At 64.1% G+C, this 109,836-nt stretch carries 117 protein-coding genes and 1 tRNA gene (1 of these 118 only partly in view); 62 read left to right on the forward strand and 56 right to left on the reverse strand.

What is annotated here, in order from left to right:
- Nucleotides 1–267: the 5' portion of an aconitate hydratase AcnA gene (gene acnA, locus AAC014_RS13990; protein ID WP_339709481.1), read on the reverse strand. 2,415 nt of this gene lie to the left of the window's left edge; 267 of the gene's 2,682 nt are visible here — the first part of the coding sequence; the start codon lies at nt 265–267; its stop codon lies off the left edge, out of view.
- A gap of 239 nt (nt 268–506) precedes the next feature.
- Between acnA and AAC014_RS13995 the strand changes: the two genes are divergently transcribed.
- From AAC014_RS13995 to AAC014_RS14050, 12 genes are all read left to right on the forward strand, one after another.
- Nucleotides 507–1,556 carry a hypothetical protein gene (locus AAC014_RS13995; RefSeq protein ID WP_339709483.1) on the forward strand — a complete coding sequence of 350 codons (1,050 nt, stop codon included), beginning with the start codon at nt 507–509 and terminating at the stop codon, nt 1,554–1,556.
- Nucleotides 1,557–1,807: 251 nt separating this feature from the next.
- Complete coding sequence (locus AAC014_RS14000) at nt 1,808–2,014, forward strand: cold-shock protein (RefSeq protein WP_339709485.1); 207 nt, start codon at nt 1,808–1,810, stop codon at nt 2,012–2,014.
- Nucleotides 2,015–2,319: 305 nt separating this feature from the next.
- Nucleotides 2,320–2,544, forward strand: a complete 225-nt coding sequence (locus AAC014_RS14005) for a hypothetical protein (protein ID WP_339709486.1) — start codon at nt 2,320–2,322, stop codon at nt 2,542–2,544.
- Entirely contained in the window at nt 2,541–2,798 is a 258-nt protein-coding gene (locus tag AAC014_RS14010) for a hypothetical protein (RefSeq protein ID WP_339709487.1), read from the forward strand. Before AAC014_RS14005 ends, AAC014_RS14010 begins: the two co-directional genes overlap by 4 nt.
- A 134-nt stretch (nt 2,799–2,932) precedes the next feature.
- Nucleotides 2,933–3,262 carry a DUF1508 domain-containing protein gene (locus tag AAC014_RS14015; protein ID WP_339709488.1) on the forward strand — a complete coding sequence of 110 codons (330 nt, stop codon included), beginning with the start codon at nt 2,933–2,935 and terminating at the stop codon, nt 3,260–3,262.
- A gap of 27 nt (nt 3,263–3,289) precedes the next feature.
- Entirely contained in the window at nt 3,290–3,571 is a 282-nt protein-coding gene (locus AAC014_RS14020; RefSeq protein ID WP_339709490.1) for a hypothetical protein, read from the forward strand.
- Between the two features lie 65 nt (nt 3,572–3,636).
- A complete protein-coding gene (locus tag AAC014_RS14025; RefSeq protein WP_339709492.1) occupies nt 3,637–5,706 on the forward strand; it encodes a prolyl oligopeptidase family serine peptidase in 2,070 nt (689 codons plus the stop codon).
- Nucleotides 5,707–5,886: 180 nt separating this feature from the next.
- Nucleotides 5,887–6,417 (forward strand): PEP-CTERM sorting domain-containing protein, encoded by a 531-nt coding sequence (locus AAC014_RS14030; RefSeq protein ID WP_339709494.1) that lies wholly within the window; start codon nt 5,887–5,889, stop codon nt 6,415–6,417.
- Between the two features lie 69 nt (nt 6,418–6,486).
- Entirely contained in the window at nt 6,487–6,966 is a 480-nt protein-coding gene (locus AAC014_RS14035; RefSeq protein WP_339709496.1) for a hypothetical protein, read from the forward strand.
- A gap of 33 nt (nt 6,967–6,999) precedes the next feature.
- Nucleotides 7,000–7,557, forward strand: a complete 558-nt coding sequence (ccmA, locus tag AAC014_RS14040) for a heme ABC exporter ATP-binding protein CcmA (protein WP_339709498.1) — start codon at nt 7,000–7,002, stop codon at nt 7,555–7,557.
- Nucleotides 7,554–8,159, forward strand: coding sequence for a heme exporter protein CcmB (locus AAC014_RS14045; protein ID WP_339709500.1), 606 nt, complete (start codon nt 7,554–7,556; stop codon nt 8,157–8,159). Before ccmA ends, AAC014_RS14045 begins: the two co-directional genes overlap by 4 nt.
- A 65-nt stretch (nt 8,160–8,224) precedes the next feature.
- The gene (locus AAC014_RS14050; protein WP_339709502.1) at nt 8,225–8,407 is read left to right on the forward strand and encodes a DUF1508 domain-containing protein; all 183 of its coding nucleotides are present in this window, start codon (nt 8,225–8,227) and stop codon (nt 8,405–8,407) included.
- A 21-nt stretch (nt 8,408–8,428) separates the two neighbouring features.
- Here the strand turns inward: AAC014_RS14050 and AAC014_RS14055 are convergent, their stop codons facing one another.
- Nucleotides 8,429–9,295 carry an alpha/beta fold hydrolase gene (locus AAC014_RS14055; protein ID WP_339709504.1) on the reverse strand — a complete coding sequence of 289 codons (867 nt, stop codon included), beginning with the start codon at nt 9,293–9,295 and terminating at the stop codon, nt 8,429–8,431.
- 98 nt (nt 9,296–9,393) lie between these two features.
- Here AAC014_RS14055 and AAC014_RS14060 point away from each other — a divergent pair, with 98 nt between their 5' ends.
- Nucleotides 9,394–10,002: a YqaA family protein gene (locus AAC014_RS14060; RefSeq protein ID WP_339709506.1), complete on the forward strand. Its 609-nt coding sequence runs from the start codon at nt 9,394–9,396 to the stop codon at nt 10,000–10,002.
- Nucleotides 10,003–10,141: 139 nt separating this feature from the next.
- Entirely contained in the window at nt 10,142–10,693 is a 552-nt protein-coding gene (locus AAC014_RS14065; protein WP_339709508.1) for a cytochrome b, read from the forward strand.
- A 19-nt stretch (nt 10,694–10,712) separates the two neighbouring features.
- Here the strand turns inward: AAC014_RS14065 and AAC014_RS14070 are convergent, their stop codons facing one another.
- A complete protein-coding gene (locus AAC014_RS14070) occupies nt 10,713–11,408 on the reverse strand; it encodes a VIT family protein (protein ID WP_339709510.1) in 696 nt (231 codons plus the stop codon).
- 131 nt (nt 11,409–11,539) lie between these two features.
- Here AAC014_RS14070 and yghU point away from each other — a divergent pair, with 131 nt between their 5' ends.
- Nucleotides 11,540–12,406 (forward strand): glutathione-dependent disulfide-bond oxidoreductase, encoded by an 867-nt coding sequence (gene yghU, locus AAC014_RS14075; RefSeq protein ID WP_339709512.1) that lies wholly within the window; start codon nt 11,540–11,542, stop codon nt 12,404–12,406.
- A 3-nt stretch (nt 12,407–12,409) separates the two neighbouring features.
- Here yghU and AAC014_RS14080 read toward each other — a convergent pair whose 3' ends face one another.
- The 3 genes from AAC014_RS14080 to AAC014_RS14090 all read right to left on the reverse strand — a co-directional run bounded on the left by AAC014_RS14080 (nt 12,410) and on the right by AAC014_RS14090 (nt 13,758).
- Nucleotides 12,410–12,823, reverse strand: coding sequence for a CHRD domain-containing protein (locus AAC014_RS14080; protein WP_339709514.1), 414 nt, complete (start codon nt 12,821–12,823; stop codon nt 12,410–12,412).
- Between the two features lie 81 nt (nt 12,824–12,904).
- Nucleotides 12,905–13,393, reverse strand: coding sequence for an SRPBCC family protein (locus tag AAC014_RS14085; protein ID WP_339709516.1), 489 nt, complete (start codon nt 13,391–13,393; stop codon nt 12,905–12,907).
- The gene (locus AAC014_RS14090; protein WP_339709518.1) at nt 13,390–13,758 is read right to left on the reverse strand and encodes a metalloregulator ArsR/SmtB family transcription factor; all 369 of its coding nucleotides are present in this window, start codon (nt 13,756–13,758) and stop codon (nt 13,390–13,392) included. Before AAC014_RS14090 ends, AAC014_RS14085 begins: the two co-directional genes overlap by 4 nt.
- A 210-nt stretch (nt 13,759–13,968) precedes the next feature.
- Between AAC014_RS14090 and AAC014_RS14095 the strand changes: the two genes are divergently transcribed.
- Together AAC014_RS14095 and AAC014_RS14100 are read left to right on the forward strand one after the other, a co-directional pair.
- Nucleotides 13,969–15,036 carry a DUF47 family protein gene (locus AAC014_RS14095; RefSeq protein ID WP_339709520.1) on the forward strand — a complete coding sequence of 356 codons (1,068 nt, stop codon included), beginning with the start codon at nt 13,969–13,971 and terminating at the stop codon, nt 15,034–15,036.
- Between the two features lie 12 nt (nt 15,037–15,048).
- Nucleotides 15,049–16,062, forward strand: a complete 1,014-nt coding sequence (locus AAC014_RS14100) for an inorganic phosphate transporter (protein ID WP_339709522.1) — start codon at nt 15,049–15,051, stop codon at nt 16,060–16,062.
- Nucleotides 16,063–16,259: 197 nt separating this feature from the next.
- Here AAC014_RS14100 and AAC014_RS14105 read toward each other — a convergent pair whose 3' ends face one another.
- Nucleotides 16,260–17,354, reverse strand: a complete 1,095-nt coding sequence (locus AAC014_RS14105; RefSeq protein WP_339709524.1) for an amidohydrolase family protein — start codon at nt 17,352–17,354, stop codon at nt 16,260–16,262.
- Between the two features lie 128 nt (nt 17,355–17,482).
- Between AAC014_RS14105 and AAC014_RS14110 the strand changes: the two genes are divergently transcribed.
- Nucleotides 17,483–18,067, forward strand: a complete 585-nt coding sequence (locus AAC014_RS14110) for a helix-turn-helix domain-containing protein (protein WP_339709526.1) — start codon at nt 17,483–17,485, stop codon at nt 18,065–18,067.
- An 11-nt stretch (nt 18,068–18,078) separates the two neighbouring features.
- On the opposite strand, the gene AAC014_RS14115 is transcribed toward AAC014_RS14110, so the two are convergent.
- The 4 genes from AAC014_RS14115 to AAC014_RS14130 form a co-directional block, all read right to left on the reverse strand.
- Entirely contained in the window at nt 18,079–18,696 is a 618-nt protein-coding gene (locus tag AAC014_RS14115; protein ID WP_339709528.1) for a glutathione S-transferase family protein, read from the reverse strand.
- 59 nt (nt 18,697–18,755) lie between these two features.
- Nucleotides 18,756–18,920 carry a Flp family type IVb pilin gene (locus AAC014_RS14120; protein WP_339709530.1) on the reverse strand — a complete coding sequence of 55 codons (165 nt, stop codon included), beginning with the start codon at nt 18,918–18,920 and terminating at the stop codon, nt 18,756–18,758.
- A 59-nt stretch (nt 18,921–18,979) separates the two neighbouring features.
- Complete coding sequence (locus AAC014_RS14125) at nt 18,980–19,144, reverse strand: hypothetical protein (RefSeq protein WP_339709532.1); 165 nt, start codon at nt 19,142–19,144, stop codon at nt 18,980–18,982.
- A gap of 63 nt (nt 19,145–19,207) precedes the next feature.
- Entirely contained in the window at nt 19,208–19,645 is a 438-nt protein-coding gene (locus tag AAC014_RS14130; RefSeq protein WP_339709534.1) for an addiction module antidote protein, read from the reverse strand.
- A 159-nt stretch (nt 19,646–19,804) separates the two neighbouring features.
- Here AAC014_RS14130 and AAC014_RS14135 point away from each other — a divergent pair, with 159 nt between their 5' ends.
- Together AAC014_RS14135 and AAC014_RS14140 are read left to right on the forward strand one after the other, a co-directional pair.
- The gene (locus AAC014_RS14135; RefSeq protein WP_339709536.1) at nt 19,805–21,931 is read left to right on the forward strand and encodes a TonB-dependent hemoglobin/transferrin/lactoferrin family receptor; all 2,127 of its coding nucleotides are present in this window, start codon (nt 19,805–19,807) and stop codon (nt 21,929–21,931) included.
- A gap of 17 nt (nt 21,932–21,948) precedes the next feature.
- Complete coding sequence (locus tag AAC014_RS14140; protein WP_339709539.1) at nt 21,949–22,956, forward strand: DUF6607 family protein; 1,008 nt, start codon at nt 21,949–21,951, stop codon at nt 22,954–22,956.
- On the opposite strand, the gene AAC014_RS14145 is transcribed toward AAC014_RS14140, so the two are convergent.
- Both AAC014_RS14145 and AAC014_RS14150 read right to left on the reverse strand, forming a co-directional pair.
- On the reverse strand, nt 22,943–24,214 hold the full coding sequence (locus AAC014_RS14145; RefSeq protein ID WP_339709542.1) for a DUF4010 domain-containing protein: 1,272 nt from the start codon (nt 24,212–24,214) through the stop codon (nt 22,943–22,945). The genes AAC014_RS14140 and AAC014_RS14145 overlap by 14 nt on opposite strands.
- Nucleotides 24,211–24,726 (reverse strand): DUF2061 domain-containing protein, encoded by a 516-nt coding sequence (locus AAC014_RS14150; RefSeq protein WP_339709544.1) that lies wholly within the window; start codon nt 24,724–24,726, stop codon nt 24,211–24,213. Before AAC014_RS14150 ends, AAC014_RS14145 begins: the two co-directional genes overlap by 4 nt.
- Nucleotides 24,727–24,887: 161 nt before the next feature.
- On the opposite strand from AAC014_RS14150, the gene AAC014_RS14155 reads away from it, so the two are divergent.
- Together AAC014_RS14155 and AAC014_RS14160 are read left to right on the forward strand one after the other, a co-directional pair.
- Nucleotides 24,888–25,946, forward strand: coding sequence for a hypothetical protein (locus AAC014_RS14155; RefSeq protein ID WP_339709547.1), 1,059 nt, complete (start codon nt 24,888–24,890; stop codon nt 25,944–25,946).
- Nucleotides 25,947–26,012: 66 nt separating this feature from the next.
- Complete coding sequence (locus AAC014_RS14160) at nt 26,013–26,285, forward strand: DUF4242 domain-containing protein (RefSeq protein WP_339709550.1); 273 nt, start codon at nt 26,013–26,015, stop codon at nt 26,283–26,285.
- A gap of 33 nt (nt 26,286–26,318) precedes the next feature.
- On the opposite strand, the gene AAC014_RS14165 is transcribed toward AAC014_RS14160, so the two are convergent.
- The 3 genes from AAC014_RS14165 to AAC014_RS14175 form a co-directional block, all read right to left on the reverse strand.
- Nucleotides 26,319–27,782 carry a DEAD/DEAH box helicase gene (locus AAC014_RS14165; RefSeq protein ID WP_339709552.1) on the reverse strand — a complete coding sequence of 488 codons (1,464 nt, stop codon included), beginning with the start codon at nt 27,780–27,782 and terminating at the stop codon, nt 26,319–26,321.
- A 291-nt stretch (nt 27,783–28,073) separates the two neighbouring features.
- Nucleotides 28,074–28,739, reverse strand: a complete 666-nt coding sequence (locus AAC014_RS14170; RefSeq protein ID WP_339709555.1) for a PEP-CTERM sorting domain-containing protein — start codon at nt 28,737–28,739, stop codon at nt 28,074–28,076.
- A gap of 111 nt (nt 28,740–28,850) precedes the next feature.
- Nucleotides 28,851–30,989, reverse strand: a complete 2,139-nt coding sequence (locus tag AAC014_RS14175; protein WP_339709557.1) for a M3 family metallopeptidase — start codon at nt 30,987–30,989, stop codon at nt 28,851–28,853.
- Nucleotides 30,990–31,159: 170 nt separating this feature from the next.
- Between AAC014_RS14175 and AAC014_RS14180 the strand changes: the two genes are divergently transcribed.
- The 8 genes from AAC014_RS14180 (at nt 31,160) to AAC014_RS14215 (ending at nt 36,948) form a co-directional block, all read left to right on the forward strand.
- Nucleotides 31,160–31,882: a heme ABC transporter permease gene (locus AAC014_RS14180; protein ID WP_339709559.1), complete on the forward strand. Its 723-nt coding sequence runs from the start codon at nt 31,160–31,162 to the stop codon at nt 31,880–31,882.
- Nucleotides 31,879–32,013, forward strand: coding sequence for a hypothetical protein (locus tag AAC014_RS14185; RefSeq protein ID WP_339709561.1), 135 nt, complete (start codon nt 31,879–31,881; stop codon nt 32,011–32,013). Before AAC014_RS14180 ends, AAC014_RS14185 begins: the two co-directional genes overlap by 4 nt.
- On the forward strand, nt 32,010–32,468 hold the full coding sequence (gene ccmE / locus AAC014_RS14190; protein WP_293780217.1) for a cytochrome c maturation protein CcmE: 459 nt from the start codon (nt 32,010–32,012) through the stop codon (nt 32,466–32,468). Before AAC014_RS14185 ends, ccmE begins: the two co-directional genes overlap by 4 nt.
- A gap of 58 nt (nt 32,469–32,526) precedes the next feature.
- Nucleotides 32,527–33,378, forward strand: a complete 852-nt coding sequence (locus AAC014_RS14195; RefSeq protein WP_339709567.1) for a diacylglycerol kinase family protein — start codon at nt 32,527–32,529, stop codon at nt 33,376–33,378.
- Nucleotides 33,379–33,483: 105 nt separating this feature from the next.
- Nucleotides 33,484–35,376, forward strand: a complete 1,893-nt coding sequence (locus AAC014_RS14200) for a heme lyase CcmF/NrfE family subunit (protein WP_339709570.1) — start codon at nt 33,484–33,486, stop codon at nt 35,374–35,376.
- On the forward strand, nt 35,373–35,912 hold the full coding sequence (locus tag AAC014_RS14205; protein WP_339709573.1) for a DsbE family thiol:disulfide interchange protein: 540 nt from the start codon (nt 35,373–35,375) through the stop codon (nt 35,910–35,912). The genes AAC014_RS14200 and AAC014_RS14205 overlap by 4 nt, the downstream gene beginning before the upstream one ends.
- The gene (locus AAC014_RS14210; protein ID WP_339709576.1) at nt 35,909–36,280 is read left to right on the forward strand and encodes a cytochrome c-type biogenesis protein; all 372 of its coding nucleotides are present in this window, start codon (nt 35,909–35,911) and stop codon (nt 36,278–36,280) included. The genes AAC014_RS14205 and AAC014_RS14210 overlap by 4 nt, the downstream gene beginning before the upstream one ends.
- Nucleotides 36,277–36,948, forward strand: coding sequence for a hypothetical protein (locus AAC014_RS14215; RefSeq protein ID WP_339709579.1), 672 nt, complete (start codon nt 36,277–36,279; stop codon nt 36,946–36,948). The genes AAC014_RS14210 and AAC014_RS14215 overlap by 4 nt, the downstream gene beginning before the upstream one ends.
- Nucleotides 36,949–36,954: 6 nt before the next feature.
- On the opposite strand, the gene AAC014_RS14220 is transcribed toward AAC014_RS14215, so the two are convergent.
- A complete protein-coding gene (locus tag AAC014_RS14220; RefSeq protein ID WP_339709582.1) occupies nt 36,955–37,113 on the reverse strand; it encodes a DUF465 domain-containing protein in 159 nt (52 codons plus the stop codon).
- Between the two features lie 247 nt (nt 37,114–37,360).
- Here AAC014_RS14220 and AAC014_RS14225 point away from each other — a divergent pair, with 247 nt between their 5' ends.
- Together AAC014_RS14225 and AAC014_RS14230 are read left to right on the forward strand one after the other, a co-directional pair.
- Nucleotides 37,361–37,558: a DUF465 domain-containing protein gene (locus AAC014_RS14225; protein WP_339709585.1), complete on the forward strand. Its 198-nt coding sequence runs from the start codon at nt 37,361–37,363 to the stop codon at nt 37,556–37,558.
- A 61-nt stretch (nt 37,559–37,619) separates the two neighbouring features.
- Nucleotides 37,620–38,177, forward strand: coding sequence for a tetratricopeptide repeat protein (locus tag AAC014_RS14230; RefSeq protein ID WP_339709587.1), 558 nt, complete (start codon nt 37,620–37,622; stop codon nt 38,175–38,177).
- Nucleotides 38,178–38,234: 57 nt separating this feature from the next.
- Here AAC014_RS14230 and AAC014_RS14235 read toward each other — a convergent pair whose 3' ends face one another.
- Both AAC014_RS14235 and AAC014_RS14240 read right to left on the reverse strand, forming a co-directional pair.
- A complete protein-coding gene (locus AAC014_RS14235; RefSeq protein ID WP_339709590.1) occupies nt 38,235–40,679 on the reverse strand; it encodes a TonB-dependent receptor in 2,445 nt (814 codons plus the stop codon).
- Nucleotides 40,680–40,751: 72 nt separating this feature from the next.
- Nucleotides 40,752–40,913 carry a YezD family protein gene (locus AAC014_RS14240; RefSeq protein WP_339709593.1) on the reverse strand — a complete coding sequence of 54 codons (162 nt, stop codon included), beginning with the start codon at nt 40,911–40,913 and terminating at the stop codon, nt 40,752–40,754.
- Nucleotides 40,914–41,100: 187 nt separating this feature from the next.
- Here AAC014_RS14240 and AAC014_RS14245 point away from each other — a divergent pair, with 187 nt between their 5' ends.
- The gene (locus AAC014_RS14245) at nt 41,101–41,571 is read left to right on the forward strand and encodes an Lrp/AsnC family transcriptional regulator (protein ID WP_339709596.1); all 471 of its coding nucleotides are present in this window, start codon (nt 41,101–41,103) and stop codon (nt 41,569–41,571) included.
- Here the strand turns inward: AAC014_RS14245 and AAC014_RS14250 are convergent.
- On the reverse strand, nt 41,568–42,221 hold the full coding sequence (locus AAC014_RS14250) for a TetR/AcrR family transcriptional regulator (RefSeq protein ID WP_339709599.1): 654 nt from the start codon (nt 42,219–42,221) through the stop codon (nt 41,568–41,570). The genes AAC014_RS14245 and AAC014_RS14250 overlap by 4 nt on opposite strands.
- Nucleotides 42,222–42,534: 313 nt before the next feature.
- Here AAC014_RS14250 and AAC014_RS14255 point away from each other — a divergent pair, with 313 nt between their 5' ends.
- The 9 genes from AAC014_RS14255 (at nt 42,535) to AAC014_RS14295 (ending at nt 56,213) form a co-directional block, all read left to right on the forward strand.
- On the forward strand, nt 42,535–43,944 hold the full coding sequence (locus AAC014_RS14255; RefSeq protein WP_339709602.1) for an aldehyde dehydrogenase family protein: 1,410 nt from the start codon (nt 42,535–42,537) through the stop codon (nt 43,942–43,944).
- Entirely contained in the window at nt 43,941–45,236 is a 1,296-nt protein-coding gene (gene paaK, locus AAC014_RS14260; protein WP_339709605.1) for a phenylacetate--CoA ligase PaaK, read from the forward strand. Before AAC014_RS14255 ends, paaK begins: the two co-directional genes overlap by 4 nt.
- Nucleotides 45,237–45,282: 46 nt before the next feature.
- Complete coding sequence (locus AAC014_RS14265) at nt 45,283–47,649, forward strand: TonB-dependent receptor (RefSeq protein ID WP_339709608.1); 2,367 nt, start codon at nt 45,283–45,285, stop codon at nt 47,647–47,649.
- 69 nt (nt 47,650–47,718) lie between these two features.
- Nucleotides 47,719–49,431: an amidohydrolase gene (locus AAC014_RS14270; protein ID WP_339709611.1), complete on the forward strand. Its 1,713-nt coding sequence runs from the start codon at nt 47,719–47,721 to the stop codon at nt 49,429–49,431.
- A gap of 27 nt (nt 49,432–49,458) precedes the next feature.
- On the forward strand, nt 49,459–51,168 hold the full coding sequence (locus AAC014_RS14275) for an amidohydrolase (RefSeq protein ID WP_339709614.1): 1,710 nt from the start codon (nt 49,459–49,461) through the stop codon (nt 51,166–51,168).
- Nucleotides 51,165–52,691, forward strand: coding sequence for an HD domain-containing protein (locus tag AAC014_RS14280; protein ID WP_339709617.1), 1,527 nt, complete (start codon nt 51,165–51,167; stop codon nt 52,689–52,691). Before AAC014_RS14275 ends, AAC014_RS14280 begins: the two co-directional genes overlap by 4 nt.
- A 23-nt stretch (nt 52,692–52,714) precedes the next feature.
- Nucleotides 52,715–54,418 carry an amidohydrolase gene (locus tag AAC014_RS14285; protein ID WP_339709620.1) on the forward strand — a complete coding sequence of 568 codons (1,704 nt, stop codon included), beginning with the start codon at nt 52,715–52,717 and terminating at the stop codon, nt 54,416–54,418.
- A gap of 11 nt (nt 54,419–54,429) precedes the next feature.
- Nucleotides 54,430–55,536 carry a class II histone deacetylase gene (locus tag AAC014_RS14290; protein WP_339709623.1) on the forward strand — a complete coding sequence of 369 codons (1,107 nt, stop codon included), beginning with the start codon at nt 54,430–54,432 and terminating at the stop codon, nt 55,534–55,536.
- On the forward strand, nt 55,533–56,213 hold the full coding sequence (locus tag AAC014_RS14295; RefSeq protein WP_339709626.1) for a hypothetical protein: 681 nt from the start codon (nt 55,533–55,535) through the stop codon (nt 56,211–56,213). Before AAC014_RS14290 ends, AAC014_RS14295 begins: the two co-directional genes overlap by 4 nt.
- Here AAC014_RS14295 and AAC014_RS14300 read toward each other — a convergent pair.
- Genes AAC014_RS14300 through AAC014_RS14330 form a run of 7 tightly spaced genes read right to left on the reverse strand, consistent with a single transcriptional unit; the run spans nt 56,186 to nt 62,091 of the window.
- Nucleotides 56,186–56,638, reverse strand: a complete 453-nt coding sequence (locus AAC014_RS14300; RefSeq protein ID WP_121050539.1) for a cytochrome C — start codon at nt 56,636–56,638, stop codon at nt 56,186–56,188. The two genes, AAC014_RS14295 and AAC014_RS14300, sit on opposite strands and share 28 nt — an antisense overlap.
- Before the next feature lie 2 nt (nt 56,639–56,640).
- A complete protein-coding gene (locus tag AAC014_RS14305; protein WP_339709632.1) occupies nt 56,641–57,150 on the reverse strand; it encodes a methylamine dehydrogenase light chain in 510 nt (169 codons plus the stop codon).
- The gene (mauD, locus tag AAC014_RS14310; protein ID WP_339709635.1) at nt 57,147–57,773 is read right to left on the reverse strand and encodes a methylamine dehydrogenase accessory protein MauD; all 627 of its coding nucleotides are present in this window, start codon (nt 57,771–57,773) and stop codon (nt 57,147–57,149) included. Before mauD ends, AAC014_RS14305 begins: the two co-directional genes overlap by 4 nt.
- Entirely contained in the window at nt 57,770–58,312 is a 543-nt protein-coding gene (locus AAC014_RS14315) for a MauE/DoxX family redox-associated membrane protein (protein WP_339709638.1), read from the reverse strand. Before AAC014_RS14315 ends, mauD begins: the two co-directional genes overlap by 4 nt.
- A 5-nt stretch (nt 58,313–58,317) precedes the next feature.
- Entirely contained in the window at nt 58,318–59,463 is a 1,146-nt protein-coding gene (locus AAC014_RS14320; protein ID WP_339709641.1) for an amine dehydrogenase large subunit, read from the reverse strand.
- A 22-nt stretch (nt 59,464–59,485) separates the two neighbouring features.
- A complete protein-coding gene (locus AAC014_RS14325) occupies nt 59,486–59,866 on the reverse strand; it encodes a cytochrome c family protein (protein ID WP_339709644.1) in 381 nt (126 codons plus the stop codon).
- 26 nt (nt 59,867–59,892) lie between these two features.
- Complete coding sequence (locus AAC014_RS14330; protein WP_339709647.1) at nt 59,893–62,091, reverse strand: TonB-dependent receptor; 2,199 nt, start codon at nt 62,089–62,091, stop codon at nt 59,893–59,895.
- Between the two features lie 187 nt (nt 62,092–62,278).
- Between AAC014_RS14330 and AAC014_RS14335 the strand changes: the two genes are divergently transcribed.
- Complete coding sequence (locus AAC014_RS14335) at nt 62,279–62,938, forward strand: TetR/AcrR family transcriptional regulator (protein WP_339709650.1); 660 nt, start codon at nt 62,279–62,281, stop codon at nt 62,936–62,938.
- Nucleotides 62,939–63,001: 63 nt separating this feature from the next.
- The gene (locus tag AAC014_RS14340) at nt 63,002–63,406 is read left to right on the forward strand and encodes a hemerythrin domain-containing protein (RefSeq protein ID WP_339709653.1); all 405 of its coding nucleotides are present in this window, start codon (nt 63,002–63,004) and stop codon (nt 63,404–63,406) included.
- Between the two features lie 3 nt (nt 63,407–63,409).
- Here the strand turns inward: AAC014_RS14340 and AAC014_RS14345 are convergent.
- Together AAC014_RS14345 and AAC014_RS14350 are read right to left on the reverse strand one after the other, a co-directional pair.
- Nucleotides 63,410–63,483, reverse strand: a tRNA-Gly gene (locus tag AAC014_RS14345).
- 121 nt (nt 63,484–63,604) lie between these two features.
- Nucleotides 63,605–63,919 carry a hypothetical protein gene (locus tag AAC014_RS14350; RefSeq protein WP_339709656.1) on the reverse strand — a complete coding sequence of 105 codons (315 nt, stop codon included), beginning with the start codon at nt 63,917–63,919 and terminating at the stop codon, nt 63,605–63,607.
- A 311-nt stretch (nt 63,920–64,230) separates the two neighbouring features.
- Here AAC014_RS14350 and AAC014_RS14355 point away from each other — a divergent pair, with 311 nt between their 5' ends.
- Together AAC014_RS14355 and AAC014_RS14360 are read left to right on the forward strand one after the other, a co-directional pair.
- Nucleotides 64,231–65,139 (forward strand): LysR substrate-binding domain-containing protein, encoded by a 909-nt coding sequence (locus AAC014_RS14355; RefSeq protein ID WP_339709658.1) that lies wholly within the window; start codon nt 64,231–64,233, stop codon nt 65,137–65,139.
- Nucleotides 65,140–65,405: 266 nt separating this feature from the next.
- Nucleotides 65,406–65,798: a PilZ domain-containing protein gene (locus AAC014_RS14360; RefSeq protein WP_339709660.1), complete on the forward strand. Its 393-nt coding sequence runs from the start codon at nt 65,406–65,408 to the stop codon at nt 65,796–65,798.
- Nucleotides 65,799–65,802: 4 nt separating this feature from the next.
- Here the strand turns inward: AAC014_RS14360 and AAC014_RS14365 are convergent, their stop codons facing one another.
- The 3 genes from AAC014_RS14365 to AAC014_RS14375 are packed head-to-tail and all read right to left on the reverse strand — an operon-like array spanning nt 65,803 to nt 68,319.
- Complete coding sequence (locus AAC014_RS14365) at nt 65,803–65,925, reverse strand: DUF2474 family protein (protein WP_339709662.1); 123 nt, start codon at nt 65,923–65,925, stop codon at nt 65,803–65,805.
- Entirely contained in the window at nt 65,912–66,916 is a 1,005-nt protein-coding gene (cydB, locus tag AAC014_RS14370) for a cytochrome d ubiquinol oxidase subunit II (RefSeq protein WP_339709665.1), read from the reverse strand. Before cydB ends, AAC014_RS14365 begins: the two co-directional genes overlap by 14 nt.
- Nucleotides 66,913–68,319 (reverse strand): cytochrome ubiquinol oxidase subunit I, encoded by a 1,407-nt coding sequence (locus AAC014_RS14375; RefSeq protein WP_339709789.1) that lies wholly within the window; start codon nt 68,317–68,319, stop codon nt 66,913–66,915. Before AAC014_RS14375 ends, cydB begins: the two co-directional genes overlap by 4 nt.
- A 208-nt stretch (nt 68,320–68,527) precedes the next feature.
- Here AAC014_RS14375 and AAC014_RS14380 point away from each other — a divergent pair, with 208 nt between their 5' ends.
- Both AAC014_RS14380 and AAC014_RS14385 read left to right on the forward strand, forming a co-directional pair.
- Nucleotides 68,528–69,343 (forward strand): ferredoxin--NADP reductase, encoded by an 816-nt coding sequence (locus AAC014_RS14380; protein WP_339709668.1) that lies wholly within the window; start codon nt 68,528–68,530, stop codon nt 69,341–69,343.
- 54 nt (nt 69,344–69,397) lie between these two features.
- Nucleotides 69,398–70,081, forward strand: coding sequence for a peptidylprolyl isomerase (locus AAC014_RS14385; protein ID WP_339709671.1), 684 nt, complete (start codon nt 69,398–69,400; stop codon nt 70,079–70,081).
- A gap of 2 nt (nt 70,082–70,083) precedes the next feature.
- Here AAC014_RS14385 and AAC014_RS14390 read toward each other — a convergent pair whose 3' ends face one another.
- From AAC014_RS14390 to AAC014_RS14405, 4 genes are read right to left on the reverse strand one after another with little or no spacing between them, the layout of a single operon-like run.
- A complete protein-coding gene (locus AAC014_RS14390; RefSeq protein ID WP_339709674.1) occupies nt 70,084–71,265 on the reverse strand; it encodes a dihydrolipoamide acetyltransferase family protein in 1,182 nt (393 codons plus the stop codon).
- 6 nt (nt 71,266–71,271) lie between these two features.
- Nucleotides 71,272–72,276, reverse strand: a complete 1,005-nt coding sequence (locus AAC014_RS14395; protein ID WP_339709792.1) for an alpha-ketoacid dehydrogenase subunit beta — start codon at nt 72,274–72,276, stop codon at nt 71,272–71,274.
- 13 nt (nt 72,277–72,289) lie between these two features.
- A complete protein-coding gene (locus AAC014_RS14400; protein WP_339709677.1) occupies nt 72,290–73,519 on the reverse strand; it encodes a 3-methyl-2-oxobutanoate dehydrogenase (2-methylpropanoyl-transferring) subunit alpha in 1,230 nt (409 codons plus the stop codon).
- Nucleotides 73,520–73,536: 17 nt separating this feature from the next.
- Entirely contained in the window at nt 73,537–74,592 is a 1,056-nt protein-coding gene (locus tag AAC014_RS14405) for a Glu/Leu/Phe/Val dehydrogenase dimerization domain-containing protein (RefSeq protein WP_339709679.1), read from the reverse strand.
- Between the two features lie 120 nt (nt 74,593–74,712).
- On the opposite strand from AAC014_RS14405, the gene AAC014_RS14410 reads away from it, so the two are divergent.
- From AAC014_RS14410 to AAC014_RS14420, 3 genes are all read left to right on the forward strand, one after another.
- Complete coding sequence (locus AAC014_RS14410) at nt 74,713–75,198, forward strand: Lrp/AsnC family transcriptional regulator (protein ID WP_339709682.1); 486 nt, start codon at nt 74,713–74,715, stop codon at nt 75,196–75,198.
- The gene (locus tag AAC014_RS14415; protein WP_339709685.1) at nt 75,195–76,052 is read left to right on the forward strand and encodes a DUF2520 domain-containing protein; all 858 of its coding nucleotides are present in this window, start codon (nt 75,195–75,197) and stop codon (nt 76,050–76,052) included. The genes AAC014_RS14410 and AAC014_RS14415 overlap by 4 nt, the downstream gene beginning before the upstream one ends.
- A 229-nt stretch (nt 76,053–76,281) precedes the next feature.
- Nucleotides 76,282–77,496, forward strand: coding sequence for a cytochrome P450 (locus tag AAC014_RS14420; protein WP_339709687.1), 1,215 nt, complete (start codon nt 76,282–76,284; stop codon nt 77,494–77,496).
- Here AAC014_RS14420 and AAC014_RS14425 read toward each other — a convergent pair.
- The 4 genes from AAC014_RS14425 to AAC014_RS14440 all read right to left on the reverse strand — a co-directional run bounded on the left by AAC014_RS14425 (nt 77,493) and on the right by AAC014_RS14440 (nt 84,294).
- Entirely contained in the window at nt 77,493–79,142 is a 1,650-nt protein-coding gene (locus AAC014_RS14425; RefSeq protein ID WP_339709690.1) for an amidohydrolase family protein, read from the reverse strand. The genes AAC014_RS14420 and AAC014_RS14425 overlap by 4 nt on opposite strands.
- A gap of 93 nt (nt 79,143–79,235) precedes the next feature.
- Nucleotides 79,236–79,874: an XRE family transcriptional regulator gene (locus tag AAC014_RS14430; RefSeq protein ID WP_339709693.1), complete on the reverse strand. Its 639-nt coding sequence runs from the start codon at nt 79,872–79,874 to the stop codon at nt 79,236–79,238.
- Between the two features lie 76 nt (nt 79,875–79,950).
- Nucleotides 79,951–82,341, reverse strand: coding sequence for a penicillin acylase family protein (locus AAC014_RS14435; protein WP_339709696.1), 2,391 nt, complete (start codon nt 82,339–82,341; stop codon nt 79,951–79,953).
- Nucleotides 82,342–82,668: 327 nt separating this feature from the next.
- Nucleotides 82,669–84,294, reverse strand: a complete 1,626-nt coding sequence (locus AAC014_RS14440; RefSeq protein WP_339709699.1) for an amidohydrolase family protein — start codon at nt 84,292–84,294, stop codon at nt 82,669–82,671.
- A 108-nt stretch (nt 84,295–84,402) separates the two neighbouring features.
- Here AAC014_RS14440 and AAC014_RS14445 point away from each other — a divergent pair, with 108 nt between their 5' ends.
- The 4 genes from AAC014_RS14445 to AAC014_RS14460 all read left to right on the forward strand — a co-directional run bounded on the left by AAC014_RS14445 (nt 84,403) and on the right by AAC014_RS14460 (nt 89,828).
- Nucleotides 84,403–85,065: an XRE family transcriptional regulator gene (locus tag AAC014_RS14445; protein ID WP_339709795.1), complete on the forward strand. Its 663-nt coding sequence runs from the start codon at nt 84,403–84,405 to the stop codon at nt 85,063–85,065.
- Nucleotides 85,066–85,312: 247 nt separating this feature from the next.
- Nucleotides 85,313–87,613 (forward strand): TonB-dependent receptor, encoded by a 2,301-nt coding sequence (locus AAC014_RS14450; protein WP_339709702.1) that lies wholly within the window; start codon nt 85,313–85,315, stop codon nt 87,611–87,613.
- Nucleotides 87,614–87,621: 8 nt separating this feature from the next.
- A complete protein-coding gene (locus AAC014_RS14455; RefSeq protein ID WP_339709704.1) occupies nt 87,622–88,656 on the forward strand; it encodes a DUF1611 domain-containing protein in 1,035 nt (344 codons plus the stop codon).
- Nucleotides 88,657–88,712: 56 nt separating this feature from the next.
- Nucleotides 88,713–89,828, forward strand: a complete 1,116-nt coding sequence (locus AAC014_RS14460) for a serine hydrolase domain-containing protein (protein WP_339709706.1) — start codon at nt 88,713–88,715, stop codon at nt 89,826–89,828.
- A gap of 41 nt (nt 89,829–89,869) precedes the next feature.
- On the opposite strand, the gene AAC014_RS14465 is transcribed toward AAC014_RS14460, so the two are convergent.
- The 6 genes from AAC014_RS14465 to AAC014_RS14490 form a co-directional block, all read right to left on the reverse strand.
- Nucleotides 89,870–90,535, reverse strand: coding sequence for a hypothetical protein (locus tag AAC014_RS14465; protein WP_339709708.1), 666 nt, complete (start codon nt 90,533–90,535; stop codon nt 89,870–89,872).
- Between the two features lie 5 nt (nt 90,536–90,540).
- The gene (locus AAC014_RS14470) at nt 90,541–90,771 is read right to left on the reverse strand and encodes a lipoyl domain-containing protein (RefSeq protein WP_339709710.1); all 231 of its coding nucleotides are present in this window, start codon (nt 90,769–90,771) and stop codon (nt 90,541–90,543) included.
- 4 nt (nt 90,772–90,775) lie between these two features.
- Nucleotides 90,776–91,813 (reverse strand): alpha-ketoacid dehydrogenase subunit beta, encoded by a 1,038-nt coding sequence (locus AAC014_RS14475; protein WP_339709712.1) that lies wholly within the window; start codon nt 91,811–91,813, stop codon nt 90,776–90,778.
- On the reverse strand, nt 91,800–92,780 hold the full coding sequence (locus AAC014_RS14480; protein ID WP_339709715.1) for a thiamine pyrophosphate-dependent dehydrogenase E1 component subunit alpha: 981 nt from the start codon (nt 92,778–92,780) through the stop codon (nt 91,800–91,802). The genes AAC014_RS14475 and AAC014_RS14480 overlap by 14 nt, the downstream gene beginning before the upstream one ends.
- Nucleotides 92,777–93,559: an SDR family oxidoreductase gene (locus AAC014_RS14485; RefSeq protein WP_339709717.1), complete on the reverse strand. Its 783-nt coding sequence runs from the start codon at nt 93,557–93,559 to the stop codon at nt 92,777–92,779. Before AAC014_RS14485 ends, AAC014_RS14480 begins: the two co-directional genes overlap by 4 nt.
- A gap of 77 nt (nt 93,560–93,636) precedes the next feature.
- Nucleotides 93,637–94,629 (reverse strand): helix-turn-helix domain-containing protein, encoded by a 993-nt coding sequence (locus AAC014_RS14490; protein WP_339709720.1) that lies wholly within the window; start codon nt 94,627–94,629, stop codon nt 93,637–93,639.
- A gap of 281 nt (nt 94,630–94,910) precedes the next feature.
- Here AAC014_RS14490 and AAC014_RS14495 point away from each other — a divergent pair, with 281 nt between their 5' ends.
- Genes AAC014_RS14495 through AAC014_RS14505 form a run of 3 tightly spaced genes read left to right on the forward strand, consistent with a single transcriptional unit; the run spans nt 94,911 to nt 99,419 of the window.
- Entirely contained in the window at nt 94,911–97,130 is a 2,220-nt protein-coding gene (locus AAC014_RS14495; RefSeq protein ID WP_339709722.1) for a TonB-dependent receptor, read from the forward strand.
- Nucleotides 97,131–97,156: 26 nt separating this feature from the next.
- Nucleotides 97,157–97,552, forward strand: coding sequence for a 2,4'-dihydroxyacetophenone dioxygenase family protein (locus tag AAC014_RS14500; protein ID WP_339709725.1), 396 nt, complete (start codon nt 97,157–97,159; stop codon nt 97,550–97,552).
- Between the two features lie 4 nt (nt 97,553–97,556).
- On the forward strand, nt 97,557–99,419 hold the full coding sequence (locus tag AAC014_RS14505) for an AMP-binding protein (protein ID WP_339709727.1): 1,863 nt from the start codon (nt 97,557–97,559) through the stop codon (nt 99,417–99,419).
- A 96-nt stretch (nt 99,420–99,515) separates the two neighbouring features.
- On the opposite strand, the gene AAC014_RS14510 is transcribed toward AAC014_RS14505, so the two are convergent.
- From AAC014_RS14510 to AAC014_RS14535, 6 genes are read right to left on the reverse strand one after another with little or no spacing between them, the layout of a single operon-like run.
- Entirely contained in the window at nt 99,516–100,817 is a 1,302-nt protein-coding gene (locus tag AAC014_RS14510; protein ID WP_339709729.1) for an FAD-dependent oxidoreductase, read from the reverse strand.
- Entirely contained in the window at nt 100,814–101,269 is a 456-nt protein-coding gene (locus tag AAC014_RS14515) for an SRPBCC family protein (RefSeq protein ID WP_339709732.1), read from the reverse strand. Before AAC014_RS14515 ends, AAC014_RS14510 begins: the two co-directional genes overlap by 4 nt.
- A gap of 19 nt (nt 101,270–101,288) precedes the next feature.
- Nucleotides 101,289–101,678 carry a RidA family protein gene (locus AAC014_RS14520; protein ID WP_339709735.1) on the reverse strand — a complete coding sequence of 130 codons (390 nt, stop codon included), beginning with the start codon at nt 101,676–101,678 and terminating at the stop codon, nt 101,289–101,291.
- Between the two features lie 11 nt (nt 101,679–101,689).
- Entirely contained in the window at nt 101,690–103,882 is a 2,193-nt protein-coding gene (locus tag AAC014_RS14525) for a TonB-dependent receptor (protein WP_339709738.1), read from the reverse strand.
- A 37-nt stretch (nt 103,883–103,919) separates the two neighbouring features.
- Entirely contained in the window at nt 103,920–104,357 is a 438-nt protein-coding gene (locus AAC014_RS14530) for a hypothetical protein (RefSeq protein ID WP_339709741.1), read from the reverse strand.
- Between the two features lie 21 nt (nt 104,358–104,378).
- Nucleotides 104,379–105,368 (reverse strand): Rieske 2Fe-2S domain-containing protein, encoded by a 990-nt coding sequence (locus tag AAC014_RS14535; protein WP_339709744.1) that lies wholly within the window; start codon nt 105,366–105,368, stop codon nt 104,379–104,381.
- A gap of 194 nt (nt 105,369–105,562) precedes the next feature.
- Between AAC014_RS14535 and AAC014_RS14540 the strand changes: the two genes are divergently transcribed.
- Genes AAC014_RS14540 through AAC014_RS14550 form a run of 3 tightly spaced genes read left to right on the forward strand, consistent with a single transcriptional unit; the run spans nt 105,563 to nt 107,345 of the window.
- Nucleotides 105,563–106,117 (forward strand): AsnC family transcriptional regulator, encoded by a 555-nt coding sequence (locus AAC014_RS14540; RefSeq protein WP_339709747.1) that lies wholly within the window; start codon nt 105,563–105,565, stop codon nt 106,115–106,117.
- Between the two features lie 2 nt (nt 106,118–106,119).
- On the forward strand, nt 106,120–106,566 hold the full coding sequence (locus tag AAC014_RS14545; RefSeq protein WP_339709750.1) for an SRPBCC family protein: 447 nt from the start codon (nt 106,120–106,122) through the stop codon (nt 106,564–106,566).
- Complete coding sequence (locus tag AAC014_RS14550) at nt 106,566–107,345, forward strand: hydroxyacylglutathione hydrolase C-terminal domain-containing protein (protein ID WP_339709752.1); 780 nt, start codon at nt 106,566–106,568, stop codon at nt 107,343–107,345. The genes AAC014_RS14545 and AAC014_RS14550 overlap by 1 nt, the downstream gene beginning before the upstream one ends.
- Nucleotides 107,346–107,413: 68 nt before the next feature.
- On the opposite strand, the gene AAC014_RS14555 is transcribed toward AAC014_RS14550, so the two are convergent.
- Genes AAC014_RS14555 through AAC014_RS14570 form a run of 4 tightly spaced genes read right to left on the reverse strand, consistent with a single transcriptional unit; the run spans nt 107,414 to nt 109,329 of the window.
- Nucleotides 107,414–108,058, reverse strand: coding sequence for a DUF1109 domain-containing protein (locus AAC014_RS14555; protein WP_339709754.1), 645 nt, complete (start codon nt 108,056–108,058; stop codon nt 107,414–107,416).
- 2 nt (nt 108,059–108,060) lie between these two features.
- Nucleotides 108,061–108,588 carry a sigma-70 family RNA polymerase sigma factor gene (locus AAC014_RS14560; protein ID WP_339709756.1) on the reverse strand — a complete coding sequence of 176 codons (528 nt, stop codon included), beginning with the start codon at nt 108,586–108,588 and terminating at the stop codon, nt 108,061–108,063.
- On the reverse strand, nt 108,585–109,040 hold the full coding sequence (locus tag AAC014_RS14565; protein WP_339709758.1) for a DoxX family protein: 456 nt from the start codon (nt 109,038–109,040) through the stop codon (nt 108,585–108,587). Before AAC014_RS14565 ends, AAC014_RS14560 begins: the two co-directional genes overlap by 4 nt.
- 4 nt (nt 109,041–109,044) lie before the next feature.
- Nucleotides 109,045–109,329 carry a DUF2282 domain-containing protein gene (locus AAC014_RS14570; protein ID WP_339709761.1) on the reverse strand — a complete coding sequence of 95 codons (285 nt, stop codon included), beginning with the start codon at nt 109,327–109,329 and terminating at the stop codon, nt 109,045–109,047.
- 191 nt (nt 109,330–109,520) lie between these two features.
- Here AAC014_RS14570 and AAC014_RS14575 point away from each other — a divergent pair, with 191 nt between their 5' ends.
- Nucleotides 109,521–109,805 (forward strand): hypothetical protein, encoded by a 285-nt coding sequence (locus tag AAC014_RS14575; protein WP_339709764.1) that lies wholly within the window; start codon nt 109,521–109,523, stop codon nt 109,803–109,805.
- Nucleotides 109,806–109,836: the final 31 nt, after the last annotated feature.

The raw sequence follows: 109,836 nt of genomic DNA on the forward strand, positions 1-109,836 counted from the left end.
CAGCACGCGCGCTGGGCGATACTGGATCTCGCGCTCGCCAAGGTTGGCGTTGAGGAAGGAGCGGAAGGCTTCAACGTCGCCTTCAGTGACGGTGTCGCCGTCTTCGAAGCGCAGCATGTTTTCCAGCAGCACCTTCATGGAGAAGGGCAGCGCCGAGAAATCGCCGAAGCGCTCGGCGGCGGCAGGGATCGAATAATAAGCGAATTCGCGGCCGCTGACATTCAGCGTGCGGCGGGTGTTCAGGCTGTCGCGTCCGGTGGCGGTCATCTTCACGATCCCCTTGTCTTGCCATTCAGGCCCGGCCGTGCGCGCCTATTGCAGCGCAGCAACCGCCGGAGTCGGGGCTGCTTTAACGAAGGGGGAGCAGGTTGGGAAGGGGACGAAAGTCGGGGGTTGGGTTGTCAAAATGTTGACTGGGCAAGGCTGGCTGTCGGTAATCACAAAAATATTAGATGCAATCACGAAGCAAAAAAATAGAATTCGTTACTTCATTGTTGGGGGCGCGAATGTTCAGAGCAAAGACTGTTTTGGTTGTTGGGGCGGGTGCCAGCACGGAAGTTGGCCTGCCTATGGGGCATGACCTTCTAAAAAGATTAGTAAAACTAACTCATATTACATTTGAGTATCATAGACAAAAAACAGGTGATCCAGAAATTGTGGAAGCTCTGAGAATTATTCTTAACGAAGGTCAAGAGGTGGAAATTATAAATCAGTACATTAAAGCCGGATGGCAACTTAGCGAGTCTTCAAAACAGGCGATATCTATAGATAACGTTATCGATGCTCTCGAAGATGATAAAATTGAACTTATAGGAAAGCTTGGAATACTGCGATCTATTCATAAGGCCGAATTTGAAAGTCAAGCGTTTCGATGTGAATCACCCGATAAAGACGACATAAATATAGAAAATTTTGAACAATCATGGTATAGTAGCTTAACAAAACTTTTAACAGAGGGCGTTAAAAGAAGTGATATTGGAAAAATATTTCAAAACATAGAAATAATAAATTTTAATTATGACAGGTGTTTGGAGCATTATTTGCCTATATCATTGGGGAAATATTATGGTATTTCGCCAAATGATTTTCGTAGAATAATGAATTCGCTTGTTATTCATAGGCCTTACGGGGTGGCCGGTCGGCTGCCTTGGCAGAAGGGCGATCTTCCAAGTGTGCCATTTGGACAATGTTCCCCCGCTCATCTTGCTCAGGTGGTCCAGCAAATCCGCACGTTTACTGAACGAGTAGAGGAGGGCGCCGTTTTATCAGAGATAAAGAAATCAATAAGTCAGTCAGATAGAATAATTTTTCTTGGATTTGCTTTCCATCGTCAAAATGTGCAAATATTGTCGCAAGAAGTCCAAGATCATACGGAAGTAGTGGCGACGGCATACGGAATATCAAAGAGTGATAAATTTGTTATAGCAAACGAATTGTCAAAGGCGTTCAATTTTCAAGGAAACTTTAATGAACATAGAATAGATCTTGCAGATATGACGTGCCATCAGTTCTTTAAGGAGTATTGGCTTACACTGACGGCCGGTGTTCAAATGTAGCCCCCGCCGGGGGGAGGCATGCCGGATGCGCGCCTCTGCTGTGGTTTTCGTTTTAAGTAGGCGCCTGCCGAACCGAGCACCCCTCAACCCCCGACATTGTAAATTAACCCCACATGCGCTATATAGGTCTCGCTGACGTTGCGCGCGACGGATTGCGGCGCTCCGGCACCCCTTTTCAGAACACCGGCCTCTCGGCACCCGCCGCCATGTGGTGCGCGGGTACGATCACGATTTGAATACTGAGACATAATATGCCTATCGGCACCGTAAAATTCTTCAACGCCCAGAAGGGCTATGGCTTCATCGCGCCCGAAGGCTCCGGCGAAGACGCGTTCGTCCACATCACCGCCGTTCAGATGGCGGGCATGGAGACGCTCGATAAGGACCAGCGCGTCAGCTATGAGCTGGAGCGCGATCAGCGCGGCCGCACGAGTGCGGTCAGCCTGAAAGCTGCCTGACCGGCGCTTTCACGGGTTCGGGAGGCCTGGCGATAGTCGCCGGGCCGCCCCACGACTGCGAAGCGAACACGCTTCACAAAAACATGACGCCGCGATTGGCGCGGCCAAGACAAATGACAGATATGCAAACATACATGACAAACGGACGCCGGAACCCGGCGCGCCGTACAGCTTCCTCTTTGCCGAAAACGGCGCCCCCCACGGGCGCGCGGCGCGAACCCTCCGGGCTGACGCGCCAGCAACTTCGGCAGATCGTTTATGACCTGATCGGCTAAGCGCCGATCTTCCAGCGAAAGGGCTCCTGCATGAAGGACCAGACGGAATTCTATCAGGAGCGCATCGCGAGTTCTCAGCGTGCCATCACCGAGGCCGTGCTGATGAACGTGAAGCAGCAGGCGATCCTGGCGCGCGACCGCTGGATCGAACTCGCGCGGCAGCACACCAAGAACCTGCTGGAAGGCGAAAAGGTGCGAACCGCCAAGCTCGCCCGCGACGCGGAACGCGAGCTGGCGGCCGCCACCGGAAAATGACGGCGACCGAACGCCGGACACTGGCCTTCGCAAGCGCCTTCACCATAAGCGGGATCGACGGCACGCTGCCCGCGGGCGAATATCAGGTGGAGCTGGACACGGTTCCTTCCGCAGACGGCGGAGACCCCAAGGGCGTTTCCGCCTTTCTTTACGTGCGTCGCGGGGGGAAGGCCTATGCCTTCGAAGTCGACGCTGAAGAGCTCGACCGTATCCACAAGGCCGACCAGCAGAAAACCGCAAACCGGCCGAAATAACGGGCCAGATCCCCAAATGGCGTTCGCCGCCAACCCGAAAATATGCTAGGAGTCGTTATCACTCGATTTCTGGCCGCAAGCGTCTCGTGACTGGGGGACTTCGTGCTCCCGCTTGCTCATCCAGGAGAAATCGTGTGCTCAAAAATACAAATCGCGAAACGCTTTCGCTGGCTTCATTCAGGGGCAGCGAACCGGATAACGACGACGCGGACGAAATCTATTCGGACCTGCGGCTGAACCTCGCGCCCGTCTGCTATTTCGAAGTGTATTGCGGGGAAGAGAAAAGACTCACCTCCACGATCCATTGCGGCGGAGACTGGCGCTGGCGCTTCTGCGCACCCAGCGGGACGACGCTGGCGCAGGCCGGCGGGTATCGCAGCGAGATCGAATGCCGCGCCGCCGTGGACACACTCCGCTCCCGCGCCGCGGGCGCCAGGATCCGCGACGCCCTGCAATACGCCTGACCGGTCGCCACGCTTGAAGGGAAATCCATGGACCTGAACCGACTCCTCCGCCAGGAACAGATCGCCATCATGCGACGCGACGCCGCCAGCGAACCGCGCCTGCTCGCACGGTACGAATCGGAAATTCACCGGCTGGCGCGCAGGCTCGATACCCACGCCTACCCGCACCGCCACTTCCCGGATCGCCGCCAGCGCCCCAGCGCGGCGAAACTCTCGCTGATGCGCTGGGACGACGATGGCGGGGCGATCGTCGCGAAGCCTCGGAAGGCATTTGCCAATCAGGTTCGCTCGGATAAGATCGGGACATAAAGCGCCCGAAGGGAGAATAGTGCCGCTGGCGCACGCCCCTTCGTTCAGCAGGAGGGCTCCCGGTCATGCGCGTCTCGACTTTCGTTTCCCGTTTCATGCTTGCCGGCGCGGCACTGGCCGCAGCGTCTGCCGCCTCCGCCGCTGACGATACGGCGTTCCTCGCTTTCCCCATGGCGACCGAAATCAGCGCATCGCGCGCGGGTGCTTTCGCGTGGACCGTGCAGCAGGGCGACAAGACGCAGCTCTTCGCCGCGCGCGGCCCCGGCTTCAAGCGCGCGGCGCTCCACACGCAAAGCGATGTGGACGGCACGCCGATCACCGGCGTCCAGATCTCTCCCGACGGCGCTTGGGTTGCCTTCACGACCGGCTTCGCGGCGGGCGGGTATAACCCTGCCAGCCTGCTGACCCCGCCGAAGGCGACGCTGTGGCTCGTCTCCAGCGCGGGCGGCGCGGCGCCGGTGAAGATCGGCGAGGGCGCCTCGCCGGAGTTCACGCCGGACGGGTCGCGGCTCGTCTACCGGAACGGCGCGGACCTGTGGGCCGTGGCCGTGGGCGCTGCTGATGCGAAACCGGAGATGCTTGTGCGCGGCGGCGCGGCCTTGGCGCAGCGCGCGTGGGCGGCGGACGGGAAGAGCTTCTTCTTCGTGCAGGATCGCGGCGGCTGGTCGTTCCTCGGCCGCCATACGCTCGGCAACGACCGTGTGGAGTGGCTGGTGACAGGGGCGGATCGGCTGAGCCACCCCGTGCTTTCGCCCGACGGCAAGACGGTCGCGTACCTGCGCTGGCCGGGGCGCGAGCACACGGTGACCTACGACAATCTCGAAAACCAGCCGGTCGCCGTGGAGACGGTGGCAGTGAGCGGCGGCAAGGCCAAGACGCTGTGGCAATCGGGGCCGCGCGGCGGCTCCTACATCTCTGACGACGACGAGGGGCTGCTGCGCTGGTCCGACAGCAAGACCGTGGTGTTCCGCGCCGAGGAAGACGGCTGGGCGCGGCTCTATGCGGCGAGCGGCGGCAAGGTGCGGGCGCTGACGGGCGAGAAATGCGAGGTCGCGGAGAGCGAGCTTGCCGCGCCCGATACGCTGTTCGTGATCCACAACTGTCGCGATCTCGATACGCGCCAGGCCTCGCTCATCACCGTTTCCAGCGGGCGCGAACGCGCCGTGGAGACGAAGGACGTCGTACTGGCGCTGGCGAGCGCGGCGGGTGACGGGCGGCATGTCGCGGTGACGGGCGCGGGGGCGGACGCTTCCGCGATGCTGCGGATCGTGGACAGCGCGACGGGCAAGGTGGCCTATGCGGAGACGCCCGCGGATTACGGCTATCGCCACAGCTTCACCGCACCCGCGCCGCAGCAGGTGCGCCTTACCGCATCGGACGGAGAGAGCGTGCCGGGGCAGCTGTTCCTGCCGAAAGGCAAGGGGCCGCACCCGGCGCTCGTCTACGTGCACGGCGGGCCGACACGGCAGATGTTCCCGGCGTTCCACTTCAGCGGATATTACGCGAACGACTATGCGATGAACCGGCGGCTCGCGGAGATGGGCTATGTCGTGCTCGCGCTCAACTACCGCTCGGGCGTTGGCTACGGGCGCGATTTCCGCGAGGCGCCGGGGCGGGCGTGGCGCAAGGCGTCCGAATATAATGACGTGCTCGGCGCGGGGCGCTGGCTCGCCGCGCGCGCCGACGTGGCCCCCAACCGCATCGGCATCTGGGGCGGCTCCTATGGCGGGCTGCTCACCGGACACGCGCTGGCGCGCAATTCGGATGTGTTCGCGGCGGGCTCCGCGATCCACGGCGTGTTCGACTGGAGCTGGCCCTCGCCGGTGCCCGGACACCTCAACCCCAGCAAATTCTTCGGCGTCGGCGAGGCGGACAAGGCGGCGGCGCTCGCGGCCTCGCCGCTCGGCGCGGTGGCGGGCTGGCGCTCGCCGGTGCTGCTGTTCAGCGGTGACAACGATATGAACGTCGACGTGCGCGAGACGGTCGACCTCGCGCAGAAGTTGCGACGGCAGGGTGTCGACGTGCGCACGGTGCTTCTGCCAGGCGAATCCCACGGGCTGATCCGCTTCTCGGCATGGCAGCAGCTGTGGCACGATCAATCGGCGTTCTTTTCGGAAACGCTCGGCCAGCGCTGAGTATTGTTACGAAGCCGCACTGTTAACCATAAGTATTTTGAATTTATTCAGGAACATGAACGGTAAAGCGTCGGTGTGATTTACAAGGGGAAGGCGCGTTAATCATTAAGATGGCGGAACTCCGCAACTGGCACGGTTCTTGAGTCTTCGACTTCGAGATCTGAGACAGGAGTACCGAACATGAAACGCGCTTTCTTCCTTTCCGCCGCCGCCATGCTGATCGCGGGCAGCGCGAATGCCGCGCCGGTAAGCTTCAACTTCGAACAGGACTACGGCGCGGGCGCTAGCGTCAGCGGCAGCTTTTCGGGCGAAGACCTGAACCTCGACGGCGTCCTGACCGCGAACGAACTCACAGGCTTTTCGGCCTTCTGGAGCGGCGGCAGCGATGCGTGGAACCCGGAAAGCTTCGCACTCGGCGGCATCGACAGCTTCGTCTATGACTTCGGCGACTATCTGACCGAAGTTGTGGTGTTCGGCACGGACGGCGCGGACTGGGTGCTGAACGAATATTACACGGGCGTCGAGGATCGCTTCTCGGGTGTCGCCGAAACGTGGAACGCGGTGCGCGTGTGGGCCGCGGCGGTTCCCAAAATCGTGGCGGCGCTGCCGATCATCGAAACGTCGACCGCGGACGTGCCGGAACCGGCGGCGCTCGCGCTGTTCGGGCTCGGCCTCGCCGGGGTCGCGCTCGGCCGCCGACGCCGCACGTAATCGATGCAGAATCGCAACGACCTCTCCGCTGTGATACACTCCCGAAAAAGGGAAAACGGAGGGGTCGTAATGCGTAAGCGTTGCTTGGCGGTCGCAGCCTTTCTGGTGGCGGCAGGGTTCAGCGGATCGGCGGCGGCGCGCTGCGTGCTCCCGATCCTTGTGCAGCGGGATGCGGACGAAGCCGCCAAATACCTGCTGGCGAGCGAGGCGCTGGTGATCGACGGCATCGTCCGCGAACTTCCGCGCGGCGACGGCACGCTGTTCCAGCGCATCGAGATCATCCAGTATCTGAAGGGCAAGGGCGCGGAGTCGATCGACATCTGGCCTGGCCCCGGCAAGCCGACGCGCCATGAAATCCTGAACACTGACGACTGGGGCCGCATCGATGCCCCTGCCGGTTCCCGCGTGGTGACGGCGCTCCGCCAGACACCCTATGGTTGGACCGTGGGCGAATGCGCCTATCAGGCGCTCGCCGTACCGGGCGTGGAGACTGCGCTGCGCGAGAGTGCGACCGTGCGCGTCAAGTCTGAAAAGCCCAAGAAGAAGTAGCGCGGGCGTAAGTGAGCGGTTAGGTCGGGGCGCATGGGAGACACGCTCATCCGCGCCGAAAACCTTGCCTGCGTGCGCGGTGGCCGGCTGCTGTTCGAAGGGCTTTCACTTGCCGTCTCGGCCGGAGACGCGCTGCGCGTGACGGGGCCGAACGGCAGTGGCAAATCGAGCCTGCTGCGCTGTCTTGCCGGGCTGCTGCCGCCGGCGGCGGGCCGCATCGAACACCCGGCGAAAATCGCGTGGCTGGGGCATGAAAACGCATTGAAGCCGGGACGCACCGTCAGCCAGGAACTCGGCTGGTGGGCGCGGATGGACGGCACGCAGGCGCTGTTTGCACTGGGGCTGGAAGCGCTCGGCGACGTGCCGGTCAGGATGCTTTCGGCGGGCCAGAAACGGCGTGCGGCGCTGGCGCGGGTAATCGCCTCGGGTGCCGCGCTGTGGCTGCTCGACGAACCGGGCGCGGGGCTCGACGCGGCGAACGCCAAGGCACTTTCGGCGGCGATCGGCGCACATCTTGCGGCAGGCGGCGGCGCGATCGTGGTGACGCACGGTGAAACCGATGTGCCCGGCGCGCGGGAGCTCGCGCTGTGAGCATCTGGCGCCTTGTCCTGCGCGGCGTGGACATCGGTGCGGGCGGCCTCATCCCGCTCGTCTTCTTCGTGATGGTGGCGAGCATGACCGCGTTCGCGATCGGGCCAGATGCAGCGCTGCTCGCGCGCGTGGGCGCCGGTAGCCTGTGGGTGGCGGCACTGCTCGCGGCGTTGCTGCCGGTGGGGACGCTCGTCGCCGAGGACGTCGCTGACGGCACGATGGATCAACTCCGCGTGCGCGGCATCGCGCCTGAAACGATCATGGCGGCACGGCTCGCCGCGCACTGGCTGGGCTTCGCGCCCGCGCTGCTTGTCGCGGCGGTGATCGGCGGAGCGATGCTGAACGTGGATGTGCCTGCGCTCGTCACGGGCCTTGCACTCGGCACACCCGCGCTCGCCGGGCTGGGGCTGGTGGCCGCTGCGCTCGTTGCGGGCGCGCGCGGCGGGCCTGCGCTTGCCGGGCTCATCGTGCTGCCGCTCGCGCTTCCTGTTCTGATTTTCGGCAGCGCTGGAGAGCTGCGCCTCCTCGCCGCATCGAGCCTCGTCGTCACCGCGCTCGCGCCTTTCGCGGCTGCTGCCGCGCTCCGGCAGGGCGACGGCTGAATCGGGCTTGCGCATGAGGCGCTTACGGCTAGGCTGGTGTCGTTCAACGGTCAGGGAGAACGGGCATGGCTCACGTTTTCGAAATCACGAAGGACAAGGCGGGCGAATACCGGGTCGCCTTCAAATATAATTCCGAGAAGATATTCTGGACCGAAGGCTATTCGAGCAAGGCGAGCGCGCAGAACGCCATCGATTCCATCAAGAAGAACGGTCCCGGCGCCGACGTGGTCGATAGCACCGCTGGCTGAGGTGCATCGGCGCTAAACAGCCTATTTCAGGTTCCTGTCAAGAAACGCCAGGAGAATGGGAAAAGTCTCCGGGGATGTGCGCCCGAGGGCGTCGTGAGTGACGCCTTCGAGAATCCGTAGCTCGGCATTTGCCCTTATAGCGACGTACATCGCCCGCGTTTCTTGGGGCGGCGTATTCGTATCCTTGCCGCCGCCCATCAGAAGGACCGGCGCCTCGACCTGTGCCAGAGCGCGGATGGGAGAGATTGACGACGGCCAGACGCCGAATCTCGGTAGGGACTGATAGCTGAGCAATGGCTCTATGGCTGAGGCCGGCCACCGGCCGAGCCGTATGGCGAGCCGATTGAAGATCGCGCGCCGGATATCCGGATAGACGCCCTGCAACACGAGAGCGTCGACGAGAAGCGGACCTTTGGCACCGAGCAAGCTAGCCGCACCGCCCAGCGAGAAGCCGATGACACCGACCCGCGCCTGCGGGTGGTTCTGGCGCAACCATGCGAGGGCGGCCTCTGCATCCTCCGCTTCGAACAGGCCGAAGCTCTTACTGGCGGGCGTGGACTCGCCGTGTCCGCGAAAATCGATGGCGAGGACGGCATAGCCGTGTGTGTTCAGCCACGAGGCCGTTCCGCTCATGGCGCCACGATTGTTGCCGTTGCTGTGCAGCATCAGGATTGCGGGCGCATCTTTATCGGCGGTGGGCCAATAGGTGCCTGCGAGCCGTACACCGTCCGTACTGTCGATCTGTACGACGTGAGCTGGTTTTTCCGGAATGGAGACGCGCCCGTTGGTGGCCCGTGTCAGCAAGCTTCCGATGCCCCATACGCCAGCGCTTCCGATCAGAATGGTCGCGAGCAGAGCATAGACAAGCGGTTTCCGACCAATCTGCATTCGACGGGGCTTTCAGCGGCAATGGGTCGTTGCTGCAGTAGTTGCCATTTTGAAGGCTGACCAGCGCGCGATGCGCCGCGCGTGAAAGCGTTTTACCCTTGGCGACTACACGGCTAAATGCGCCGATGCTGAAACGCCTTTATCACTGGACGCTGGCGAAAGCGGCGCATCCGCTTGCGGAACGCTGGCTGGCGGTCATTGCTTTCGTTGAAAGCTCGCTGTTCCCGATCCCGCCCGACGTGGTGCTGGCGCCGATGTGCCTTGCCCGGCCGGAGAAGGCGCTGCGCTACGCAGGCGTTTGCACTGCCGGTTCCACGCTGGGCGCCGGGCTTGGCTGGATCATCGGGGCGCTGTTGTTCGAAAGCGTCGGGCGGTGGGTCCTGCACCTCTACGGGGTCGAAGCCGAGTTTTACGAGATCGCCCAACGCTTCAATGAACAGGGCTGGCTGATCGTGATGCTCGCCGGATTCACGCCGATCCCCTTCAAGGTGGTGACGATCGCGAGCGGTGCGACCGGGCTTTCGCCTGTGGTGCTGCTGGCGGCGAGCATCGTCAGCCGGGGCGCGCGCTTTTATCTCGTGGCGGTGCTGCTTCGTCTGTTCGGCGAACCGATGAAGCGCATTCTCGATCGCCACTTCGGCCTGATCACCTTTGCTTTTGCTGCGCTGCTGATCGGCGGCTTCGTCATCGTCAAATGGCTGGTCTGACGTGTTCGGGAAGTGATCGCGCCAAGCGGCAATTGCGACGTTGCATTGATCCAATCCCGAAACGCGCCATGATCGTCAGTGAAGTGTCAGCCTGCACCTGATAACGACCGGGCGGTGGGCAAAACGAACGGGTGAGATCATGACGAACGGATTGGTGTCAGGTGCGCGCTACGGCAAAGCGACGATCGCGCTGCACTGGGTGATGCTTTTGCTGCTGGCCGCTGTGTTTGCGACGATCGAGATGCGCGTGCTCTTCGAGCGCGGCAGCGAGACGCGCGAATTCGTGAAGTCGCTGCATTTCATGCTGGGGCTTTCGGTGCTGGCGTTTGTCGCGCTGCGCATCGCGGCGCGCATGTCGGGTGGCACGCCGCCGATCGCGCCGCGTCCGCCGGTGTGGCAGACGGCAGCCGCGCACGCCATGCACGCGGCGCTCTATCTCTTCATGATCGGGATGCCGATCGCGGGGTGGCTGATCCTGAGCGCGGAAGGCGAACCGATTCCCTTCTTCGGGCTCGAACTGCCGCCGCTCGTGTCGCCCAACGAGGCGCTTGCCGAACAGGTCGAGGAAATCCACGAGACGGCCGGAGAGGTGGGCTATTACCTGATCGGCCTGCACGCCGCTGCGGCGCTGCTTCACCACTATGTGATGCGCGACAACACGCTTCTGAGGATGCTGCCCGGCCGGCGCTGAATGATCCGGTGCCGCCTGTTCAGACCACGGTTCCGAACAGGCGGCCGATCCCGGCGGTGACGGCGAGTGCGAGGAGGCCCCAGAATGTCACGCGCAATGTCGCTTTCCAGATGTTCGCGCCGCCCGCCCGTGCGCCGACGGCACCGAGCGCTGCGAGGCACACCAGCGATATCGCCGACACGGCGGGGATGAGAAGCGCCTGCGGCGCGATGACGACGGCAAGCAGCGGCAGCGCGGCGCCCACCGCGAAGGTGACGGCGGAGGTAAGCGCGGCCTGCACGGGACGGGCAGTCGTGGTTTCTGAAATGCCGAGTTCGTCGCGGGCATGGGCGCCAAGCGCATCCTTCGCCATCAACTGATCTGCGACCTGATGCGCAAGCCCGGCTTCGAGGCCGCGGTCCATATAGATGCGGGCGAGTTCCTCGTGCTCCAGGCGGGGCTGCACGGCGAGTTCCTTGCGCTCGCGCGCGAGGTCAGCGGCCTCTGTGTCAGCTTGGGAACTGACCGAAACATATTCGCCGGCCGCCATCGACATAGCGCCGGCCACAAGGCCCGCGACGCCGGCGATCAGCACGTCGGATGTGTTTGCCGCCGCCGCCGCGACGCCCACGATGAGACTCGCTGTGGAGACAATGCCATCGTTCGCGCCGAGCACGGCAGCGCGAAGCCAGCCGATCCGGGCGACGAGGTGATTTTCCCGATGCCGACGCGCCACGTCGCTCTCCCCCTGAATAACCCCTAATCCATTGCTAGCAGATGGGACCGCGAACCGAAAATGCTACGTGCGGCGTGGCGAACGGGCTGCGGTGTCCCTATCTTCGTTTTTCGCCGTGTAGGAGATGAGTGATGAGCGATTACGTTCCGCCAAAGATATGGACATGGGATCGGGAGAGCGGCGGACGGTTCGCTTCGATCAACCGGCCGATCGCAGGGCCGACGCACGACAAGGCGCTGCCGGTGGGGAAGCATCCGCTGCAGCTTTATTCGCTCGGCACGCCCAACGGGCAGAAGGTGACGATCCTGCTCGAAGAACTGCTGGCGGCCGGATATTCGGGCGCCGAGTATGATGCGTGGCTGATCAACATCCTGGAAGGCGATCAGTTCGGATCCGGGTTCGTGGATGTGAATCCGAATTCGAAGATCCCCGCGCTTGTCGACCGCAGCGGCGGCGAGCCTGTGCGTGTTTTTGAAAGCGGCGCGATCCTCGTCTATCTCGCGGAGAAATTCGGTGCGTTTCTGCCCACCAGCGGCGCGGCGCGCGCGGAGGCGCTATCGTGGCTGTTCTGGCAGGTAGGAAGCGCCCCGTTCCTCGGCGGCGGGTTTGGGCACTTCTATGCCTATGCGCCGGTGAAGATCGAATATGCGATCAATCGCTATGCGATGGAGGTGAAGCGGCAGCTCGACGTGCTGAACCGGCGGCTGGCGGAGCACGAATATATCGCGGGTGCGGACTATACGATCGCCGACATGGCGATCTGGCCGTGGTACGGCGGTCTCGTGCGCGGCGAGCTTTATGGCGAGTCCGCGACGTTCCTCTCCACCCACGAATATGAACACGTGCAACGCTGGACGAAGCAACTCGGCGATCGGCCGGGGGTGCGGCGCGGGCGTATTGTGAACCGCAGCACCGGGCCGCTCGCGGAACAGCTCCGCGAGCGGCACGATGCCAGCGACTTCGAAACGAAGACCGCCGACAAGCTGGCGGCGCAGTAGCCGCTAGCGGAGCTGACCGCGCAGGGCGCCCTTCGGGTGCGAGGCGTTGTGGACGTTGACGTAATAGTCGGCGGGGTTTGCAAGAAGCGCCGCGACGACATCCGCATCGGCCTTGGCGCAGCCCTTCGAGGCGCCTTCCGCGGGGGCATCGAGCGTTACCACCGGCGGCCCGGCGACGCCTTTGGCGCCCTTGTGGATATGCGCCATCGTCGCACTGTCGATGCCGCTGACGGCGAGCGTGTAGCAGACTTCGGGCTTTGCGGCGTCGAGCGTTACGCTCGCGGTGCCCTCGCCGTCCGGGTCGCCCGGGCCGGGAACCTCGGCTGCGCCGGTCAATTGAAGCTGCATCGTGACAGGTGCGGCCGCGGCAGGTGTGATGACCATTGCGGCGCCCAGAAGTGCCAGAGCCATTCGCATCGCGTTTCTCCTCGTATTGTCCGCCGACCGGAACAGGCGGCGAATCCCTGTTCGCCGAACGCTTCCGGGCGCCGCGAGTTCCTAGTGTATCGAGGCCTTGATGTGCGCGACGAGCTGGTCGACGACGGTATTCCAGCCATCGTGGAAGCCCATCTCTTCGTGCTGCTTGCGCGTCTCCTCGTTGCCGTGGATGGCGTACGCCGTGTAGCGCGTGCCGGTCGCGGTCGGCTCCATGAGGAGCGCGGCTGTAAAGAACGGCTTCGGCGCGGGGCGGAAGCCGGGGAGCAGCGTGTCCGTGAAGACGAGGCGCTGGTTCGGCACGACTTCGAGGTAGCAGCCGTGGTTCGGGAACTCATCCCCCTCGGGCGAGCGCATCACGGTGTTGAACCTGCCGCCGGGACGCAGATCGATCTCGCACGAACTTACCGACCATGGCTTCGGGCAGAACCATTCCTTGATGCTGTCGGGCGTGGTCCACGCTTCCCACAGGAGTTCGACGGGAACGTCGATCTCGCGTTCGAGGACGAGGTCGAGCTTGGGATCGGGGGTGAACTGGAACAGGGATGTCATTCGGATCTCTCCTTCTTCATCTTCAGCAGATAGGCATCGAGCCGGTCCAGCCTGCGCTCCCACATGGTGCGCTGCCTGCCCAGCCAGTCTTCGGCGACCTGAAGCCGTTCAGGTGCGAGTTCATAGGTTCTGACCCGCCCTTCCTTTTTCGAACGCACCAGCCCCGCGCCTTCGAGCACCCGCAGGTGCGCGACGAACGAGGGCAGCGCCATCCGGTGCTCCGCCGCGAGGTCGCTGACCGAGGCGGGCTTCGCGCTCAGCCGTTCGAGCACGCTGCGGCGCGTCGGATCTGACAGTGCGCGGAAGATGCCGTCGATCACCGCGGGCGGCGGTGAGGGTGGGGCGCTGTGCATCCCGGGAATCATCTGCGGCTCCTTTCGGCTGGTGTGCATAGGCAAGGAAAATACTTAGGTCAATTCCTAAGTATTGACCACGCGCTTGCATGACTTAAAAAATCTGTCATCAGACCGTCACAAAACTGTCGCAACGCGTGCTGTCGCAGACGGGGGGACGTTTTCATTCGCCAAATTGCCGCCTTGCCCTATCGATCGGAGGGGCCCGCGATCGATGCGCCCGTGCGCATTCTTCTCGTGACCTCGCGGAGCAGCCGGCGCTGGGTGATCCCCAAGGGCAACGTCACCAAGGGCATGGCGCCGCACGCCGCCGCTGCCGATGAGGCGGAGGAAGAGGCGGGCGTACGCGGCGCGGTGTGCCCGACGCCGCTCGGCTCCTATCGTTACCGCAAGCGGCGCAGCAACGGCGCCTCGCTGATGGTGGACGTCGACGTCTTCCCGCTCGCGGTGACGCGCGAGCTTGAGAACTGGAAGGAGCAGGACGAGCGCGAGCGGCGCTGGTTCACGCTTGCCGAAGCCGCGGATGCGGTGGAGGAAAGCGACCTGCGCGATCTCATCCGCTCTTTCGGCGCGTCCGAATTCTATGCCGCCACACGCCGCACGGGAATGCTGACGGCCGTTGCCCATAAATCGAGGATCCCCCACATGTTCGCCTGGTTCCAGCGCTTGCTTCCCAAGACAGGCAACTTCTTCGAGCTGTTCGAGGCGCACGCGATGACGGTGGTTGCCGCGGCGGACGCGCTCGCGCGGCTTCTGGAAAACGGCTCCGCTGCCGAGGATCACATCCGCGAGGTGATGGAACGCGAGCAGGACGCGGACGACATCATCCGCGAGGTGCTGCACACGGTGCGCCGCACCTTCCTGACACCGTTCGACCGCGGCGCGATCACCAGCCTGATCGGCGCGATGGACGACGCGATCGACGAGATGCAGGCGACGGTGGCGGCGATCTCGCTCTATGAGGTAAGCGACTTCGAGCAGGAAATGCGCGACATGACCGCGATCATCGTGGACGGCGCGCGCCTCGTCGCCGAGGCAATGCCGATGCTGCGCGACGTGGCACGAAACGGCCCGCGGCTTCACGAACTCACCGAGCGGCTGGTGCGGATGGAAGGCCATGCCGACGAGATTCACGCGATCGGCGTGAAGAAGGCCTTCAAGGACTACGGCGCCGGCGACACGCTGCGCTTCATCGTCTCGCGCGAAGTCTACAAGCATCTTGAGCGGATCGTCGACGCGCTCGAGGATGTCGCGAACGAGATCGACGGCATCGTCATCGATCACGCCTGACGATACGAAACGATGCACGAACTCGCGTTTCCACTGCTTGTCGGCCTCATCATCATCGCGCTGGCGTTCGATTTCCTGAACGGGCTCCATGATGCGGCGAATTCGATCGCGACCGTGGTTGCGACACGCCTCCTCGGGCCGGTGCAGGCGGTTGCCTTCGCGGCGACGTTCAATTTCGCGGCTTATTTCCTCAGTCTCGCTTTTCCCGAACTGCACAAGGTTGCCGAAACGATCGGCAAGGGCATCATCGACAAGGATCTTGTGACGCCTGCGGTTGTGTTTGGCGCGCTCATCGGCGCGATGTTCTGGAATGTCGTCACGTGGCTGAAGGGTATTCCGTCCTCGTCGAGCCACGCGCTCGTCGGCGGCATTGTCGGCGCGGGCGTCGCGCACGCGGGCATGTCCGGTATCGAATGGAGCGGGCTCAACAAGACACTGATCGCCATCGTTCTCTCGCCGCTGCTCGGCATGGTCCTGTCGATGCTCATCATGCTCGCAACGAGCTGGGCGATGAAGGACGCGACCGCGCGCGGTGCGGAACGCGGCTTCCGCTACCTGCACCTCGCCTCGTCCGCCGCCTATTCAATCAGCCACGGCCTCAACGACGCGCAGAAGACGATGGGGATCATCACCGTGCTGCTCTATTCGACCGGCCGTCTGCAGGGCGAATTCCACGTGCCGCACTGGGTGGCGATCAGCTGCTACGTGGCGATCGCGCTCGGCACGCTTTCGGGCGGCTGGAAGATCATCGAAACGATGGGATCGCGCATCACCAAGCTTTCCCAGCACCAGGGTTTCAGCGCCTCGGCAGGCGGATCGGTGATGGTGTTCACCGCCTCGCTGCTCGGCATCCCGGTCTCGACGACGCACACGATCACGGGCTGCGTCGTCGGCGCCGGCACAGCCCGCCGCGCCTCCGCCGTGCGCTGGGGCGTCGCGCAGAACGTGGTAATGGCGTGGCTCATCACCATTCCCGCATCAGCGGCGGTGGGCGCGATTTTCTACATGATCACGCGGCTGTTCTAGGGAGCGCGGCGCCGGAGCTGGCGGGCGTGCCCGTGATGGTTGCGATGCCGTATCAATAAGAATTTGATCTCGCACTCCCGCTGTGCAACGCAGCCATCGCGCGAGTTTTTCCAGATCTCGCGTTGTTTACATCCTAGTTTGCCTGGCCCGACCTCTTCCCAGCGGTCGGGCCATTTTTCGCCTGGGTATCCGGCGAGCTAAGGCCTGAGCAACGCCGCTTCACGTTGCGCCGCCCACGTCGTGCGCAGATACGGCGCCACGTTCTCGCACAGTGCCGCCCATTCCTCATCGGTCACCGGAAGCGCTTTCCGCTCGGCGGCGAAATATTCGGCCGGGGGCGCGAGGGCGGGCCAGTCGCTGGCGAGGACGAAGCGGTCCATGCCGATCTTGCGCATCTGGGCGACGTAAGCGGCGCGCCATTCGTCGGGCGTGCGGGTTTCGAGGCCTTCTTTGGGAACGCCCGGGAGCTTCGAAAGATCGAGCTGGGCGACGGCGGAGATATCAAGCACGAGGTTGGCGGTGCCGGGGGCCTTGCGCTCCATGGCGTTGCCATAGAGGCGAAGGGCTTCCAGAGTTGCCGTATCGATGCCGCCGAAGCTGCCGCCATGCGCGATCTGCATGGGTAGATCGCCCGCCTCTGAGAGCACCGTATCGATGAACGTGGTGAGGTTCGCGTTCGTGAACGGCGCCGCGCCGCGCAGGTGAACGACAAGCGGCATCCGCGCCTTTCTGGCGGCCCCGAAGAACGCTGCCAGCATTTTGACCTGATCAGGATTGCCGAGATCAAGGCCGCTGTTGCCGAGGTGGAGCTTTACACCCGAAGCACCGGGCTGACGCGACCAGTATTCGAGTTCGCCGAGCGCGTTGTCGAGAAACGGATTGATGCCGACAAACGCGACGAGGCGGCCGTTCGAGGCGAGGGCCTGATCGACGTTGAAGCGATTCTCGGCGCGCATCCGCCGGGCGATCTCCTCGGGTGCGAGCGGGATGGCGGAAAAGCCGAACATGTAGCCGGCGGAGAGCAGCACCCCCCGCTGGATGCCCGCGCGATCGAGCTCATGCACGGCATCGCTGCCCGCGCGTACCTTGAGGATGTCGCCGGAGAGACCTTCAAAGGCAGCGGGCATCGCCTTCTGTAGTTCCTGCAGCCAATCGGAGACGAGCGCGCTCTGGATATGCATGTGATGATCGGCGCGCGGGGCTGGCTCCGCATACGCCCCACCGCCGCTGAAAAGGACTGCGCCCGCCAGCGCGGAAAAGCGCACGGCGCGCGCCCATTTTGACCAGATCATCGACTCCACCCCCAATTTAATGAACCTCTATTCACCTTTTGCCATTTCAGGATGTCCGTCAAGAAAAATGAATTTCTGTTCATCTTGTTGCAGGTGCCGTATAATCGTTCCCGAACAGCGAGGAAAAAATGCCGAAGCGCGATTCCACCCATATGGCGGCACAGCGGGAGCGCATCCTGCGGGCGGCGCTGAGCTGCATTGCCGCCCATGGCGTTGAAGGCACGTCGATCGAACATATCCGAAAGGCCGCAGGGGTGAGCGCGGGAACGATTTATCGTTACTTCGCAAACAAGGAGGACCTCGTGGTCGCTGTGCTCGAGCATTTTTCAACACACGAGGCTGCAGTGCCGGTTCCGAAAGACTGGGCGGATTACCGGGCAGGGCTGATGAAGGAAAAGCGGCCGACCGGGCTCAGCTCCGCCGCGCTGGACAGTGCCATGCTGCAGCTGATGGCGGCGGCGCTTTCAGCGGATTATCTGCGCGCGGCGATCCGCCCTGTCATCGAACGCAATCTCGCCGAGCAGCGGCAGGTTTTGGAGGCGCTGGTTAAGAGCGGCGGCGCCGAAATTGCCGGGACTCCGGAAGAGACGGTGCGCGCCGTCTCCGCGGTGGGCATCGGCATGTCGTGGCTTGCGGTTCTTTCGGGCCAATCAACCGAAGCAGCGACTGAAGAGGCGGCCGCGATTATCGACCGCCTCGTGAAGCCGCGATAGGGGAGTCGAGGCTAATCCTGCTTCGGCATATCCGCGTCGTCCAGCTCAGTGGCGCGCAGGTGCGCGGAGCGGGATTCGAGGCGTTTCCAATAGGCTTCGAATGCCGGGCGCGTTTCCATCGTGCCGAACTGGATGCCCCAGCTGATGTGGGAGCCGATGTAGACGTCTGCCGCCGTGAAGCTGTCGCCGGCGACATAAGGCGCGGCGCTGACGGCCTTTTCGAGCGCATCCATCACATGGGCGTAGGTGCCGTAGCCGACCATGGGCTGCTTGTCGGCGGGGACCTCTACACCAAGCGTACGATCTGCAATCGCGGCTTCCAGTGGACCGGCAGCGAAGAACAGCCAGCGGTAGTAGCTGCCGCGATCCTTCAGCGCGGGGGCGAGGTTCGCCTGCGGGAAGGCGTCCGCGAGATAGGCGCAGATCGCGGCGCATTCGGTAACGACCGTGTCGCCGTGGCGGATCGCGGGCACCTTGCCCATCGGGTTGATGGCGAGATATTCGGGGGCCTTCATCGTGGTGCCGTACTCAAGGATTTCGGTACGGTAATCCGCGCCTACCTCCTCCAGCATCCAGCGCGCGATGCGGCCGCGCGACATCGGGTTCGTGTAAAGCACCAGGTCAGTCATCATCCATCCCTTTCGAATCGGAAGAATGGGAACATATCAGGAACAATTATGCCTGTCGATCAGCGCGTCATGGCGTTGGTGATGCTGGAGAACACGTCGACCAGCGAGAGGCCGAGCATCTGGAACGCAATGATCGCAGCGAGCGAAATGAGCGCGGCGATGAGCGCGTACTCGATGGCGGTGGCGCCTTTGCGGCTGGCGAGAACGCGGCGGAAAATACGCATCGATCCGATTCCCTGCAGTGCTGCGGCACAAGGTATCGGACGCGCGGGTTGCCGAAGCGTTACCGGCCCTTCATCGCGCTCGTCGCGGTTTCAAGGATGTCGACGACGAAATAGCCGAGCACGGCCGCGACGACGATGATGATCACGATGGTGATAACGAGGCGGCGGGTCTTGTTCTGCTTTGGCGGTGCCGGGCGCCCTTCGGGCTGTCTATAGTCCTGCATACCGGCTTCTCCCCCCAAAAGATGCTGTGCGCGATCCTAGAGCCGAAGGGGCGGCGCTGACAACTATGGCTGGCGCGTATAGGTCGGCGCCGCTGCGCGTGGCGGCAGCGCGCGGGCGAAGGCGCTGAGCGCCGCATAGGTCGCGTCGCGCGCCTCGGCGTCCAGCATTTCACGGCAGGCGGTGTCGAAGCGCGCGCGGTCGTTTGCTGCGGCCGCCGCCGTCATTGCCGACAGCGCCATCTCGTCAGGCCCCAATCCCCGACAGCAGGGCGGGCTGATCAGGAAACAATCCGGCCAATGATCGCCGACGATCTGCACGGCGGTGAGCAGCCGTGTCGCAGCGAGCGGACTGCCGAGACGTTCGGAGAGCGCTTCGCGCGGGTCGTGCCCGGCGCGCTGGCAGATCACCACCAGCCGCGTGCCCATCACCATGTGCATCGGCGTACGCGCAAGATCGCGCAGGTCAGGCTTTCTGAGCAGGTCCTCGAGCAGGTTCGTCATGCGGGCTCCATAAATTGCACATGCGTCTCATTGACAGGTATCGGGAATCGATTCTAATGAGAATCAATTGCATTAGCAATGGTGACAATTGGTTTGGGGGTAGCAGTGATTTCAACTTCGCGGGCCGCGCTGGCGGCTGCTCTTTGCTATGGAATGACAATGGGTGCGGCGCAGGCGGCGGAAGACGCGGCAGCGCTCGACGACGGCACGATCACGGTGACGGCGACGCGCAGCCCGATCTCGATCGATGACGCGCCGACGGTGGTGACGGTGATCGACGAGCAGCGCATCGCCGACGAACTCGTCACCGACATCAAGGATCTCGTGCGCTTCGAACCGGGCGTTTCGGTGCGCCGCGCGCCTACGCGTTTCGGCGCTGCGTTCGGCACCACGGGCCGCGCGGGCAACGAGGGCTTCACGATCCGCGGCATCGGCGGCAACCACGTGCTCATCCAGGTGGACGGCGTGCGCGTGCCCGACGGTTTCAGCTTCGGCGCGCAGGGCGTGGGGCGCGGCGACTATGTCGACATCGGGCTCGTGAAATCGGTGGAGATTCTACGCGGCCCGGCCTCGGCGCTTTACGGCAGTGACGGGCTTTCGGGCGCGGTGAGTTTCGTGACGAGCAACCCCTCCGACATCCTGAAGGACGGACAGAGTTTCGGCGGGCTGGTGCGCGGCGGTTATAGTTCGGCGGACGAGGAATTCAGCGAGACGGCCATCCTTGCAGCGCGCGGCGGCACGGTCTCCGGCATGGTCGCCTACACGCGGCGCGACTACAAGGAACTCGACAACAAGGGCACCGACGACCGCACGGGATCGCTGCGCACGACGCCGAACCCGCAGGACGGCGAATCTGATGCAGTGCTCGGCCGGCTGGTGTGGGAACCCGGCGGCGGGCATACGGTGCGCCTGACGGGTGAGTACGTCGACACGTCGCTTTATGCGAACGTGCTTTCCGGTCTCAGCGCCACGGTCGATCGGCTGGAAGCGTGGGATACAGGCAAGCGCGTTCGCGCCGCCGCCGACTGGACGTGGGAGGGCGAAGGCGCGATCGATTATGCGCGCGTCGGCGCCTACTGGCAGGACGCGAAGGATCGGCAATATACCGAGGAGGATCGCACCCCGGCAGCGGATCGCAGCCGGCTCAACACCTTCGATAACCGGGTGATCGGCGCGTCGGCGGAATTCCGCGCGGGCTTCTCGACAGGCGCGGTTGATCACCGCGTAAGCTTCGGCGGCGACATCAGTGAAACGCGGCAAAAGGGTGTGCGCGACGGCACGGTGCCGCCGTTCGGTGAAACCTATCCGACGCGGGCGTTCCCGGTGACCGACTACACGCTCGCCGGGCTTTATGTGGGCGACGAGATCAGCTTAGCGGGCGGCGCTGTAACGCTGTTCCCTGCACTGCGTTTCGATCACTACAAGCTTTCACCCAAGGAAGATCCGCTGCTGCCGGGGCTCGCAGCTGCGGGCCAGAGCGATTCCCGCGTATCGCCGAAGTTCGGCGCCGTTGTGAAGCTGAGCCAGGCGGTGCGGTTGTTCGGTAACTATGGCCGCGGTTTCAAGGCGCCTGAGCCGAGCCAGGTGAACCAATTCTTCTCCAACCTGTCCTCCGGCTACACCTCGATCCCGAACCCCAATCTCGGGCCGGAAAAGAGCGAAAGCATCGAAGGCGGTTTCCGGGTGACGAGCGAGGCCGTGCGCTTCGAGGCGAGCGTGTTTCACGCCAAGTTCGACGATTTCATCCTGCAGAAGATGGTGAGCGGCAGCTTCACGCCTGCAGACCCAGCGATCTACCAGTTCGTCAACGTCAACGCGGCGAAGGTGGACGGCGCGGAAGCGAAGCTTGAAGTGAAGCAGGGCGGTTTCACCGGTACGCTTTCCGTCAGCTATGCCGATGGCACGCTGACCAATGAGGACGGCGTCAAGTCGCCGCTCGACACGATCGACCCGCTGAAAGTGGTTGCCGGGATCGGCTACCGCGAGACGGAAGGCCGGTTCGGCGGACAAGTGATCGCGACGTTCGGGGCGCAGAAGTCGATCAAGGATGCCGAAGGTGCGTGCAGCAGCGCCTGCTGGCGGCCGGGCGACTTCCTGATCTTCGACGCGACCGCGTTCGTGCGGATCGGCGAGGCGATCACGCTGCGCGCGGGCATCTTCAACATCACCGACAGGAAATACGCGTGGTGGAGCGATGTGCGCGGCCTCGCCGACAGCTCCGCGATCAAGGACGCCTACACCCAGCCCGGACGCAACGCGAGCGTCTCCGCGACGTTCCGCTTTTAAACCCAAGGATGAAAGCCATGAAACCGATCTACCAGACCCTCGGCGCGAGCCTGTTCGCGCTCGCCATCGCCGTTTCGCCCGCGCTTGCCGACAAGCCCGTGGCGGAGCGCACCGCCACCGCCGAGAAGGCGTCGTTCGATGCCGACCGCGCCGACATCCTTGCCATGGCGGGCAATTACCGCGTGCGCTTCGAAATGCAGGAATCGACGCCGTGGACGACGGACTACACGCCGCTCGAGCGGAAGAGATCGGGCGGGCACGAGGTTGTGCGCGTGATCGAAGATACCGGCCGCCGCATCGTGCTGCAGCATTTGCTGGTGGTGGAGGACGAGAACGACAAGCCCTTCATCATCAAGCACTGGCGGCAAGATTGGGATTACGAGCCTGCGAAGGTTCTGGTTTACGCCGGGGATGGCAATTGGGTGTGGGAAGAGGTTCCCGAGCGGATGCGCGCGGGCCGCTGGTCGCAGACCGTGTGGCAGGTGGACGACAGCCCGCGCTATGCCGGATGGGGACAGTGGGAAACGCAGGCGGGCATCCGCCGCTGGCGTTCCAACTGGACGTGGCGGCCGCTCGCGCGGCGCGATGCGGTGCGAAATCCAGCGTATGACCGCTACTTCTCGATCAACCGCCACCAGCCGACGCCCACGGGCTGGATCCACTGGCAGGACAATACCAAGATGGCCGAGGAGAACGGCAAGCTGCGCCCGATCGTGCAGGAATATGTGCTGAACACCTACACCAAGTTCGACGGCTACAACGTGAAGGCCGCCGACGATTACTGGGCGAAGACGAAGGGTTACTGGGCAGCGGTGCGCGGGCTTTGGGATGAGGTCGCGGCGAAGCGCGGCGGCATCCATGTCGCGGAGAAGGCCGACACCGGCACTGTCATCTCCGGGCGCCTGCTGGAGATCGGCGACGACGTGAACAGCGGCAAGCTGAAGGACGCGGCGGCGATCAGCGAGGCGCGCAAGCTCATCACCGAGGCGACGGCGGAGCCGCCACAGGTCGCTATCCGACAATAACCAGCGCTGCGAGGCCGATACCGCCTGCCGCGAAGCTGAACATCAGCGTTGCGGCAGCGGCCCAGCCTTTGCGCCAGCCGGCAAGGCCGATGCAGATCGCGGCCTTGAACGCGGTGTTGAGCAGGATCGGAACGCCGAGCACGGCGCCCGCGGTGACGGGATCGAGGCTGCCTGCGGGCAGTGCGCCGAGCGTGACGGTGGCGGCGTCGACGTCGAAGGTGCCGGTGAGCGCGATGATGACGCCGAGCCCCGCTTCCCCGTATTGCGCCTCCGCCCAGCGCGCGAACAGCGAGGCGCCCGCGATGAGCGCCGCAAAGCCGAGCGCGGGGAGAATGTCGAACGGGTTTGCGGAGGTCATCGGCGCGGCCCGCGAGGGCGCGTGCTGGTTGTGCCGCATGACGAATGCCGCGGCGGCGAGCGCGGCAAGGCCGCCCGGCACGACGATCCACGCCAGCGTCGGCACGACGAAGCCCGCGACGGCGGCAGCGAGGATGAGCGTGCGCGCCATCATGACCGCACCCGCGAGCGCGATACCTGCGATGGCGGGCGCAGGCGCGTCTTCACCCTCTGCCAGGCGACGCGCGAGTGCGGCCGTTGCGGCGGTCGACGAGACGAGCGCGCCGGCCGCTGCCGTGGCCAGCGTGCCGCGCACCTCGCCGAAACGCTTCGCCGCGACGTAGCCCACAAAGGAGAGCCCCGACACGAGCACGACGACGAACCAGATGTCGCGCGGGTTCCAGGCATCATAAGGGCCATAAGCGGCATCGGGCAGCAGCGGCCACACGACGATCGAGATCAGCGCGAAACGCGCCACCGCCTTCACCTCGGCGGCAGTGAGGCCGCGAATCCAGGCGTGGAGCTCCTCGCGCATCGCGAGCAGCACGACCATGACCCCCGCCGAGACGGAGGCGACGAGTACCTGATCCGTCGTCGCGAGCAGCCCGAGCGCAAGCGTGATGAGCCCGGCGATCGTCGTCGTCGCGCTGACGCTCGCGGTGGGATCCCTCGCCATGTCGCGGACATAGCCTGCGACGAGCGCGAGAGCGGCGGCAGCGATGAGCAGCACGGCCGGTAGCAGCGCATCGCCGATCATCAGCCCCGCGAGCCCACCCAGCAGGCCGAGGAGGCCGAAGGTGCGGAACCCGGCGACGCGTCCGCCCGCGGGCTCGCCGCGCGCGCTCCAGCCGCGTTCGACGCCGATAAGCAGGCTGAGCGCGAGCGCGATCCCGAGATCAGCGAGCGGCGCGAGGTCGGTCACACGTGCCCGCCTTTGGCGCGGCCGTAGGGGATGCGATCCCACACGCGCTCATGAAACACATAGAGAAGCAGTTTCGTCGCCACCTCGCCGCCGCCGATGGTGAGCGCGGTGAGCGGGTGCCCGGTAAAGAGCAGCGCGAGCAGGGCGGTATCGAGGCTCGCGAGGATGCGCCAGCTTGCCGCTTTCGAGCCGCTGCGGCGCAGGCCTTCGATGCGGCGCCCGCGCCGATCGGTCCACACCGCCCAGCGCAGCCGCGACCAAACGCGCTCGTGAAGGAAGAACAGCAGCGTTTTCGTGATGACCTCGGCAAGCGCGATGTAGCCCGCCGTGTGCAGGTTTTCGGCCTGCGTCGCGGTTTCGCGCACGCCGAAATGCGGCGCGAGGAAGGTGAGCACCAGGTAGGACAGGATCAACGTATCGAGCGTGCCGACGAAGCGCCACGAGATCGCTTTCGCCAGACTGCGCGCACGGCTTTCGTGCGCGTAGGCGGCGTTTGCGCTGTTTTCCCTCACCATCGCATTCCCGTAACCGCCTGCCCCTAAACGGCCAACTAGCATAGCGCCATCATGCGGAAAGCATGAAAATCCTGACACGCGGTTTTCGCAAGGGGTGGATGCACCGTTACGGCCTTGTTATGTTTGGGAAACGACATGGCATTCGAGGGAGTGGGGGCATGGCGGATACACGCATCGGTATCGTCAAGCGGATCATCTGGCCGGCGAAAGCATCGCTCTTCGCGCTGATCGGCGGCGCGGTCGGCCTGTTTGGCGACCTCGTGAACTTCTTCGCGGAATTTCTGTCCGCAGATGTGCTCGTCCTCATCTTCGCGGTGGTGACGGCGGTTGCGGGGCTGCTCTGCTTCCAGCGCGCGTTCATGGTGAATGCGGCAGACGACAAGGCCGTGGATGAGGTGGTGCAGTGCACGCAGTGCGACGCCTTCCGCTTCGGGCTGTTCGCGACCGCGGCGTTCATCCTTCTCATGCTCGTGGGGCAAGGGCAGTCCGCGACCGAGGCGGTGGGGCGGCAGCTCGGGCTTATCAAGGAAGACACCGCCGTGATCCGCGATCAGGTGGGCGACCTTCATGCGATGGCGCAGCCGCAGATGATCATCGACGATCCCGAATCGGCGGCGGACCATTTCAACAATGCCTGGATCTACCAGATGATGCAGCGCAACTCGGCAAAGGCCTTCGCCGAGATGCAGACGCTGTATGCGAATTACGCCCCGAAGAAACTGGACGCCGCGCAGCTCTATTTCGACAGCGGCAACGCGGTGAAAGGCCGGGCGCAACTGGTGGAGGACATGCAGGCTCTGGCGCGGAAGACCGGCGATGCCACGCTGCTGGTGATCGCGGCACGTGCGGCGCCGAGCGCGGAGGCCGGCGATGCGATGGCGGCCGAGGCGCAGAAGCTGGACCCCGAACTGCCGTTCGCGTGGTGGGACATCATGCGGCCCAAGCCGGTGAAGGTGGGCGACATGACGCAGCGCGGCGCGGCGGCACAGCGAGACCGGTTCATTGCCGAACGCGAAACCGTGGAGAAATTCCGCGCACTTTACGGTGCATACCCGGCCCAGCACTGGTTCTTCCTGCCGCAGTTCGCGGGCGACCTGGAAACGATCGCGCGCCAGCAATCAGAAAGCATGGCGAACAATATCGCGACGTATGACGACATTGCGAGCGGAAGGCTCGCAGACCGCGTGCGCGAGGAATATCGCCAGAAGAACCGGTAGTTCTCCCCCACGTGGACTCGGGTCTGAAAAGCGCGTAAATCTTAGGATTGCGGGAGGGAGAGGGACATGCCGCAGTTCGTTATCGAAAGAGATATGCCCGGCGTCGGCAAGCTCGGTCCGGCCGAGCTGAAGGCCGCATCGCAAGGGTCGTGCAACGTGCTCCGCACGCTTGGACCCGAGATCCAGTGGGTTAACAGCTATGTGACCGACGACAAGATCTATTGCGTCTATCGCGCGCCGAGCGCGGATATTATCCGGCAGCACGCGGAAACGGCGGGCTTCCCGGCGAACAGTGTCGCCGAGGTGCGCGCGACGATCGATCCGACGACAGCGGAATAGGCATCCGGACACCGCCCGGATGCCGGTTTCGCGTTAGCGGCCCTGGCGGCGCTGACCACCGCCGGGGTTGCCGCGACCACCGCTGTTGCCACCGCCGTGCGCGGGCTTCGCCGAATATTTGGGCTTGGGCGCGCCGAAATGGCGGCGCTGGCCGTCTGCGCCTTCGCGGCGTTCGCCACCTGAACGTTCGCCACCAGAGCGTTCGCCGCGATAGCCCGTGTCGCGATGACCGGGCGCGCCGCGATGACCGCCATCGCGGCGGCCGTCACGACGATCGCCGTGCGAGAAGCCGCGCTGGTCGCCGCTGTTGCCGTCGGTGCGTGCGACCGGCTTCGCGAGCGCGGCGGCGCGGGTGAGGAAATTCTCAGGCAGCGGCATCGGTTCGAGCTTCTGACGGATCAGCCGTTCGATATCGCGCAGGTAGCTGCGCTCGTCACCGTCGGACACCAGCGCGATGGCGATGCCCTCGCGGCCGGCGCGCGCGGTGCGGCCGATGCGGTGGACATACTGCTCCGGCACGTTCGGCAGCTCGAAGTTGAACACGTGGCTGACGCCCGGCACATCGATGCCGCGCGCCGCGATGTCGGTGGCGACGAGGATCTTGACTTCGCCCGAGCGGAACAGGCCGAGCGCGCGCTCGCGCTGCGGCTGCGACTTGTTGCCGTGGATGGCTTCGGCCGCAATGCCCGCACCCTTCAGGTGACGGACGACGCGGTCGGCGCCGTGCTTGGTGCGCGAGAAGACGAGACCGCGGTCCATGTCCGCACCCAGATCCTGGAGCATGATGGTGAGCAGCGCCTGCTTTTCGGACGCATTCACGTGGATGACGTGCTGCGCGACACGCTCGGCGGTCGTCGCTTGCGGCTTCACTTCCACCTTCTGCGGATTGGTGAGGAACTGCGCGGCCAGATCCGCGATCGCGGGCGGCATGGTCGCCGAGAAGAACAGCGACTGGCGCTTCTTCGGCAGGATGCGGACGATGCGGCGCAGCGCGTGGATGAAGCCGAGGTCGAGCATCTGGTCGGCTTCATCGAGCACGAACACCTCGACCTGCGAGAGATCGAGCGCGTTCTGATCGACGAGATCGATGAGGCGGCCGGGCGTGGCGACGAGGATGTCGACGCCGCGCTGCAGAGCACGCACCTGGCGCCCGATCGGTACGCCGCCGAACGCTGTGGTGATAGTGAGGCGCAGGAACTTGCCGTAGGTGCGGAAGGATTCGGCGATCTGGCTGGCAAGCTCGCGCGTCGGCGCCAGCACCAGCATCCGCGCGGCGCGCGACTTCAGCGGCTGGTAGGTCTGCGACAGGTAATCGAGCGAGGGCAGCGCGAAGGCGGCGGTCTTGCCCGTGCCGGTCTGCGCGATGCCGAGGAGATCGTGACCCTGCTTCAGGATCGGGATCGCCTGACGCTGGATCGGCGTCGGGATGGTGTAGTTCGCTTCGGTGAGCGCCTTTTCGATGCGCTCGCCAAGGCCGAACTGGAGAAAATCGGTCATTACAGTCTTTCAATAAACGGACCCATGCCGCGCTGCCGGAATTGGCGCGCGGACGCGGGTGCGGTGTCGTGACGACCCGCGTGACGAGGGGAAGCCGGTGGGCCGAACCGTCTGAAGACGCGCGCTCAATTCCCGAAGGAAGCGATCACGCCGGGCGCGTCAGGGCCTTGCGGCCGACGTTCGGTCACGGCGGCATGTGGCGGAAAAATGTGGCGGCGTCAAGGCGCTGCGCCAAAACGAAGACGGGCGCCCGTTGCCGGACGCCCGTTTTGCGTGACGAAGATCGTGAGTTCAGCCGCGGCGGCGACGCGCCATGCTGAGACCCATCAGGCCGAGGCCGAAGAGGCCGAGCATCGCAGGCTCAGGCACATCCGTCGTGTCGCCATCTTCGAACTTGAAGCGGACCTGCTTGATTTCAGCCCAGACACCTTCGGTCGTCGAAAACGTGTAAGAATTCACGCCCGGGGCAAATTCAATGGTGAACTTGTTCTGGCCATTGTCGTCGATATCGAAAACGAAACCGTTTCCGAAGTCGACCTTGCCGCCGCCCGATTTTTTGACGCCAAGGATGTTGACCGTAAGCAACGCAAAGGCAACGTCGTCGTCAAGGAAGTCGATCGTGAGCGATGTGTAGCCGTTGCCGGCGACGTCCGTGATGAGCGCCTGTCCGCCACCGTCATACTGAATGGCTTCATCGCCATAAACGTAGACATAGTTGGTCGGGCCCGAGTTTACGCAGCCGACAACGCCATCGTTGATGGCGGCCGGGCGAGGATCGGTGCACGAATTGAACTCCAGGTTTCCTTCAACGCCACCGCCGAAAGTGCCTGTTTCCACGTTGATCGGATTGGCCATCACTGCCGTCGGCAAAATCGCGGCAACAGCAGCGCTCAAAAGAACCTTCTTCATCGTTCGTCTCCTGGCCGGGGGCGTTGTTCCTCTGCCATCCCGGTTCACATGCGAAACAAAGCAATTCCTGTGCCAGATGCGGAGTCGCGCTGAAATCCGCCGTTTGCGAGTGACTTGCAATAACTCTTGTCAGATTCTCCGACAGTTTCGGCGCCGTACTCAATCGGTCGGAAACCCGCGGTTCTTCAGGAGCGCCTCCACTTGGGGGTCGCGGCCACGGAACATGCGGTACGCCTCCGCGCGGTCGATCGCGTCGCCCGTGGCAAGGATGATGTCCTTGAATTTTTTCGCTGTTGCAGCGTCCCACGGATCGCCCGCCTCCTCGAACGCCGCCCACGCGTCCGCCGCCATCACGTCCGACCAGAGGTAGGAGTAATAGCCCGCCGAATACGCGTCCGACGAGAACAGGTGGCCGAACTGCGGCAGGCGGTGGCGCATGACGATTTCCCTCGGCATCCCGATCTCGCCGAGGATGGTCTTTTCGGCGGCGGCGGGATCGATTTCGCCCGAGGGGTCCATGTGGATCTTCATGTCGACGATGGCGGAGCCGAGGTACTCGACAGTCTCGAAGCCCTGGTTGAAGGTTTCCGCGGCCTTCAGCTTGTCGATGAGCGCCTGCGGCATCTTTGCGCCGGTCTTGTAGTGGCGCGCGTAGGTATCGAGGATATCGGGCGTCAGCACCCAGTTCTCGTGCACCTGGCTCGGGAACTCCACGAAGTCGCGCGGCGTGCCGCCGAGCGAGGGGTATGTGGTGTCGTTGGTGAGCGCGTGCAGCGCGTGGCCGAACTCGTGGAACAATGTGCGCGCGTCATCAAGGCTGATGAGCACGGGCTCGCCCGGTGCGCCCTTCGTGAAGTTGTTGTTATTGGAAACGATCGCGTCGCGCTGCCGCCCGCCGAGCTTGTCCTGCCCGCGATAGGTGCTCTGCCAGGCGCCGGAACGCTTGTACTGGCGGGCGAAATCATCGCGGTAGAGATAGCCGACGTGCGTGCCGTCCGCCGTGTTCGTGACGTGATAGACGCGCACGTCCGGGTGGAACGTGGGCAGCGTGCCGGTGATTTCCTTGAAGCTGTAGCCGTAGAGCTTGCCTGCCATGTGGTAGGAGGCGGCGATCATGTTCTCGAGCTCGAAGTAATTCTTGAACTCGTTCTGATCGAGGTCGTAGCGCGCCTTGCGGACCTTCTCCATGTAGTAGCGGTAATCCCACGGCTCGATGGTGATCTTCGCGCCCTCGCTGTCCGCGAGCTTTTGCATGTCGGCGACCTCCTCGGCAACCCGCGCGCGGGCGGCGGGCCAGACGCGCATCAGGAGGTCGAGGCCCTTCTGCGGGTCCTTCGCCATCGTGTCCGACATGCGCCAGTGCGCGTGGCTCGGGTAGCCGAGCAGCTTCGCGCGGTCGGCGCGGAGCTTGACGATCTGACGGATATCTTCGTGCGTGTTGCTGGCGTTCGCATTGTCGCCGCGCATGACGAAGGCGCGCCACACCTTCTCGCGAAGCGCGCGATTGCTGGAGAAGGTGAGGAACGGATCGACCGCCGAGCGCGTGTTGACGACAACATGGCCCGGCAGCTTGCGTTCCGTGGCCGCGGCCTTGTAGCCGGCGACGAGCGCAGGCGGCAGACCGCCGAGATCGCCCTCGCCAAGCGTGACCCACGTGTCTTCGTCTGCCTGCACCTTGTTGCTGAAATCGTTGAAGAGCGTTGCGAGTTGCTGGTTGAGCTTGCCGAGCGCGGCCTGTTTTTCGGGCGGCTGGCTGGCGCCGCTGCGCACGAAATTCTCGTAGCTCTTTTCAACGAGGCGCTTCTGTTCGGCATTGAGGCCGCTTTTTTCGCGCGCGTCGTACACCGCTTTCACGCGCTCGAAGAGTTTGCGGTTGAAGTTGACCTTGTCTTCCACCGCCGAAAACTGGGGCAGAAGCTCCGCTGAGACGGCCTGATGGGCGGGATCGTTCTTGCTCCAGCTCATCACGAAGAACAGCGTGGCGAGGCGGTTCAGCGCTTCGCCGCTCTTTTCGAGGGCTTCGAGCGTGTTCGCGAAGGTGGGCGCGGCAGGGTTGTTCGCGATGGCGTCCACTTCGGCGAGCATCTGCGCCGAGGCTTTGTCGAACGCCGGCTTGAACAGCGGCGTCTGCACCTTGTCCCACGGTGGCACGCCGCCGTTCGGGCCGGTCCAGTCGGCGAGCAGCGCATCGACGGCGGCGCTCGATACTGCGGCAGGCGGCGGAGTTTCGGCGGAAACGGGAAGCGCGAGGGTCACGGCGAGCGCGGCGGCGCCGGCAAGAAGGCAGGAACGAAGCATGGAGCTCTCCAATGGAGGATCGCCGCCGCGCGCGTGTGCATCGTCCGGATTTGACCTGTGACAATGCGCTCGCTTGGCTGGACGGCAGACATGCCGCCATAATTGCCCCCAGCATCCGCCGAGCGCAAGCGCTGGCGGCGGCGGCAAACAGTGCTTATGAGACGGTTTTGATGCATCGGTTCGCCAATCCTGCCCGGTTTCTGAAGCTCGCCCGCCCGCTGACGGTGGCGGCGCTCGTGCTTGGTTTCGCGCTTACGGCTGCGGGCCTGTGGTGGGGCGCGTTCCACGCGCCGCCCGATTATCTGCAGGGCGAGAGCGTGCGCATCATGTACCTGCACGTGCCGACCGCGTGGATATCCATGGGGAGTTACTTCGGGCTCGGCATCGCGGGAATCACGATCCTCGTGTGGAAGCATCCGCTCGCCGAAGTGGCGCTGGAGGCGCTGGCGCCGGTGGGTGCGGTCTATGCGGGCGTGTGCCTGCTCACCGGATCGATCTGGGGGCGCCCGACGTGGGGGACATGGTGGGTTTGGGACGGGCGGCTCACCTCCATGCTGGTGTTGTTCTTCCTCTTCCTCGGCGTCGTCGCGCTGGCGGGCGCGTTCGACGAGCGCAGCCGGGGCGCGCGGGCGGCGGCGGTGCTTGCCATCGTCGGGCTCGTCAACCTGCCGATCATCAAATTCTCGGTGGAATGGTGGAACACGCTGCACCAATCCGCCTCGATCACGCTCCGGGGCTCCAGCATTCACCCCGATATGCTCTATCCGCTGCTGACGAGCGCGGTGGGCCTCGGCCTGCTGATGGCGGCCGCGGTGCTGATGCGGATGCGCGCGATCATTGCCGAGCAGCGCATCGCTGCGCGGCGCGCGCGGCTTGCGGGAGACGCGGCATGAACGCACTGCCCTTCGTGATCGCGGCCTATGCGGCGGGCGGCATCGGCATCGGCGGCGTGCTCGCATGGAGCTGGCTTTCAATGCGCCGCGCCGAAAAGGCGGCGGACGCGCTGCGGGGAGAGCGGCGATGAAACCCAAACACCAACGGCTCGCGCTCGCGGGGGCGGCAGTGGCGGCGCTCGGCATCGCGGCGGCGCTCGCGCTGCCCGCGCTGCAGGATCAGGCGGCGTATTTTTATGCGCCTGCCGACGTGGTGGCGAAGGGCGTGGCGCCGGGGCAGGCAATCCGGCTCGGCGGGCTGGTCGAGAAAGGCTCGCTGACGCGCAGTGCCGATGGGCTCACCATCCATTTCCGCGTTACAGACCGGCTTGAATCGGTGCCGGTGGACTACACAGGCATCGTGCCGGACCTGTTCCGCGAAGGGCAGGGCATGATCGCCGACGGCCGCTTCGACGCGGACGGGACGTTCAAGGCCGAAACGCTGCTCGCCAAGCACGACGAGAACTACATGCCGCCCGAGGTGGCGAAAGCGGTGGAGAGGGCCGAGGCGGCGGCGAAGGCGCGGCCTGAAAAACCCGCGCCTTAGACTTTTCTTCACCTTGCCGCTGCATCGTTCCGCCCCTCGGCAATGGCTTCCGGCGGCGATGACAGTCCAGATCATTTCGAACCCGGTTTCGGGCGGTTTCTCGCCGCAGCGGTTCCTTGCGCTCGAAACGGCATTTCGGAAACGCAGCCATGCGCTCGCCTATGGGCATAGCGCGCCCGGGACTGCGATCGCGCTTGCCGACGATCTCAGCCTTGTGTGTGTCGTCGGCGGCGACGGTACGCTGCGGCATGTGGTTTCGGCGCTGCGGCAGGCAAAGGCGAACGTGCCCGTGTGCGCCTATCCCGCCGGTACGGTAAACCTGCTGGCGCGCGAGGCGGAATACCCGATCGATCCCGACGCGTTCGTCGAGCGCGTATCGTGCGCCGATCGCAGACGCAGGGGCTTCGCGGGCCGTGTGGGCGAGCAGCTGTTCCTCGTCTGCGCGAGCGCGGGGCCGGACAGCTATGCGGTGGCGGGCGTGTCGTCGCGGCTGAAGCGCTGGATCGGGCGGGCCGCTTACGGCGCGGCGTTCCTCAGCGTGCTGTGGCATTGGCCGCGGCCGCGGATGACGCTCGATGTCGACGGGCGGCGGATCGCCTGCGAGGCGTTCTACGTCGCCAAGGGGCGCTTTTTCGCGGGGCCGTGGAGCTTCGCACGCGGCGCCTCGATCAACGACGAGACGCTGCACCTCGTCGCGCTGACCCGCGCGCGGCGGCGGGACTATGCGCGGTTCATGTGGGCGCTGCTGCGCGGCAAGCCGGTGGACCGCCTGCCGGGCATCGTGGCGCAGCCGTTCGGCACGCTGAGCGCATCGAGTGATGCGAATGTTCCGGTGCAGGCGGACGGCGATACCGTTACCGCGCTCCCCACGAAAATCTGCATTCACGACGGCGTGATTTTCTACGCATAAGGGCTTCCCGCCGCCGCAGGCGTGACGAAAGCGCGCAAGCGGGCTGCATTGCGCGCGCGCCGGTGCTAAGGCGCTGGCAATGAGAATTCCGGGGCGGCGCCAACAGTGATTCCCGAGATCGGTCATGCAGCCTTGTGGCTGGCCGCAGGCCTTGCGCTCGCGCAGGCCCTGGCGGGATTCCGCGCCGATGGCGGGCGCATCGCCGTGCCCGCCGCGCTGCTGCAGGGCGTGCTCTGCGCGGTTGCCTTCGCGGCGCTGACGTGGGCGTTCGTGAACTCCGATTTCTCGGTCGCGCTTGTCGCAGGCAACAGCCACACCGCGAAGCCCGAACTCTACAAATGGACCGGCGTGTGGGCGAACCACGAAGGCTCGATGCTGCTGTGGGTCGCGGTGCTTGCCGTGTTCGGCGCGCTTGCCGCGATCCGCGCGAAAGGGCTCGGCGAACGCTTCCGCACGGTGATGCTGTCGGCGCAGGGCTTCATCGCGCTCGGCTTTTACGCCTATCTGCTGATCGCCTCGAACCCGTTCGCGCGCATCGTGCCTGCGCCCGTCGAAGGCTCCGGGTTGAACCCGCTGCTGCAAGACCCCGGCCTCGCGTTCCACCCGCCACTTCTCTACATCGGCTATGTCGGGCTTTCGGTGACGTTCTCCTTCGCGGTCGCGGCGCTGGTGCTGAACCGGGTGACGCCGGAATGGGCGCGCGCGGTGAAGCCGTGGGTGCTCGGCGCGTGGAGCTTCCTGACCGCAGGCATCACGCTCGGCAGCTTCTGGGCCTATTACGAACTCGGCTGGGGCGGATGGTGGTTCTGGGACCCGGTGGAGAACGCTTCGCTGATGCCGTGGCTCGCGGCGACGGCGCTGTTCCATTCGGTGGGCGTGCTCGCGGCGCGCGGCGCGCTCAAGAACTGGACGCTGCTGCTCGCGGTGGTCGCCTTCTCGCTCAGCATGGTCGGCACGTTCATCGTGCGCTCGGGGCTCCTCACGTCGGTGCACGCGTTCGCGGTCGATCCGGAGCGGGGCGTGTTCCTGCTGATCCTGCTGGCGATCTACGTGGGCGGTGCGCTGACGCTCTATGCGCTGCGTGCAGGCACCGTCACGGCGGGCGCGCCGTTCCGACCGGTGAGCCGCGAGGGCAGCCTTGTCGTCAACAATCTGATCCTGTCGGCGGTGCTCGGCGTCGTGTTCCTCGGCACGCTCTATCCGCTGCTGCTTGAAGCCGCGACGGGCGAGCAGGTTTCGGTCGGACCGCCGTATTTCCAGACCGCACTGCTGCCGCTGCTGCTGCCGCTCGTCGCGCTGATGGCGGCGGGGCCGCTGATGCGCTGGCGGGCGATGGACTGGGCGGGGCTCGGGCGACGACTCGTTCCGGCGCTGGTGCTCGGTGTCGCGGCGATCGGGGTTGCGCTGGCGCTCGGGATGCGGAGCCCGCTCGCGCTGGCGGGTGTCGCGCTTTCGGCGTGGCTCGCGGCGGCGAGCATCATGATCTTCCGGGGCCGCAAGCTGAAACGCATCCGGCGTATCCCGGCGAGCGTGTGGGGTACGGCGCTCGCGCACCTCGGCATCGCCGTCACGACGCTCGGCATCGCGGTGAGCGGCGCGGGGACGATCGAGACGCTGGCGAACCTCGCACCGGGCGGACGGCTGAGCGCGGGGCCATATACGGCGCAGGTCGATGATATCACGCCCGCGGCGGGGCCGAACTACACGGCGATTCGTGCCATGCTGAGCGTGACCGGACCGGGCGCGACTACGGTGCTTGCGCCCGAACGGCGCACGTTCGTGAGCCCCGGCAACGAGACGACGGAAACCGACATCTGGCCGCGCCTCACCGGAAACCTTTACGCAGTGCTCGGGCCCGGCGACGGCAGCGGGCGCTGGCAGGTGCGGCTGGTGTGGCAGCCGATGATCGCGCTGATCTGGATCGGCGGCATGATGGCCGCATTCGGCGGGCTCATCGCAATGATGCAGGGCCGCAGGCGGAGGGAGGAGACGGAATGACCGCAAGACGCATTGCGCTGATCGTGCCCCTGCTCATGTTCCTCGGCTTCGTGGCGCTTGCCGTTTACCGCATGGGCGAACCGCAGCAGCGCGTGATCGTATCGAAGATGGTCGGCAAGGCTGTGCCCGCGATGGACCTCGTCGGCATGGACGAACTGCACCCCGGCCTCAACGACGGCGACCTTCGCCAGGGTACGGTGACGCTGGTGAACCTGTTCGCGAGCTGGTGCGCGCCGTGCCGCGTGGAGGCGCCGCAGCTGAAGGCGCTCGCCGACAAGGGCGTGGTGATCCACGGCATCGCGGTGCGCGACACGCCGGAGAACATCACGGCGTTCCTGAAGGACCACGGCGACCCGTTCCGCCGCATCGGCATGGACCCGAACAGCAAGGCGGTGCTGAACCTCGGCGCGTCGGGCCTGCCCGAGACGTTCCTGATCGACGGCAAGGGTATCATCCGCAAGCAATACATCGGCCAGATCCGGCCCGAGCAGGTGACCGAAATCCTGAAGGATATTGCGGAGGCGAAGGGCTCATGAAGGTGCTGCTGCCGATCGCCTTTCTGGCGCTCACGGCCGCCGCAGATGCGCCGGCGCTGCCGCCCGCGCAGGAGGCCGAGGCGCGCGCGCTGATGCATGAGCTGCGCTGCCTCGTCTGCCAGCACCAATCGATCGCCGACAGCGATGCCGACATGGCGGCGGACATGCGCGCGGTGGTGCGCGAGCGGATTGCCGCGGGCGAGACGCCCGATCAGGTGAAATCCTACCTCGTCAGCCGCTACGGCGACTACGTGACCTTCGACCCGCCGAAGACGGGCGCCAATCTCGTGCTTTGGGCGGCGCCGCTGCTGTTCCTTGCGATCGGCGCTGTCGCCGTTTGGCGGCTCTACCGGAGGAAAGGCGCATGAGCGGCTGGATCGCCATCGCCGTGCTGACGCTGCTGACGGGCGCGGTGTTGTGGCGGATGAAGATGCCGCTGCTGCCGGTGGGCTTCGCACTCGCCGCGGGGCTGGCGGGTTATCTGCTGACGAGCAATCCGGCGCTGCCGAGCAAACCCGCACCGCCGCGCGCGATTGATGCCGACTCCGCGCCGCAGCTCGAAGCCGCACGCCGGCGGCTTCTGCAGAATACGGGCGATGTCGGCGCATGGCTGATGTTCGCCGATATCCTCAGCCATCAGGGCAAGACGCAGCAAGCGATCGAAGGCCTCAGCCTCGCGGCGAAGGCGATGCCCGATGTGCCGGACCTGTGGGTCGGGCTCGGTAACGCCCTGACGCGCCATGCCGACGGCTTCATCACACCGGCGGCGCGGCTTGCGTTCGGACGGGCGTCGGCGATTGCTCCCGACCACCCTGGTCCGCCTTACTTCCTCGGCCTCGCCTGGTTGCAGGCAGGCGAGCCGGACGAGGCGCTCAAAGTGTGGCAAGACCTTTATGCGCGCAGCCCGAAGGATGCGCCCTACCGGCCCGAACTTGAGCGGCTCATGCGCGGCGCGCGCGCGATGATGGCGGCGGGCATCGACGGCGGCCGCTTTCCGGGCGCGGACGACAACGCGCCCGCGCTCGAACAGCGTTGAACCGCGTCAGCGGATGCCGGTGATGACTTCCTTGAGCCTCAGCTTTTCTTTTTTCCATTGTGCGATAAGGGTTTCGTCGGGCAACGGTCGGTGGACTTCCTGATCAATCTGGCTTTCAAGGTTTGCGTGTTTTTCCGAAAGCGCAGCCAGGTGTGCGTCGACCATAGTCCGATCTCCTTTGCTCTGAAGTGCATCAGGATGAGCGAGTGGAACATATTTCGAAACGCTTGTCAGCGGGGAAGAGATGAAACGCGTATTTACCACAATCTGTGGTGAGACAGGGTTGGTTCGTCCCCCAGAATCTGTGCGATATGCCGCTCGTGCATCAAAACGACTCGCAGCCTTCGCACGCGCGCTTATGGTGGCGGGATGATCAGACGACTCGCGAACCGGCGACCGGAGTGCAGCCAACGTGGATGAAAGCGATGTGAGGGATCGCCTCGAGTCGCTGCTCGAGGAACACCGAGATCTTGATGCTGCCATCGATGCCATCCGCGTCTTGCCGGGCAGCGACCAGCTCCAGCTCGCCCGCATGAAGAAGCGCAAGCTGCGGCTGAAGGATGAAATCGAGAGTCTGCGGGATCAGCTGCTGCCCGACATCATCGCCTAGGATCGAAGGCTTTTCGGGTGTAGACTGCGCCGCATCGTTTCCCTGACAGGGAGGTGGTGCCATGACGAAGAGACTTTGGTTCGCGGCCGTTTTGGCCGTGCTTCCCGCCGCCGGGGCCGCTGACGCGGCTGTGACGATCCTCGGCGACGGCTATGCCCGCAAATGCTACGAGGCGGCCGAGTTCAATCGGAGCGGGCGCGCGGCGTTCGCGGACTGCGACTTTGCGCTGAAGTTCGACAAGCTCTCCAGCTCTGAGCGGGCGGCGACGCATGTGAACCGCGGCATCCTGTTCATGCAGGGCCGTGACTATGCGAATGCGATTGCCGACTACGACACGGCGCTCGGCATCGATGACGATCTTGCGGAAGCCTATGTGAACAAGGGGATCGCGGTGCTGCACCGCGGCGGCAGCGAGACGGTCGCGGTCGATCTGCTGTCGCGGGGCATCGCGCTGACGCCGAACCGGCCCGAGATCGCACTCTATGCGCGCGGCGTCGCACACGAAAAGCTCGGCCGGGTGCGCGAGGCCTACGATGATTATCGGCAGGCGGCAGCGCTGAAACCGGATTGGGCGGAGCCGGCGCAGGAGCTGACGCGCTTCAAGGTGATCGAGCAGTAAAGTAAGCGGCCCGCCCGGCATCAAGCCGGACGAGCCGCCCGCAGGGTCAAACTGCGTTCAGAACGTAAACTTGATCGTGCCGCCCCAGGTTTGCGGATCGCCGAGCTGCGCGGAAATGAGGCCGGTGTTGCCGGGTGTGACCGCCAGCGATTCGAAATAGTTCTGATCGAAGGCGTTGCGTATCCAGCCGAAGATATCGAAGCTCTCGGTGCGGAAACCCGCGCGGACGTTGTGCAGCGAATAGCCGCTGATGTCCGTGTAGATCGACCGCGAGGCGTTCGATGAGAACTTCGAGCGGTAACTGGCATCGTATCCAAGATAGGCGTCGCCCTCTCGGCCGAGGATGGTTGCCGGAACATTGTATTCCGCACCCCACGAGAATGCCCATTTCGATACGCCGGGCAGCCATTGGCCGGAGACGTCGCAGTTCGGGGGGCTGATGCCGCCGGGTGTGCCGGGCGCGCTCGGTGTCTGGCCGGGCGCGGCCGTGGTGCCGCCGGCCAGTTCCGGGGGGCAGGGCGCATCGACGAACTTCTTGAATTCGTGATCCGTAAACGCACCGCTGACATAGGCGTTGAAGCGTTCCGACGGCCGGACCGAGAAATCCGCCTCGATGCCGCGCACGCGCACCTTGTCGGCATTCGCAAGGTAGCCGCGCAGCACGTTGCTGCCGCTGACGTTACTGATGACGCTGGCCTGGAAGTCCTTGATCTCTGTCCAGAAGCCTGTGACGTTAAGCGTCGCTGCGCGGTCCCAGAACTGCGTTTTCAGCCCGATTTCGAAATGATCGACCTTTTCAGGCTTGATCTGTGCGACCTCGAGTGCCGGTGTTCCATCGGACCGGTTGGGAACGCCGTTCAGGTTGATACCGCCTGTTTTGAACGAGCGCGCATAGGTGGCGTAGGCGAGGATGTCGTCGGTGACCTTGTAGGCGATGTTCAGGTCGTAGGAGAGATTCCAGTCGCTGAAGTTCGGCTCGAAGAACTGTGATGCCTGCGTCCCGCGCTGCGCCGCCGTCCACGGATCGGTGTAATAGGGATGCGTCGGATCGTTGGTGATGCGCTGGCGCGTGCCATCGGAGGCGGTGCCGATCACGACGGAATCGTAGAGGCCTTCCTTCTTGTCGTAGTTGATGCGGACGCCCGGCGAGATCGTGAGCGCATCGGTGACGTGCCAGTTTACCTTGCCGAACGCGGCGAGGCTGAGATTGTCGAGGCGGATATCGTTTTCCGCGACGATGCCGTTCAGGACAGCCGGGGTGCGCGACAATGCACTCGTGGGATTGAGCAGCCAGGCGCTCGCCGCTGGGCCCGTCTCCTGAATGCCGCTGGTGCGGATCTCCTGATAGAAGGCGAAGGCGCCGAGGACGAAATCCAGCTTTTGCGCTTCATGGGCGTAGCGCAGTTCCTGCGTATACTGGTTCTGCACCGTCGGGTTGTTCACCTTCGTGTAGACAGGCAGACCCGTGAAATCGCGATCGTTCTTCGGCCCCCAGTGCCAATAGCGCCACGCCGTGACCGAGGTGAGCGTGCCCGCGCCGAGATCCCACTCGGCACGCAGCGACAATCCGCCAAGTTCATTGCGGGCAGCGAGGTCGGCATCGAGATCGGTCAGGCGGTCGAAGGGATTCGTGCTCGGCACCTGATAGCCGGGGAACAGCGCGGTGAGCGCTGCATACTGGCGATTGAGCGCGCGCTGCGTGGTGCCGACACGCGCGTAGAGTTGACCGCAGCAGATCGGGTCCTGGAGATTGAAATCACCGGCGAAGGTAATGCTGAGATCGTCGCTCGGCTCCCAAAGCAGTGCGCCGCGGATACCGATATTGTCCTGCGCGTTGATCCACGTGTCGGTTGCGACGTTGTAGATCGTACCGCGACGATCGGTGCTCGACAGGCTGAGCCGCGCGGCGAGGTTTTCGGTGAGCGGGCCAGAGACCGACGCCTTGGCCTGCTTGAAATTGTAATTGCCGAGCGAGACTTCCGCCTTGCCTTCGAATTCGAAGCTCGGCGCGCGCGTGGTGATGTTGATCGCGCCGGCTGTGGTGTTCTTGCCGTAGAGCGTCCCCTGCGGACCGCGCAGCACTTCGATCTGCTCGACGTCGACAAAGTCCAGCGTCGCCGAGGCGATGCGGTTGTAATAGACCTGATCGATGTAGACGCCGACGCCCTGCTCGAAGCCGTCGTTGGTGAGGCCGAACGGTGCGCCGATCCCGCGGATATTGATGAACGTGTTGCGCGGATTGGTGGAGAAGAACTGCAGCGTCGGCTGTAGCTGTGTCAGCTTGCTGATGTTGTAGGTGCCCTGCGCGTCGAGCGCTTCCCCGCCGACCACGGCGACCGCGACCGGAATGTCCTGCAGGTTTTCCGCGCGTCGGCGGGCGGTGACGACGATGGCGTCGCCGGGTGCCTCATAGGCATCGGCAGACTCTTCGGCAAAGGCTGGTGCGGCATGGACGAGCCACGGCGTGGCCGCCACAGCTGTAAACAGAAGACGCGCGATCATTTCAAGAACTCCCTGTGTGATGGATCGCGGCGCCTCCGGTGGTCCGGTCGGTACCTGGTGGGTGGATACGGTTTAGGCCGGGAAGCGGCGCTTCTCGGTGATATCGAGCTGGACGATCCGCGCATCGTGAACGGTGAGCGTGATCGTGCCGTAGCGAAGGCGCCCGAGCGCTTCGCGGATGGTTTGTAGAGCCTCCTCAGTCGACGTGACGGGCGGGGGTGTGGCTCCGGTCATGTGGTGGCCCGGATAACGGTGATGTACTCCATTCAATATCTCCACTTAATCAGTAGAGAATATATTCAAGTGAAAAAGTAGACAATGCAAAAAAGAAAACATTGCAGCGCTTATAGAAAATGGTTCAACGCCGGGCCTGTGCGGGCTAGAGGTTTTTTGGAACAAAAAACTCGGATATCCTGAAGCTATGAAACTCGATTCCAAAGACAGGGCGATCCTTGAAATCCTGCAACGCGACGCAACGCTCTCGATCCAGGAGATCGGGGAGCGGGTCGCGCTGTCGGCGAATCCGTGCTGGCGCCGCATCCGGCAGATGGAGGAGGCCGGAATCATCGAGCGCCGCGTCGCCGTGGTGAACGCGCCCGCGCTGGGCCTTTCGATGACGGTGTTCGTGTCGATCCGCATCTCGGCACACGACAAGGCGTGGCTCGAACGGTTCGCCGCGGCGATCCGCGCGATCCCCGAGATCGTGGAATGCCACCGGATGAGCGGCGATGTCGATTATCTGCTGAAGATGCTGGTGCGCGATATCCAGCACTACGACGGCGTCTATCAGCGGCTGATCAGCGAGGTGCCCGGGCTGTCGGACGTCAGCTCCACCTTCTCGATGGAGCAGATGAAGGCGACGCCCGTTCCGGTGAGCGGGATGCCTGCCTAGGCGGCTGCGTCGGTTTCCCCCGCGCGCGCAAGCCGGGTCGGCAGGTAGGCGCGCAGGTACGAGGTCATCGCGAGCTTCGCTTCGGCGACCGCTTCGTCGGTGACGTAATCGCGATCAGCGACCGAGAGGGAGAAGAACACGTCGGAAATCAGCAGCGCCTTGAAGAACAGCTCGCGTGAATCGGCGAGGCCGGGGAGAACAAACTGCCGGCGCACCGCCGTCCAGAGCGCGGTGCCAAACCGAAAATCTTCCTTGCAGCCCGCGTTCTTGATTTCCGGCGGGGTGTGAGGCCCGAGCATCAGCTGGCGCGCTGCGCGGTTGCTGTTGAAGGCTTTCTGGTGATGCACAAGCGACAGTTCGATGAGCGTTTCCCACTCGTCGACCTCGGGAAGCATCAGGTCTTCGGCGGCCTGCACAATGGCAATCGTGCGCACCAGCTCTTTCCAGAGATCGCCGATCTCGGGGAAGAAATGATAGGCCGATGAGGCCGGGATGCCTGCGACCTCGGCAACCGCGATCATACCGATCTGATCAATGTTCTGCGTATCGAGCATGGCGCGTGCCGCTTCGAGGAGTTCGGCGCGCCGGACCCGGCCGCGCGCCTGTGTCGCCTTTCGCGCGGGCGGCCTGCTTTTCACGTTGGTGATCATCTGCCCCGTTTCCATCGTTTTCGGCCTGTTGACAACCCCCCTGTTTTCATCAATAGTCGAAGAAATTCGATTTACATGCGAATGAGGGACGGGGATGAGTGCACGGCGGGCAGGGCGCGCATAACATCATATTTTTCCTGAATTATTATATCAAGTGCATGTGGCGAGGCACAGTTTCAAGTCGCGACGCATTAGACAAATGAAAAATTAACTCGAAGATATACGGGTTAATGTTCGAGTTCCTGAACGGCGCCGCTGCAAGGCGCCGATCGTGGACGCGCGCATCCGTATCCAATGCTCCGGGAACGTTTGAATGCCTCAAAGCTATAATTTCGTGATTGATGGTCGGTCTATTGAGGCCAGCCGTCATTTTGACGTGATCAACCCGGCGGATGGGTCGGTGTTTGCGCGGTGTCCCGCAGCGACGGCGGCCGATCTGGATGCGGCGGTCGCGGCGGCGCGGCGCGCCTTCCCGGGCTGGGCAGCAACGCCGGATGCAGAGCGCAAGGCGGCGGTGAACGCGATGGCGGACATCATCGAGGCAAACGCGGCGGAGATTGCCGAACTCGTGACGCTGGAGCAGGGCAAGCCGCTTGGCGGCATGGGCTCGCAGTGGGAGATCGGCGGCGCGGCGGCATGGACGCGGTACACCGCCGGCCTCGACCTGCCCGTGGAAACGATCCAGGACGATGATGCCGGCAAGGTGACGCTGCATCGGAAGCCGATCGGCGTTGTCGGTTCGATCACGCCGTGGAATTTTCCGGTGATGATCGCGATCTGGCATATCATGCCGGCGATCCGCGCGGGCAACACCGTGGTGCTGAAGCCTTCGCCCTACACGCCGATCGCAACGCTGCGGCTCGCCGAGCTGCTGCAGGCGGCGCTGCCGCCGGGCGTGCTGAATGCGGTGGCGGGTGAGGACGAGATCGGGCAGGCGATGTCCGTACACCCCGGGATCGACAAGATCGTGTTCACCGGATCCACGCGGACGGGCAAGCGCGTGATGGCGAGCGCGGCGGATACGCTGAAGCGGTTGACGCTGGAGCTCGGCGGCAACGACGCGGCGATCGTGCTGCCCGATACCGATCTCGATGCGGCGACCGAGAAACTGTTCTGGGGCGCGTTCATCAACAACGGCCAAACCTGCGCGGCGATCAAGCGGCTGTACGTGCACGATTCGATCTACGATGAGGTGTGCAAGCGGCTCGTCGCCTATGCAGCGAACGTGAAGGTCGGCGACGGGCGAAATGCGGACAGCGTGCTCGGCACGGTGCAGAACCGGATGCAGTTCGATCGTGTGCGCTCGCTCGTTGATGCGGCGATCGCGGATGGCGCGCAGGCGCTGTGCGGCGGCGCACCGATGGAAGGCGAAGGCCTGTTCTATCCGGTGACGATCCTCGCCGAGGCGAAGGACGGCATGGCCATCGTCGACGAGGAACAGTTCGGTCCGGCGCTGCCGGTGATCCGCTATAGCGACGTCGAGGATGTATTGGTGCGCGCGAACGACAACCCGAGCGGTCTCGGCGGTTCGGTGTGGTCGGGCGACATGGAGAAGGCGGCCGCGCTTGCGAGCCGGCTCGAATGCGGCAGTGCGTGGATCAACAACCACAGCATGGTCCGTCCGGACGCGCCCTTCGGCGGGGTGAAGCAATCGGGCATCGGCGTCGAATTCGGTGCGCTCGGCCTTGCCGAGTTCACGACTGTGCAGGTTATCCATCAGTGAGCGGAATCGGCCTTAATCCGATTGAGACGGCGAGCCGGGACGAGATATCGGCGTTGCAGTTGGAGCGCCTGCGGGCGAGCCTTGCCCATGCGTATGCGGGGAACCCTGCATACCGGGCGAAGTTCGACGCGGCGGGCGTGCATCCTGACGACCTGAAGTCGCTGAGTGATCTCGCGAAGTTCCCGTTCACGACGAAGGCGGATTTGCGCGATGCGTATCCGTTCGGCTTCTTCGCGGTGCCGCAGGAGAAGCTCTCGCGCATCCACGCCTCGTCGGGGACGACGGGAAAGGCGACGGTGGTCGGCTACACCAAGGCGGACATCGCGACATGGTCGGGCCTCGTCGCGCGCTCGATCCATGCGGCGGGTGGGCGGCCGGGGATGAAGGTGCATGTCGCTTACGGCTATGGCCTCTTCACCGGCGGGCTTGGCGCGCACTACGGGGCTGAGGCGCTGGGCTGCACGGTGATCCCGATGTCGGGCGGGCAGACCGAGAAGCAGGTGCAGCTGATCACCGACTTCGCGCCTGAGATCATCATGGTGACGCCAAGCTACATGCTGGCGATCCTCGACGAGTTCCGGCGGCAGGGCATCGACCCGGCGAGAAGCTCGCTGAAGACGGGCATCTTCGGCGCCGAGCCGTGGACCGAGGCGATGCGCGCCGAGATCGAGAGCGCGTTCGCGATCGATGCCGTCGACATCTACGGCCTCTCCGAGGTGATGGGCCCGGGCGTGGCGCAGGAGTGCGTGGAGACGAAGGACGGGCTTACGATCTGGGAGGATCATTTCTACCCCGAGGTGATCGACCCGGAGACGGGCGACGTGCTTCCGGATGGCGAGGAGGGCGAGCTTGTGTTCACCTCGCTCACCAAGGAGGCGATGCCGATCATCCGCTACCGCACGCGCGACCTGACGCGGCTTCTCCCCGGCACGGCGCGCAGCATGCGGCGCATGGCGAAGATCACGGGCCGCAGCGACGACATGATGATCATCCGGGGCGTGAACGTGTTCCCGAGCCAGATCGAGGAGCACATCCTGTCGGTGCCCGCACTCGCGCCGCACTTCATGATCGAGCTGACCCGCCCGGACCGGATGGACATGGTCCGCCTCTCGGTCGAGGCCCGCGAAGACACCGACGCGGCAACCCACGCCGAGCACGCCTACACGCTCGCCCACCGCATCAAGACCATGGTCGGCATCAGCGTGAAGATCGAGGTTCAACCCGCAGGATCGCTGCCACGATCCCAGGGCAAGGCAAGCAGAGTCATCGACAAGAGAACATTGAGTTCCTGAGCAAGCGCAATTCGTCATCCAGCAAAACAGACAGAAGGGGGTAATGATGAAACGAGAAACGATCCGCACTCTGGCGAAATCATCTGTCGCGATCGCGGCACTGATTCTGCCCGCCGCTGCATTCGCGCAGAGCGGCGAACAGGCCGCCACCGATAACACCGAGGTCGTCGGCGGTTTCGAAGACATCGTCGTCACCGCGACGCGCCAGTCGCAGGCGATCAGCAAGGTGCCGCTCAGCGTCAGCGCCTTTTCGCAGGAAACACTCGATAGCCGCGGCGTGCGCGAATTCGCGGACGTGATCCGGCAGACGCCGGGTGTCGTTTTCGAAGCGACGAACACGACGACGAACATCTCAATCCGCGGCATCAATTCGACCGCAGGTGCAGCGACCACGGGCGTCTACATCGACGACACGCCGATCCAGATTCGTTCGCTCGGTTACAGCGGCGGCAACGCCTATCCAGTGATCTTCGATCTGGAACGTGTCGAGGTGCTGCGCGGCCCGCAGGGCACGCTGTTCGGCGCGGGTTCGCAGGGCGGCACGATCCGCTTCATCTCGCCGCAGCCGAGCCTGACGCGCTCTTCCGGCTATGTACGCGCCGAAGCCGCGCTCACCGAAAACGGCGGCCCCAGCTATGAAGCCGGTGTCGCCTACGGCGTGCCGCTCGTGGAGGACAAGCTCGGGATGCGCGTGAGCGGCTATTACCGCCGCGACGGCGGCTTCATCGACCGTGTCCGCTTCGAAGATAAGGGCGTGGTCGACGACGACGCGAACTACCAGAATTCCTATGTCGGCCGCGTCGCCTTCACTTGGTCTCCGGTACCGGAACTCCGCATCACGCCGTCGATCACGTATCAGAAGATCTACACCAACGACAGCCCGGAGTCGTGGGACAATGTCCGCGCCGATTTCACCGTGCCGGACGCGCAGTTTTCCGACTATGACAACGGCGTGTTCCTGAACGGCAACCGCGTGCAGGAATCGGGCCGCGACCGCTTCTATCTGCCGACGCTGAACGTGCAGTATTCGTTCGGTGCTGTCGATCTCACCGCGATCGGATCGTATTTCGATCGCAAGCAGACGTTCCGTTCGGATTACACGCTGTTCGACCAGAGCCTGTTCACGGGCATTACGCTGCCGATCTTCCCGGATCAGGAGGGCTTCAGCGATTTCGTGAACACGCAGAAGATCACCACGGGCGAAGTTCGCCTGCAGTCCGCGAACACGGATTCGGCGCTTACCTGGGTGATCGGCGGCTTCTACCAGAAAGCGAAGCAGCTATCGATCCAGCAGGTGGAAGATCGCTTCCTGTTCGAATACGCGCCGTTCCTGATTCCGTTCTTCCCGCCGCTCGTCGACGGTCGTCTCATCTACGATCAGTCGACGACTTCGAAGGACACGCAGATCGCGGCGTTCGGTCAGGTGAACTTCAAGCCGATGGATCAGCTGACGCTGACCGTGGGCCTGCGCTACGGCCAGACCAAGTTCAACATCAATTCGTTCGCGCAGGGCCCCGTCGTCGGGCCGCCGGTGACCGACATCGGTACGCAGAAGGAGAAGCCGTTCACACCGAAATTCGGTGTCGAATTCCAGGTCGATCCCGCCAACATGATCTACGCCTCTGCATCCAAGGGTTTCCGCCCCGGCGGTTACAATCCGCAGGTCGGCGTGCCGTGCCAAGCGAGTGATCTCGATCCGCTCGGCTATCCGGACGGACGCCCCGAGACGTACAAGTCGGACTCCGTGTGGAGCTACGAGGCGGGCGTGAAGAGCCGCACGCTCGGCGGGCGTCTCAGCGTGCAGGGCAGCGTCTACCAGATCGACTGGAAGAACATCCAGCAGGTGGTCGGCCTCGGCGGCTGCGGGTTCCAGTTCACGGCGAACCTTGGTTCGGCGCGGAGCCGCGGCTTCGACTTGCAGCTCGATTACCGCGTGACGGACGATTTCACGCTGCAAGCGGAAGTCGGCTACACCAACGCCAAGTTCCTCGACACGTTCTTCGGCGGTCCGCTCGCCACGGTGCCGCTGGTGACGGAAGGCAACCATGTCACCACGCCGCCGTGGACGGTTTCGGTGCACGCGCAGCACGAGTTCTCGCTGCGTGAGGAAGACGATGCGTATCTGCGCGCCGACTTCGACTATCGCGCGCACCAGTCGAGCCTGACCCCGGGCCTCGATCCGCGCAACGGCGGTGTCGATCCGACGCTCAGCAACGCTCCGGCGATCCGGGCGCTGTCGCTGCGCGCGGGTTACCGCCTGAACGGCATCGACCTGTCGATGTTCGCGAACAACGTGCTCGATCAGGCGGTGTGGTCCAGCCGCCGGGCGCGCGACAACAACAACGCGACGATCTATCGTTCGAACATCGTGCGTCCGCGCACGTTCGGCGTGACGGCAGCGTACCGGTTCTAGGGAAACGAAGGGCCGCAGTTGCAGGTGCAGCTGCGGCCTTCCCGAAATGGTTTGAGGGTGGGGAGTGCGATGGTTTCGATTCACAGGCGGCATGCGAGAATTCTGGTTGCAGCTTGTCTTGCCGGTCTTGCATCGACGGCATTCGCCGCGTCGCCCACCACGATTTACTACAACGCCCAGGTCTATACCCCGAGCGGTTGGCAAACGGCCTTCGCCGTGCGCGACGGCCGTATTGTTGCCGTGGGCAGCGACGCGGATATCCGGAAGACCGCAGGCGCGGCGCATGCCGTCGATCTCGGCAAGCGCACGGTTCTGCCCGGCCTTTTTGACATGCACGTGCACCCGGTGCTCGACGCCCGGGGTTACACGGGCAGCTGCAAGCTTCCGCAGGAAGCCGGCGCGAAGCAGATTCAGAACGCCATCGCGGGCTGCGTGAAAACGAAATCTCCCGGCGAATGGCTGACAGGCGGCCAATGGCAGGCGTCCAGCATCACTGATGGTCCCATGAATGCGCAGACGCTTGATGCCGTGTCTCCGGACAATCCCGTCACACTCGTCGATATCAGCGGCCATTCGCTCTGGGCGAATTCGAAAGCGCTCGCTGTGGCGGGCATCACGAAGGATACGCCCAATCCCGAAGGCGGCATTATCGAGCGTGATGCGGACGGGAACCCCACGGGTCTTCTTCGGGAGTCGGCGAGCGAATTGGTGACGCGGCACATACCCCCGCAACCTGCCGAGGAAACGAAACGCCTGCTCGGGAAAAGCCTCGACCATCTGCTCTCCTACGGGATCACCGGTTTCGTCGAGGCCGCCGCCATGCGCGAGGATCTGGCGATCTACGCCGATCTCGCCGACAAGGGCGAACTGAAACAGCATGTGCAGGCGTGCATCGCCTCCAGCATGGCCGGGCACGGGAATTCCGAACTCGACGCAACTATTGCCGATATTCCGAAATACACGCGCGAGCGCTTCAAGCCGACGTGCATCAAGGTCTTTGCCGACGGTGTACCGACGGATAGCCACACGGGTGCGATGCTGCAGGCGTATCAGGCGGGGCAGCCGAATGCGCCTGCGAAGGGCTTGTTGCTGTTCGATCCCGAAGCGCTGAACCCGCAAATGGCCAAATGGGACAAGCTCGGCCTTACGGTTCTGTTCCATGCTGCCGGAGACTGGGCGGTGCGTGCATCGCTCGATGCCGTCGATTATGCACGCAAGCAGAACGGGTACGGCGGCCCGATGCACCAGGTCGGGCACCTCACGTTCGTCGATCCGGCGGACCTGCCGCGCGCGAAGGCGCTGAATGCCGCGTTCGAATATTCGCCCTATCTGTGGGACCCGCAGCCGATCAGCGACGATATCACCAAGGCCGTCGGCGAGCCGCGCATCTCGCGCGTGTGGCCGATCAAGGACGGATTCGACTCAGGTGCGCTCGTAATCGCCGGGTCCGATTGGATCGTGGTGCCCGCGCCCGATCCCTGGCTCGGCATCGAGACGGCGATTACGCGGCAGAACCCGGGCGGCAGCGCGCGGACGTTCGGCGCAGCGCAGGCGATCACACTGGATCAGGCGATCCGCATGTTCACGATCAATGCCGCGACGCGCCTCGGCCTCGACAAGGAGCTTGGCACGATCGAAGCGGGCAAGCGCGCCGATTTCATCGTGATTGATAAGAATCCGTTCCGGATTCCGGCAACGGAGATTCATACGATCGCGGTGCAGAAGACATACATCGACGGCGAGGTCGTGTTCGATCGCGCGGCAGCGGCCGGAGCAGAATAGCAGGCGGTCATTTTTAGGGAGAATGGCATGGTTCGAGGGTCGGTGAAGGTTCGGCAAGCTTTGCTCGCAGCCGGTGTAGCCATGCTTGCCACTGCCGCCCATGCGGCCTCGCCGGTGACCATTTATCGGAACGCGCAGGTCTACACGCCTTCAGGGTGGAAGAACGCGTTCGCAGTGAAGGACGGGCGCATCGTCGCGGTCGGGAACGACGAGGATGTGCGCAAGGCCGCGAGAGGCGCGCGCGAAGTCGATCTCGGCAGTCGCACCGTGCTCCCCGGCCTCTACGACATGCACGTGCATCCTGTGCTGCAGGCGAAAGGCGGCGAAGGGCGCTGCAGTATTTCGCCCGATCTCCCCGCCGCCGAACTCCTCGCCGGGGTCGGCGCCTGTGTGAAGGCCGCCGCCAAGGACGAATGGGTTGCGGGCGGCCAGTGGCAGGCCTCCGTGCTCGCAGGCACGCCGATCACGGCCGCGACACTCGACGCGGTATCGCCCGATAATCCCGTGATGCTGTTCGACGTGAGCGGCCACAGCCTGTGGGTGAATTCGAAGGCACTCGCCATTGCGGGCATCACGAAGGACACGCCCAATCCCGAAGGCGGCATCATCGAGCGCGACGCCGCAGGGCTACCGACAGGCGTGTTGCGCGAGACGGCACGCAATCTCGTGCTGCGCCACCTTCCGCCGCAGCCTGCCGAAAGAACGCAGGCGGAGCTGAAGAAAAACCTCGATTACCTGCTGTCGTTTGGGATCACTGGCTATGTCGAGGCGATGGCGTTTCGCGATGATCTCGCGGTTTACGCCGCGCTCGCCGACAAGGGCGAGCTGAAGCAGCATGTGCAGGCGTGCATCGCCTACAGCCACGCCGGGCATCCGAACCCTGATCTGGACGCAACGATCGCTGCGATACCCGAATATACGCGCGAGCGCTTCAAACCCACGTGCATCAAGGTCTTCGCGGACGGCGTGCCGACCGAAAGCCACACCGGCGCGATGCTGGAGGATTATGAGGCGGGGCAGCCGAATGCGCCGGCGCGCGGGCTGTTGTTGTTCGACCCCGCGAAGCTGCATCCGATGATGGCGAAATGGGACAAGCTCGGGCTCAACGTGCTGTTTCACGCGGCGGGGGACGCGGCCGTGCGCGCGTCGCTCGATGCCATCGCCTTTGCGCGCGCGCAGAACGGCAATGACGGCCCGATCCATCAGGTTGGTCATTCGACGTTCGTCGATCCCGCCGACCTGCCGCGCCCGAAGGCGCTGAACAGCGCGATCGAATATTCGCCCTATCTGTGGGATCCGCAGCCGATCAACGACGACATCACCACTGCGGTCGGCGCGCGGCGTATCGAACGGGTCTGGCCCATAAAAGACGGTTTCGAAGCCGGTGCGCTCGTGATCGCCGGGTCCGACTGGGCCGTCGTCCCCGCGCCTGATCCCTGGATCGGTATCGAGACGGCGATCACGCGGCAAAACCCGGGCGGCAGCGCGCGGACGTTCGGCGCCGGGCAGGCGATCACGCTGGAACAGGCGATCCGCATGTTCACGATCAACGCCGCAACGCGCCTCGGGCTCGACAAGGACCTCGGCACCATCGAAGCCGGCAAGCGCGCCGACTTCATCGTGATCGACAAGAACCCGTTCCGGATTCCGGCAACCGACATCCACACGATCAAGGTGCAGAAAACCTACATTGACGGTGAAGTCGTGTTCGATCGCGCCAAGGCGGACGCCCGATGAAAGCGGCGTTCGCCTTGACGCTGATTGCAGCCATTGCAGCATCGCCGGCACAGGCTGATCGGGTCGAGACGGTCTCGGTCTACAAGGGCGATTTCGCCACGGTGAATTCGTTCGTGTTCTCGAACGGCACGTCGCTCGTGGTGATGGACGTGCAGCGCAAGGCGAACGAGGCGCGAAAGCTTGCCGCCATGATCAAGGCGATGAAGCTGCCGCTGACGCATATCCTCATCAGCCACGGCCATACCGACCATTTCACTGGCATGGCGGTGTTTCGCGAAGAATTCCCGGACGCGAAGATCGTCGTCGCCAACGAGGACATCAAGGCGGACATCAAGCGCTACGCGATTTACATGGATACCGGCGGCGAGACCGGTGCGGAACCACCGCTCGATCCGGCACTGAAGCCGAAAACGCCGGAGCATCCAAGCGGCTTCGATTATGAGCGCAACATCGAAGTGCTGAACGCGCCGACGCTGGAGATGGTCGGCGGCGGTAGCCTGGAATTTTCCACCGACTACATGCGCGCGGAAACGCCTTATATCACCACGGTCTACAGCCCCGATCTCAACGCGCTGTTCCTTTCCGATTTCGGCTACAACGGCGTCCATTTCTGGATGGGCGACGACATCAGCCGCGAGGATCTGAAGAACTGGCGCGCCGAACTCGTGGCGCTGAAGGCGCGCTACGCGAAGCAGGCGCCTAAAATCTATCCCGGTCACGGTGATCCCAGCGACATGCGCATCTTCGATCCGTCGGTGCGCTACATCGACGATTTCCTCGCCGTGACCGCAGCCTCCAAATCGCCGGAAGAAGCGATGGGGAAGATGATCGCGCTCTACCCGGGTTACAAACAGGCCGACTTCTTCCTGAAATACAGCGCCATGGAGCACGTTCCCGGCCGCCCTTCGAGTGTGGGGCATCCCGCGGAGGCGGCATGGCGCGCGAAGGTGCGTGAACTTTCCGCAAAGGAATTCCGCAATCCGGCGTGGGGCTATTCGCACAGCGTGCGCGATTATGTGTTGGCGCAGCAGCTTGCGCGTGCGGACGGCGTTCGGCTGGATGACGACGTAATGTTCGCAGCGGCGTATCTCCACGACATGGCGGCGTTTCCGAAATGGGAGGAGCAAGCCACGGACCATGCCGACCGCGCAGCCGCGATCGTCGATACGATCCTGAAGGACAGCGGCTTTCCGATGCGCAAGCTGGATGCTGTGCGCGAGGCGATCCGCACGCACATGTACGACCGTGAGCCGAAAACGCCGGAGGCGCTCTATCTGCATGATGCGGATGCGCTCGACTGGCTTGGTGCGGTTGGCGTCGCGCGCGTGATGGCGCTCGTTGATGCGCAGGGCGGCAAGCCCGAAGGGCCAGACATGGCGAAGTTTCTGGAGGCCAATCTCGCGAACGTACCGCCGCGCGTACTGACGCCCGCGGGCAAGGCGATGCTGCCGGAGCGCAAGGCCGAGCTGGAAACCATCCTGCGCGACCTTCGCGAACAGACCGAAAATTTCTCGACACTTTAATGAGCAAGCAGGGGAGACAGGGAATGCTGAAAACGATTGCGGGGAGTGTGCTGGCCTTGTCGGTGATCGGCAGCGCGGCGGCTTCGGAAGCGCCGGCGGACACGATCCTGCTGAACGGTGACGTGCGGACACCGGCCGGCTGGGCGCAGGCGCTTGCGATCCGGAACGGGGTGATCGTCGCGGTGGGTGATGCGAAGGCCACAGAGGCGTATCGCGGGCCGAATTCGGTCGTCGTCGATCTGAAGGGGGCGGCGGTGCTGCCCGGCCTTCACGACATGCACGTGCACAGCCATTTCGCGGGACTCGAAAAGTTTTCGTGCAGCTTCGGCTATGGCGCGAAGCCTGCCGCGATCGCGGCGCGCGTGAAGGAATGTGCAAAAGCCGCGAAGCCCGGCGACTGGATTACTGGCGGCAACTGGGTCGGTGCGGCGTTCAAGAAGGGCGAGCAGACGCGCGCCTTCCTCGACAAGGTCGCCCCCAACAATCCCGTGGTTCTTTCGGACGAATCGCATCACAGCATCTGGGCGAATTCGAAGGCGCTCGAACTCGCGGGCGTGACGCGTGATACGAAAGACCCGGCAGGCGGCATCATCGATCGCGATGCGAAGGGCAATCCGACCGGCGTGTTCCGCGAAACCGCGACGAACCTCATCGAAGCGATTATGCCCCCGCCGACCGAGGAGATGAATCGCAAGGCGCTGATGCTCTCGACAGCGCAGATGCTCTCCTACGGGATCACCTCCTATACCGAGGCGACAGTCCGCGACAGCAACATGAAGACGATGTCCGATCTTTCGGGCGAGGGCCTCCTCAAGCAGCGCGTGCGCGGTTGCATCGTGTGGGCGCCGGGCGATGCCATCGGCGAACGCCTGATCGAAACGCGCGCCGCCTATGCGAAGCCGCGTTTCAAGACGGATTGCGTAAAAATCTTCATGGACGGCGTGCCGCTGGAAAGCCACACCGCCGCGATGCTCGAACCCTACAAGGGCGTTTCGAACACTGATCCCACCAACAAGGGCATATTGCTGATCCCGCAGCCGACGCTCGATGAAGCGGTGGCGAAGTTCGATCGTATGGGGCTGCACGTGAAGTTCCATGCCGTCGGCGACGGCGCCGTGCGTTCGGCGATTTCTTCGGCCGAATATGCGCGAAAGGTGAACGGTTGGGGCGGCTCGGCGCACGATGTCGGCCACACGACATTTGCCGACCCTGCCGACATTCCGCGTGTTCGCGACCTGCACCTGACATGGGAATTCTCGCCCTACATCTGGTATCCGACGCCGATCACCGACGTTGATATGCGCCGTGCCGTGGGCGACGAGATGATGATGCGCGTGATCCCGATCAAGGAAGCTCTCGACACCGGCGCAAATGTCGTCGCGGGGTCTGACTGGTCGGTGGTGCCGTCGGTCAATCCGTGGCTCGCGATCGAGACGATGGTGACGCGGCAGGCGCCGGGCGGCGGCGGCACGATGGTCGCGCCCGACGAACGTGTTACACTCGACGAAGCGTTCCGCATTTTCACGGAGAATGGGGCCGCGCTGATGGGTACGCGCGATATCGTCGGGTCGATCGAGCCGGGGATGCGCGCCGACATCATCGTCACCGAAAAGAACCCGTGGAAGGTGCCGGTCACCGAAGTTCATGCGACCAAGGTGCAGATGACGTTCATCGACGGCGAGAAGGTATATGATGCGGCGAATCCGCCCAAGCTGACCGCGAACTGAGAGGAAAAGCCATGCCGCGCACCGGGTTCTACACCGACGAACGCACCTTCTGGCACGCAACCGGAATGCAGGCGCTTTTCCTGCCGGTCGGCGACTGGGTGCAGCCGCCGGGCGGGACGGCGGGCGCGGACACGCCCGATTCCAAGCGGCGCCTGCTCAACCTCGCGAACGCCTCCGGTCTGACGCGGAAGCTGGTGATGGCGGAGTCGACACCGGCGACGGTGGAGGATGTGTGCCGCGTGCACCCGCGCGATTACATCGATCGCTTCAAGGCGACGAGTGACGCGGGCGGCGGCGATATCGGGCACCTTGCGCCGTTCAGCAAGGGCGGCTTCGAGATCGCGATGATCTCGTCCGGGCTTGCCATCTCGGCGGTCGACGACGTGCTCTCCGGCAAGGTCGACAATGCCTATGCGCTGTGCCGCCCGGCGGGGCACCACTGCCTTGCCGACATGTCTATGGGTTTCTGCCTGCTCGCGAACATTCCGATCGCGATCGAGGCGGCGAAGGCGCGGCATGGTATCTCACGCGTCGCGGTGGTGGACTGGGACGTCCACCACGGAAACGGCACACAGTCGATCTTCTACGACCGCGACGACGTGTTGACGATCTCGGTGCATCAGGATCGCTGCTTCCCGCCCGGATACAGCGGCGCGGAGGATCGCGGCGAGGGCAAGGGGCTCGGCTACAACCTCAACATTCCGCTGCCGGCGGGCGGTGGCCACGATATCTATGTGCACGCGTTCGAGGCGCTGGTGCTTCCGGCGCTCGAAAAATTCCAGCCGGAACTGATCATTGTTGCGTGCGGGCTCGATGCGAACAGCGTCGATCCGCTGGCGCGTATGCTGCTGCACAGCGAAAGTTACCGCACGCTCACGCAGATGATGGTGGATGCCGCGAACCGCTTGTGCGGTGGTCGCCTCGTTGTCGTTCACGAGGGCGGTTATGCGGAGGCCTACGTGCCGTTCTGCGGGCACGCGGTGCTGGAGGCGCTGAGCGGCGAGCGGACGGCGGTGGCTGATCCTGTGCTCGAAATGGCGCTCGGCTGGCAGCCGGGGCCGGAGGCAACGGAATTTCACAGGCAATGGGTCGAACGACTGGTCGCGGACCTCAAATGACCTTGCTGCGCGCAGCCATCGCGGCGGCGCTGCTTTCGCTGCCGTCCGCAGCGATCGGCAGTGAGTGGCTGATGATGGTGAAGTCGCAGAATACCGATCCGGCGCGCGCGGCCGAGTTCGAGCACTGGTACAACGAGATCGATATTCCCGACGTGCTCGCCGTGCCGGGATACGATCGCGCGCGGCGCGGGCACGCCGTGGGCAGCGAGCCGAGGCCGTATGTCGCGCTCTACACGATTGCATCGTCCGACATGGACAAGACAATCATCGCGATGCTGATGGCGAGCTGGCGTATGGATCAGCTTGGGCGCGGCACCGATCTCATCAAGGTGACCGAGCGCATCTACTACAAGCGTGAAGGCAATGCTGCGCGGAGTGAGCGCGCGGGAAAGCCGACGCACCTCTACCTGCACCGTTCGAAGGGCATGACCGAAAAGGCGTTGCGGGCGATCGTGAACGCTGGGCTGGCGATGGGTGCGACGCCGTACCGGGTCTACAACGTGCTCATGCATGAGCCGGTCGCGGTGCTGGACGAACTCGTGGTGTTCGAGCTTTCAGCGGCGTCGGATGCAGAGGCGAAAGCGGCGGTGCAGGGGATTGAGGCGCGGACCGGCGCCAGCGGATGCGGCGCCGACTGTGCGGCGCTTTATCAGTTGACGCTCGACGTTTCCGGCTGATCGAATTTCGCGACGAGCGCCGCGCGCGTTCCCGTGACATCGACGAGGCGCTGCGACCGATATGTCGCGATCTCCTCAGGCGTGTAGGGCTGGAAGCCGTCCGCCGCCGTGCCGCCCATCTTCGGGATCAGCCAATTGAGCAGGGCGGCGAGATCGGCGTCGCTGAGCTTTGAATTCGCTGAGCCCGGAACCTGCACGAGGAATTCGCGCCCACCCTCCACGGTCAGGAACCGGTGAAGCTCGGCCTTCATCGAGGGGACGCTGCCCTTCTGACCGCTGCCGTCCGGCAAGTGGCACCCCTGGCACTCGGTCATGTAATTGACGTGCGCAGAGCGGCCGTTGCGGGAGAGATTGGGCGCAACGCCGCCGGCGTGCGCCGCCACGGCAGCGACGCACAGCAGCACGGGGAGGGCAACCAGACGCATCGCTAGTCGGCGGCGCCGAGCACGACGGCGGTCGAGCAATTGTAGACGACGCCCACCTCGGTGCCGAGGCACCAGTTGATGTCGTTCGAACCCGCGGGCTGGTGCACGGGCGTGTCGCCTTCATTGCGGTTGCACATGCAGCGGCCGCACGCGGATTTGCCGCAGCAATCGTTGTAGGAGATCACATAATCCTTGCCATCCACGGGATTGCGGCAGGTGCCGACCCAGGTGATCGGCGAAGGTTCTGTGCCCGGCGGGCACGACGAGGTGCTGCCGCCGCAGCAGGAGCAAAGGAATCCATCGATCGCGCAGTAGCGCCAGTAATCGCATGACTGTGGATCGCCGCTTTCACCCGGCTGCTGCGCGGCGTTCGCGCGCGAGACGGGGAGGAGCGGCATCGATGCGGCGGCAATGCCGAAGGCGCTCGCGCGGCCGAAGAAGCTGCGGCGCGACATCCCGCGCGCGGCCGTGCGGCTCAGCCGCTCCATGATCCTGTCGAGCCTGTTGGTCATTGGGCAGCTCCTGTGGTTGCAGCACTCGCCTCGCGGCGCGCCATATAGTCTTGAATCGAGGCGATGCCCGTCCGCTCGGCTTCGAACAGACTTTCGACATGCTCGCGGTTGTTGACGAGCCCCTTCGAGGCAACGCGGCCGTCTGGGCCGAGCAGCACCGCGTAGGGCAGCTTGCCGACACCGTGCGCACGGCCGAGATCGGTGGAAAGGACGAACGGATAATCACCCAGCTTCTGCTGGAGGATCATCTTCATTTGCGCGGCTTCGTCGCCGTCGCTTGCGAACACGAGACGCGTGGTGGCGGCGTTCTCGCGCGAGACCGACAGCAGCACCGGCAGCATCGATTTGCACACTGGGCAGGTGGGAGAGAGGAAGAAGACGAGCGTCGAACGCCCATCAGCAGCAATGCCGCCAACGCGCACATCGCCGCCGGTGATGCTCGGCAGCTCGAACGCAGGCGCTATCTCACCGACCTTGGCGCCGCCCGAAAGCGTCAGCGCCCCGACCGGTCCCAGCCGTTCGTGGAGCATGCCGACCTGGCGCAAAAGGCCAACCATCATCAACGCGAGGGCCGCGATGGCGACCCATTGCAGCGCGAATGCTGCCAGAAAAACCTCGTTCATCTCACCACCGCCTTTCCGCGCAGCCGCACCGCGCTGAACTGTCCGAACCCGAGATAGAGCAGCGCGAACGCCGCGATTGCGCCGATGCCCGAAATCCAGTCGATCGCGCCGAGCGGGCGGATGCTGACGGGAAGCGCGAACACTGCGAAGGCGATCGTGCCAAGCGCGATATTGCGGGAAACGAGTTCCCAACCGAGCGTTGCCTGCGCCGCGCCGAAGCCAAGGCAGCCGCAATCGATATGATCACGCCCGCGCGCGATGTTGATGCCCATCGCGGCGGCATAGGCGAAGAGCAGCGCGGCGATGCCGAGCATCGCAATCTGGCTGCCGAGAGGAATGGCGATGATCGCCGCTGCGCCAAGGGCGAGTTCGGCGAGGGCGATCATCGCACCTGCCGGGCGGACAAGTGCCGCCGGCAGAAGCTGATAGTTGCCGAGCGTTCCGATAAAGTTCGGCAAATCCCTGAGCTTGGTACCTCCCGAAAGCAGGAACATGCCGCCCAGAAGCACGTCCGCCACCAGAACAGGGAGGATATCCATTCCTGTCACTGGCCGGTTACCGGTGAGGGCTGGATGATCGTCATGAAATCGCCGAGCCCTTCGATCTTGCGGATGAATTCGCCGGTCATGGCGTCGCGTACCTTGAAATCGGTCTCTCCGGGCATGGTGGTGTAGAGGAGCGGCTTTGCATCCTGGCTGACGGCGACGGAGAGCGCCATGCCATCAAGCGGAATGCGCTGAACGCGCTTTTGTTTCGCGGCGTCATACACCCAGATCTCGGTGCCGGGATCCTTATGCGTGTTGACCCCGCCCTCGTGCATCAGCACGTAAAGGCGCCCCGTGGCGCTGTGGTACGCCGCAGTCTGCAGCGCGCCCGGACGCCAGCCCGCTTCGGCAGGGGTCGTCAGCGACCATGTCTTCGCGAGCGTGGGCACATCCTTCGTGTGGTCGATCACGTGCACCTTGCCGGTGGGCGTGAAGAACAACCACTGCTTGCCGGTCCATACGCCCTTCTCGGTAACGGGATCGTCATCCGCGAAGAGCTTCTTCGAGGTCTTGCCGAGCGTAACCTTGCCTTCGGCATCAAGCGTTGCGGCCTGCAGCGCGCCGTCGCCGCAGATCAGAAAGAACTTTGACGGCCCCGTCGGGAAGATAAGGCCGCACCCCGACGTCATGAATTCGCCGACGGTCTTCTGCGCCTGCATGTCGACGACCGTGACGGACTGTTCGGGCGTGAAATTGTAAAGCACCGCGAACCGACCGCCCGGCATCACCGGCGCCGACGAGATGAAGGGAATGCCGCTGAAACGCTTCGGCGGAATGATGGCTTCGGGTCCAGCCTTGAGGTCCGAGGTTTTGTAGAACGTCACGACATCGGTGCGCTCGCCGCGCACGCCGCGCGACAGATGGATCGAAGGCACGCCGAACGTCTTGCCGTCCTCGGCGAGGAGAAGCGAGCCGTGGCCGTAGCCGCCGCTGATCATGCCAAGCATCTGGCCGCTGTCGGCATCGAGAAGATAGGCGCGGCCATCGAGCATACGGTCGAACGAAACGTCGTTCACCCACACCCAGTGCGGCTGCATCACCTCGGCAAGTGTTTCCTGCATCAACTCTTCGGGCTGGAGCTGCGCGGCTGCGGGCGCCGCAACGGTGGCGAGGCAGAGCGCGGTGAAGGCGGTGAGTGTTTGCATGTCGGTCCTCCGGCGGGTCAGGCTATTTCCGCGTGGCGAGATAGGCGATGACGTTGGCGCGATCCTCGGGCTTGTGCAGGCCCGCGAAGGCCATGCGCGTGCCCTTGACGGTCGCGGCGGGCTTCAGAAGGAAGGCGTCGAGCGTGTCCGGCGTCCAGACGATGCCGGAGCCCTTCATGGCGGGCGAATAATTGAATTCTCCCGTACCCGCCTTGCGGCCAACAAGGCCTGACAGGTTTGGGCCCATGGCCGTTTTCTTGCCGGGGTCCACCGAATGGCACATCGCACAGCGCTTGAACACGGCGGCGCCTGCGGCGGCATCGCCCCCGGCATATGCCGGAAGCGATGCAAACACGGCAAACGCAGCCAGCCCTGTCCCCGCCAACCTTACACTTGAACGCATCAATGTCGTGTCCCTCCCGCGGGATATCAGAAGTTGTAAGTGACGCTGCCGCCGATCCAGCGCGGACGCGCATAGGTCTGGTTCGAAAGGCCGAGCACGGCGCCGAGATCCAGATTGTAGATGCGGTACTCCTTGTCCGTCACGTTGTTGGCGAACGCTGCAATAACCCAGCGATCATCCTCCGTCGTGAAGGACACGCGGACGTTGCCGACAAGGTGCGAATCTTCAAGATCGATGGGCGCGTTGAACGTCGAGAAATACTGTTTGCTGTCGTATTTCCAGTCCGTCTGGAACGCCAGCGAACCCGGGCCGACGGGGACGGCGTAGCGTAGCATGCCGCCGACGCTCCATTCCGGGGCCTGCGGCATCTCTCGGTCGGTGACGCGGCCGGCGGGGAGCCTGATGTTCTTCACCTTGGTGTCGAGGTGCGCAAAGAACGCCGACAGCATCAGGCCGGTTGCGGGCCGCAAGATCAGCTCGCCTTCGAAGCCTGTGACCTTCGCCGGGCGATTGGTGACGAACTGCGAGAGTCCATCAAGCGAGAAGGCCTGATAGTCCTTGTAATCGTAATGGAAGACGGAGCCGTTCAACGTGACCATGCGGTCTGCGAACTCCGCCTTGAAACCGCCCTCGTAATTGGTGAGCACTTCCTGGTCGTAGGGCAACGTCGTGGGGTCGATGGGCGCGAACGCCTGGATGCCGAAGCCGCCGCTCTTGGTGCCGCGATTGGCGCTCACATAGAGCAGGACATCGTCGACCGGGCGATAGTCGAGCTCGATCTTGCCTGACCAGTTCTTGAATGTCTGCTTCGCAAGATCGGGGTTCGTGGACGAATTGAACACGAAATCGGTGACGCCGTTTTCGGCGTGCGCATAATCGTATTTCTTCCAATCCCAGCTGTAGCGGCCGCCGATGATGAGGCTGATCTGATCGCTTGCCTTGTATTCGGCCTGACCGAACACCGCGATGGAATCAGTCTTCTGCGTGCCGCCGTAATTCTCGATGAAGCCGAGGATCGCGCTGCCATCGATCTGGTAGGCGTTTTCGGTCTTGATTTTCAGGCCGTAGATACCGCCGAGCCATGTCAGGCGGTCACTCTCGCCTGAAAGACGCAATTCCTGCGACAGCTGATAAAGGTCTTGAGCGGTATCATAATGGAAGATCGGCAGCGGAGACATGTCGCTGTCTTCGGCATACCGCTTTTTCAGATCCTGATAATCCGTGAGCGAGGTGAGTTGCATGCCGCCGAAATCATGTTCGTAACGGGCCGTCACGCTCCAGAACTTGCGGTCGAAATAGCCGTTGCGATCGAAATCGCCCGTAAAGGGGTCGTCGTCGGAATCGCGATAACCGAAGGCATCACACCCGCCGCAGGTTCCCCAGAAATCCTCGTTCGGGCCGAGCGCATAGCCGAGACCATCTTCGTTGAAGCCCGCACCGACGTGTGTGTAGGGGCCGCCGCTCGTCTCGTCCTTGTTGCGCAGGCCCTGCAGCTTCACGAGTAGCGTCCCGTTGGTGCCGACATCGGCCTCCACCTGCAAGCGTCCGCCGAAGAAGCGGGAGTTGCCGATATCCCTGCCGATACGGTTCTCGATATAGCCGCCGTGATGGTTCGTGGTGAGCGCGAGGCGCGCGCGGACGGTGTCAGAGAGCGGGCCGCTCACCGCGCCTTCGGTTGCGATCTGTCCATAGCTGCCGACGGTGAGTGTGCCGAAGCCTTCGAATGTGCTCGTCGGTTTCTTGGTGATCGCCTGCACGAGGCCGCCGGTGGCGTTGCGGCCGAAGAGCGTCCCCTGCGGGCCGCGCAGAATCTCGACACGCTCCAGATCGAACATCTGTCCGCTGATCGCGCCGAGCGCGCTCACATAAACCTCGTCGTTGTAGAAAGCGATCGGCGCTTCCTGCGAATCGGCGAAGTCGTTCTGCGAAACGCCGCGGATGTTGAACACCGTGATCGTCGGGCTGTACTGCGAGACCTGAAGGCTCGGCACCTGTCCGGCGAGCGCGGTCACGTCCTGTCGGCCCATCGCATCAAGCGCCGCGCCGCCGACGGCGGAAACCGAGAGGCCAATGTCCTGCAGCTTCTGCTCGCGCTTCTGCGCGGTGACGACGATCGCATCGTCAAAGACGGCCGTTTCCTGTGCCGAGGCCACGGCAGGCGCGAATGCGGCACCTGCAAGCAAGACGATTCTCAGCGACGGACGGATAAGTGGATTCCTGCGCATGTGGTTTTCCCCTCCCTGAAACGCAATTCGCGTCGTTTCGGGCACTATATTTCGAATCAATTCGATTTGTAAAGTTGCGAAACGCGCATCAAAGTGGGCAAAAAGGGGGCAATGTTGGAATGTTAACCGGATTAAATTCGAATTGACTTGACGCTGTGGATCAATGAGTGAACGCAGGATCGGGGCAATGGGCCAGGTTGGCAGCATAGACAGGCGGCGCGTGAGCGGATCGGGGAGACGGACACAGGAGCGGGGGCGCACACGCCGGGCGATTCTGGTCGAGGCGAGCCGCAAACTGCTGCGCGAACGCGAGATCGACGAGATCTCGCTGACGGACGTGGCGGACGCGGCCGGAATCCCCAAAAGCTCCGCCTACCATTTCTTCTCCCACGTGCTTGACGTCTTCGAGGCGGCGGCGAGCGACATGGAAACCGAAATCCTCAAGGATCTCGATAGCGTTTCGGCGGCGGACTGCGTGGACTGGCGACAGGCTGTCACCCGCTTCGTGGACCGTGGCGCGGCATTCTTCAACGCGAACCGGGACGCCATGCAACTGCTGATCGGCCCCAAGACCCCCTCCGCGATCAAGCTGAAGGACCGGCAGAACGACTTCGCCATCGCTGGGCTGCTGAAAGACCAGATCTCCCGGAGTTTCGAGCTTCCCGAGCTTGCAGACACGCCGGAAATATTCTTTCGCGCCATCGAGATCGCCGATCTGTTCTTCGGGCTTTCGGTGATCCGGCACGGCTTCATCACCGAGGCGTTCACCGACGAGGCCGGGCGCGCCACCTGCGCCTATTTGTCGCTCTACCTTCCCGTCGTGCTGCCACGCACGCAGCCCGCCTGAGCGAACGCATTAAGCCGATCGCAACGAGTCTCGCCGATGCTGCGCCGCGAAAAGGGCAGGCGCATGGATACACAGACGCTCCGCAAGCAGCACGACGAGATCGGGGAAATGTCCGAGGCGCTGATCAATGCTGTGATCGCGCGCGACCGTCTGGAGGTCGCGAAGTGCCGCTGGCGGCTTGCGCGTGTGCTGATCGCGCACCTCGCGGTTGAAGACAAATGGCTCTATCCTGCCTTGGTCCGGGATAGCTCGCCGCGGGTCTCCGCGCTCGCGCTCAACTTCCAGCGCGAAATGGGCGGGCTCGCCGCCGACTTCAACGCCTACATGCTCGAATGGAGCGAAGACCGCATCACGAGCGAATGGGAGGCCTTCCAGACCGCGACGTGGGCGCTCATCGAAGCACTCGACCTCCGCATTCGACGTGAGAACGTCGAACTTTATCCGCTGCGGGAAGCGGCGAAGGCGTAGCGCTGGAGCGGGTGAAGGGAATCGAACCCTCGTCGTAAGCTTGGAAGGCTTCTGCTCTACCATTGAGCTACACCCGCGCCCCGAGGCTGCGCCCGCTTGCCACAAGGCGGCGGCGGAGGTCAACGTCGCGCGATGCCTGGAAACGCGAAAAAGGCCCTGCCGGTGTGCCGGCAAGGCCTTTTGTCATGATGCCGATGTTTAGTTGAAATCGCGCTGGGCGAGCAGCCGGGGGGCTTCCTCGCCGCCGACCCAGCGATCGACCGCCGCGCCTTCCCATGTGCCGGTGATGTGGCCCTTGCGCGAAACGCGCAGGTCGAACGTCTTGCCCGTGTCGGGGTTTTCGCCCTTCAGCAAAAGCACGCCGCCGGCGGTGCTGCGACCGGTCACCTCGTAGCCCGTCGGGGCATGGGTGAAATCGATGCGCGAATTATAAAAGCCATACGGTGCGGCGGCGGCCGGCGCGGATACGCCGGCGATCATGCTCGCGGCGGCCAGACCGAGAATGATCTTCATGATGGGTCTCCCTGCTCTGCAAACGATCAAAACCGTTCGTTTGTGCGACGCAGCATATGAAACGGACCCCCTTCGACCATCGCGACCTTGGCAACGTGGGTTTCCGGTTTTGCAACGATGCGCCTAAGCCTATGGAATGTCTCGATGCGCGGTAGGGAAAATACTGAACGGAGTTTCAACTCTTGCCAAATCTATGCTGCGTTGCAACAATGTGGCTACGATCACCGCTCGCAAAGGTGTGGAGCGGGTGGAAGCGAGAGAGGCCATGATGCGTATCCGGTTCCTCGCCGGACCGGTCGCGGCGGCGTAACATGCGTCGCCTGCCGCCGATGGGCTCACTTGAAGCGTTCGTCGCGGCCTACCGCGGCGGAACCTTGCGCGCGGCTTCAAACGAGCTCAACCTTTCCGTTTCGGCGCTCAGCCGGCGGTTGCAGTCGCTGGAGGCGCACGTCGGGCGGCCGCTGTTCGAACGGCGGCATCACGAATTGAAGCCGACACCCGAGGGCGCCCGGCTGTTCACGCAGATCGCACCGCACTTCGATGCCATCGGCCGCGTTCTGGGTGATGTACGCTCGGATCGCGAGCGCAGTCTCGCGATCGGTGTGCCGCCGTCCTATGCGAGTGCGTGGCTGCTGCCGCGCCTCGCGCGTTTCCGTGCGCGATATCCCGATATCGCGCTGCGCTTCGATTCATCGGGCGCACCGTTCGAGAAGCTGGGCGCCAGCCTTGATGCCATCATCGTGTTTGCGGAAACCGTGCCCGAGGGCGCCGATTCCCACGAGCTGAAGCCGCAGGCGGGCTTCGCGGTCTGCGCGCCGGGTCTCGTGGCACCGGGAACGCCCGTGCGCGAGGCGCTGCGCGATCATGCTCTGCTGCTGCACGGCGGGCTTTCGAAGGTGCTGCCACTGTGGCTGCAGGCAATGGGGCTCGATGAGAACGCGATCACGCGCACTGAACAGTATGACAGCGGCCCAATGCTGATCGCGGCGGCGGAGGCGGGGCTCGGTATCGCGCTGACGCTGGAGGATTCGGTGCGCTTCTACGAAGGCGACGCCCGGCTCGAGCGACCGTTCGGCGAAAGCGTCGCGACGCCGTACAGCTATTGGTGGGTATCACGGAAGCCGGGTGCTTCCGACATTGCACTGCGGCGCTTCCGAGACTGGCTTCAGGCCGAATCCGCTGCGCGGCCCGAGGTCGGCGCACTTTCCGCCACAGCCTGAAACTCCTGTAACCCCTTGGCAAAGAAAAGGGCCGACCCGAAGGTCGGCCCTAATAGTAAATCCTTGGGGAGGATCGCCATTTCTGGCAGGCCCTTTGTTGCACCTGCGAAGGGGGGCTGACCACCGCAAAGTCTGCATCGCTCGTTGCAAGAATTGCAACGTTGGCCGGAAATCAACTTCTGCGGGCGTCCGTTAAGATTTTCTTTACACTTTGGGCGCACACCGGCGCTGCGGGGGATCACGGGCTTCGACAAGGGGCGGCTCAGATGATCCAGTTTTTTGCAAGGTTGCAGGGCGTACTTCCCACATGGCGCGGTGATGGCGGCAAGGCGCTCGCGGGAGGACCGGAGCGGCGCGGCGCCACGCGGTCTCTGGCGCTGTTCTGGTCGGCGCGGATGCGGACGCGGGGGTGGGCGGGGCCGGCGACCGTGGTGGAGATTTCCGCGCGCGGGATGCGGCTGCGCAGCCCCTATTACCCCGAGATCGGCGCGCGCATTGTGGTGGATTTGCCGGGTAACGCACCGCTTGCCGGTGTCGTGCACTGGGCGGAGCACGGCCGGTTCGGGATGCAGTTCGACCGCGAGGCGGATGTCGTGACGATCCTGCGGGCACACAAGCGGGCGACGGGGCGCCACCTCGGCGTCGACGACCCGGCCTGAAGGTTCAGCGCAGCCAGGCCTTCAGCAGCATCGCGACAACGCCGAGCGCCGCGACGCTCGCCGCCCAGATCGCCGCCATCCAGAGGAGGCGCTTCCAGAGGGGCGCATCAGTCTCAGTGGTAGCCATGGCTGCCGACCTTGCCGCGGAACACCCAGTAAGCCCACGCGGTGTAGGCGAGGATGAGCGGCATGACGAGGACGACGCCTACGAGCATGAACACCTGGCTGCTTTCCGGCGCGGCGGCGTCCCAGATCGTGACGCTGTTCGGCACCACGTAGGGAAACATGCTGATGCCGAGACCGATGGTGCCGAGCAGGAACAGGCCCAGCGAGAGCAGGAACGGCGACCACGTCGCGCGCTTTTTCAGCGTGCGGAACAGGAAGTAGGTGGCGATGACGACGAGCAGCGGCACCTGGCTGGTGAAGAGCATGTTCGGCATTTCGAACCAGCGCTCCCAATAGTGGTGCTCGAGGAAGGGGGTCGCGAGGCTGACAGCGACCATCAGCGCCAGGGTTGCGAGCGCGGCGCGGCCCGCGAGGCGGTAGGCATGATCGAGCGCGCCGCCTTCCACCTTCACGATCAGCCACGTCGCGCCGAGCAGCGCATAGCCCGCGACGACGCCCGCGCCGGTGAGCAGGCTGTATGGGCTGAGCCAGTCGAGCCAGCCGCCTGCGTAGGCGCGGCCGTCGACCGCGATGCCCTGCAGGATCGCGCCGAGGATCATGCCCTGCGAAAAGGCCGCGACGATCGAGCCGCCGGTGAACGCCATGTCCCAGAAAGCGCGGTGAGCGGGATCGCGCCAGCGGAACTCGAAGGCGACGCCGCGGAACACGAGCCCGAGCAGCATCGCGATAATGAGCGGATAGGTCGCGGGCAGGATGATCGCGTAGGCGAGCGGAAAGGCTGCGAATAGCCCGCCGCCGCCAAGCACCAGCCACGTCTCGTTGCCGTCCCACACGGGCGCGATCGCGTTCATCGCCTGATCGCGCTCTTCGCCCTTGAAGACCGGGAACAGGATGCCGATGCCGAGATCGAACCCGTCCATTACCACATAGGCGAAGATGCCGAAGGCGATGATGAACGCCCAGACGGTGGTGAGATCGATGTTGACGCTCATTGTTCGGCCTCCATGGCGGGGGCGGGGGTGATGCCGGCTGTTCGGGTCGGGCCGGGTTCGGCCTCGACGCCTTTTTCACCGGCTTTCGGCCGGTGCGACATCAGCTTCAGAATGTACCAGGTGCCCGCGCCGAACACCGCGAAGTAGATGACGACGAAGGCGAGTAGTGAGGCGCCGACGGCAGGGGCGGCAAGCGGGGAGGCGCTGTCTGCGGTCCGCAGAAGGCCGTAGACCGTATAGGGCTGACGCCCGACCTCGGTCGTCACCCAGCCCGCGATGACGGCGACGAAGCCCGACGGCCCCATCACCATCGCTGCGCGGTGCAGCGGCGGCCAGTCGTAGAGGCGGCCTTTGAGGCGGGCGACGAGGCTCCACATGCCGATTCCCAGCATCAGCGTGCCGATGCCGACCATGATGCGGAATGCCCAGAACACGATGCCTACCGGTGGCTGCTCGTCGCGCGGCACGGTGTCGAGCCCGGCGAGCGGTGCGTTCGGATCGTGTTTCAGGATCAGCGACGACGCCTTCGGGATCGCGACCGCGTAGTCGATGCGCTGCTCTTTGCTGTTCGGGATGCCGAAGAGATAGAAAGGCGCGCCGTCCGGGTGGCTCTGATAGTGCCCCTCCATCGCCATCACCTTCACGGGCTGGTGTTCGAGCGTGTTCAGCCCATGCATGTCGCCCGCGAAGATCTGCACGGGCGCGACGAGCGCGGCCATCCACATCGCCATTGAGAACATGATGCGTGCGTGCGGGTTCGCGCGATCTTTCAGCAGGTGCCACGCGCCGACCGCGCCCACGACGAACGCCGTGGTGAGATAGGCGGCGATCACGGTGTGGACGAGGCGGTAGGGGAAGCTGGGGTTGAAGATGATCGCCCACCAGCTTTCGCCGGGGAGAAACTGGCCGTTCTCGCCCATGATGTGACCGACCGGGGTCTGCATCCACGAATTGACGCTGAGAATCCAGAAGGCCGAGATGAACGTGCCGATCGCGACCATCAGCGTGGCGGTGAAGTGAAGTTTCTTCCCAACCTTGTTCATGCCGAACAGCATCACGCCGAGGAAACCCGCTTCGAGGAAGAAGGCGGTGAGCACTTCATAGGCCATGAGCGGGCCGATCACCGGACCGGCCTTGTCCGAAAACACCGACCAGTTGGTGCCGAACTGATACGACATGACGATGCCCGAGACGACGCCCATCGCGAAGGCGACCGCGAAGATCTTCAGCCAGTAGCGGAAGAGATCGAGATAATGGTCCCGCCCGGTCTTCAGCCAAAGGCCTTCGAGCACGGCGAGGTAGCTCGCCAGCCCGATCGAGAAGGCGGGAAAGATGAAGTGGAAGCTGACCGTGAACGCGAACTGGATACGCGCCAGCAGCACGGCATCCACGGAACCGAACATTGATTCGAACACAGCGGCGACTCCTTGCCGTCAGCCTATCTGTTTGACCTGGCTAGCACATTTCGGTCGGCGGTACGACCGGTGCAATGCGACGCAATGTTCCGCGACGTTCTGTCTCGCAGGCATGGGCAAGGGATGAACATTTGCAAATCATTCTCAATAGCGTAAAAGAACTCGCGATTCGCCAGCTTGAGATGAAAGACGATCCATGAGCGACCGCGCAGCGGCAGCCCGCATCCTCGCGCCGTCCGATGCGCTGACCGTGGAAACCGTGCGTGCCGTGCGGCACTGGAACGAACACCTGTTCAGCTTCACCACCACGCGCCCTTCCAGCTTCCGCTTCCGTTCGGGCGAGTTCGTGATGATCGGCCTGCCTGGTGAGCGGCGGCCACTGCTGCGCGCATACTCGATCGCAAGTCCCGCATGGGCCGAGGAACTGGAATTCCTGTCGATCAAGGTGCCAGACGGGCCGCTCACCGCGCAGCTTCAGCGGATCAAGCCCGGCGATCAGCTTTTCCTAGGCCGCAAGCCTACAGGAACGCTGGTTGCCGATGCGCTGCTGCCCGGGCGGCGGCTGTTCCTGCTCTCGACCGGCACGGGCCTCGCGCCATTCATGAGCCTCGTGCGGGATCCCGATATTTACGAGCGGTTCAACCAGATCGTGCTCGTCCATTCGGTGCGGCAGGTCAGCGACCTTGCCTATCGTACCGAGCTTGAAAGCCATCTTGCCGGCGATCCCTTGGTACAGGATCAGGCGTTACTGCAGCTTTCCTATCTGCCGACCGTAACGCGCGAACGGTTCCGCACGACCGGACGCATCGACGCGCTGATCGAGGACGGCACGCTGTTCGGCCCGCCGCTGCGAGGACCGAAGGCATTCGATCCCGAAATCGACCGTGTGATGATGTGCGGCAGCATGACGATGATCCGGTCGCTCGCCGCGCGGTTCGAATCCAGCGGTTTTGCCGAAGGATCGAACGCGGCGCCGGGCCAGTATGTGATCGAACGCGCGTTCGTTGGTTGAAGGGAAGCGGTTTTGCGATTCCGCCGGACGGCAAGCCGCACTAACCTTGTCGCCATGATTCGACTCACAGCCCTTTGCACCGCGCTGCTTGCCGTTGCCGTCGCCATGCCTTCGCTCGCGCAGACCGAGCAGCAGACCGAGCAGCAGATCCCCGCAACGCCTCCCGAAGTGCCGCCCGCGCCGCCGCCGGTGCCGGAGAAGGTCTACGAGACCGTGCGTGTCACTATCACGACCAGCGAGGGTCCGATCGTGCTGGCGCTGGAAAAGGAACGTGCGCCGATCACGACGGCGAATTTCCTGCGCTACGTCGATCAGAAGCGGCTGGACGGCACGGCCTTCTATCGTGCGATGAAGCTTTCGGACGACGGCAGCTACGGGCTCATCCAGGGCGGCACACAGGGCAATCCCAAGAAGGTGCTGCCCAAGATCGCGCACGAACCGACGACGAAGACCGGGCTTGCGCATACCGACGGCGCGATCTCTATGGCGCGCGGCGCGCCAGGCAGCGCGGACGGCGATTTTTTCATCACCATCGGCGCGCTCGATTCGCTGAATGCCGATCCGTCGAAAGCCGGCGACAATCTTGGCTTTGCCGTGTTCGGCCGCGTCGTCGAGGGCATGGACACGGTGCGCAAGATCATGAACGCGCCGACCTCGCCGACGCTGGGCGTAGGCGTGATGAAGGGGCAGATGATTGCCGCCCCCGTGCGCATCCTCACCGCACGCCGTGCGCAGTAGACTCAGCGCGCCAGCAGCAGCGTCGGGGACTCGAGAAGTGCCTTCACCTCGCCGATGAAGCGCGCCGCGTCGTATCCGTCCACCACGCGGTGGTCGAACGATGAGGACACATTCATCATCTTGCGGATTTCGATGCTGCCGTTCCGCACGACCGGACGCTCGACGAGCCGGTTCGGGCCGATAATCGCGACCTCCGGATGATTGATGACCGGCGTTGTCGCGATGCCGCCGAGCGTACCAAGGCTGGTGATCGTGATCGTGGAGCCTGAGAGTTCGTCGCGCTTCGCTGTGCCATCGCGCGCGGCGGCGGCGAGGCGTGCGATCTCTTCGGCGAGTTCCCACAGGCCGAGGTCCTGCGCGTTTCGAACGACGGGCACGATGAGGCCGTTGTCGGTCTGTGTCGCGATGCCCGCATGGACAGGCGTATAGCGGCGGACGATTCCGGCCTCGTCATCGTAGGTCGCGTTGATCTGGGGGAACTGCGGCAGTACGCGAACGAGCGCCTGGATGAAGAACGGCAATAACGTGAGCTTCGGCCGTTCGTTTCCATAACGCGCGTTGAGTTCGGCGCGCGCGGCTTCGAGCGCGGTGAGATCGATCTCCTCGACATAGGCGAAATGCGGGATGCGCCGCGCGGAGATTTCCATTTTCTCCGCGATCTTGCGGCGCAGGCCGACGAGTTTCGTCTCGGTGAATTCACCAGCGGCGGGCGCAGCCGGTTTCTGCGCCGCGGCAAGGTGTGCTTCGAAATCGGGGCGGCGAATGCGGCCATAAGGGCCGGAGCCTTTCACGTCTTCGAGTTGCACGCCGGACTGCTTCGCAAGGCGGCGCACTAGCGGCGAGGCCTTGGGACGCTGTGCGGCGGGCGCATGTGCGGGGGGCGGTGTTTCGACCGGTGTTGGAACGGGCGCTGCTTCCTCGACGGGTTCGGCAGGTGCTTCGCCTTCCAGTGCGAATTCAACAAGCGCCGAGCCGATCTGCCGAAGCTGCCCCTCTTCGCCGTGGATCGCGACCACGGTGCCGGAGACGGGCGAGGTAAGTTCCACGGTCGCCTTGTCGGTCATCACGTCGGCGAGCGGCTGGTCCTCGGCGACCGCATCGCCGGGTTTCACGTACCACTGGACGAGTTCGGCTTCGGCAATGCCCTCGCCGATGTCGGGCAGTTTGAAGACGTAGTTCGCCATCGCGCCTCAGGCCTCCATCGTGCGCCGGAGCGCATCGCCGACGCGCTTCGGACCAGGGAAATATTCCCATTCGAAAGCGTGGGGGTAGGGCGTGTCCCAGCCGGTCACGCGCTCGATCGGGGCTTCGAGATCGAAGAAGCAATGCTCCTGCACCAGCGCGGCGAGTTCGGCGCCGAAACCGCAGGTGCGTGTCGCTTCGTGGACGACGACGCAGCGGCCGGTCTTGTTCACCGACTGCGTGATGGCTTCAAGATCGAGCGGCATTAGCGTGCGTAGGTCGATGACTTCCGCATCAATGCCGGTTTCACTCGCTGCCGCAAGCGCGACATGCACCATCGTGCCGTAGGCGAGCACGGTGACGGCGCTGCCCGCGCGCACGATGTTCGCCTTGCCGAGCGGCACGACATAATGGCCGTCCGGCACCTCGCTTGCGGGATGCTTCGACCAAGGCTCGACGGGCTTGTCGTGGTGTCCGTCGAAGGGGCCGTTGTAGAGGCGCTTGGGCTCGAAGAAGAGCACGGGGTCGTCGTCCTCGATCGCGGCGATCAGCAGACCCTTGGCGTCGTAAGGGTTGGACGGGATCACCGTCTTCAGGCCTGCGACGTGCGTGAAGATGCCTTCGGGGCTCTGGCTGTGCGTCTGGCCGCCGTAGATGCCGCCGCCGTAGGGACTGCGCACGGTGATCGGGGACCACCATTCGCCGCCTGTGCGATACCGCATCCGCGCGGCTTCGGAGATGAGCTGGTCGGTGGCGGGATAGATGTAGTCCGCGAACTGGATTTCGACGACCGGCCGCTTGCCATAGGCGCCCATGCCGACCGCGACGGCGACGATACCGCCTTCGGAAATCGGCGCATCGAATACGCGGGTCAGCCCATGCTTTCGCTGGAGGCCATCGGTTGCGCGGAACACGCCGCCGAAATAGCCGACATCCTGCCCGAAGATGGTGACGGCGGGATCGCGCGTCAGCGCCACGTCCATCGCGCTGTTGAGCGCCTCGATCATGTTCATCGTCGCCACGGCGTTATACCCCCGCCTGCTTGCGCTGTTCGACAAGATGCGGCGGCATCTCCTTGTAGACGTCGTCGAACATCGAAGAGGCCGGAATGCGCGCGCCTTCCTTCAGCGTGCCGTAGCTCTCGGATTCCTTGCCCGCCGCGCGAACCACCTCCTCAAGCTCCTTTTCAAGTACGGCGTGCCGATCTTCGCTCCAAAGGCCCGCGCCGATCATGTGCGTCTTCAGCCTTTCGATGGGATCGCCGAGCGGCCAGACAGCGGCTTCCGCTCCAGGGCGATACTTGCTCGGATCATCGGAGGTGGAATGGCCTTCGGCGCGGTAGGTAAAGAGCTCGATCACCGTGGGGCCGAGACCGTTGCGCGCCCGGTTCGCCGCCCAGCGCGTGACGGCGTAGACGGCGAGGAAATCATTGCCGTCGACGCGCAGCGAGGGGATGCCGTAACCGAGCCCGCGCGATGCGAACGTCGTGCGCTCGCCGCCGGCGATGCCGGAGAAGGACGAGATCGCCCACTGGTTGTTGACGATGTTGAGGACGACCGGCGCCTGATAGACGCTGGCGAAGGTCAGCGCGTGGTGGAAGTCGCCTTCCGCCGTTGCGCCTTCGCCGATCCACGCGGCGGCGATGCGGCTGTCGTTGTCGGCGGCGGATGCCATCGCCCAGCCGACCGCCTGGCTGTATTGCGTTCCGAGATTGCCCGAAATCGAGAAGAACCCCGCTTCGCGGCTTGAATAGAACACCGGCATCTGCCGCCCTTTCAGGCGGTCGCGGCTGTTCGAATAGACCTGGTTCATCATGTCGACGAGCGGCCAGTCGCGCGCCACGAGCAGGCCTTGCTGGCGGTAGGTGGGGAAACACATGTCACCGTATTCGAGCGCGAGCGCCGCCGCGACGGCGACAGCCTCCTCGCCCGTCGATTTCATGTAGAAACTCGTCTTGCCCTGCCGTTGCACACGCACCATGCGCGCGTCGTAGGCGCGCGTCAGCATCATCGCGCGCAGGCCCTTTTCAAGCACGTCGGCGGAGAGCTCCGGGTTCCAGTCGCCGACCGGATTGCCGTCGTCATCCAGCACGCGGATCAGCGCCCAGGCCAGATCGCGGATCTCGGCGGGATCGACATCTTCAGCGGGCCGGCGAACCTCGCCCGCGGGCGGCACTTTGATGTGCGACATGTCGGGCGTCTCGCCGGGGCGGCAGCCGGGCTCGGGAATGTGTAGGCGCGAACTGTTCTTCAGCATGGCGGTTCTCTTGGGTTTCAGGCTGCGGCACGGTGCCCGCGCGCGATGATGCGGCGGGCGAGCGTGTCGGCGACGACGTGCGGCGGCGTGTTGTCGCTTGCGGCAGCTTCGAGGATGCGGGTGAGGCGCGGCGCGATCTCGCCGACGCGCCGCGCGGCCTCTTCGGGCGCCTCGCCGAGATATTCGGCGGAGACGTTTATGATGCCGCCCGCGTTCACGACATAATCCGGCGCATAGACGACGCCTCGGGCGGCCAGCGCTTCGCCGTCCGCTTCGGTTGTAAGCTGGTTGTTCGCCGCGCCGCAGACGAGGCGCGCCTTCAGCGCGGGAATCGTCCGGGCGTTCAGCACGCCGCCGAGCGCGCAGGGAGCCAAGATATCCGCGTCGGCGGCAACGATTTCGTCAATGCCGACAGCCCGCGCGCCGAGTTCCGCGACGAGCGCATCGACGCGGCGCCGATCGATATCCGCGATCACGAGCCGTGCGCCCGCACCGCGCAGCATCCGGCACAGCGCTGCGCCGACGTTGCCCGTGCCCTGCACCGCGACGGTCAGGCCTTCAAGGTCGCTGCCCAGTGCAAAGCGCGCCGCCGCGCGCATCGATTCAAACACGCCGCGCGCGGTCCAGGGTGAGGGGTCGCCGCCGCTCTTGCCCGGCTCCGCATCAAGGCCCGCGACATAGCGTGTGCGCTCGCGAACCCGCTCCATGTCGGCAACGCCGGTGCCGACGTCTTCGGCTGTGACATAGGCGCCGTCCAGGCTTTCCACGGCATCGCCGAAGGCGCGGAACAGCGCAGCGCGGTCGAAGCTGCCGGCCGGGCGCTGCAGCACCGCCTTGCCGCCGCCGAGCGGCAGTCCTGCGACCGCATTCTTGTAGCTCATGCCGCGCGCAAGCCGGATCGCGTCGGCTGTAAGGTGGGTGTGGCTGTCGTAGTGCCAGAAACGGCACCCGCCGGCCGCCGGTCCGAGCGCGGTCGAATGAATGGCAATGACACCGATCACTTCGCCGTCCGCATCGCTGACGACGTGGATATCTTCCTGAAAATCGCTGACTTCGTGCGGCCGGTGGACCATCGGAGCTCCCTTTCGCGCAAAAGCCTAGCACGCATCCGGCTGATAAAAATTGCTCGTATGTTTGTATGCGGCGATCTATGGAATGAGTTATTCGGGAATGTGCGTATAATGGAATAAATCATGCTAGAAGAGCTGGACGCGTTCGAGCGCAAGATTCTCGCGATCCTCCAGAAGGATTCGTCACGGCCCACCACGGAGATCGCGGAAGAGGTTGGGCTGTCGCAGGCGCCGTGCTGGCGGCGCATCCAGCGGCTCAAGGAGGCGGGCTATATCAAGGGGCAGGTGAGCCTGCTCGATCGGCGCAAAATGGGCCTCAACACGCAGGTCTTCGCCCAGGTGAAGCTCACCCGCCACGGCCGCTCCAACCTCCACGAGTTCTCGGATGCGATCCGCGAGTTTCCCGAAGTGCTTGATTGCTTCGTGCTGCTTGGCCCGGTCGATTTCATGCTACGCATCGTGACGCGCGACATTGAGACCTACGAACGCTTCTTCTTCGAAAAGCTGTCGCAACTTCCCGGCGTGCAGGAGGTGCATTCGATGGTGGCACTCTCCGAGATCAAATCGACGACGGAGTTGCCGATTCTGGAGAGCGAGGCGGCGGCGTGATCGCGGGGCGTGTCGGCATCGTTGGTACGGGCCGGGTCGCCCGCGCGCTGGCGCTGGGGCTCGGCGTCCGGTCTTCGGCGACACCGATGATGTGGGGACGGACACCGGCGCATTTGCCTGAAGGGGGCGGCGTGCTGGCGGTGCGGTCTCTGGAGGAGGTCGCAGAGCAATGCGACGTGATCGCGATCGCGGTATCGGACGACGCGCTCCTGCAGGTCGTGGACGCGTTTGCGGGAGCTCAATTTCGGCCAGGAGCGCTGGCTTTTCATGTCAGTGGAGGAAGCGGCACGGCCATTCTCGAACCGCTCCGCATCCGGGGCGTAAGGACGGCGGCGGTACACCCGGTAATGACCTTCACGGGCAACGCGGACATCGAAGTCCAGCGCATGGCGGGCGCCTGTTTCGCCATCACGGCACCGGATGGAGATACGATGCGGCAGGCACGAACGATCGTCAAGGCCTTGGGCGGTATCGCTGTGGAGATCGCCGAAGACAGGCGCACGCTTTATCATGCCGCGCTCTCTCATGCGGCGAACCATCTCGTCACGCTCCTTGCGGGGGCGACGCGCGCGCTCCATGCGGCGGGTATCGAACACCCTGAATCCCTGGTCGCGCCGCTGGTGCGCGCATCGCTCGAAAACAGCATCGCAAAGGGGTTCGACGCACTTTCCGGGCCGCTGCTGCGCGGAGATGTGAACATGGTCCGGGGGCACCTGGCCGCACTCGCGAACGACTGCCCGGAAGTGCTTCCCGCCTACCGTGCCATGGCGCTTTCTACGATCGACGAACTGGAGCGCCGCAACAAAGCAGCGACGCTGTCAACACTGCGGGCTGTGGTCGACGACGTACAATAGAACCGCCCGACAGGCAGCGCCTCGTCATCTTGTGGGCCTCAGGTTTCGCGCGCCGTAGCGATTTCATCGTCGAGCTATTGCGTATAAGAATATTTTTCTTATACGCTAATATCGTTCTTGATCGCCTAATGAAGGGAATTCGACATGGATCGCAGCCACTTCGCGGTGACACCGTTTCCCGATTGTCACCGCAGCGACATGCCGTTTCACTGCGTGGGGGCCTAAAACGATGTTGTCACCCTATGCCATTTACGACACCGCGCCGCCGCCGGGCGTGCCCGTGCTCGATATCGATCCGTTCTCGGCGCCGTTCTTCGACGACCCGTTTCCGCTGCACGAGGCGATGCGCGAGGCGGGGCCGTTCGTGTGGCTCGGGCAATATAATATCGGAGCAGTCGCGCGGTACGAGCACGTGCGCGAGGCGCTTACGGACTGGGAGCGTTTTTCCTCGGCGCGCGGTGTCGGGATGGAGGATTTCGAGCGGCACGGGCGCTTCCGCCTGCCGAGCCTGATCCTCGAGGCGGACCCACCGCTCCACACGCGCTCGCGCGGTGTTCTCAGCCGCGCGCTGTCGCCGCCCGTGCTCAAGGGGCTGCGCGCGCGCTTCGCCGCGGTAGCCGAGGCGATCGTCGAGCAGGTGGTTGCCGCTGGAAGGTTCGATGCCGTTGGCGATCTTGCCGAGGCCTATCCGCTGAGGGTGTTCCCGGATGCGATGGGCATGAAGCGCGAGGGGCGCGAGAAGTTGCTGCCGCACGCTGAAATGCTGTTCAATTCCTTCGGCCCGCGCAACGCGCTGTTCGAGGCATCGCGGGCGCAGGCGAGCTTCGACTGGGTCGAGGAACAGGGCCAACGCGAGAACCTGTCGCCTGGGCTGGGTCTCGTGATCCACGAAGCCGCCGATCGCGGCGAGATCGGTCCTGAGGAGGCGCCGCTGCTGGTGCGCGCATTGCTGCAGGCGGGGCTCGATACGACGGTGAATGCGATTGGCGCGACGCTCTATTGCCTCGCGCGTTTTCCCGATCAGTGGGAGCGGCTGCGTGCGGAGCTGTCGCTTGCAAAGGCGGCGTTCGACGAAGCGATCCGGTTCGAATCGCCGGTGCAGACCTTCTTCCGAACGGCGACGCGAGATACCGAGATCGGCGGCGCGCGCGTGCACGAAGGCGACAAGATCCTGATGATGCTCGCTTCGGCCAATCGCGACCCGCGCCAGTGGGAAGCGCCGGATCGATACGACATCACGCGGAAGACGCTTGGCCATGTGGGCTTCGGCGCCGGAATTCATCAATGCGTCGGGCAGATACTCGCGCGGATGGAAGGTGAGCTGGTGCTGGATGCGCTCGTGCGGCGCGTGAAGCGCATTCGCATCGCGGGCGACGTCGTTCGCCGCCACAACAACACGCTGCGCGGGCTCGCGAACCTCCCCGTCGAGGTCGAGCGCGCCTAGCGTTTTCTTGGTACGAACTGCCCCGCGGTGACGCCGGTCGGCTTGCCGTTCTCGAAGGCGACCTTACCGTTCACGATCACGGTGATGATGCCGGTGGAAAGGGCGCCGGGGTCCGCATAGGTAGCGCGCGCGGCGACGGTCGCGGGATCGAACAGCACGACGTCCGCCGCCAGCCCCGGCATCAGCCGGCCGCGATCGGCAAGGCCGAGATGCGTGGCGGGAAAGCCGGTCATCTTGCGGATCGCCTCTTCGAGCGGGAAGAGTTTGAGGTCGCGGCTGTAGTGGCCGAGCACGCGCGTGAAGCTGCCGCTGGCGCGCGGATGGGCATAGCCGCGCGCCAAGGATCGCGCGTCGATGTAGGCGCCGTCGCTCGCGACCATTACCCACGGTTTCACGATGAGTTCGCGGATGTCCGCCTCGTCGATCGTGCCGAGCGTGACGCGCACATTGTTGCGGGCGGCGAGATCCGCGAGAAGATCGAACGGCGCGATGCCGCGCTTCTTCGCCAATAGCTCGATATTCTCGTCCACAAGGTCGGGGTTTTCCGGCGCATCGACGATCCTGACGTTGCCGTAGCCGACGGCCTTGATCCAGGAAAAGCCCTTGTCGACGCCGTTCTCGGTCGCCTCGCGCACGGCGCTGCGGCGGGCGGGGTCGGCGAGCGCGGCGCGCACTTCCGCCTCCGTCACCTGCCGGTCGCCGCGCCCGTCGGGCAGGACGAAAAGATCGTAGACCGCGCGCACCGTGGCGCCGTCGAACGGGTACTGGTCCGCGACGATGTCGAAACCCTGCGCGCGCGCCGTCTCGACCATCGCGATGACCTCGCCGATATGGCCCTTGTTGATGAGCCCGGTGGCTTTCAGGTGGGCGAGCTTCGCCGGGATACCGACGGTCTTGCCGAGTTCGATCGCCTCGCGCTCTGACTCCACCATGTGAAAGCCTGGGTCTCGCGTGTGCGAATCGTAGGTGCCTCCGTAGGGCTTCACGGCAGCGGCGAGGGCCTGCACCTCGGCCTCGGTCGCGAACATGCCGGGATCGTACATGAGCCCGGTGGAAAGGCCGACGCAGCCCATCTCCATGCCTTCGCGCACTAGCGCCGCCATGCGTTCGATCTCCTCGGGCGTGGCGGCTCGGCGCTGACCGGGCATCGCCTCTTCCCGGATGCCGTTATGGCCGACGTAGCAGCTGTAATTGACCCCCATGCCCTTGGCGCTGAGGGCCGCCTGGAGCTGCCGCATTACGCGCGGCGAGAGGCCGCCGTCGGGGCTCGCCAGGATCGTGGTGACACCCTGCGACAGATCCTGTGCGTCGATGAACGGCCCCTCGATGCGCTCCACGGCTTCGGGAACGTGGCTGTGCGCATCGATGAAGCCCGGCGCGACGGCGAGGCCGTTGGCATCGATCGTGCGCGCCGCGACGACGCGCGATGCCTTCTTCACGAACCGGACCTGGCCGTCTGCGATTCCGACATCGGCTATGCGCGGCGGTGATCCCGTGCCGTCGTAAACGAGCCCGCCGCGAACGAGCAGGTCCACGCGCTCAGGCTGGCCGGCACAGGCGGCGAGGGTCAATGCAGCCAGTGACACGGTAAGCCCAAGGGCAGCTGCGCGGGAGGTCCTAAGGATTGTGAAGTCGGCGATCTTCAAGTGGGCGACCCTATTTGAAGTTAAATTCAAATTTAGCGTATAGGAAACTCTTGCTGTGGGCAAGGCCAGGCACGTGCCTTCAGCCCCGGGGCTTTATTCCGGCGTTTGTGACGGGTGATGATCGACGGCGTTCACGGCGTCGATCAGCTCGGTTTCGTTCCCTGAACACACCGCAATCACGCGACAGGGCGCGTCGCCGTGCGCGACGTAGGCGTGGCCCATCTGGCTGTCCATCCACATGGATTCGCCCGCCTGCAGGATCACCGGCTTGTAATATTCGGAGTGCACTTCGAGCGCGCCTTCGAGGACGTAAACGAATTCCTCCCCGCCGTGCCGCACGTAATCAGGAAAGTCCGCAAAGGACCGCGCCTGCGGCGAGACGACAAGCGGCACGAACGCTTTGCCCGACACGTCGGTGCTGAGATAACAATGATCGTAATGCTCGGTGCGCACGACGACGCCGTCGCCGATGCGATTGATGCTGCGCCGCCCCTTCGCCGAGGTGTCGCCCTGCGTTGGCGACGGCCCGCCGAGCAGATCGGCGAAATCGACGCCGAGCCCCTGGCAGAGCTGCGTGAGCTTGTCGTAGGTGAGCGACATCTTGCCGGATTCAACCTTAGACAGCGTCGAAATGGCGACGCCCGTGCGGCGGCTGACTTCCGACATGGTGAGCCCCATGCGGCGGCGCAGCGCGCGCAGCGCTTCAGCGAGTTTCGTGGGCGGTCGGCCCATCCATACGCTCCCGGCAAGTTTCAACGAACAGGCACCCGCAATAGGTCAAAAGGGCCGAAAGCGGAACAGCCGCTGATCATCGCGGCTTCAGTGTCAGTGTACCCACGGACTCCTTGCGGAGTTCCGGGGCGCTGCCCGTGAGCGGGAAGTAGCGGCCCGCCGCCCAGTCTTCGGCCAGATGCCCGAACCACGGCGACAGCACGTTGCCCGACATGCCCGGCGCGATCATGTAGAGGCTCTGGGCGGGGTCGGCGAGATCGACGATCTGGCGGTAGCGCGCGCCGAAGACATCCGCATAGGGATCGTCGCCCCAGAGCATGCTGAGCCCGGCGTTCACCGTCGTCGCGTCGCCCGGCGCGGCGGGCGACGCGACGAGGTGTGGCCCGACGAGCGGCAGGTGCGAGAAGATGTCGTGCTTGAAGCGTACGCGGTGCACGTCGCCCCAGCGCCATCCGGCCATGTCGCCGTATTGCCCGCGCAGATCCTTCACCGCCGTGTCGAGTGCGCGGGCGGCGAGCGCCGGGCAGGCCTCGCGTGCGCACCATCCGCCTTCCCCGGCGAGCAGGCGTTCAAGACGCGGTCGTGTGGAGCCGAGATAATCCTTGGCGAGTGCGCCGAGCTTTGGTTCCAGAAGCGCCGAGACCGCTGCCCTGTACCACGCCGACCAGATCAGTGGCTCTGCCCTGTCGGTCGCCATGTCTCCATTCCAGCGCCGCAGCATGTCGCGGGCGGCGCGGCCGTCCGCCGTGGCGGGCGCCATCGCGGCAAGGACGGGTTTCATCGCCGCGACCTGCGCGGAGACGGTATCGAGCTGCAGCCGCCGCATCGTTTCTCGATCGGCACCTTTCGTCGTGCCGAGCTGCTGGACGATGCGCGCGGCGCGCCAGCCCGGCTCGAACGCGGTGCTGTCGTACAGGCGATCTCCGGTGAGTGTGCGGTTGTTGGCGTTCGCGACGAACCCGGAAGCAGGGTTCACCGTTCGCGGCATCTCCTGCGGGTAGGCGTAGCCCGTCCAGGCGAAGCGCGCGTTCCAGCCCGGTGCGGGCAGGAAGCCGTCACCGCCACGGCGCGGGATGCGCGCGGCAGTCGCCATCGCGATCGTGCCCGAACGATCAGCGAACGCGAAATTGTGCTGGAAGTGGAAGCTCGCGATCGCGCGTTCGAATTCCGGCCAGTCGCGCGCCGCCGCGATGGTCACGAAGGCTTCCATGATCGGCTGGCCGCTCGGGAAATCGACACCGGCGAGAGCGACCACATGGCCCGGCGGCAATTGCTCGCGCACCAGCCGGGCGGCTTCGTCGTCGATGTCGGAAAGAACCGGGCCATGCGCGGTATAGCGTAGCACGATACGCTCCGCAGCTTTGTCCTTCACCGGGATCGTCACCGTGCGTGTCACGAATTTTTGCGGGCCCGTTGGCGTCATGTATTGTGTCGGATCGGCTGGATCGACGCGCTCGATGAAGAGGTCGGTCTGGTCGGCCATCACGTCGGTGATGCCCCACGCGATGTCGCGGTTACGCGCTGTGGCGAAGCCCGGCACACCGGGGCGGGAGGCGCCGACCAGCTCGAAATCCGCGCCGACGATACGGACGGGATAATAGTCCGCCGGCGCGGTGAGCGGCCCGTGCGGATCGTTGGCGAGCAGGGGTTTGCCGCTCGCCGTACGTGTGCCCGCAACGGCCCAGCTGTTCGACGCGGGGAGCGCGCGGCCGAAGGGCAGCAGTTCGGCAGACGCCGTCTTAACGGGCTTCAGCGGCACCGCGCCGCACGTATCTGCCGCAGGCACACCGGCCGCTTGGGGTGCATCCGGATGTGTCACCGGGCTGCTGTCTGCCGGGGATGCGAACAGCGAACGGAGCGCAGCGCAATCGATCGAAGGGAGCAGACGGGCGCGTAGCAGTTCGTCGCGCCAGTCGCCGAAGCCGAGCGTCAGCAACCCGGCGACGCGGCTGACGTCGCGCGCCTCCCAGCGCCCCGGTGCGGTGCCGGTGAGCAGGAACTCGGGCGGCAGCGCTCCGCGCCGCGCATCAAGTGCAGCGTTGATCCCGGCGACATAGGCGCGGACAGCAGCGCGCGTTGCGGGCGAATACTGGCGTTCGGTGCGATCGGCGATGGCTTCGATATCGAGCGCGGCAACGAGCTTGTCGGTGCTGAGCCCGTCGGCGCCGATCGCTTCTGCAAGGCGGCCATGTGCGGCACGGCGTGTCATTTCGAGCGCCCAGAGCCGATCCTGGCCATGGACGAAGCCGAGTCCGAAATAGCCGTCGTCACGTGTTGCGGCGAAGATATGCGGAACCGCCCGCGCATCGCGCACGATCTCGATGGTGCCGCTGATCCCGGCGACCTGCCGGGTGCCGGAATAGTCCGGCAGCGATGTGCGCAGCCAGCCGTACGTGCCCGCCACAAGCGCCAGCACCATGAACGCGGAGCCTGCGAGCGCCCACTTTACCTTGCCGAATCTCTTCATTCTCTCGCTCGCCCTGTCGGAAATGTCGATGCGTCGGAGGTTGTTTGGGATATTAACAGAGTTTCATATACACTAAAATACTAGGTGTTTCAGACACGACGTGGGCGCGGTATTTTGTGAATCGGATTCAGAATTTCTGAAAATATCGATATATAACAACATTATAATCAACTCGAAGAGTTGGCCGCGTGTGACGTTAGGCATGTTGCCTGAAATGTGACTATAGGAAAATCCAATCGCACCGGGCGTGCGGTGAGGACTGGGTGGTCGCCGAGCGTGTGATGAGCCTCACCCCCGGTCGCTGACCGGGGGGCGTTTCCGCAGCCGCTATTTTTTGGACGGCACCGTCCCGCGCGCAACGAAGCGCCCGGGTGTCGCGCCCGTGGCCTTGCCGCCTTCCAGCGCGGTTTCGCCGTTGACGATAACGGTGACCATGCCTTCGGCGCGGAGCGCCGGCCGCGCGTAGGTTGAACGATCGATGACCTTCGCCGGATCGAAGATGGCGATGTCTGCGACGAGGCCGGGCTTCAGCAGGCCGCGATCCGTCAGGTTCAAGTGCTTCGCGGGCAGGCTCGACATCTTGCGCACGGCCTCGGCAAGGGGGAACAGCTTCAGGTCCCGGCTGTAGTGGCCAAGGACGCGGGCGAAGCTGCCCGTCGCGCGCGGATGATAGCCCATGATGTCGATTTCGGCGCCCTCGGGCGCGCTGTAGCCACCATCGCTCGCGATCATCACCCACGGTTGAACCATAAGCTTGCGCACATCGGCTTCATCGATCGTGCCGAGCGTGATCAGCAGCGAGTCGGACTGGTCCTGAACAAGCCGGGCGACGAGATCGAACGGCTCCATTCCCCATGCCTTTGCCAGCAGTTCGATGTTCTGATCGACGAGTTCGGGCGCCCCCGGCGCATCGACGATGCGCATGTTGCCGTAGCCGACTGCCTTGACCCACGAGAAACCGCCCGCCTCGCCCTGTTCGGTCAGTTCGCGGATGACAGCGCGCGTTTTCGGATCCTTGAGCGCCGCGCGGACATCGGCGGCAGACGGCATGTCTTTGTGGCCCGGCAGCACGAAGATGCCGCTCAGGGGCCCGGTCGCGGCCCCGTCGTAGGGATACTGGTCGGCGACCACCTCCTGCCCCGCGGCGCGCGCCTCTTCGACCGCGGCGATCACGTCGCCGATGCGGCCCCTGTTGATCAAGCCCGTTGCCTTCAGATGCCCGAGCTTTGCGGGGATTCCGGCCCGCTTTCCGATCTCGATAGCCTCCTTTTCGGATTTCAGCATCTCCAGAGACGGGTTGCGCGTGTGCGAATCATAAGTGCCGCCGAACGGCTTCACGGCTTCCGCCAGCGCGACGACTTCGTTCGTATCGCTGAACATGCCGCCTTCGTACATCAAGCCGGTCGACAGGCCGACGCAGCCCATTTCCATGCCCTCGCGGACCAGCGCGGCCATGGCGGCGGTTTCTTCAGCATTCGCCGGGCGCTGGATGCCGGGCATGATCTGCTCGCGGATGCCGTTGTGCCCGACATAGCAACTGTAATTGACACCCGAGCCGCGCGCCTTCAACTGCGCCATGCGTTGCCGGATGTTTTCCGGCGAGTAATAGCCGTCAGGCCCCATCAGGATTGTCGTTACGCCCTGAAGGAGGTCTTGCTCGTCGAGCATTGGCCCGGTGCGTTCCTCCAGACCGAAATCGACGTGGCTGTGCGCGTCGATGAAGCCGGGGGTCACGGCAAGCCCCTGGGCTTCGATCACCTTTGCTGCACTGCCGCGCACGCGCTTGCCCACGGCGGCGATCTTTCCGCCGCTGACGGCGACATCGCCAACATAGCCGGGGCTTCCCGAGCCGTCATAGATCGTGCCGCCACGGATAAGGATGTCGTAAATGTCCGCGGTCGCGGGCGTGGACGCGACCATCATTCCCAGAAGCAGAAGTGCGGCTTTCGACATGCTTTTTCCTCCCCGGATTGAATTTCCCATGCTTTCCGATATGGAAACATTGCCTCCTTGGCAAGCAGTTGCGATAAGTCCCTCTCAGTAGTCGAAACGGTGAGTAAGATGATCGAGCAGGGTGGCCTAGGCAAGAAAATCAAGGCGTTGCGGACGGCCCGCGGCATTCCCCTCAGCGTGATGAGTGAGCGTACAGGCTATTCGGTGTCGGCGCTCTCGAAGATGGAAAACGATCGCCTAGGACTCACTTACGACAAGCTTACGAAGCTGACCGGGGCTCTTGGCGTCGATATTGGCAGCCTGTTCACCGAGACCGCGCAAACCGCAGTGCATGCTGGCGGTCGCCGCAGCGTTGCGCGGAAGGGTGAGGGGCGCAACATCCAGACAGGCAGCTATGATTATCTGTATGTGTCGCCGGAACTTAGCCGCAAACGGATCGTGCCGATCAAGGGGCGCGTCCATGCCGCGACACTTGAGGAATTCGGCCCGCTGATCCGTCATGACGGAGAGGAGTGGATCTACGTCCTCGACGGCGTGCTCGAAGTGCACAGCGAGTTCTACGAACCCGAAACCCTGGAACCCGGCGACAGCATCTACATCGACAGCCGCATGGGTCACGCCTACCTCTCCAAGACGCCCGGCGGCACGGAGATCATCGCCGTGTGTACCGAGCAGACCGACAATTTCGTTTTCGGCGACCAGGCTGCCGTCGAACCGTCCTCTCGGGACGCTGCACGTAAGCTGCGCGCCAGAAAGCCCAAGGCGGGCTGACCCCGTTTCCAAAGTGACCATCAGTTCCGAGCCGCCGAAGGCTGGGCGGCGCGGCGCGTTTCTGAGCAAACGTGCGGGTCTGCGCGCTGTCTCTTCATATGTCGGTGATATTCCGAGGTTTCCAAAATAGAAACATAATTGACACAGGGTAGATGTCTGGTAGTTTCAGGATGGGACTGACCCGAATGGGCTTAAAGCGCGGGGGCGCTGCACGGCGATCCATTCGCAAATGTGGGGGGAATGACAAATGTTTCTACGTCAGACTGGATATCTTTCGACAACCGTTTCCGCGCTCGCCTTGCTGATCAGCGCACCCGCAATCGCGCAAAGCGGCGGCGGTGAGGCCGAGGAACTGACAGGCAACGAAATCATCGTCACTGCGACGAAGCGCGAATTGCGGCTCGTCGATGTGCCTCTCAGTATCAGCGCGATCAGCGGTTCAGACATGGAGCGGCGTAACCTTACGCGGATCGCCGATTTCGCATCGCAGGTTCCCGGCTTTTCGATCCAGGCGACCGGAAACGGCGGCACGCGTCTCGTGCTGCGCGGCCAGAACGCGGGCGGCTCGGGCGCGTCGGTTGCCACGATGGTAGACGACATCGTTGTTTCGTCGGCCTCGTCCCTGTTCAACGGCTCGTTGCTCACGGCCGATTTGCTCGCGTTCGATCTCGACCGCGTCGAAGTGCTGCGCGGGCCGCAGGGTACGCTTTATGGCGCCACGGCGCAGGGCGGCCTCCTGCATTACATCACCAACAAGCCCAAGCTCGGCGTCTTCGAAGCGCGCGGTCAGGCGGGCTTTGATTCCGTGCGACACGGCGAAACCGGGTGGATCGCGCAAGGTGCCGTGAATGTGCCCCTCGGCGAAATCGCGGCGCTGCGCGTCACTGGCACTTATCAGGATGTTGCCGGCTATATCGACAACCCCACCCGCGGGGAAACGGACGTCAACGGTGGCGAACAATACAGCCTCCGTGGGCAGCTCCAGATCGAACCGACGGAAGCCCTCAGCGTGCGTCTGACGGCAGCTTTGCAGCGCGGGGACTTCGATGGTAGCGGCGCGCTTGAACTTGTGGGGGGATTGAATGCCCAGCCCTCCGTTGCAGCGAAGGTGGCCAACGGCGGCGAACCCATTTTGAACACCTATGCGCCGGAAAGTTCACTCCGCCGATTCGAATATTACAATGGCGTCATCAATTATGATCTGGGTTCGGTGAGCCTGTTTTCGTCCACCAGCTACAGCAAATACAAATCCTTTTACCGCAGCGACATTTCGCATCTCCAGCTTGCGCCCGGCCTGACGGCGGCGGATTTGTTCGGCGGTGTTTACGGCGAGCCGATCGCAATCTGGGGACGCCAGGAAGACAGCTTCACGAAATTCAACGAGGAGATCCGGCTCGCGTCGAACACGGACGTCGATGCCGGCTTCATGCAGTTCGATTGGCAGATCGGCGGATTCTACACCAACGAAGATATTACGTTCGATCAATACTACGACGCCGTGCAGCAAGGTGACGAATCGGTCATACTGGATTCGCCGCTCCCGTTCGGCGGCAGCTCGCTTCCGGCACGGTACAAGGAATATGCCGGTTTCGGCGAAGCCACACTCAAGTTCGGCGAAAGCTTCGAAGTTTCGATCGGCGGCCGCTATTCGCACAACAAGCAGTGGTCGCAGGTTACGAGCGCCCCTGGCCTGATCGGGAGCGGCGGTCCCGATCCGCTCGTGAATCCGGAGATCCGGACGAGCGAGAACAAGTTCACGTACTCGATCGCGCCCCGTTTCCTGCTGAACAAGGATATTTCGGTCTACGCGCGCTTGGCGACGGGCTACCGTCCCGGCGGTCCGGTGCTGGTCGTGCCCGGCGCACCCGCCGATTTCCCGACGTTCTACAAGTCCGACAGCACGACCAACTACGAACTGGGCGTTAAGGGATCGACCGCCGACCGCGTGTTCAATTTCGATGTCGCGATTTACCGCATCGACTGGACGGACGTGCAGCTCATTACGGACTTCGTTTCCGAAACAAATGGGCAGACATTCTCGGTTCAGGGCAACGGCGGCAAGGCGCGCAGCGAAGGTCTTGAATACACATTGAGCGTGAACCCGGTGAAGCCGCTCACGTTTGCGGTGACGGGCGGTTACACGCATGCGCGTCTTACTGACGATGCGCCTGCCTTCGGTGGTCTGGCGGGCCAGCGCCTGCCCTACGTGCCGGAATTCCAGAACGCGGTTTCGGTCGATTACGTCCACGAGCTTGACGGCGGATCGATCCTGTCCGGCGGTGTCACATGGACGTATGTCGGTTCGCGATACGCCGATTTTTCGACAGCGCCTGCTACGACCAATCACGCACGGATTCCAGACTATAACACGCTCGATCTTCGGCTTGGCGCGCGGTTCGGGCAAATCTCGGTCGAAGCGTTCGCCCGTAATCTCACCGACTCGCAGGGGATCACCGACTATTCGAGTGGCGGCGGCGCGGGGCTTATCGGCAGGGGCACGATCATCCAGCCGCGGACGCTCGGGATGCGGCTCGGCTTCAAATACTGACGTCGTTCGTGGCCGATATTGCGAAGCCTTACCTGGTGTTTCTGGCGGACGCCGAAAGTTCGACGCTCGCCAAGACAGCGCTCGGGGTGCGGGATTGGGCGCGCGAGGATTGCGTCGGCCAGTTGCGGCTGACACCGGCGACAATCGATATCGGCCTCCCCGACCTCTCTCCATCAGAAGCGGCCGCACGCGGTGCGCGGTCGCTTCTGATCGGGATTGCGCCGGTCGGCGGGCAATTGCCCGCCGCATGGCAGGGCGTCCTGCTCGACGCGCTTGAGGCGGGGCTCGATATCGTCAGCGGGCTTCACGTTCGGCTGGAGACGTTTCCGGCCATCGCCGAAGCCGCGGCCCGGCTCGGGCGCACGCTGCACAACGTGCGTCACAGCAAAACCGCGTTTCCGATCGCGACCGGCCGCAAGCGCACTGGTATGCGCGCTCTCATGGTCGGCACGGACTGTGCTCTCGGCAAGAAATACACGGCGCTGGCGTTGACACAGGCGATGCGGGCGCGGGGCGTTGATGCGACGTTCCGCGCGACGGGCCAGACCGGCATCATGATCTCGGGCGACGGCATCGCGATCGATGCCGTCGTTGCGGATTTCATCGCCGGCGCAGCGGAAACCCTCTCCCCCGACGCCGCGCCCGATCACTGGGATGTGATCGAGGGGCAAGGCGCGCTTTTCCATCCGGCCTATGCGGGCGTAACGCTCGGGCTGTTGCATGGCAGCCAGCCCGATGCGCTGGTGCTTTGCCACGATCCGGGCCGCAGCGTGACGAGCTTTTTTCCGGACTATCCGTTGCCTACGATCGAGGCTGCGATTGCCGCCTATCTGCCGCACGCCCAGCGCACGAATCCCGCTGCGCGGTTCGTCGGCATCAGCCTTAATACGTCCGCGCTGGATGATGTCGCGGCGCAGCGCGCGCTCGAGAACGCGGCCGCGCGGACCGGTCTTCCCGCGTTTGATCCGCTGCGTTTCGGGATCGAGGCGGTTGTTGATGAAATGCTTGCTGGGACACCCGAGGCCGCATTCGCGGCAGTATGAAAACTCAATGTGAGGTAGACATGACCCTATCAAGGCGAACGCTTGTAGCCGGTACAATGATCAGCGTGCTGTTTTGCGGGAGTGCATTTGCAGCCGATACCAGCGCCGTCGCGGCGGCCATCGACAAGGCGGTGCAGGGCGCGATTGCGGCTGGTGAGAGCCCCGGCCTTCAGGTCGCGGTTTACAAGGACGGCGCGCCCGTTCTGGTGAAGGGCTACGGTTCCGCCAATCTCGAGCTGAACGTGCCGGTGAACAACGACAGCATTTTCCGCATCGGATCGGTCACCAAGCAATTCACGGCGGCGGCGCTCCTGAAGCTCGAGGAAGAGGGCAAGCTCTCGCTCGACGACAAGCTTTCGAAATACTACCCCGATTTCCCGCGCGCCGCGGACGTGACGCTAAAGCAGATGCTGCATCACACCTCCGGCATCCACAGCTACACCGATGATCCAAGCTTCCTTCAGGAAGCCGGGCTGAAGCGCACGACGGACGAATGGGTCGCGCATTTCGCGAAGATGCCGAAGACGCAGGATTTCGAGCCGGGCACGGGCTGGAACTACAGCAATACCGCCTATTTCATTCTGGGCGGGGTCATCGAGAAGGCGGAAAAGAAACCGCTTGCGAACGTCCTGCAGGAGCGTTTCTTCGGTCCGCTCGGCCTCACGCATACTGCGCTTGACGATGAAAGCGTGATCCTGCCGGGCCGCGTCGCGGGCTATGACGGGACCGGGCCCAATCAGTTCAAGAATGCGGCGTTCATTTCGATGACCGTGCCGGGCGCGGCGGGCGCCATGCGCTCGTCGGCGAACGATCTTGCGCGCTGGAACGCCGCGCTGTTCGGCGGCAAGGTTCTGAAGCCCGCGTCGTTCAAGGCGATGATCACGCCGGGCAAGCTAAACAATGGGCAGAACAGCACGACCGCCGTCAAGGATCGTCCGGCCGACATGCCGCCGTTCGAATATGGCTATGCGCTGTTCATGGGGGATGTCGACGGGCACCAGCGTATCGGTCACGGCGGCGGCATCTTCGGATTCAATACGTCGCTGAACGAATTCCCGAAGGATCGCCTCACCGTTTCTGTCATCGCGAACAGCATCGGCAAGGATGTCGGCGCGGGCAAGATCGCGGACCGTATCGAACGCATCGCGCTCGGTCTGCCACCCAAGAAATAATTGTCTGGCGGGCCGGAATGGATGCCGGCCCGCCAATTTCTTTATCGGGGCACCATCCGAATTCGTGCGGCAAGATTAGTGTGGGAATCCGGGGCGTAGCGAGGCTCGAGTCCGAGCGCGCGTTCGAACTCCGTAATCGCGGTAAGGTCCGTGTCGGTGTCACCGTCGATGCTGATTGCCGCGTGCGCAAGTACACCGAGCCACCCGCCACGCTTTCGGACGAGACAGGCCGTCCCCGCGATCTTTTGCCCGACCGAGACGATGTTGAAGCGTCCGTCGCAGTAGCTGCCCGCCACCCAGCCTGTTTCGGCGGCAACGCCGATGGCGGCGAACCCGGCGGTCAGGCGGCGTGTGAAACGCTCGAAGCGCGTGTTGATGTCGACCGTGCCGGTGGGCGCGATATCGTACAGGCTGAAATTCAATATGCCGGGCCTGTGAACCACTGTTGTGCCGCCGCTTGCGCGGACGAACACGGGCCAGCCGCGCGCGCTGCTGGCCGCAGCGGCCTCCGCGAAGCGCTCCATGCGCGCGAACCGCCGCGTCGTCACGAGACAGCGGCTGTTCGTCCACAGCCGCGCGTATCCCGCAGCGCGCTGGTCGTCGAGCAGCGCCTCGAGCAGCCGCTCATCCTCCACGATCGCCGCCTCGCCGTTCCCGTGCGCGATGGACGCATTGGGCGCGAGCGCACGGGCAAGGGCGTCGAGCAAGGGGGTCAGCCGATGCGGCCCACAACCTCTCCCGCCGCAACGGCGGTTTCGGCCGGAACGTCGATATGAAGCGTGCCGGACGCTGGCGCCGTGAGCTCGAAGCTCGATTTTTCCACCATGATCTCGGCAACGATGGCGCCCTCTGCGACTGCGTCGCCATCGGCATAAAGCCATGCCGAAATAGCGGCCTCGCCGCTCTCGTTCCAGAGGCCGGTGGGGACGGTGATATCGGTCATCGGATCATGGCTCCAGCATGGTGATTGCCGCCGCGGTTACCTTGTCGGCGTCGGGCAATACGAAATGTTCCATCACCGGCGTGAACGGCACGGGGATGTCGGGGTGGGCGATACGGCGCGGGGCGGCGCGAAGCGGAATTCCGGCCTCGCAGACGCTGGCGATGATTTCCGCGCCGACGCCGTAGCTCATGTAATCGTCATCCACAACCAGCAGCCGTCCGGTCTTCCGTACGGAGTCGCGCACGGTTTCGCGGTCGAGTGGCGCGATGCTGCGCAGGTCGATGACCTCGGCGGAATGGACCTGCTTTTCGAGCCGCGCGGCGGCATCGAGCGCGTGATGGACGCTGAGCCCGAGCCCGACGAGCGTGATGTCGCTGCCCTCGCGCACGATTGCTGCCTTGCCGATCGGCACCACGTAATCGCCCTCGGGTGCATCCGTGATCGAACGCTGCACGGTGCCGAGCCAGCCCATGCCCTGCAGCGCCTTGTGATACATGAACACCACCGGATTCGGATCGCGGATCGCGGCCAGCATCAGCCCCTTGGCGTCGTGCGCGTTCGAAGGGATGACGACTTTGAGGCCGGGCAGGTGACCGAAGGTGGCGTAGAGCGTCTGGCTGTGCTGCCCGGCGTCCCCGTACCCTCCGCCGACGCTCGTCATCAGCACCATCGGGCAGGTGACTTGTCCGCCCGAAAAATAGCTCTGCTTCGCCGCGAGATTGTAAATCGCGTCCATGCACACGCCGAAGAAATCGACGAACATCAATTCAACGATCGGACGCATGCCGGCGGCGGCAAGGCCGACCGCCGCACCGATGAACGCGGTTTCCGAAATCGGCGTATCGCGCACGCGCTCCGCGCCGAATTTATCGAGAAGGCCCGTCGTCGTGCCGAACACGCCGCCGAGCTGGCCGATATCCTCACCCATCACGAGCACGGAGGGGTCGCGCTCCATCTCCTGGCCGATGGCCTCGGAAATGGCGCGCGCGATGGTCAGGCGCCGCGCGGGGCGGGGCGCCGTGATGGTTTCAGGCGAAGACATGGGCGAACGCTTCCTCCGGCTGGGGATAGGCGGCGGCGCGCGCGGCGGCGAACGCAGCGTCGACAGCGGCGCGCGCATCGGCTTCCGCTTTGTCGAGATCGGCGGCATCGAAGCCGTCGGCGATCAGGCGGTCGCGGTACACGGGGATCGGGTCGGCGGCTTTCAGGCGCTCGACCTCGCCCGCCGGGCGATAGCCCTCTGCATCGCCCATGAAATGGCCTTCGAGGCGACATGTCTCGATCTCGATCAAGGACGGGCCTTCGCCGCGCCGGGCGCGGGCGATCGCCTCCCCGGCGACCGCATGGACGGCATCGGGATCGTTGCCGGGGATGAAGTGCCCCGGCATCGCATAGGCGGCGGCACGGTCGGCATTGCGCGCGACCGCCGTGCAATCGCGCTTCGCGACGGAAATGCCATAGGCATTGTCCTCGATCACGAAGACGGCGGGCACCTTCCAGACCGATGCGAGATTGAGCGCTTCGTGGAACGCGCCCTGGTTCGCCGCGCCTTCGCCGAGGAACGCGACCGCGACATGATCCTCGCCGCGCAGCTTGCTTGCGAGCGCGGCGCCGACAGCGGGGCCGAGACCCTGTGCGATGATGCCCGAGCAGGCGAAATTCACGCGTGCGTCGAACAGGTGCATGTGGCCGCCGCGCCCGCCGGAAAGCCCGGTCGCCTTGCCGAAGATCTCCGCCGCCATCGCATCAAGGTTTACGCCCTTGGCGATGGCGACATGGTGCGGGCGGTGCGTCGCCGTCACCGTGTCGCCGGGGCGCAGGTGCGCGCAGACGCCCACGGCGCACGGCTCCTGCCCGTCGGACAGGTGCATCTCGCCCGGCAGCGGCCCCTTCGCCATGTTGAACACGGGGGTCTTGCCCTCGAAATAGGCGGGCTTGATCAGCGCTTCGAAATGGCGGCTCTTCACCATCGTGCCGTACATCCAGAGCCGGTCGCTGCGGTTGCTCATCGCGCCACCCAGCCGCCGTCGATGACAAGCTCGATGCCGGTCACGAAGCGCGCCTCGTCGCTGGCGAGGTAGACCGCGCCCATCGCGATGTCCTCGGGCAGCCCCACGGCGTTCAGCGGGCAGAGCGCCGCCACCGCCCCCCACGGATCGTCCGCCGGGATCGAACCTTCGCGCACCCAGCCTTCCACAGCCATTTCCAGCATCGGCGTGCGGATGCAGCCGGGGTGGACCGAATTGCAGCGGATCGGCAGTCCGTGCGCGGCCCATTCGATGGCAAGGCTCTTCGTCATGTGCCGGACGGCGCCTTTGGAGGTGTTGTAGGCGAGCTGGTCGGGATAGCCGACGAGACCGGCGATCGAGGACACGTTGATGACGCTCGCGGGATGGCCCGCGCCGCCGCCTTTCGCGAGCAGGTCCTGAAATGTGCGGCAACCGAGGAAGATCCCGTCGACGTTCACCGCCATCAGCCCGCGCCAGTCGGCCAGGCTGTGCTCGGTCATCGGTTTTACGAGCTCGACGCCCGCGTTGTTGACGAGGATTGAGAGCTTGCCGTGCGCGGCCTCAATATGCGCGGCGGTCTTCGCCCAGTCGGCTTCGCTCGTCACGTCGAGCGCAAGCGGCGCCGCGCCGATTTCGGCGGCGAGCGCCTCGACACCCACGAAATTGCGATCGGCTGCAATCACGGCTGCGCCTTCGCGCGCCATCGCACGGGCTACGCCTGCGCCGATTCCCTGCGCCGCGCCCGTCACCAGCGCGATCTTGCCCTGCAACCTGCCCATAAGCCTCCCCTCAGCACGTCTTTTGAGAAAAAGACCTACGGGAGCGAGGCTGTCGTGGCTTGCGCCAGAACGGCGGCTTACTTGAACAGGAGGGAACTCCGTTCGTCGTCCGCCGCGCGCGCTGCGGTTTGCCGGTAGTCGCGCGGCGAAAGGCCGAAGGCGTCGCGGAAGGCGTGGCTGAAGTGCGAGGCATCGGCAAAGCCGTGCCGCATCGCGATCTGCGTGATGCTGTAGCCCGCCATCGTGCGGCTCGCGAGGTCGCTGCGCGCCGCCATCAGCCGCCGCTCGCGAATCCAGGTGCCGACCGTGACGCCGAATTCCTCGAACAGGCGGTGGAGATAGCGCGGGCTGAAACGGAACGCCGCCGCGATGGTTGCGGCGGAGAGTGCGGGATCGCCCAGATGGGCCAGGATGTGTTCCTGCACACGGCCCAGCAGCGCGCGGCGGAAGGCGCTGCCCGCGATGCGGTCCGGCTCCGGGCGGAAGGCGGCGGCGAGCAGCTCGACCGTCGCGCGCAGCACGGCGGTGCGGTCCTGCGGGTCCACAGTCTCGACCGTGCGGTGGATCTGGCGCAGGTGCGAGAGCAGGATGGAGCCGAGGCCGGCACTGCCGTCCACGGAAAGGCCGCACATGTCCTCGATGCCCGGCACGATGGTCGTCGCCATGCGGTGCGGGATCAGGATCGAAAGCTGGTGCAGCTCACGCGTGTTTTTGAACATTGCCGGGCGGGTGCTGTCCCAAACCGAAATGATGTCGGGGCGGACCACCGACTCGTTTCGTCCTTGCTGCAGCAGGCATTCGCCTTCTTCGAAATAGAGGAGGCAGAAATAATCATCCTCGCCGCGTTTCACGTCCTCCACAGTGCGGAAACCTGCGATGGGGTCGCAGACGACCTGCGTGAACACGAAATCGTTGATGGCGCGGCGGCGGACCTTGGCGCCGTAGCGTTCCTTGTCCGCGCCCGCCAGGCTCCAGTGGAAATGCGTGCGGTCCAGCACCTCCTGAAAGCCAGGGAGCTGCCGTGGCGGCGGCAGCGACGCAGAACTCCACCGCTCTTCGCTCAGAAGCATATGTCCAACCCTCCCCGACCTGGCAGGCTATGCCTGTCCGTCGCGCGATGCAATCGGCATGGCGTGCGGGTTCGCGCTCACCCAAGAGTTGCGTCGCCTTGGCGCAAGTTGTTTGCCGGAGGTTGCCGAAACCTTGTCGTTCGGGTGCGCGGAACGGTTCACAGCCAACCAAATTTTGCGCCGCTCAGGTGCATGATCGAAGCGCCCCGCGCTGCCTAAAAGGAGGGTATGAACATGGCGCTCCCATGCAGGGCGCCCGCATAACCTTGAGGGGGAGTTTTATGAAAAGCCGTTTCCGTTCGTCGCTTTATGCCGCCGTTGCCGTCTCCGCGCTTGCGGCGAGCGCTCCGGCTTTGGCGCAGGAGGCAGATGCGGCCGCCCCGACCGGCGGTGTCGAAGAGATCGTCATCACCGCCCAGAAGCGCGCGCAGAATCTTCAGGAAGTGCCGATCTCGGTCACGGCCTTCAGCGATACCGCCATCCGCGAGGCGGGCTTCACCAACAGTCTCTCCATCGGCGACCAGGTCCCCAACCTCGAAATCAAGACGTTCGGCGGCGTTCCCAACATTTTCATTCGCGGCGTCGGCAACAACGATTTCAACGCCTCCTCGATCGGCCCGATCAGCATATACCGCGACGATGTGGTGGTGGCGTCCACGGGCAGCCAAATCTTCTCGCTGTTTGATCTTGAACGCATCGAGGTCGTGCGCGGGCCGCAGGGGACGCTGTTCGGCAAGAACACCACGGGCGGCGCGATCCAGTTCTTCTCGAAGCTGCCGGGCGACGAATTCGAAGGCAATGCCCGCTTCGGTTACGGCCGCTTCGATCTGTTCGAGGCTGAAGCCGCGGCGAGCCTCCCGCTCGGCGAAGGGCTCTCTCTGCGCGTCGCGGGCGTCGTCCGCCGCCGCGACGGCGAGAAGACGAACCTCTACACCGGCGACGACGCGATCAACGTCGACGAAGCCGCCGCACGCGCGATCCTGCGCTGGCACCCGAGCGCCGACACCGACGTGCGCCTCTCCGTGGGCGGCGGTCGCGATCGTAGCGATTATCTCGAAAACAAGCCCATCGGCACGATCAACGGCGCCGATCTCTTCGGCTACACCGATCCCTATCCGGACAATGCTAAACTGTTGAATTTCAATGGACCTTCGCGCAATCACAGCGACAATCTGTTCATCAACCTCAACATCACGCAGAGTGTCGGTGACCTCACTTTCAAGTCGATCACCGGCTACGACAAAAGCGACGTCGACAACCGTGTAGATGTCGACGGTGGACCCTTCCGCATCGACGAGATTACCTTCCTCACGGATGCGAAGCAGTTCACGCAGGAATTCCAGCTCGCCTACGACAGCGGCCCCCTCAACGCGATCGGTGGACTCTTTCACTTCCAGGAAAATCTAGACGCCGACAGCAACGCCGACCTCCTCGGCGAACTCAGCTTCGCAGACGGCGCGCTCCCGCTCGTCACGCGCGCCACGCGCAAGAACAAGGCCTACGCGATTTTCGGGCAGGCGACCTATGCGGTCGCCCCCGCATTCCGCGTGACGCTCGGCGGGCGCTACACGATCGACAAGGTGCGCGTTACCCACCAGGCCGACCTTGTGCCCGGTTTCTTTGACGCCGACATTCCTGACGGCGCACCCGTGCCCCTGGTGCCGTTCGCGCGGCTGAAGGATACGTTCAAATCCTTCTCGTGGCGCATCGGCGCGGACTACGACATAACCGACGACGTGCTCGCCTACGCCAGCATCGACAAGGGCTTCAAGGCCGGCGGCTTCAACATCGGCATCATCACCAGCGTCGCGGAACGCACGCAGGTCGATCCAGAATACCTGACGTCGTACGAAATCGGCCTCAAGAGCACGCTCTTCGATCGCCGCCTGCGGCTCAATATCTCGGCGTTCTATTACGACTACACCGATCTGCAGGTGCTCTCGGTGAACCGGCAGGCGGGGAGCACGGTCCCGACGCTCGGGCTCGACAACGCGGCGGACGCCGAGATCAAGGGTATCGAGCTTGAAGCCACCGCGCTTCCGACCGACTGGCTCGACCTTGGCCTCAACCTCGGCATCCTCGATGCGAAGTACAAGAACTACCTGTCGGGCGCGATCGACCCGGATACAGGCGACCCGCGCGATTTCTCGGGCAATCGCCTGCCGGGCGCACCGAAGTTCACGCTTTCCACCTTCGCGCAGGTAATGATCCCGGTCGGCGACTTCGAGACGCGCTGGCGCGCCGAATATAATTACACCGGCAAGAAATATTACAACAACGCCGAGAGCGATCTCATCAGCTCCGGCGAGGGCTACGGCCTTCTCAACCTGCGCGCCACGCTTGCCGATCCGGCAAAGGGCTGGGAGCTTGCCGCCTGGGCCAAGAACGTGACCGGCAAGGCCTATATCGTCGACGCCACAGACACGAGCGGCTTCGGCTTTGTGCCGCGCTACTACGGCGAGCGCGCCACCTACGGTGTCGAACTGTCGCTGCGCTTCTGACCACCGGGAAAGGGTAATTCACCGCCATGATCGACGAACGCCTGACCACCCCCGCCGAAATGAAGTGGGCACCCATGACCGACGGGATCGAGGTTTGCCTCCTCTATTCGAGCGCGGAAACCGGACGCTGGACCGTGCTGTTCCGCGCCCAGCCGGGTAGCTTCTTCGGGCCGCACCGGCACCTCGGCGCGGGCGAATACTACGTGATCAAGGGCCGCATGTGCTACCGGATGGGCGAAGCCGCGGCCGGGACATACGGCTACGAACCGCTCGATGTGGTGCATGATTACACCAACTTCCCGGAGTATACCGAGCTGCTGTTCACCAACTTTGGTCCAATTGCTTTTCTGGACGATAAGGGTGATGTGGCATCCATTCTCGATCACAAACTGCTCGAGGACATGACCGCAACAGCCGTTTGAGACCATGAGCCGAACCTACAGCGACGCCCACGCCCAAAGTGTCTCCAATCCCGAAGCCTTCTGGCTGAAGGCTGCAGAAGCGCTGGATTGGGACACGCCGCCGCCGCAAGGCTGGACGGGGCAGGGCTGGTTCGCTGGCGGGCGGCTGAACACGTGCCACAATGCGGTCGATCGCCATGTGGCGGCGGGCCGCGGCGATGACGTGGCGGTCATCTACGAAAGCCCGGTGACGGGGACGCGGCGCAGCATAAGCTATGCCGAGCTTCAGGATGCGGTCGCGCGCACGGCGGGAATGCTTGCCGTGCGCGGCGTGGAGAAAGGCGACCGCGTCGTCATCTATATGCCGATGATTCCCGAAACGCTGTTCGCCATGCTGGCTTGCGCGCGGATCGGCGCGGTGCATTCGGTGGTGTTCGGCGGCTTCGCGGCGCCCGAGCTTGCCAAGCGCATCGACGACGCGAAGCCGAAGCTGCTGCTTGCGGCCTCGTGCGGCATCGAAGGGCAGAAGGTCGTTCCCTACAAACCGCTTGTTAATCACGCACTCGAACTTGCCGCGCACGGCGTGGAGCATGTCGTGCTCCTGCAGCGTCCGCAGGTTGAGGCGTCGATGCAGGCGGGGCGAGATCTGGACTGGTCCGCGGAATATGCGAGGGCGGAGCCGGTTGCCTGCGTTTCCGTAGATGCCGCGGACCCGCTCTATATCCTCTACACTTCGGGCACGACCGGCATTCCCAAGGGCGTCGTGCGCCAGAACGGCGGCCACGCCACCGCGCTCGCGTGGAGCATGGTGAACATCTACGGGATGAAACCGGGCGAAGTGTTCTGGGCGGCCTCCGACGTGGGCTGGGTCGTCGGGCACAGCTATATCGTCTACGGGCCGCTGATCGCGGGCTGCACGACGGTGCTGTTCGAAGGCAAACCCGTGGGCACGCCCGATGCGGGCACGTTCTGGCGGACGATCGACGCGCACGGCGTCGACGTGTTCTTCACTGCGCCGACGGCGATCCGCGCGATCCGCAAGGAAGACCCTGAAGGCCATTTCATCCGCGAGGTCGGCACCGGTCGCCTGCGCGCGCTGTTCCTTGCGGGGGAACGCGCCGATCCCGACACCGTCCACTGGGCGGAGACACAGCTTTCGATGCCCGTGATCGACCACTGGTGGCAGACGGAACTTGGCTGGCCTGCCGCGGCGACCTGCCTCGGCCTCGGCGACACGCGGCGGCAAGCCGGGAGCGCCGGGTTCCCCGTGCCCGGCTTCACTTTCGCGGTGCTAGACGATCACGGCGATCCGGTGGCGCCCGGCGGTACGGGTCATGTGGTGATCGCCACGCCGCTGCCGCCCGGTTGCTATTCGACGCTGTGGAACAACGAGACCGGTTTCCGGCGCGCATTCGAAACCTTCGCGGGCTATTATGAAACGGGCGACGCGGGCCACATCGACGATGCCGGCTTCGTCAATATCATGGGCCGCACGGACGACCTGATCAACGTCGCCGGGCACCGGCTTTCCACCGGGCAGATCGAACAGATCATCGCCACGCATCCTGCCGTGGCCGAATGTGCCGTGATCGGCGCCGATGATGTCGTAAAGGGCATGGTGCCGGTCGCCTTCGCGGTTCTGAAAGTCGGACGGCAGGACGACGGCAATCTCGCGCACGAGATCATCACGCTGGTACGCGAGGAACTCGGTCCGGTCGCGGCCTTGAAGAATGTCCACATCGTCGCCGCGCTGCCCAAGACACGGTCCGGCAAGATCCTGCGCGCCGTGATCCGCCGCCTTGCGAACGGCGAGGATGTACCCGTGCCGCCGACGATCGAAAACCCGGACACGATCGAGATCATCAAGCGCGAACTTCGCGGAGGGTAAGAACAAGGACCACGATCAAACGACGGACGTTTCGGCAGAGCGATGCGTCAACTTTACGACTGCGCCCCGCCCGCCAACGACCGTGTATATGACGTTTCAGCCGGCCCGGTTGACGAGCGGAAACGCAACGTGCCTCAGCAGCCAGTTGGCGGCACTGCTCGCCGGTAGCGGTTTTGCATCCTGCACCCGGAAGTTCATCGTGTCCTCATCTACGCCGAGCGCAAGTTTCGCGAGCTCGCGCGCAGCAGAGATACCGAGGGTGTGGCCGAGGCCGTTGCAGCCGGTCGCGGCAAAGGCATTGTCGGCAAGGCGCAGAAGTCTCGGCGCACCGTCCGGCGTGATCGTGAACTTGCCGGCCCATATTCGCTTGAATTCCGGCTGGGAAAACTGAGGAAACGCCTTTGCGATCCGGGGGGCGCATATCTTCAAGGCCTTGCACATTTCCAGGTCGCCGGGCCCGATCAGGAAGCTGATGACGAGGCATCCTTCCGCATCGATCGCGGGGCTGAACACGGCCTTGTCGTCAAGGTCCGCAATCGGGGTGCCGCTCGGCAGGATCGACGTGCCCTCGTCGGGCAGGGGATCGGTGGCGATGACGCCGCAATGCACAGTATAGGCCGTTTTGCGTAGCGCTGGAAACAGCGCATCGGCATAGCCACCCGCGGCGACAAGGAGCGTCTGGCTCCTCACCACGCCTTGTGCGGTTTGTATGCGCCATGCCTCGCCGTCTTTCGCCGCGCTGAGCGCGCGTGAATTGCCGAACAGTCGCACGCCTTCGCGCACAGCCGCCGCCGCAAGGCCGCGCGACAGCGCGAGCGGATTGACGAGGCCGCCGTTCGGCAACCACACGCCGCCCGCATAATTCGGCGAGTTCACATGGTGTGCCAGTCCGTTGCGATCGATCGTCTCGAACTCGCCACCGAATTCGCTCCACTCGGCAAAGATTCCGCGCTGTTTTGCTAGCGAGGCATCGGTTCGAGCGAGGCAGAGATAGCCCTTGCGCGCGTCGCAGGTGATGCCGTGCCGATCGATCAGGTCGAACAGCCACCGCCCCGAACCCGCGATCATCCGGTTCATCCGCGCGCCCGTGTCGCTGCCGTAGGCGGCAACCATCTGGCGCGGCGTTTTTTTCGCGCCCCATAACAGTGGTGCGACATGCCCGGCGTTGCGCCCGGACGCGGCCCAGCCGGGGGCTTCGGCATCGAGAACCACGACGCTGCGCCCAGCGGCGGCAAGCTCCAGTGCCATGATGAGCCCAGAATAGCCCGCACCGATGATCGTGCAGTCGGCCTCGATCGTGCCTTCCAGCGCAGGGCAGGGCGGCGCTTCCGGTGCAGTGCGGCTCCAGTGGCTCGTGGAGATGGGTTCGTGGCCGAGGGGCGTTCGTATACTGCTCACGCCGCGAAATGCTCCGAGAGCACGCTGCAGATGTAATCGATGTTTCCTTGAAGCATCGCCTGCATTTCGTCTTCGAAACCGCAGACCGCCTGCGCCTGCGTGTTCCACGAAAGGATGCACGCGTCCGGTCCCGCGGGCGTCACGCGCGCCATGGCGAGGTAGTTCGTGAAGTTGAAGGGGCCAGAATCGATGACGCGGTAGACGTAGTAGCGATCGGTTTCGCTATACGCTTCAATCCGCTCGCGCAGCACGGCGCCGCCCGGCAGATGCAACAAGCGAAGCGCGCCGACGCCTTCGCCGATCACCTCGATCCTCTCCACGAGACCCTTGCCGATGGTTTCGTCGCCGATATTCCCCACAAGTGCCCACACCGCGTCCGCAGGGGCGGAGAGGCGCACCGCCTTCTGACAATGGAGCGGCCGTGCGAACCCGTCCGCGAGTGAACCCTGCATGATCGCCCTCCCTTGGCTTCTACAGGCTTGCCGTGATCTCCACTTCGATCATGCATTCGGGAAACGCCAGTCTGCGCACCTCGACAGCGGTCGTGGCAGGCAGGTCGAGACCCGCATAATGTACGATGCGCGCGCCGTTCGCCGCGATGAAGGCATCCATGTCGGTTACGTAGATGTTTTCCTTCACCACGTTCGCCATCGTCGCGCCGAAGGCCTCGAGCGTTCGCTTGATCGCCGCATAGGCACTGCCGATCTGTGCGCTCATGTCGCCCGGAAACGCCGGCTGGAACGCATCATCGACACTGAGCGAGCCGGAGATGTGGAGTGTGCTGCCGCTCCGCACGGCCTGTGCGTAACCGAAGGCCTTTTCGCCGTCCGTGCGAAGGTGAAATGTCTGCCTGTCGATCATGCCGCTGCCTTTCAGAATTTCACGCGTGCCTCGACGCCGAATGTGCGGCCCGGATCGGGCTGGATCGCGTCGCTGGCGAGCGGCACCAGCGCCGCCCCGAAAATATAGCGTGAAAAGGCCGATGTCGCATAATGCTCCTTGAGCAGGTTCTTCCCGAAAACACTGATCGCCCACTGCCCGCCTTCGAGGCCGATCTGCGCATCGACCGTCGAGTAGGCCTTCTGGAACAGGTACACGTTCGGCGCCGCCGGGAGCTGGAAATCCTGGAAGGACTGCCGGCCCTGCGCATTGAAATCGACGCGCGCTTTCGCGGTCAACCTGTCCGAAAGATCGTATGCGTACTGCGCGCCGAGGTTCAGCGTATATTTCGGCGCGTTCGGAAGCTGCTGCCCGACATAGGCGTCTGTCACGCCATCGAAATCCTTGATCTCGGTATCGATGTAGCCGAACGCGGCATTGAGATCGACGCCCTTCGCCGGGCGCGCGGCAAGCTCGAACTCGAAGCCCTTGATCGCCGCTTTGCGGGCGTTGAGCGAGCCTTGCGTGAAGGTGACGGCGTCGAGCTGGAAGATCTGCGGGTTGAGATGCTCGGTGTAGAAGGCGGCAACATTGAAGATGACGCGCCGGTCGAGCCATGAGGTTTTCGCGCCGATCTCGTAGTTGCGGGAGGTCTCCTTGCCGATCACGCGCGGGAAGGCTGATCCCGCCGCGATCGGATTGAAGCTGCCGCTTTTGAAGCCCTGCGAATAGGTGGCGTAAAGCGTCAGGTCGTCCGAGGGCTTGTACGCCACCGACAGTTTCGGCTGCAGTTTCGAAAAAGTGGCCTTGTCGATCTCGGATGCGAGGCGGTCGTCCTGTTTCGCCTTGTTGGTATCGTAGCGCAGTGCAGCGGTCAGCTCGAGCGTTTCGAGAATGTCGTAGTTGACCTGCCCAAACACGGCATACTGATCGAAGGTGAGCCGCGTGTTCGCAAGTGTCGCATCGATCACGACCCCCGACGATTCAAATCCATCAGGCGTGATGCACGTGCCCGCGAACAGGCAGAGATCGAGCGATGCCAGCGTCGTCACATCGCGCTTCGAATGTTGGTAATAGCCGCCGATGATGTAGCGAAGCCGCTGGCTGCTCGGGGAGGTCAGGCGGAGTTCCTGGCTCCAGCTTTCTGTCACGCGAAGCTGCCGGGCAAGAGGCACCAGCGGAAATGGCGAGATATCGAGGTCTTCGCTGAAGTCGACGTCGATCTTGTCCCATGCCGTGATCGAGGTGAACGTGCCGATGGACGTATCGTAATTCAGTGACATCGAAAGATCGGTGACGGTGCGGTCCGTCGAGGAGGGGCCGTCGAGATTGGGTCGCCTCGCTGCCATGTCTTCAGTGATCTCGCCGCCCGTCGTGCCGAGCACGTCGACGAGGCTGAACCAGAGTGCGCCGCCTTTCTCATCCATGTGCGCGGCGCGCAGATCGATGCTGAAGTCATCCGTGGGCTGGATGATGATGCGGCCCGAAACGCGCGTTTGGCGATTGCGGTCGAGCGTGCGTCCGTCGAAATCGTTCTTGATCGTGCCGTCGCTGTCGCGGTGCGAAACGGTTACGCGGGCGAGCACGACATCGGGGACGATCGGGCCACTGATGGCGCCGAACACGCGCCATGCGTCGCCCGTGCCGTAACTCAGTTTCGCCTCGCCCTCGAACGTGTTCGTCGGGCGTTTCGTCGTGATGTTGATCGCGCCGGCGATCGCGCCCTTGCCGTAGAGCGCGCCTTGCGGGCCTTTCAGAACCTCCAGCCGTTCGACATCGCTCAGGTCCATCGTGAAGGCATCAGCATCCGGCAGGATCACGCCATCCACCGAAAACGCAACGGCGGCTGCCTGATTGCGGTTGGAGCCGAGGCCACGGATCGAGATGTTGTTCGTTGCCGTGTCCTGATCGTTTGTGATGTGGACGTTCGGCGTCACGGCGAGGAAATCGTCGATCCGTTCGAGGCGGCGTTCCTCGATCACACTTGCGGAAAAGGCCGTGACGGTATCGGGAACCTGCTGCAGGTTCTCCTCGCGCTTGCGCGCCGTTACGATGATTTCCTCAAAGCCACCGCTGCTCGCGCCCGTCCGCGCCTGTTCCTGCGCGGCAGCCGTGCTGCAAAGCGCTGAAAATGCCGTCGACATCATCAGCACGAAACAGCCCGTGCTCTTCACCTTGCTCCTCATGTTTCCCTCCGCTCCCTTTTTTGATTTGGCGGCCTGTTCAGATCAGGCTCGCCGGTATGGTTTTCCCGTCACCCTCATTGTCCCAGATCGCCGACAGGATGACCCAGCGGCCCTCGTGGCGAACGATGTGTGCGAAAGTGACGCCTCTGCGCCTTTCGCCGTTCATCTCGGCGATGAAGCTGCTGCGTACGCCCGCGACATTGCCGAAGGCTTCCACGTGGCGCGCGATCTCGACTTCGCTGAAATCGGCAAGAGCGCCTGTCGCCCGCTGCTCGTTCATGGCGGCAATGAATACCTCCACCGGGATCGGGCTTGCGGCGCCGGAACTCAGCGCGGCAAGGGTCGCGTCGGGGTGGCAACATGCCCGGAAGATGTCCCAGTCCGGCGCCTTCTCGGCATCCCAGCCCACGGCCGCATAGAGGCGCGGGCAGAGTGCCAGAATGTCGTCGAGATCGGTGTCGGTGATGCCGGACATTTGCGTTTCCCCCAAAGGTCGTCAGCCGATGAAATCGGCGGATGGATGCGCGCGCGGATGGTCGCGCAGATACTGCAGGAAGCACCCCAGCGTCCGGTCCGCCTTCGTCAGTGTACCGGGCCGGAAACGGGCGCGTTCGATGATCGGCAGGTCTTCGGTCGCGATGCGGACTTCCATGTCGTACATCGCGTCCAGAAACGCCTGCGTGCCTTCAGGGTCGGCATCGTCCGCGCCGACCGCGACAGCGAAGAACAGGCGGGATTTGCCCGGTGCGGGCAGGCCCATGGGGGCGACGAAACCGAACCAGCGCCCGTCCACGTAGCCGTCCTGCCAATAGATGTTGGTGCCGAAGATGCCGACGCGAAACTCGATTGCGGTTCCATCGCGCATCTTGCCGCGGAAATGATAGACCATCGAATGCGGCGTCCATTCGACGTCCTGATGCGGCATTCCGTTGTCGAAGCTGATGCCGTGCACCACCTGGATGTGCTGCATGTCGGGCGTGTTGCAGCAGATCACCCAAGGGTCCGCGGGCATCAGGCGGTCGTATTCGCCGATCTTCCAGACGAGCTTTTCGGGCGCTCCCGGAAAGTCGGGGAGGTCGAACAGCGGCTTGGTGCCGTTGAAGGCGAAGATGCAGCCGAATTTTTCGACCGTTGGGAATGCGAAAAGGTTTGCCGTCGGGGGAACGGGATCGCCCGACCCTGTCGCCACGCAGCGGCCGTCCGGTCCATAGCGCCAGAAATGGAACGGGCAGCGCACCGTGCCTTCCACCATCTCGCCCGTGCAGAGATCTGCGCCGAGGTGCGGGCAGTAGGCGCTCAGCACCTGCGCGCGTCCGTCCGCATCGCGCACGACGATCACGCGGCCGCCCAGAAAGTCGAAGCCTTTAACGACGTCCCCGGCGGCCTCTTCGGAGAGGCAGACGGGAAACCACGTCTGGCTGAACACGCCCCCGAAGCCTTCTGCTTCCGGCTTCGGTCGGTCTGCGATCCGGATTGCGCCTGACATCATCTCACCCTCGGAAAGATACATTTGTGTACGGATGCTTCGATATCCTCGCCCCAGGCTCAGAGTCAATACGATATTCGTAGAATATGGCGCCGTTGAACGTGTAAACCGTAACAAATACATTTCAGCGTTGCGGTTACATCACGCTTTCCGTATCAGGAGACATGAAATCCTGACCGGGGAAAGGGCCGTTGATGGCAGTTCGCAGGGGTGCATCGCGTGATGCGCGAGACAAGCAGCAGGCGAATCCCCTCGACTCGGCGGGGGATGTTTATGCGCTCAACAGCCAGATCATCGCGCTACTGCAGCAGGACGGGCGGATGCCCTATTCGACGATCGCGACGGCGCTCGGCGTTTCGGAAGGCACGGTGCGCAACCGTGTGCGCCAGCTCATCGACGAGAACATCATCACGATCCAGGCCGAAGCCATGCCCGAGGCGTTCGGCTATAATTTCAACGCGCAGACCTTCATCAAGGTGGCGGGCGGCGCCGATATCGACGCCGTGATCGCGCGTTTGTCCGTCGTTCCCGAGGTCTTCTATCTGACATCGACGCTCGGCCGCTTCGATCTCGGCATGGCGACCTATCACCAGTCGCACGATCACTACCGCGCCTTTCTGACGGCGCATTGCTACGGTCGGCCGGACATCGCTCTTATCGAAACCTGCATGGTTTTGAAGGTGCACAAGATGAAGCTGCAGTGGAATCTGGAGGGCGAGCGTCGCCCAACCCACCCGGGAAAGGCATAATCATGATCACGGTCGAGCGTGCGGTTCGGGTCGCGGCCCCGGCGGAGAGGGTCTGGAAATTGTTCGCGACCGAGGACGGCCAGCGGCGCGCCGAGGAGGGTTTTGTCTCCTCGATCGAATTCGAAGGCGAGGGGATCGGCATGGTGCGTACGATGCGCACCGAAGGGCATATCGGCGGCGGCTATGTGAAGGAACGCCTCGACCATTACGACGAGGTGGAAATGGAGATGATGTTTCGCATCATCGACACCGGCGACGTCGTGCCGTTCGCGGATTATTGCGGCTTTGCGAAGATCATCCCCGCTGGCGCCTCGGCCAGCGTGCTGCTGATGCGCTCGACGTTCGTTCCTGTCGACATGCCGGAGGCCGACGCGCGGGCGATATCTGAGGAAAATTATCGACTGTTCATCGCGAACGTCCATGCGGCCGTGGCGGCCGGAGACGTCTAATGCGTGTTGTTCCGATTCCGCTGCTGAATGTCTTCGATCACATCAACTATCTTCTGGTGTGCGGCGCGAAGAAGGAGGCGATCGCCGTCGATCCCTACGACACCCCGCGTATAATCGCGGAGGTAGAATCGCTGGGCGTGACGATCACCGGCATCGTCAACACGCACGAACACTGGGACCATGCGGGCAAGAACGCCGAGATGAAGGCGCGAACGGGCGCGGCGGTGATGGCGCCCCGCGCGGCAGCGGGCACACTTCAAGGGCTCGATCGCCTGCTGGTTGACGGCGACACGATTTCGATCGGCAATGAAAGCGTGACCGTCCGCGCCGTGCCGGGGCACACAATGGCGAGCATAGCGCTCTTCGGCACCGAGGAGGGTGGCACGCCCTTCGTTATCTCGGGCGATACGCTGTTCGGCGCGGGCGTGGGTAACTGCGGTTACGGCGGTCACGCGCCAACGCTTCACGAGACAGTCAGCAGCGTGTTCGCGCTGCTTGCGGACGAGACGCGTGTTTATCCGGGGCATGATTACCTGAAACGCAACCTCGCCTTCACGCTCTCCATCGAGCCGGACAACGCAGCTGCGCGCGCGTTGGCGTCCTCGCTTGCAGCCTCGGATGACACCGCGCCGTATTTCACCACCATCGGCGAAGAACGCGCGGTCAATCTCTTTCTGCGGCTCGCCTCCAGTGAAGTCCGCGAGAATCTGGAACTACGGGCTCCCGTGAGAGATGCGGATGTTTTCCTCGCGATCAGGGCGCGCCGCGATCATTGGTAGCCGGAAGGCCGACAGATGATAGGCAAAAGCCGGGGCGGGTGTGATCCGCTGTGCGCCGCGTGCACGCGTCACCACCGCACAAGCCGTGGAACCAACACCCTGCCGAGCAGGGCGCTGATGAGAACGGGCGCGCTGTGCCACAGCCCGACGTGATAGATCGTGTTCGACGAACAGTGAAATGCGAACGCGAAAATCCCGATGCATCCCGACGCAACTCCCACGAGAAGTCCCGCGCGTTCGGGTGAGGTCGGCGCACCCCGCCGCAACCAGAAGACAAGCGCTACGGCTGTGAGCAGCCCGAGGCCCACACCCGCAAAGATACAATCCATCTCGTGAACGGATATCAGTGAGCCAGGAGGGGCTTCGGTCCCCGACACGAGGATGATGATCGCGGACAGAGGCAGCAAACAGGCGGCTGCGGCCACCCACCGCCATCCGAAGTGCCGGCTCCCGACCTGCGGATTCCCCATCGCAACCACGGTTGCCGCGCAGGCGACGCCCAGGATGAGGAACAGGCCGTTGGCGATCAGGAACAGGGTTTCAAAGTGCCCTACGGAAATGTCTCCCCGGAACCCGAAAATGACCGCGACGATGGCCAGCGTGGTGGCCGCCGCGGTTGCTGTCAGGCCCATCCCATAGCGTCGGTGCAGGACGCGCGCCGGACGCAGGTCATCCACCAGCGAAGCGATGAGCGTGTCGGTATCAGGATCCATGGTTATTCCGCTTCCTCAATCAGGGCGCTGAGTTTCCTGAGACCCCTGTGTACATTGACCTTGACGAGCGCCTCGCTCTGGCCTGACCGCGAAGCGGCTTCCGCCACGGAGAGCCCCTCGATCCTCACCAGCTCTATCACCTGCGCCTGGGAAGGTGGCAGACAGGCCAGCAGGCCGTCGAGGCTGAGCCTTGCGGCGACACTCTCCTGGCCACCGGCGACGGACACGTCTTCATCGAGCCCGACCTCGGCGGCGCGATATACCTTCCGAAGATGATCGACCCAGCGATATCGTGCGATCGCCGCAAGCCAGGGCAGGAATGGACGCGACGGATCGTAACTTGCCAGCTTGCCGTGCATCGATATCAGCGTTTCCTGCACGAGATCGTCAAGATGGCACGGCGCGGTGCGGCGGGCGAAATAGCGGCCGAGCCAGGCCGAGCAAGCCTTCAGAAGCGCAGCGTAAGCCGGGCGATCACCCCGCTGCGCCAGCGCCATCAGGCGCGAGAGGCTGGCATCGTCCGCCTTCACCGCGCGAGTCGGCTGAAAAGCGCGTCAAGCGACAGCACGCCGCCGCCCCTCGCGATGAGGACGAGCGCGAGCGCGGCCCACAGGGAATGCACCGGCCACCAAGCTTCCGGGTAGACGAACAGCTGGATCACCATCGTCATGCCGAGCAGCCCGAGCGCCGACAGGCGAACACCGAGGCCGACAACGAGCAGCACGGGAAAGATATGCTCGGCCGATGCAGCCGCAATGGCGGCAAGATCGGATGGCAGCGGGACACGGGTATATTCCTCACGAAACAGATAATAGGTCGCATCGCTGATCGAAAACCAGCTGCCGTCTTCAATTTTCGCGCGTCCCGATCGCCAGAATACACCGGCAAGCGCGAAACGCGCGAGCAGCAGCGGCGCCGCTTCCGCCGCGCGGCTGGAGAGCAGGGCCGTAACCCGCTCCCAGCCTGTGTGAAGCGCGACCATCGGTTTACGCCTTGGGCGTCAGCGAGCCGCTGCCCTTCGGCGTCTTGATCGTCAGGCACGTTCCCGCCTTCACCAGCTTCCATGCATTTCCCTGATAATCGACGCTCGACGTGCCTGCGCAGCTCGTGCCGGGTCCGGCGGCGCAATCGTTCTGGCCGGCTTTCGCGACGCCATAGCACTTTTCCATCGCGGGCTTCTTCGTTTCCGCCTGCGCAGCATTCGTCATTCCGGCCGTCACGGCTGCCGCAAGCAAGGTTGCGACCAGGGGGGTAAGGGTTTCGCGTGCCATCATCTTGTCTCCCATAAGGGTTGAAATCAGCGCCGCCGTCCATGTGGCGGTCTGACTGCAAGTTCGGGCGAAGAGCGCCAAGCGTTACACAAGACGAAAATAAAAACTTGCGACTGCCGCTGTAACCTTTCGGAGCGCGCGCACGAATGAACGGTAGCCAATCCGGCGCACCTCATTGGGAGATTTATCTGATGTCCATCGCACTGAAGGGAGCCGGCATCGCATCGGCTGCAGCCCTGTTCGCTCTTTCGACGCTGGCCTCCGCTGCGACGGCGCCTGCCGGCAGCAGCGGCGCGGCTGTCTCGGGTGCCGACATGGTGCACTGCTACGGTGTAAACAGCTGCAAAGGCAGCGCCGACTGCAAAACTACCGTGCACGAATGCAAGGGACACAACAGCTGCAAGGGCCAGGGCTTCAAGGCAATGAAGGCTGACCAGTGCCTGAGCAAGGGCGGCATGATCGGCGATATCGGCTGACGCGCCCTCCGGGGCGATCCGGCGCACGCCC

The sequence above is a fragment of the uncultured Sphingosinicella sp. genome, from assembly GCF_963974575.1.
GTDB lineage: Bacteria > Pseudomonadota > Alphaproteobacteria > Sphingomonadales > Sphingomonadaceae > Sphingosinicella.

What these genes read in the sequence shown, in the direction of transcription:
- AAC014_RS14405 (WP_339709679.1), bottom strand. Translation starts at nt 74,592, where the DNA reads ATGGTCCACCGGCCGCACGAAGTCAGCGATTTTCAGGAAGATATCCAC.
- ccmA (WP_339709498.1), top strand. Translation starts at nt 7,000, where the DNA reads ATGGGAGACACGCTCATCCGCGCCGAAAACCTTGCCTGCGTGCGCGGT.
- AAC014_RS14520 (WP_339709735.1), bottom strand. Translation starts at nt 101,678, where the DNA reads ATGATCGACAGGCAGACATTTCACCTTCGCACGGACGGCGAAAAGGCC.
- AAC014_RS14265 (WP_339709608.1), top strand. Translation starts at nt 45,283, where the DNA reads ATGAAACGAGAAACGATCCGCACTCTGGCGAAATCATCTGTCGCGATC.
- AAC014_RS14305 (WP_339709632.1), bottom strand. Translation starts at nt 57,150, where the DNA reads ATGACCAACAGGCTCGACAGGATCATGGAGCGGCTGAGCCGCACGGCC.
- AAC014_RS14195 (WP_339709567.1), top strand. Translation starts at nt 32,527, where the DNA reads ATGACAGTCCAGATCATTTCGAACCCGGTTTCGGGCGGTTTCTCGCCG.
- AAC014_RS14540 (WP_339709747.1), top strand. Translation starts at nt 105,563, where the DNA reads ATGGCAGTTCGCAGGGGTGCATCGCGTGATGCGCGAGACAAGCAGCAG.
- AAC014_RS14285 (WP_339709620.1), top strand. Translation starts at nt 52,715, where the DNA reads ATGCTGAAAACGATTGCGGGGAGTGTGCTGGCCTTGTCGGTGATCGGC.
- AAC014_RS14270 (WP_339709611.1), top strand. Translation starts at nt 47,719, where the DNA reads ATGGTTTCGATTCACAGGCGGCATGCGAGAATTCTGGTTGCAGCTTGT.
- AAC014_RS14275 (WP_339709614.1), top strand. Translation starts at nt 49,459, where the DNA reads ATGGTTCGAGGGTCGGTGAAGGTTCGGCAAGCTTTGCTCGCAGCCGGT.
- AAC014_RS14010 (WP_339709487.1), top strand. Translation starts at nt 2,541, where the DNA reads ATGACGGCGACCGAACGCCGGACACTGGCCTTCGCAAGCGCCTTCACC.
- AAC014_RS14525 (WP_339709738.1), bottom strand. Translation starts at nt 103,882, where the DNA reads ATGAGGAGCAAGGTGAAGAGCACGGGCTGTTTCGTGCTGATGATGTCG.
- AAC014_RS14185 (WP_339709561.1), top strand. Translation starts at nt 31,879, where the DNA reads ATGAACGCACTGCCCTTCGTGATCGCGGCCTATGCGGCGGGCGGCATC.
- AAC014_RS13995 (WP_339709483.1), top strand. Translation starts at nt 507, where the DNA reads ATGTTCAGAGCAAAGACTGTTTTGGTTGTTGGGGCGGGTGCCAGCACG.
- AAC014_RS14020 (WP_339709490.1), top strand. Translation starts at nt 3,290, where the DNA reads ATGGACCTGAACCGACTCCTCCGCCAGGAACAGATCGCCATCATGCGA.
- AAC014_RS14575 (WP_339709764.1), top strand. Translation starts at nt 109,521, where the DNA reads ATGTCCATCGCACTGAAGGGAGCCGGCATCGCATCGGCTGCAGCCCTG.
- AAC014_RS14055 (WP_339709504.1), bottom strand. Translation starts at nt 9,295, where the DNA reads ATGCAGATTGGTCGGAAACCGCTTGTCTATGCTCTGCTCGCGACCATT.
- AAC014_RS14495 (WP_339709722.1), top strand. Translation starts at nt 94,911, where the DNA reads ATGAAAAGCCGTTTCCGTTCGTCGCTTTATGCCGCCGTTGCCGTCTCC.
- AAC014_RS14280 (WP_339709617.1), top strand. Translation starts at nt 51,165, where the DNA reads ATGAAAGCGGCGTTCGCCTTGACGCTGATTGCAGCCATTGCAGCATCG.
- AAC014_RS14570 (WP_339709761.1), bottom strand. Translation starts at nt 109,329, where the DNA reads ATGGCACGCGAAACCCTTACCCCCCTGGTCGCAACCTTGCTTGCGGCA.
- AAC014_RS14485 (WP_339709717.1), bottom strand. Translation starts at nt 93,559, where the DNA reads ATGGGCAGGTTGCAGGGCAAGATCGCGCTGGTGACGGGCGCGGCGCAG.
- AAC014_RS14090 (WP_339709518.1), bottom strand. Translation starts at nt 13,758, where the DNA reads ATGATTCCCGGGATGCACAGCGCCCCACCCTCACCGCCGCCCGCGGTG.
- AAC014_RS14550 (WP_339709752.1), top strand. Translation starts at nt 106,566, where the DNA reads ATGCGTGTTGTTCCGATTCCGCTGCTGAATGTCTTCGATCACATCAAC.
- AAC014_RS14450 (WP_339709702.1), top strand. Translation starts at nt 85,313, where the DNA reads ATGTTTCTACGTCAGACTGGATATCTTTCGACAACCGTTTCCGCGCTC.
- AAC014_RS14110 (WP_339709526.1), top strand. Translation starts at nt 17,483, where the DNA reads ATGCCGAAGCGCGATTCCACCCATATGGCGGCACAGCGGGAGCGCATC.
- ccmE (WP_293780217.1), top strand. Translation starts at nt 32,010, where the DNA reads ATGAAACCCAAACACCAACGGCTCGCGCTCGCGGGGGCGGCAGTGGCG.
- AAC014_RS14445 (WP_339709795.1), top strand. Translation starts at nt 84,403, where the DNA reads ATGATCGAGCAGGGTGGCCTAGGCAAGAAAATCAAGGCGTTGCGGACG.
- AAC014_RS14505 (WP_339709727.1), top strand. Translation starts at nt 97,557, where the DNA reads ATGAGCCGAACCTACAGCGACGCCCACGCCCAAAGTGTCTCCAATCCC.
- AAC014_RS14240 (WP_339709593.1), bottom strand. Translation starts at nt 40,913, where the DNA reads ATGACCGGAGCCACACCCCCGCCCGTCACGTCGACTGAGGAGGCTCTA.
- AAC014_RS14025 (WP_339709492.1), top strand. Translation starts at nt 3,637, where the DNA reads ATGCGCGTCTCGACTTTCGTTTCCCGTTTCATGCTTGCCGGCGCGGCA.
- AAC014_RS14385 (WP_339709671.1), top strand. Translation starts at nt 69,398, where the DNA reads ATGATTCGACTCACAGCCCTTTGCACCGCGCTGCTTGCCGTTGCCGTC.
- AAC014_RS14100 (WP_339709522.1), top strand. Translation starts at nt 15,049, where the DNA reads ATGCACGAACTCGCGTTTCCACTGCTTGTCGGCCTCATCATCATCGCG.
- AAC014_RS14355 (WP_339709658.1), top strand. Translation starts at nt 64,231, where the DNA reads ATGCGTCGCCTGCCGCCGATGGGCTCACTTGAAGCGTTCGTCGCGGCC.
- AAC014_RS14365 (WP_339709662.1), bottom strand. Translation starts at nt 65,925, where the DNA reads ATGGCTACCACTGAGACTGATGCGCCCCTCTGGAAGCGCCTCCTCTGG.
- AAC014_RS14350 (WP_339709656.1), bottom strand. Translation starts at nt 63,919, where the DNA reads ATGAAGATCATTCTCGGTCTGGCCGCCGCGAGCATGATCGCCGGCGTA.
- AAC014_RS14005 (WP_339709486.1), top strand. Translation starts at nt 2,320, where the DNA reads ATGAAGGACCAGACGGAATTCTATCAGGAGCGCATCGCGAGTTCTCAG.
- AAC014_RS14380 (WP_339709668.1), top strand. Translation starts at nt 68,528, where the DNA reads ATGAGCGACCGCGCAGCGGCAGCCCGCATCCTCGCGCCGTCCGATGCG.
- AAC014_RS14205 (WP_339709573.1), top strand. Translation starts at nt 35,373, where the DNA reads ATGACCGCAAGACGCATTGCGCTGATCGTGCCCCTGCTCATGTTCCTC.
- AAC014_RS14290 (WP_339709623.1), top strand. Translation starts at nt 54,430, where the DNA reads ATGCCGCGCACCGGGTTCTACACCGACGAACGCACCTTCTGGCACGCA.
- AAC014_RS14300 (WP_121050539.1), bottom strand. Translation starts at nt 56,638, where the DNA reads ATGCGTCTGGTTGCCCTCCCCGTGCTGCTGTGCGTCGCTGCCGTGGCG.
- AAC014_RS14080 (WP_339709514.1), bottom strand. Translation starts at nt 12,823, where the DNA reads ATGCGAATGGCTCTGGCACTTCTGGGCGCCGCAATGGTCATCACACCT.
- AAC014_RS14375 (WP_339709789.1), bottom strand. Translation starts at nt 68,319, where the DNA reads ATGTTCGGTTCCGTGGATGCCGTGCTGCTGGCGCGTATCCAGTTCGCG.
- AAC014_RS14035 (WP_339709496.1), top strand. Translation starts at nt 6,487, where the DNA reads ATGCGTAAGCGTTGCTTGGCGGTCGCAGCCTTTCTGGTGGCGGCAGGG.
- AAC014_RS14175 (WP_339709557.1), bottom strand. Translation starts at nt 30,989, where the DNA reads ATGCTTCGTTCCTGCCTTCTTGCCGGCGCCGCCGCGCTCGCCGTGACC.
- AAC014_RS14460 (WP_339709706.1), top strand. Translation starts at nt 88,713, where the DNA reads ATGATCAGCGTGCTGTTTTGCGGGAGTGCATTTGCAGCCGATACCAGC.
- AAC014_RS14395 (WP_339709792.1), bottom strand. Translation starts at nt 72,276, where the DNA reads ATGAACATGATCGAGGCGCTCAACAGCGCGATGGACGTGGCGCTGACG.
- AAC014_RS14210 (WP_339709576.1), top strand. Translation starts at nt 35,909, where the DNA reads ATGAAGGTGCTGCTGCCGATCGCCTTTCTGGCGCTCACGGCCGCCGCA.
- AAC014_RS14555 (WP_339709754.1), bottom strand. Translation starts at nt 108,058, where the DNA reads ATGGATCCTGATACCGACACGCTCATCGCTTCGCTGGTGGATGACCTG.
- AAC014_RS14360 (WP_339709660.1), top strand. Translation starts at nt 65,406, where the DNA reads ATGATCCAGTTTTTTGCAAGGTTGCAGGGCGTACTTCCCACATGGCGC.
- AAC014_RS14230 (WP_339709587.1), top strand. Translation starts at nt 37,620, where the DNA reads ATGACGAAGAGACTTTGGTTCGCGGCCGTTTTGGCCGTGCTTCCCGCC.
- AAC014_RS14115 (WP_339709528.1), bottom strand. Translation starts at nt 18,696, where the DNA reads ATGACTGACCTGGTGCTTTACACGAACCCGATGTCGCGCGGCCGCATC.
- AAC014_RS14410 (WP_339709682.1), top strand. Translation starts at nt 74,713, where the DNA reads ATGCTAGAAGAGCTGGACGCGTTCGAGCGCAAGATTCTCGCGATCCTC.
- AAC014_RS14545 (WP_339709750.1), top strand. Translation starts at nt 106,120, where the DNA reads ATGATCACGGTCGAGCGTGCGGTTCGGGTCGCGGCCCCGGCGGAGAGG.
- AAC014_RS14435 (WP_339709696.1), bottom strand. Translation starts at nt 82,341, where the DNA reads ATGAAGAGATTCGGCAAGGTAAAGTGGGCGCTCGCAGGCTCCGCGTTC.
- AAC014_RS14180 (WP_339709559.1), top strand. Translation starts at nt 31,160, where the DNA reads ATGCATCGGTTCGCCAATCCTGCCCGGTTTCTGAAGCTCGCCCGCCCG.
- AAC014_RS14320 (WP_339709641.1), bottom strand. Translation starts at nt 59,463, where the DNA reads ATGCAAACACTCACCGCCTTCACCGCGCTCTGCCTCGCCACCGTTGCG.
- AAC014_RS14330 (WP_339709647.1), bottom strand. Translation starts at nt 62,091, where the DNA reads ATGCGCAGGAATCCACTTATCCGTCCGTCGCTGAGAATCGTCTTGCTT.
- AAC014_RS14530 (WP_339709741.1), bottom strand. Translation starts at nt 104,357, where the DNA reads ATGTCCGGCATCACCGACACCGATCTCGACGACATTCTGGCACTCTGC.
- AAC014_RS14160 (WP_339709550.1), top strand. Translation starts at nt 26,013, where the DNA reads ATGCCGCAGTTCGTTATCGAAAGAGATATGCCCGGCGTCGGCAAGCTC.
- AAC014_RS14420 (WP_339709687.1), top strand. Translation starts at nt 76,282, where the DNA reads ATGTTGTCACCCTATGCCATTTACGACACCGCGCCGCCGCCGGGCGTG.
- AAC014_RS14490 (WP_339709720.1), bottom strand. Translation starts at nt 94,629, where the DNA reads ATGCTTCTGAGCGAAGAGCGGTGGAGTTCTGCGTCGCTGCCGCCGCCA.
- AAC014_RS14515 (WP_339709732.1), bottom strand. Translation starts at nt 101,269, where the DNA reads ATGCAGGGTTCACTCGCGGACGGGTTCGCACGGCCGCTCCATTGTCAG.
- AAC014_RS14135 (WP_339709536.1), top strand. Translation starts at nt 19,805, where the DNA reads ATGGGTGCGGCGCAGGCGGCGGAAGACGCGGCAGCGCTCGACGACGGC.
- AAC014_RS14335 (WP_339709650.1), top strand. Translation starts at nt 62,279, where the DNA reads ATGGGCCAGGTTGGCAGCATAGACAGGCGGCGCGTGAGCGGATCGGGG.
- AAC014_RS14480 (WP_339709715.1), bottom strand. Translation starts at nt 92,780, where the DNA reads ATGAGCAACCGCAGCGACCGGCTCTGGATGTACGGCACGATGGTGAAG.
- AAC014_RS14050 (WP_339709502.1), top strand. Translation starts at nt 8,225, where the DNA reads ATGGCTCACGTTTTCGAAATCACGAAGGACAAGGCGGGCGAATACCGG.
- AAC014_RS14400 (WP_339709677.1), bottom strand. Translation starts at nt 73,519, where the DNA reads ATGCTGAAGAACAGTTCGCGCCTACACATTCCCGAGCCCGGCTGCCGC.
- AAC014_RS14470 (WP_339709710.1), bottom strand. Translation starts at nt 90,771, where the DNA reads ATGACCGATATCACCGTCCCCACCGGCCTCTGGAACGAGAGCGGCGAG.
- AAC014_RS14440 (WP_339709699.1), bottom strand. Translation starts at nt 84,294, where the DNA reads ATGTCGAAAGCCGCACTTCTGCTTCTGGGAATGATGGTCGCGTCCACG.
- AAC014_RS14315 (WP_339709638.1), bottom strand. Translation starts at nt 58,312, where the DNA reads ATGGATATCCTCCCTGTTCTGGTGGCGGACGTGCTTCTGGGCGGCATG.
- AAC014_RS14130 (WP_339709534.1), bottom strand. Translation starts at nt 19,645, where the DNA reads ATGACGAACCTGCTCGAGGACCTGCTCAGAAAGCCTGACCTGCGCGAT.
- AAC014_RS14340 (WP_339709653.1), top strand. Translation starts at nt 63,002, where the DNA reads ATGGATACACAGACGCTCCGCAAGCAGCACGACGAGATCGGGGAAATG.
- AAC014_RS14295 (WP_339709626.1), top strand. Translation starts at nt 55,533, where the DNA reads ATGACCTTGCTGCGCGCAGCCATCGCGGCGGCGCTGCTTTCGCTGCCG.
- AAC014_RS14215 (WP_339709579.1), top strand. Translation starts at nt 36,277, where the DNA reads ATGAGCGGCTGGATCGCCATCGCCGTGCTGACGCTGCTGACGGGCGCG.
- AAC014_RS14220 (WP_339709582.1), bottom strand. Translation starts at nt 37,113, where the DNA reads ATGGTCGACGCACACCTGGCTGCGCTTTCGGAAAAACACGCAAACCTT.
- AAC014_RS14390 (WP_339709674.1), bottom strand. Translation starts at nt 71,265, where the DNA reads ATGGCGAACTACGTCTTCAAACTGCCCGACATCGGCGAGGGCATTGCC.
- AAC014_RS14245 (WP_339709596.1), top strand. Translation starts at nt 41,101, where the DNA reads ATGAAACTCGATTCCAAAGACAGGGCGATCCTTGAAATCCTGCAACGC.
- AAC014_RS14085 (WP_339709516.1), bottom strand. Translation starts at nt 13,393, where the DNA reads ATGACATCCCTGTTCCAGTTCACCCCCGATCCCAAGCTCGACCTCGTC.
- AAC014_RS14500 (WP_339709725.1), top strand. Translation starts at nt 97,157, where the DNA reads ATGATCGACGAACGCCTGACCACCCCCGCCGAAATGAAGTGGGCACCC.
- AAC014_RS14125 (WP_339709532.1), bottom strand. Translation starts at nt 19,144, where the DNA reads ATGCAGGACTATAGACAGCCCGAAGGGCGCCCGGCACCGCCAAAGCAG.
- AAC014_RS14475 (WP_339709712.1), bottom strand. Translation starts at nt 91,813, where the DNA reads ATGTCTTCGCCTGAAACCATCACGGCGCCCCGCCCCGCGCGGCGCCTG.
- AAC014_RS14235 (WP_339709590.1), bottom strand. Translation starts at nt 40,679, where the DNA reads ATGATCGCGCGTCTTCTGTTTACAGCTGTGGCGGCCACGCCGTGGCTC.
- AAC014_RS14250 (WP_339709599.1), bottom strand. Translation starts at nt 42,221, where the DNA reads ATGATCACCAACGTGAAAAGCAGGCCGCCCGCGCGAAAGGCGACACAG.
- AAC014_RS14165 (WP_339709552.1), bottom strand. Translation starts at nt 27,782, where the DNA reads ATGACCGATTTTCTCCAGTTCGGCCTTGGCGAGCGCATCGAAAAGGCG.
- AAC014_RS14140 (WP_339709539.1), top strand. Translation starts at nt 21,949, where the DNA reads ATGAAACCGATCTACCAGACCCTCGGCGCGAGCCTGTTCGCGCTCGCC.
- mauD (WP_339709635.1), bottom strand. Translation starts at nt 57,773, where the DNA reads ATGAACGAGGTTTTTCTGGCAGCATTCGCGCTGCAATGGGTCGCCATC.
- AAC014_RS14120 (WP_339709530.1), bottom strand. Translation starts at nt 18,920, where the DNA reads ATGCGTATTTTCCGCCGCGTTCTCGCCAGCCGCAAAGGCGCCACCGCC.
- AAC014_RS14535 (WP_339709744.1), bottom strand. Translation starts at nt 105,368, where the DNA reads ATGTCAGGCGCAATCCGGATCGCAGACCGACCGAAGCCGGAAGCAGAA.
- AAC014_RS14325 (WP_339709644.1), bottom strand. Translation starts at nt 59,866, where the DNA reads ATGCGTTCAAGTGTAAGGTTGGCGGGGACAGGGCTGGCTGCGTTTGCC.
- AAC014_RS14065 (WP_339709508.1), top strand. Translation starts at nt 10,142, where the DNA reads ATGACGAACGGATTGGTGTCAGGTGCGCGCTACGGCAAAGCGACGATC.
- AAC014_RS14030 (WP_339709494.1), top strand. Translation starts at nt 5,887, where the DNA reads ATGAAACGCGCTTTCTTCCTTTCCGCCGCCGCCATGCTGATCGCGGGC.
- yghU (WP_339709512.1), top strand. Translation starts at nt 11,540, where the DNA reads ATGAGCGATTACGTTCCGCCAAAGATATGGACATGGGATCGGGAGAGC.
- cydB (WP_339709665.1), bottom strand. Translation starts at nt 66,916, where the DNA reads ATGAGCGTCAACATCGATCTCACCACCGTCTGGGCGTTCATCATCGCC.
- AAC014_RS14565 (WP_339709758.1), bottom strand. Translation starts at nt 109,040, where the DNA reads ATGGTCGCGCTTCACACAGGCTGGGAGCGGGTTACGGCCCTGCTCTCC.
- AAC014_RS14000 (WP_339709485.1), top strand. Translation starts at nt 1,808, where the DNA reads ATGCCTATCGGCACCGTAAAATTCTTCAACGCCCAGAAGGGCTATGGC.
- AAC014_RS14105 (WP_339709524.1), bottom strand. Translation starts at nt 17,354, where the DNA reads ATGATCTGGTCAAAATGGGCGCGCGCCGTGCGCTTTTCCGCGCTGGCG.
- AAC014_RS14430 (WP_339709693.1), bottom strand. Translation starts at nt 79,874, where the DNA reads ATGGGCCGACCGCCCACGAAACTCGCTGAAGCGCTGCGCGCGCTGCGC.
- AAC014_RS14255 (WP_339709602.1), top strand. Translation starts at nt 42,535, where the DNA reads ATGCCTCAAAGCTATAATTTCGTGATTGATGGTCGGTCTATTGAGGCC.
- AAC014_RS14155 (WP_339709547.1), top strand. Translation starts at nt 24,888, where the DNA reads ATGGCGGATACACGCATCGGTATCGTCAAGCGGATCATCTGGCCGGCG.